Annotated in this window: 103 protein-coding genes, 2 tRNA genes and 2 pseudogenes (2 of these 107 cut by a window edge); 78 read left to right on the top strand and 29 right to left on the bottom strand. The window is 60.3% G+C overall.

Translation table 11 applies throughout. The annotated features are described in order from the left end of the window. The 5 genes from rbfA to BN2664_RS01280 all read left to right on the top strand — a co-directional run. On the top strand, positions 1–85 hold the 3' portion of the coding sequence (gene rbfA / locus BN2664_RS01305) for a 30S ribosome-binding factor RbfA (protein ID WP_007000416.1). The gene continues 383 nt to the left of window position 1, outside the view; only the last 85 of its 468 coding nucleotides appear in the window; its start codon lies off the left edge, out of view; its stop codon occupies positions 83–85. Beyond that, positions 82–1,506, top strand: coding sequence for a branched-chain amino acid transport system II carrier protein (brnQ, locus tag BN2664_RS01300; RefSeq protein WP_007000415.1), 1,425 nt, complete (start codon positions 82–84; stop codon positions 1,504–1,506). The genes rbfA and brnQ overlap by 4 nt, the downstream gene beginning before the upstream one ends. Further along, positions 1,487–2,503: a tRNA pseudouridine(55) synthase TruB gene (truB, locus tag BN2664_RS01295; protein WP_007000414.1), complete on the top strand. Its 1,017-nt coding sequence runs from the start codon at positions 1,487–1,489 to the stop codon at positions 2,501–2,503. The genes brnQ and truB overlap by 20 nt, the downstream gene beginning before the upstream one ends. Before the next feature lie 219 nt (positions 2,504–2,722). Next, positions 2,723–3,034, top strand: coding sequence for a hypothetical protein (locus BN2664_RS01285; protein ID WP_007000413.1), 312 nt, complete (start codon positions 2,723–2,725; stop codon positions 3,032–3,034). Further along, positions 3,031–3,714: a DUF981 family protein gene (locus BN2664_RS01280; protein WP_007000412.1), complete on the top strand. Its 684-nt coding sequence runs from the start codon at positions 3,031–3,033 to the stop codon at positions 3,712–3,714. Before BN2664_RS01285 ends, BN2664_RS01280 begins: the two co-directional genes overlap by 4 nt. Before the next feature lie 144 nt (positions 3,715–3,858). Here BN2664_RS01280 and BN2664_RS01275 read toward each other — a convergent pair whose 3' ends face one another. Beyond that, positions 3,859–4,374: an O-acetyl-ADP-ribose deacetylase gene (locus BN2664_RS01275; protein ID WP_007000411.1), complete on the bottom strand. Its 516-nt coding sequence runs from the start codon at positions 4,372–4,374 to the stop codon at positions 3,859–3,861. 187 nt (positions 4,375–4,561) lie between these two features. On the opposite strand from BN2664_RS01275, the gene BN2664_RS01270 reads away from it, so the two are divergent. The 5 genes from BN2664_RS01270 to BN2664_RS01250 all read left to right on the top strand — a co-directional run bounded on the left by BN2664_RS01270 (position 4,562) and on the right by BN2664_RS01250 (position 10,845). Beyond that, positions 4,562–5,002 carry an OsmC family peroxiredoxin gene (locus BN2664_RS01270; RefSeq protein WP_007000410.1) on the top strand — a complete coding sequence of 147 codons (441 nt, stop codon included), beginning with the start codon at positions 4,562–4,564 and terminating at the stop codon, positions 5,000–5,002. Positions 5,003–5,025: 23 nt separating this feature from the next. Further along, positions 5,026–6,018 carry a bifunctional riboflavin kinase/FAD synthetase gene (locus BN2664_RS01265; RefSeq protein ID WP_007000409.1) on the top strand — a complete coding sequence of 331 codons (993 nt, stop codon included), beginning with the start codon at positions 5,026–5,028 and terminating at the stop codon, positions 6,016–6,018. A gap of 237 nt (positions 6,019–6,255) precedes the next feature. Continuing rightward, positions 6,256–6,525, top strand: coding sequence for a 30S ribosomal protein S15 (rpsO, locus tag BN2664_RS01260; protein WP_007000408.1), 270 nt, complete (start codon positions 6,256–6,258; stop codon positions 6,523–6,525). A gap of 333 nt (positions 6,526–6,858) precedes the next feature. Then, the gene (locus tag BN2664_RS01255; RefSeq protein ID WP_007000407.1) at positions 6,859–9,366 is read left to right on the top strand and encodes a polyribonucleotide nucleotidyltransferase; all 2,508 of its coding nucleotides are present in this window, start codon (positions 6,859–6,861) and stop codon (positions 9,364–9,366) included. A gap of 165 nt (positions 9,367–9,531) precedes the next feature. Further along, positions 9,532–10,845, top strand: coding sequence for a M16 family metallopeptidase (locus BN2664_RS01250; RefSeq protein WP_007000406.1), 1,314 nt, complete (start codon positions 9,532–9,534; stop codon positions 10,843–10,845). A 34-nt stretch (positions 10,846–10,879) separates the two neighbouring features. On the opposite strand, the gene BN2664_RS01245 is transcribed toward BN2664_RS01250, so the two are convergent. The 3 genes from BN2664_RS01245 to ahpC all read right to left on the bottom strand — a co-directional run bounded on the left by BN2664_RS01245 (position 10,880) and on the right by ahpC (position 13,572). Next, the gene (locus BN2664_RS01245) at positions 10,880–11,149 is read right to left on the bottom strand and encodes a hypothetical protein (protein ID WP_155856431.1); all 270 of its coding nucleotides are present in this window, start codon (positions 11,147–11,149) and stop codon (positions 10,880–10,882) included. A 209-nt stretch (positions 11,150–11,358) separates the two neighbouring features. Further along, positions 11,359–13,011: an alkyl hydroperoxide reductase subunit F gene (gene ahpF, locus BN2664_RS01240; protein ID WP_007000404.1), complete on the bottom strand. Its 1,653-nt coding sequence runs from the start codon at positions 13,009–13,011 to the stop codon at positions 11,359–11,361. Next, a complete protein-coding gene (gene ahpC, locus BN2664_RS01235) occupies positions 13,012–13,572 on the bottom strand; it encodes an alkyl hydroperoxide reductase subunit C (RefSeq protein WP_007000403.1) in 561 nt (186 codons plus the stop codon). Between the two features lie 164 nt (positions 13,573–13,736). Between ahpC and dapB the strand changes: the two genes are divergently transcribed. The 5 genes from dapB to BN2664_RS01210 all read left to right on the top strand — a co-directional run bounded on the left by dapB (position 13,737) and on the right by BN2664_RS01210 (position 19,243). Then, positions 13,737–14,477, top strand: coding sequence for a 4-hydroxy-tetrahydrodipicolinate reductase (gene dapB / locus BN2664_RS01230; protein ID WP_007000402.1), 741 nt, complete (start codon positions 13,737–13,739; stop codon positions 14,475–14,477). Between the two features lie 393 nt (positions 14,478–14,870). Continuing rightward, positions 14,871–15,458 carry a hypothetical protein gene (locus BN2664_RS09235; protein WP_007000400.1) on the top strand — a complete coding sequence of 196 codons (588 nt, stop codon included), beginning with the start codon at positions 14,871–14,873 and terminating at the stop codon, positions 15,456–15,458. A gap of 68 nt (positions 15,459–15,526) precedes the next feature. Further along, positions 15,527–16,423 carry a 4-hydroxy-tetrahydrodipicolinate synthase gene (dapA, locus tag BN2664_RS01220; RefSeq protein WP_007000399.1) on the top strand — a complete coding sequence of 299 codons (897 nt, stop codon included), beginning with the start codon at positions 15,527–15,529 and terminating at the stop codon, positions 16,421–16,423. Positions 16,424–16,510: 87 nt separating this feature from the next. Beyond that, on the top strand, positions 16,511–18,184 hold the full coding sequence (locus BN2664_RS01215) for a ribonuclease J (RefSeq protein WP_007000398.1): 1,674 nt from the start codon (positions 16,511–16,513) through the stop codon (positions 18,182–18,184). Between the two features lie 156 nt (positions 18,185–18,340). Next, positions 18,341–19,243 carry a hypothetical protein gene (locus BN2664_RS01210; protein ID WP_007000397.1) on the top strand — a complete coding sequence of 301 codons (903 nt, stop codon included), beginning with the start codon at positions 18,341–18,343 and terminating at the stop codon, positions 19,241–19,243. A 144-nt stretch (positions 19,244–19,387) separates the two neighbouring features. On the opposite strand, the pseudogene BN2664_RS09330 reads toward BN2664_RS01210, so the two are convergent. After that, positions 19,388–19,747 (bottom strand): annotated as a pseudogene (locus tag BN2664_RS09330) (Ltp family lipoprotein). A 103-nt stretch (positions 19,748–19,850) separates the two neighbouring features. On the opposite strand from BN2664_RS09330, the gene BN2664_RS09115 reads away from it, so the two are divergent. The 4 genes from BN2664_RS09115 to BN2664_RS01180 all read left to right on the top strand — a co-directional run bounded on the left by BN2664_RS09115 (position 19,851) and on the right by BN2664_RS01180 (position 24,196). Beyond that, entirely contained in the window at positions 19,851–20,030 is a 180-nt protein-coding gene (locus BN2664_RS09115; protein ID WP_081586520.1) for a hypothetical protein, read from the top strand. A gap of 513 nt (positions 20,031–20,543) precedes the next feature. Further along, entirely contained in the window at positions 20,544–21,590 is a 1,047-nt protein-coding gene (locus BN2664_RS01190; RefSeq protein ID WP_007000394.1) for an ADP-ribosylglycohydrolase family protein, read from the top strand. 75 nt (positions 21,591–21,665) lie between these two features. After that, the gene (locus tag BN2664_RS01185) at positions 21,666–23,180 is read left to right on the top strand and encodes a purine-cytosine permease family protein (RefSeq protein ID WP_040316921.1); all 1,515 of its coding nucleotides are present in this window, start codon (positions 21,666–21,668) and stop codon (positions 23,178–23,180) included. Further along, entirely contained in the window at positions 23,180–24,196 is a 1,017-nt protein-coding gene (locus BN2664_RS01180) for a PfkB family carbohydrate kinase (RefSeq protein ID WP_007000392.1), read from the top strand. Before BN2664_RS01185 ends, BN2664_RS01180 begins: the two co-directional genes overlap by 1 nt. On the opposite strand, the gene BN2664_RS01175 is transcribed toward BN2664_RS01180, so the two are convergent. Continuing rightward, positions 24,193–24,963, bottom strand: coding sequence for a glucose 1-dehydrogenase (locus BN2664_RS01175; RefSeq protein ID WP_007000391.1), 771 nt, complete (start codon positions 24,961–24,963; stop codon positions 24,193–24,195). The genes BN2664_RS01180 and BN2664_RS01175 overlap by 4 nt on opposite strands. A gap of 83 nt (positions 24,964–25,046) precedes the next feature. Beyond that, on the bottom strand, positions 25,047–25,646 hold the full coding sequence (locus tag BN2664_RS01170) for a nucleoside/nucleotide kinase family protein (RefSeq protein ID WP_040316920.1): 600 nt from the start codon (positions 25,644–25,646) through the stop codon (positions 25,047–25,049). A 209-nt stretch (positions 25,647–25,855) separates the two neighbouring features. Between BN2664_RS01170 and BN2664_RS01165 the strand changes: the two genes are divergently transcribed. The 3 genes from BN2664_RS01165 to BN2664_RS01155 all read left to right on the top strand — a co-directional run bounded on the left by BN2664_RS01165 (position 25,856) and on the right by BN2664_RS01155 (position 30,304). Then, a complete protein-coding gene (locus tag BN2664_RS01165; protein WP_007000389.1) occupies positions 25,856–28,636 on the top strand; it encodes an FtsK/SpoIIIE family DNA translocase in 2,781 nt (926 codons plus the stop codon). 292 nt (positions 28,637–28,928) lie between these two features. After that, positions 28,929–29,432: a DUF6318 family protein gene (locus tag BN2664_RS01160; protein WP_040316919.1), complete on the top strand. Its 504-nt coding sequence runs from the start codon at positions 28,929–28,931 to the stop codon at positions 29,430–29,432. 266 nt (positions 29,433–29,698) lie between these two features. Next, positions 29,699–30,304, top strand: a complete 606-nt coding sequence (locus tag BN2664_RS01155; RefSeq protein WP_155856429.1) for a PKD domain-containing protein — start codon at positions 29,699–29,701, stop codon at positions 30,302–30,304. A gap of 19 nt (positions 30,305–30,323) precedes the next feature. Here the strand turns inward: BN2664_RS01155 and BN2664_RS01150 are convergent, their stop codons facing one another. After that, complete coding sequence (locus tag BN2664_RS01150) at positions 30,324–31,652, bottom strand: CapA family protein (protein WP_007000386.1); 1,329 nt, start codon at positions 31,650–31,652, stop codon at positions 30,324–30,326. A 263-nt stretch (positions 31,653–31,915) separates the two neighbouring features. Here BN2664_RS01150 and pgsA point away from each other — a divergent pair, with 263 nt between their 5' ends. The 7 genes from pgsA (at position 31,916) to miaA (ending at position 37,088) form a co-directional block, all read left to right on the top strand. Continuing rightward, positions 31,916–32,527 carry a CDP-diacylglycerol--glycerol-3-phosphate 3-phosphatidyltransferase gene (gene pgsA / locus BN2664_RS01145; protein WP_007000385.1) on the top strand — a complete coding sequence of 204 codons (612 nt, stop codon included), beginning with the start codon at positions 31,916–31,918 and terminating at the stop codon, positions 32,525–32,527. Further along, positions 32,517–33,008 carry a CinA family protein gene (locus BN2664_RS01140; protein ID WP_007000384.1) on the top strand — a complete coding sequence of 164 codons (492 nt, stop codon included), beginning with the start codon at positions 32,517–32,519 and terminating at the stop codon, positions 33,006–33,008. Before pgsA ends, BN2664_RS01140 begins: the two co-directional genes overlap by 11 nt. A 384-nt stretch (positions 33,009–33,392) precedes the next feature. After that, positions 33,393–33,770 (top strand): helix-turn-helix domain-containing protein, encoded by a 378-nt coding sequence (locus BN2664_RS01135; RefSeq protein ID WP_231723432.1) that lies wholly within the window; start codon positions 33,393–33,395, stop codon positions 33,768–33,770. 233 nt (positions 33,771–34,003) lie between these two features. Continuing rightward, on the top strand, positions 34,004–34,231 hold the full coding sequence (locus BN2664_RS01130) for a DUF3046 domain-containing protein (protein WP_007000382.1): 228 nt from the start codon (positions 34,004–34,006) through the stop codon (positions 34,229–34,231). Positions 34,232–34,482: 251 nt separating this feature from the next. Beyond that, positions 34,483–35,631 carry a recombinase RecA gene (gene recA, locus BN2664_RS01125; protein WP_007000381.1) on the top strand — a complete coding sequence of 383 codons (1,149 nt, stop codon included), beginning with the start codon at positions 34,483–34,485 and terminating at the stop codon, positions 35,629–35,631. Further along, complete coding sequence (locus BN2664_RS01120) at positions 35,632–36,153, top strand: regulatory protein RecX (protein WP_007000380.1); 522 nt, start codon at positions 35,632–35,634, stop codon at positions 36,151–36,153. It abuts the gene before it with no gap. Positions 36,154–36,179: 26 nt separating this feature from the next. After that, positions 36,180–37,088 (top strand): tRNA (adenosine(37)-N6)-dimethylallyltransferase MiaA, encoded by a 909-nt coding sequence (gene miaA, locus BN2664_RS01115; protein WP_007000379.1) that lies wholly within the window; start codon positions 36,180–36,182, stop codon positions 37,086–37,088. 72 nt (positions 37,089–37,160) lie between these two features. Here miaA and BN2664_RS01110 read toward each other — a convergent pair whose 3' ends face one another. Further along, positions 37,161–37,796: a class I SAM-dependent methyltransferase gene (locus tag BN2664_RS01110; RefSeq protein ID WP_051014148.1), complete on the bottom strand. Its 636-nt coding sequence runs from the start codon at positions 37,794–37,796 to the stop codon at positions 37,161–37,163. Between the two features lie 155 nt (positions 37,797–37,951). On the opposite strand from BN2664_RS01110, the gene hflX reads away from it, so the two are divergent. After that, positions 37,952–39,499, top strand: coding sequence for a GTPase HflX (gene hflX, locus BN2664_RS01105; RefSeq protein WP_007000377.1), 1,548 nt, complete (start codon positions 37,952–37,954; stop codon positions 39,497–39,499). 2 nt (positions 39,500–39,501) lie between these two features. After that, positions 39,502–41,451, top strand: a complete 1,950-nt coding sequence (locus tag BN2664_RS01100; RefSeq protein WP_058120587.1) for an ATP-dependent DNA helicase — start codon at positions 39,502–39,504, stop codon at positions 41,449–41,451. A gap of 26 nt (positions 41,452–41,477) precedes the next feature. On the opposite strand, the gene lexA is transcribed toward BN2664_RS01100, so the two are convergent. After that, positions 41,478–42,230: a transcriptional repressor LexA gene (lexA, locus tag BN2664_RS01095; RefSeq protein ID WP_007000375.1), complete on the bottom strand. Its 753-nt coding sequence runs from the start codon at positions 42,228–42,230 to the stop codon at positions 41,478–41,480. 241 nt (positions 42,231–42,471) lie between these two features. On the opposite strand from lexA, the gene BN2664_RS01090 reads away from it, so the two are divergent. Next, positions 42,472–43,101 carry a LysM peptidoglycan-binding domain-containing protein gene (locus BN2664_RS01090; RefSeq protein ID WP_007000374.1) on the top strand — a complete coding sequence of 210 codons (630 nt, stop codon included), beginning with the start codon at positions 42,472–42,474 and terminating at the stop codon, positions 43,099–43,101. 98 nt (positions 43,102–43,199) lie between these two features. Continuing rightward, positions 43,200–43,670 carry a transcriptional regulator NrdR gene (gene nrdR, locus BN2664_RS01085; protein WP_040317060.1) on the top strand — a complete coding sequence of 157 codons (471 nt, stop codon included), beginning with the start codon at positions 43,200–43,202 and terminating at the stop codon, positions 43,668–43,670. A 35-nt stretch (positions 43,671–43,705) separates the two neighbouring features. Here nrdR and BN2664_RS01080 read toward each other — a convergent pair whose 3' ends face one another. Beyond that, the gene (locus BN2664_RS01080) at positions 43,706–45,601 is read right to left on the bottom strand and encodes an AMP-binding protein (protein WP_007000372.1); all 1,896 of its coding nucleotides are present in this window, start codon (positions 45,599–45,601) and stop codon (positions 43,706–43,708) included. Positions 45,602–45,751: 150 nt separating this feature from the next. Further along, the gene (locus BN2664_RS01075) at positions 45,752–48,094 is read right to left on the bottom strand and encodes a HelD family protein (RefSeq protein WP_007000371.1); all 2,343 of its coding nucleotides are present in this window, start codon (positions 48,092–48,094) and stop codon (positions 45,752–45,754) included. A gap of 300 nt (positions 48,095–48,394) precedes the next feature. On the opposite strand from BN2664_RS01075, the pseudogene BN2664_RS09325 reads away from it, so the two are divergent. Beyond that, positions 48,395–49,057: pseudogene (locus tag BN2664_RS09325) on the top strand (PAC2 family protein); the annotation flags it as partial. 463 nt (positions 49,058–49,520) lie between these two features. On the opposite strand, the gene BN2664_RS01070 reads toward BN2664_RS09325, so the two are convergent. Beyond that, complete coding sequence (locus BN2664_RS01070; protein WP_058120586.1) at positions 49,521–50,465, bottom strand: spermidine synthase; 945 nt, start codon at positions 50,463–50,465, stop codon at positions 49,521–49,523. Positions 50,466–50,589: 124 nt separating this feature from the next. Here BN2664_RS01070 and dinB point away from each other — a divergent pair, with 124 nt between their 5' ends. The 24 genes from dinB to BN2664_RS00950 all read left to right on the top strand — a co-directional run bounded on the left by dinB (position 50,590) and on the right by BN2664_RS00950 (position 78,501). Then, on the top strand, positions 50,590–51,840 hold the full coding sequence (gene dinB, locus BN2664_RS01065) for a DNA polymerase IV (RefSeq protein WP_007000368.1): 1,251 nt from the start codon (positions 50,590–50,592) through the stop codon (positions 51,838–51,840). 79 nt (positions 51,841–51,919) lie between these two features. Next, positions 51,920–52,336 carry a DUF3040 domain-containing protein gene (locus BN2664_RS01060; RefSeq protein ID WP_007000367.1) on the top strand — a complete coding sequence of 139 codons (417 nt, stop codon included), beginning with the start codon at positions 51,920–51,922 and terminating at the stop codon, positions 52,334–52,336. A gap of 236 nt (positions 52,337–52,572) precedes the next feature. Further along, positions 52,573–53,004 carry a division/cell wall cluster transcriptional repressor MraZ gene (gene mraZ / locus BN2664_RS01055; protein ID WP_007000366.1) on the top strand — a complete coding sequence of 144 codons (432 nt, stop codon included), beginning with the start codon at positions 52,573–52,575 and terminating at the stop codon, positions 53,002–53,004. A gap of 136 nt (positions 53,005–53,140) precedes the next feature. Then, positions 53,141–54,127 carry a 16S rRNA (cytosine(1402)-N(4))-methyltransferase RsmH gene (gene rsmH, locus BN2664_RS01050; protein ID WP_007000365.1) on the top strand — a complete coding sequence of 329 codons (987 nt, stop codon included), beginning with the start codon at positions 53,141–53,143 and terminating at the stop codon, positions 54,125–54,127. Continuing rightward, a complete protein-coding gene (gene ftsL, locus BN2664_RS01045) occupies positions 54,124–54,597 on the top strand; it encodes a cell division protein FtsL (protein WP_007000364.1) in 474 nt (157 codons plus the stop codon). The genes rsmH and ftsL overlap by 4 nt, the downstream gene beginning before the upstream one ends. A 98-nt stretch (positions 54,598–54,695) precedes the next feature. Beyond that, the gene (locus BN2664_RS01040) at positions 54,696–56,678 is read left to right on the top strand and encodes a peptidoglycan D,D-transpeptidase FtsI family protein (RefSeq protein ID WP_007000363.1); all 1,983 of its coding nucleotides are present in this window, start codon (positions 54,696–54,698) and stop codon (positions 56,676–56,678) included. Then, the gene (locus BN2664_RS01035; protein WP_007000362.1) at positions 56,675–58,327 is read left to right on the top strand and encodes a Mur ligase family protein; all 1,653 of its coding nucleotides are present in this window, start codon (positions 56,675–56,677) and stop codon (positions 58,325–58,327) included. The genes BN2664_RS01040 and BN2664_RS01035 overlap by 4 nt, the downstream gene beginning before the upstream one ends. 1 nt (position 58,328) lies before the next feature. Further along, complete coding sequence (locus BN2664_RS01030; RefSeq protein WP_155856515.1) at positions 58,329–59,723, top strand: UDP-N-acetylmuramoyl-tripeptide--D-alanyl-D-alanine ligase; 1,395 nt, start codon at positions 58,329–58,331, stop codon at positions 59,721–59,723. Then, the gene (gene mraY / locus BN2664_RS01025) at positions 59,724–60,809 is read left to right on the top strand and encodes a phospho-N-acetylmuramoyl-pentapeptide-transferase (RefSeq protein WP_007000360.1); all 1,086 of its coding nucleotides are present in this window, start codon (positions 59,724–59,726) and stop codon (positions 60,807–60,809) included. Further along, positions 60,809–62,296, top strand: a complete 1,488-nt coding sequence (gene murD, locus BN2664_RS01020; protein ID WP_007000359.1) for a UDP-N-acetylmuramoyl-L-alanine--D-glutamate ligase — start codon at positions 60,809–60,811, stop codon at positions 62,294–62,296. The genes mraY and murD overlap by 1 nt, the downstream gene beginning before the upstream one ends. 138 nt (positions 62,297–62,434) lie before the next feature. Continuing rightward, positions 62,435–63,640, top strand: coding sequence for an FtsW/RodA/SpoVE family cell cycle protein (locus BN2664_RS09320; RefSeq protein ID WP_007000358.1), 1,206 nt, complete (start codon positions 62,435–62,437; stop codon positions 63,638–63,640). Beyond that, positions 63,640–64,752, top strand: a complete 1,113-nt coding sequence (gene murG / locus BN2664_RS01010; RefSeq protein WP_007000357.1) for an undecaprenyldiphospho-muramoylpentapeptide beta-N-acetylglucosaminyltransferase — start codon at positions 63,640–63,642, stop codon at positions 64,750–64,752. The genes BN2664_RS09320 and murG overlap by 1 nt, the downstream gene beginning before the upstream one ends. Next, the gene (gene murC, locus BN2664_RS01005; protein ID WP_007000356.1) at positions 64,749–66,119 is read left to right on the top strand and encodes a UDP-N-acetylmuramate--L-alanine ligase; all 1,371 of its coding nucleotides are present in this window, start codon (positions 64,749–64,751) and stop codon (positions 66,117–66,119) included. Before murG ends, murC begins: the two co-directional genes overlap by 4 nt. Continuing rightward, positions 66,116–67,219: a cell division protein FtsQ/DivIB gene (locus tag BN2664_RS01000; protein ID WP_007000355.1), complete on the top strand. Its 1,104-nt coding sequence runs from the start codon at positions 66,116–66,118 to the stop codon at positions 67,217–67,219. The genes murC and BN2664_RS01000 overlap by 4 nt, the downstream gene beginning before the upstream one ends. A gap of 172 nt (positions 67,220–67,391) precedes the next feature. Then, positions 67,392–68,609: a cell division protein FtsZ gene (gene ftsZ, locus BN2664_RS00995; protein WP_007000354.1), complete on the top strand. Its 1,218-nt coding sequence runs from the start codon at positions 67,392–67,394 to the stop codon at positions 68,607–68,609. 3 nt (positions 68,610–68,612) lie between these two features. Continuing rightward, a complete protein-coding gene (locus tag BN2664_RS00990; protein ID WP_007000353.1) occupies positions 68,613–69,422 on the top strand; it encodes a purine nucleoside phosphorylase YfiH/LACC1 family protein in 810 nt (269 codons plus the stop codon). Positions 69,423–69,477: 55 nt separating this feature from the next. Next, complete coding sequence (locus BN2664_RS00985; RefSeq protein ID WP_007000352.1) at positions 69,478–69,888, top strand: cell division protein SepF; 411 nt, start codon at positions 69,478–69,480, stop codon at positions 69,886–69,888. Then, positions 69,888–70,175 (top strand): YggT family protein, encoded by a 288-nt coding sequence (locus BN2664_RS00980; protein WP_007000351.1) that lies wholly within the window; start codon positions 69,888–69,890, stop codon positions 70,173–70,175. Before BN2664_RS00985 ends, BN2664_RS00980 begins: the two co-directional genes overlap by 1 nt. A 136-nt stretch (positions 70,176–70,311) precedes the next feature. Continuing rightward, positions 70,312–70,899 carry a DivIVA domain-containing protein gene (locus BN2664_RS00975; protein ID WP_007000350.1) on the top strand — a complete coding sequence of 196 codons (588 nt, stop codon included), beginning with the start codon at positions 70,312–70,314 and terminating at the stop codon, positions 70,897–70,899. A gap of 121 nt (positions 70,900–71,020) precedes the next feature. After that, positions 71,021–71,575, top strand: a complete 555-nt coding sequence (gene lspA / locus BN2664_RS00970; RefSeq protein ID WP_007000349.1) for a signal peptidase II — start codon at positions 71,021–71,023, stop codon at positions 71,573–71,575. Next, complete coding sequence (locus BN2664_RS00965) at positions 71,572–72,498, top strand: RluA family pseudouridine synthase (RefSeq protein WP_007000348.1); 927 nt, start codon at positions 71,572–71,574, stop codon at positions 72,496–72,498. Before lspA ends, BN2664_RS00965 begins: the two co-directional genes overlap by 4 nt. After that, on the top strand, positions 72,495–73,109 hold the full coding sequence (locus BN2664_RS00960; protein WP_007000347.1) for a GNAT family N-acetyltransferase: 615 nt from the start codon (positions 72,495–72,497) through the stop codon (positions 73,107–73,109). The genes BN2664_RS00965 and BN2664_RS00960 overlap by 4 nt, the downstream gene beginning before the upstream one ends. Before the next feature lie 90 nt (positions 73,110–73,199). Beyond that, positions 73,200–76,733, top strand: a complete 3,534-nt coding sequence (dnaE, locus tag BN2664_RS00955) for a DNA polymerase III subunit alpha (protein WP_007000346.1) — start codon at positions 73,200–73,202, stop codon at positions 76,731–76,733. A gap of 145 nt (positions 76,734–76,878) precedes the next feature. After that, positions 76,879–78,501, top strand: a complete 1,623-nt coding sequence (locus tag BN2664_RS00950) for a proteasome accessory factor PafA2 family protein (RefSeq protein WP_007000345.1) — start codon at positions 76,879–76,881, stop codon at positions 78,499–78,501. A 122-nt stretch (positions 78,502–78,623) separates the two neighbouring features. On the opposite strand, the gene BN2664_RS00945 is transcribed toward BN2664_RS00950, so the two are convergent. The 3 genes from BN2664_RS00945 to BN2664_RS00935 all read right to left on the bottom strand — a co-directional run bounded on the left by BN2664_RS00945 (position 78,624) and on the right by BN2664_RS00935 (position 80,335). After that, entirely contained in the window at positions 78,624–78,851 is a 228-nt protein-coding gene (locus BN2664_RS00945) for an RNA-binding S4 domain-containing protein (RefSeq protein WP_007000344.1), read from the bottom strand. 5 nt (positions 78,852–78,856) lie between these two features. Beyond that, positions 78,857–79,273, bottom strand: a complete 417-nt coding sequence (locus BN2664_RS00940) for a Fur family transcriptional regulator (protein WP_007000343.1) — start codon at positions 79,271–79,273, stop codon at positions 78,857–78,859. A gap of 93 nt (positions 79,274–79,366) precedes the next feature. After that, complete coding sequence (locus tag BN2664_RS00935) at positions 79,367–80,335, bottom strand: metal ABC transporter substrate-binding protein (protein WP_007000342.1); 969 nt, start codon at positions 80,333–80,335, stop codon at positions 79,367–79,369. Positions 80,336–80,440: 105 nt separating this feature from the next. Between BN2664_RS00935 and BN2664_RS00930 the strand changes: the two genes are divergently transcribed. Together BN2664_RS00930 and BN2664_RS00925 are read left to right on the top strand one after the other, a co-directional pair. Next, positions 80,441–81,838, top strand: coding sequence for a glycine--tRNA ligase (locus tag BN2664_RS00930; protein WP_007000341.1), 1,398 nt, complete (start codon positions 80,441–80,443; stop codon positions 81,836–81,838). Next, the gene (locus tag BN2664_RS00925) at positions 81,838–83,190 is read left to right on the top strand and encodes a YibE/F family protein (protein ID WP_007000340.1); all 1,353 of its coding nucleotides are present in this window, start codon (positions 81,838–81,840) and stop codon (positions 83,188–83,190) included. Before BN2664_RS00930 ends, BN2664_RS00925 begins: the two co-directional genes overlap by 1 nt. Here BN2664_RS00925 and BN2664_RS00920 read toward each other — a convergent pair. Next, on the bottom strand, positions 83,091–83,525 hold the full coding sequence (locus tag BN2664_RS00920; RefSeq protein WP_007000339.1) for a PRC-barrel domain-containing protein: 435 nt from the start codon (positions 83,523–83,525) through the stop codon (positions 83,091–83,093). The genes BN2664_RS00925 and BN2664_RS00920 overlap by 100 nt on opposite strands. Positions 83,526–83,658: 133 nt before the next feature. Here BN2664_RS00920 and dusB point away from each other — a divergent pair, with 133 nt between their 5' ends. Beyond that, complete coding sequence (dusB, locus tag BN2664_RS00915) at positions 83,659–84,882, top strand: tRNA dihydrouridine synthase DusB (protein WP_007000338.1); 1,224 nt, start codon at positions 83,659–83,661, stop codon at positions 84,880–84,882. Between the two features lie 21 nt (positions 84,883–84,903). On the opposite strand, the gene BN2664_RS00910 is transcribed toward dusB, so the two are convergent. Genes BN2664_RS00910 through BN2664_RS00890 form a run of 5 tightly spaced genes read right to left on the bottom strand, consistent with a single transcriptional unit; the run spans position 84,904 to position 91,468 of the window. Further along, the gene (locus BN2664_RS00910) at positions 84,904–85,785 is read right to left on the bottom strand and encodes an anchored repeat-type ABC transporter permease subunit (RefSeq protein ID WP_007000337.1); all 882 of its coding nucleotides are present in this window, start codon (positions 85,783–85,785) and stop codon (positions 84,904–84,906) included. Then, a complete protein-coding gene (locus tag BN2664_RS00905) occupies positions 85,782–86,519 on the bottom strand; it encodes an anchored repeat-type ABC transporter ATP-binding subunit (protein WP_007000336.1) in 738 nt (245 codons plus the stop codon). Before BN2664_RS00905 ends, BN2664_RS00910 begins: the two co-directional genes overlap by 4 nt. 3 nt (positions 86,520–86,522) lie before the next feature. After that, positions 86,523–87,671, bottom strand: a complete 1,149-nt coding sequence (locus BN2664_RS00900) for a choice-of-anchor M domain-containing protein (RefSeq protein WP_007000335.1) — start codon at positions 87,669–87,671, stop codon at positions 86,523–86,525. Positions 87,672–87,726: 55 nt separating this feature from the next. After that, entirely contained in the window at positions 87,727–89,550 is a 1,824-nt protein-coding gene (locus tag BN2664_RS00895; protein WP_007000334.1) for an anchored repeat ABC transporter, substrate-binding protein, read from the bottom strand. After that, positions 89,540–91,468: a choice-of-anchor M domain-containing protein gene (locus BN2664_RS00890; protein ID WP_007000333.1), complete on the bottom strand. Its 1,929-nt coding sequence runs from the start codon at positions 91,466–91,468 to the stop codon at positions 89,540–89,542. The genes BN2664_RS00895 and BN2664_RS00890 overlap by 11 nt, the downstream gene beginning before the upstream one ends. A 112-nt stretch (positions 91,469–91,580) precedes the next feature. Between BN2664_RS00890 and BN2664_RS00885 the strand changes: the two genes are divergently transcribed. Then, complete coding sequence (locus BN2664_RS00885) at positions 91,581–92,927, top strand: deoxyguanosinetriphosphate triphosphohydrolase (RefSeq protein ID WP_007000332.1); 1,347 nt, start codon at positions 91,581–91,583, stop codon at positions 92,925–92,927. Between the two features lie 201 nt (positions 92,928–93,128). On the opposite strand, the gene BN2664_RS00880 is transcribed toward BN2664_RS00885, so the two are convergent. Both BN2664_RS00880 and dnaG read right to left on the bottom strand, forming a co-directional pair. Beyond that, positions 93,129–93,202, bottom strand: a tRNA-Ile gene (locus BN2664_RS00880). A 90-nt stretch (positions 93,203–93,292) separates the two neighbouring features. Then, positions 93,293–95,263: a DNA primase gene (gene dnaG, locus BN2664_RS00875; RefSeq protein WP_007000331.1), complete on the bottom strand. Its 1,971-nt coding sequence runs from the start codon at positions 95,261–95,263 to the stop codon at positions 93,293–93,295. Between the two features lie 273 nt (positions 95,264–95,536). Here dnaG and BN2664_RS00870 point away from each other — a divergent pair, with 273 nt between their 5' ends. Beyond that, positions 95,537–96,085 carry a nucleoside deaminase gene (locus BN2664_RS00870; RefSeq protein WP_040316918.1) on the top strand — a complete coding sequence of 183 codons (549 nt, stop codon included), beginning with the start codon at positions 95,537–95,539 and terminating at the stop codon, positions 96,083–96,085. 9 nt (positions 96,086–96,094) lie between these two features. Next, a complete protein-coding gene (gene codB / locus BN2664_RS00865) occupies positions 96,095–97,513 on the top strand; it encodes a cytosine permease (protein ID WP_081586565.1) in 1,419 nt (472 codons plus the stop codon). Between the two features lie 176 nt (positions 97,514–97,689). On the opposite strand, the gene BN2664_RS00860 is transcribed toward codB, so the two are convergent. Further along, positions 97,690–98,400 carry an ASCH domain-containing protein gene (locus tag BN2664_RS00860; RefSeq protein WP_007000328.1) on the bottom strand — a complete coding sequence of 237 codons (711 nt, stop codon included), beginning with the start codon at positions 98,398–98,400 and terminating at the stop codon, positions 97,690–97,692. 135 nt (positions 98,401–98,535) lie between these two features. Here BN2664_RS00860 and BN2664_RS00855 point away from each other — a divergent pair, with 135 nt between their 5' ends. Next, positions 98,536–99,699: an N-acetylglucosamine-6-phosphate deacetylase gene (locus BN2664_RS00855; protein ID WP_007000327.1), complete on the top strand. Its 1,164-nt coding sequence runs from the start codon at positions 98,536–98,538 to the stop codon at positions 99,697–99,699. Positions 99,700–99,729: 30 nt separating this feature from the next. On the opposite strand, the gene BN2664_RS00850 is transcribed toward BN2664_RS00855, so the two are convergent. Further along, positions 99,730–100,491 carry an IclR family transcriptional regulator gene (locus tag BN2664_RS00850; RefSeq protein WP_007000326.1) on the bottom strand — a complete coding sequence of 254 codons (762 nt, stop codon included), beginning with the start codon at positions 100,489–100,491 and terminating at the stop codon, positions 99,730–99,732. 219 nt (positions 100,492–100,710) lie between these two features. On the opposite strand from BN2664_RS00850, the gene BN2664_RS00845 reads away from it, so the two are divergent. The 7 genes from BN2664_RS00845 (at position 100,711) to BN2664_RS00815 (ending at position 108,819) form a co-directional block, all read left to right on the top strand. After that, complete coding sequence (locus BN2664_RS00845) at positions 100,711–102,018, top strand: enolase C-terminal domain-like protein (RefSeq protein WP_007000325.1); 1,308 nt, start codon at positions 100,711–100,713, stop codon at positions 102,016–102,018. Between the two features lie 30 nt (positions 102,019–102,048). Beyond that, on the top strand, positions 102,049–102,834 hold the full coding sequence (locus tag BN2664_RS00840; RefSeq protein WP_007000324.1) for an SDR family oxidoreductase: 786 nt from the start codon (positions 102,049–102,051) through the stop codon (positions 102,832–102,834). Positions 102,835–102,885: 51 nt separating this feature from the next. Beyond that, the gene (locus BN2664_RS00835) at positions 102,886–103,686 is read left to right on the top strand and encodes an amidohydrolase family protein (protein WP_007000323.1); all 801 of its coding nucleotides are present in this window, start codon (positions 102,886–102,888) and stop codon (positions 103,684–103,686) included. Between the two features lie 46 nt (positions 103,687–103,732). Then, positions 103,733–104,662, top strand: a complete 930-nt coding sequence (locus tag BN2664_RS00830; RefSeq protein ID WP_007000322.1) for a dihydrodipicolinate synthase family protein — start codon at positions 103,733–103,735, stop codon at positions 104,660–104,662. An 11-nt stretch (positions 104,663–104,673) separates the two neighbouring features. Beyond that, a complete protein-coding gene (locus BN2664_RS00825) occupies positions 104,674–105,099 on the top strand; it encodes an RbsD/FucU family protein (RefSeq protein WP_007000321.1) in 426 nt (141 codons plus the stop codon). Positions 105,100–105,320: 221 nt separating this feature from the next. Continuing rightward, on the top strand, positions 105,321–107,513 hold the full coding sequence (gene murJ, locus BN2664_RS00820) for a murein biosynthesis integral membrane protein MurJ (RefSeq protein WP_231723425.1): 2,193 nt from the start codon (positions 105,321–105,323) through the stop codon (positions 107,511–107,513). A gap of 58 nt (positions 107,514–107,571) precedes the next feature. Then, positions 107,572–108,819, top strand: coding sequence for a carboxylate--amine ligase (locus BN2664_RS00815; RefSeq protein WP_007000319.1), 1,248 nt, complete (start codon positions 107,572–107,574; stop codon positions 108,817–108,819). Positions 108,820–108,877: 58 nt separating this feature from the next. Here BN2664_RS00815 and BN2664_RS00810 read toward each other — a convergent pair whose 3' ends face one another. Continuing rightward, complete coding sequence (locus BN2664_RS00810) at positions 108,878–110,116, bottom strand: peptidoglycan bridge formation glycyltransferase FemA/FemB family protein (protein WP_007000318.1); 1,239 nt, start codon at positions 110,114–110,116, stop codon at positions 108,878–108,880. A gap of 195 nt (positions 110,117–110,311) precedes the next feature. Here BN2664_RS00810 and BN2664_RS00805 point away from each other — a divergent pair, with 195 nt between their 5' ends. The 5 genes from BN2664_RS00805 (at position 110,312) to BN2664_RS00785 (ending at position 113,082) form a co-directional block, all read left to right on the top strand. Continuing rightward, positions 110,312–110,719 carry a hypothetical protein gene (locus tag BN2664_RS00805; protein ID WP_007000317.1) on the top strand — a complete coding sequence of 136 codons (408 nt, stop codon included), beginning with the start codon at positions 110,312–110,314 and terminating at the stop codon, positions 110,717–110,719. 123 nt (positions 110,720–110,842) lie between these two features. Then, a tRNA-Asn gene (locus BN2664_RS00800) sits at positions 110,843–110,914 on the top strand. Positions 110,915–111,267: 353 nt separating this feature from the next. After that, complete coding sequence (locus BN2664_RS00795; protein WP_007000316.1) at positions 111,268–111,870, top strand: TetR/AcrR family transcriptional regulator; 603 nt, start codon at positions 111,268–111,270, stop codon at positions 111,868–111,870. Positions 111,871–111,952: 82 nt separating this feature from the next. Further along, a complete protein-coding gene (gene def / locus BN2664_RS00790) occupies positions 111,953–112,444 on the top strand; it encodes a peptide deformylase (RefSeq protein WP_007000315.1) in 492 nt (163 codons plus the stop codon). Between the two features lie 131 nt (positions 112,445–112,575). After that, positions 112,576–113,082: a DUF3145 domain-containing protein gene (locus BN2664_RS00785; RefSeq protein WP_007000314.1), complete on the top strand. Its 507-nt coding sequence runs from the start codon at positions 112,576–112,578 to the stop codon at positions 113,080–113,082. 159 nt (positions 113,083–113,241) lie between these two features. On the opposite strand, the gene fucO is transcribed toward BN2664_RS00785, so the two are convergent. Further along, positions 113,242–114,393 carry a lactaldehyde reductase gene (gene fucO, locus BN2664_RS00780; protein WP_007000313.1) on the bottom strand — a complete coding sequence of 384 codons (1,152 nt, stop codon included), beginning with the start codon at positions 114,391–114,393 and terminating at the stop codon, positions 113,242–113,244. 183 nt (positions 114,394–114,576) lie between these two features. After that, positions 114,577–114,813, bottom strand: coding sequence for a hypothetical protein (locus BN2664_RS00775; RefSeq protein WP_007000312.1), 237 nt, complete (start codon positions 114,811–114,813; stop codon positions 114,577–114,579). Positions 114,814–114,846: 33 nt separating this feature from the next. Here BN2664_RS00775 and BN2664_RS00770 point away from each other — a divergent pair, with 33 nt between their 5' ends. Next, positions 114,847–115,343 carry the 5' portion of a hypothetical protein gene (locus BN2664_RS00770; protein WP_007000311.1) on the top strand. It continues 166 nt past the right edge of the window, so the window shows 497 of its 663 coding nt (coding positions 1–497); the start codon lies at positions 114,847–114,849; the stop codon falls past the right edge of the window.

The following is a 115,343-nucleotide window of genomic DNA, read 5'->3' as shown; positions in this document are numbered from 1 at the left end:
GGAAGATCCGTACCGGACCAGCTCTAGCCAGGAGCCCGCAGAGCACGAGGGCTCCTCCGATACAGAATCAGCGGAAGAACGATGAGCGATACAACCACGAACGAAATTATTTTGACGCCGGGCGCCAAGACCAAAAAGATTTTGGTCACCGGCCTGGCACTTTTCGCCATGTTCTTTGGTGCCGGGAACCTCATTTTCCCGGTCATGATGGGAATTGGAGCCGGTACCGCAGCAAAGTCGGCGGTCCTCGGATTCATTGGTACGGGAGTTGTACTCCCGGTCCTCGCGCTGTTTGCGGCGTCGTCGTCGAAAGATGGAACACCCCGCGAAGTAGCCGAACGCATCGGAAAAATCCCCGGAACCGTGCTTCTCTTCGCGATTTTCCTGACCACCGGAATGTTTTACGCGGTGCCGCGCGTGGCGGCGGTTTCCTACGAGATGGCGATCGCGCCCGTGATCCCGGCGGCGCAGAGCAACGGTGGGGTGTGGCTGGCGGTTTACTCGCTGATTTTCTTCATCGTTACTTACGTCATCGTTCTGCGGCCTAGCGAGGTTGTGCGACGCATTGGCTCGATCCTCACTCCCGCGCTCCTCGTTCTGATGGCGGTGCTGGTGGTGACGGTGGTGGTGAAGCTGATGCCGGTCGGCAACGCCCCGGAAGTCAAGTACGCGGCAAATCCGGTGGCGGCAGGTCTGCTCGAAGGATACTTCACCATGGACGCCCTGGCTTCCTTCGTTTTCGGTTTGGTTATCGTGGGTGCTTTGCGGCACGAGGGCTTTGCTAGCCAGCGTTCGTCCTTCCGCGCCACCGGTGCGGCGGGTCTGGTAGCCGGTGCCTTCCTTGCCATCGTGTACGTGGGCCTGTGCGCGATCGGTACCCGCGTTGCCGGCGACGGCTACGGAAACGGCGCAGAGGCGCTGTCCGGGGTCGCCCAGCAGTTCTACGGCACCGCCGGGCAGGTGCTCTTCGGCGTGATCGCCATTCTGGCCTGCCTGACCACCTCGACCGGTCTGCTCACGGCCTCCACGGCGTTCTTCCGTAGCTACTGGCCGAACGTTCCCTATCGCACCATGCTTCTGGGCCAGGTGGCGATTGCCCTCGCGCTGTCCAACCTGGGCCTGGACCAGATCCTCAGCCTCATTATGCCGGTGAATCAGCTGATTTATCCGGTGGCCGTGTGCCTGGTCCTGGTGACGATCATGGATATTTTCCTTCCCGGTCGCCTCTACTGGACCTATCGCCTCACCGCGTGGGTGGCGGGTTTCGTCTCGCTGTTCGAGGCTCTTTGGGCAACGAATCTGGCCGTTTTCGCCCCTTTGCGCGACGTGCTTGACGCTTTCCCTCTGGGGTCTGCCCACCTTCCGTTCGCGGCGCCGGCGGCGGTTGCCTTGGTCATTGGGTTCGCGATCGACGCCGCGCAGAAGCGCTTCGGTTTGCATGAGATCGAAGAGACCAAAGCGCCCGTAGCGGCGGAAACGAGCGTCAATGAGCTCGCAACCCGCTAAGAGTTCGCGGGGCAAGGGCCGGGACACGAGCGCCCGGCCCTTCGCGCGCCGCGAGATGCCGTGGGGCGATCTTCCGCGCGGGCAAGAATCCGCTAGCGGAATCGTGATCGTCGATAAACCTGCCGGAGTTACCTCGCACGACGTCGTAGGCGCCATGCGGCGCCTAGCGGGGACGCGAAAGGTGGGCCATGCCGGAACCCTCGATCCCATGGCCACCGGAATCTTGGTTATCGGCGTGGGGGCGGCAACGAAACTTCTGACCTACCTCAGCGGAGCGGATAAGGATTATTCGGCGACCTTCCGCTTCGGAGTGGGAACGGATACCGAAGACTCCACCGGGAAAGTTATGAGCGCTCCCGGGTTTTCCGGCGGAGAGGCCGAGGTTGATCGCGCCTTCGCCACGCTTACCGGCTCCACCAGCCAGGTTCCGAGTATTTATTCGGCGAAGAAGGTTGCCGGGCGGCGCGCCTATGATTTGGCGCGCGCGGGAGAAGCAGTAGAGCTGGCGGCCAATGAAGTATTTATTGCTCGCGTGGCTCGCTGCGGTGACCTACGACCCGCTACCCAAGAAGTTGAGGGGCGCGAGGTGGAAGTTGCCGACGTCGACGTCGAGGTGACGTGCTCCTCGGGGACTTACGTGCGCGCGATTGCCCGAGATGCGGGCGGCCTGGCCGGTAGCGCGGGGCTGATGAGCGCTCTGCGCCGGACCCGAGTGGGGCAGTTTGGCTTGGAAGCGGCCCGCACCATGGAGGAGCTAGCGGCGCAGGTGCGAGAAGACGGAACCCTTTCGGTAATTCCGCTCGCCGCCGCGGCACAACTTGCTTTGCCGGCGCTGAGTGTTTCGGCCGCCGAGGCCGATTTACTTCGCCACGGGCAGTTTATTGACCGAGAGGCGAGTGATTTTCCGGTGGCGCTGGTGTGCGGAGAGGATGACCTGGTGGCAATTGGGGTGCGCCGCGGGGACCAAATTGGGCCCACCGTGGTATTCAACCGGTAGGGATGCCTGACCCGTAGCGATGCTTATCCGATAGGGACTCTCAATCGGCGGGGATATCCAAGCGGTAGTGGTTTTGGTGCCCGCGTGTCGAAATTTCAACAGCTGAATATTGCATGATCGCCAGACGGTGCCCGGAGAAGGGAAACCGCTTTATAGAGCCGAAAGGTTGGAGCGCTTCCGGGTCGGCGACGTGTGGGGAAAGAATTAAGAAGAGTGCCAATGATTGATACTTCTTCTACTTCTGTGTCCCAAACTACAAAAAAGGTTTATCATGACCGTATGAAAGAAGTTGATGACTTTACAGGTCTCCCACGGGACCTGGAAGATGTAGCCGCTTATAAGTGGGCGTCTTTGATTTCAAAGATTGTTTGGGCGGTTCTTGCTGTTGGAATTATTGTTGGGATCATTTTCTGGGTCACCGCCACCGGTGATACCGGGCAGGATCTCGGTGCTCTCAGCTGGTGCCTCACCGGCGGAATCTGCATCGCTCTCCTTTCGGTCCGTCAAGGAATTTTGGGGGAGCGGCAATGAGTATTTTGATGCAAGGTGTTACTTATAACACCATGATGGCGCTGGTTGCCGGCGCAATTATGGTCATGGTTCCGCTTTTCGTGCGGGCGGCCTCCCGGCCGAATCGCCGCACCGTGGCGGGTTGGGGCTATATGTTCATTGGTCTTGGTGCGTTCCTGGGTATTGCCGGAATTCACATGATGCTCACCTGGCCTCTGGCTCAGATCGATGGGGCTTTCTGTTGTGCGGTTGACAACATCACCTTCGGTGAGCCTGCCGCCTTCTTCGGCATTCTGACCTTCATTGCCGGTAGTGCGATCGTTCACGCCGAGCGCGCCGCTGACCGCGGGGACCGCGAGTTCGATCTGGTTGCCACCCTTCGCCCGATCCTCTACGTGGGCGCAATTGGCGGCATTGGTCTGGTGTTCTTCGGAATTGCTGGAATGCACTTCGGTATGTGGCGTCCGCCGGACACCGAGCCGATCGCGCGCTTGCTGGCCGGCTCACTGATGGAGCCGCTCCTGATGATGATGCTCTACATGGGCACCGGCGTTGCCGCCATGCTTTCGCCCTTCGCCCCGGAGAACAAGCACGTGGCGCGAGTTGCAACCCTCATTACCTGGGGTTGCGGCGTGCTGTGGTGCTTCCTCTCCTTCACGGTGTTCTACAGCCACGTCGGGTTCTTCCCTCCGGCCGGCTAAAACTCCGATTCTCTAGTCTGAAAAAGGTCTGGGTTCAATCCGATGATTGGGCCCAGACTTTTTTGCAGGTGGTAGCGTCCTGGCTTTGCTGCCATCACGGCGCTATCCCCGCCCCGGGACAATTTCCTCTGCGGCGCCACTCCGTTACAGCCGCGCGGCTACCCGCTTCCATACATCGAGAGCGGAGCTGCCAAAAAGGCAAAACGTAATCTCCATTTCGCCCGGATCTTCAAGCGCAACGTTCAGTCCAATGCGGGCTACCTCCTCCATATTCCAGCCGTAAACCCCACCTGAGATGGCGGGGAAGGCAAGAGAGCATGCGCCGACGCCGTACGCCTCCGCCAGGGAATTGCGTAAAGCGCTGGCCAATAAGCGCGGATCGGTTTGACCAATGTTTCGGTTGGGGCCAACAGTGTGAATGACCCAGCGGCACGGGAGCTGATATGCGCCCGTCACTACCGCCTCGCCAACGGGGAGTCCTTCCGGATAGCGCGTGCGCCGAATTTGCCTGCATTCGGCCAAAAGCTCAGGCCCGGCGGCCCGGTGAATTGCGCCGTCGACTCCGCCCCCGCCCAGAAGGCTTGAGTTCGCGGCGTTGACGATGGCATCCACGCGCAGTTCGGTAATGTCCCCAGAAATCAAGCTAATATCGCCGGCCATGTTTTTACTCTACGGCCTGCGTTTGGTGGGAAGTTAGCGTGGTGCGCGATTGCCGCTTTTGCCGGGCGCGCAATCGCGATCTCTTGTGTTGAGTGATTCGGGTCATAGTGAAACACTGGGTGATGGTTCGGGCACCGAAAACTCGGTGTTTGAAACACTCAATTTTGCAAAGCTATGGAGGAATGCAATGGCCACTCGCGAAGCAACGAATGTTTGGACCGGAACGCTGGAAGCCGGGTCGGGTGAAATTCTCGATTCATCCTCGGCGGCCCTCAACGGCCAAAAAACCACCTGGGCCTCGCGCACCGAAGAGCCGGACGGAATGACGAGCCCGGAGGAGCTCATCGCCGCCGCGCACGCCTCGTGCTACTCGATGCAACTCGCCGGGCTTTTGACCGAGAACGGCACCGAGCCCCAGAAAATCGAGGTGACGTCCTTGATTAAGCTGGCCGAGGTCGATGGGGTTCCCACCATCGTGGAAGATAAGCTCGTCGTTCGCGCCACCGTGGCAGATATCGAGGAGTCGAAATTCCAGGAGATCGCCAAAGAAGCGAAGAATATCTGCCCGGTTTCACGTTTCTTTGCGGGCGGTTCGGGCGAAATCACGCTTTCAGCAGAGTTAGCGTAGCTAGGCTCCGCTAGTATTACCGGGTGCAGATTTGGCGAAATTCGGCTGACATTCCGGCGGACCTTTCCCGGACCGTCGTAACATTTGGGGTTTTTGACGGGGTACATCGCGGCCACCACGCAATTTTGCGACGCGTGGTTGAAATTGCCGGCGAACGCGAGTGGCCGGCCGTGGTGCTCACCTTTGACCCGCATCCCGCGAATGTACATCGCCCGGGCCAGCACGTTCACCTCATTGCCACGCTCGAAGAGCGCCTCAATCGCATTGAGGCCACCGGGGTGGATGCGGTGTTCGTGCAGCATTACACGCTTGATTACGCGCGGGCCACCGCGGCCGAATTCGTGCGTAAGCAACTCGCCGGCGATTTGCACGCGGGCGTCGTCGTCGTCGGAGAAGACGCGCGTTTCGGGCGCGGAAACGAGGGAGACGCGGCGCTTTTGCGCCAGCTCGGTGGCGAGGCGGGTATCGAGGTCGAGGTAATCTGCGACCGATGTGACGAGGATGGGGAGCGCTGGTCATCGACCGGAGTGCGAGCCTTACTGGAGAAGGGCGACGTGGCGCGTGCCGCGAAAATCCTCGGACGTCCGCACCGGATTCGCGGCACCGTTGAGCATGGCGCAGCGCGCGGTCGCACGCTCGGATTTCCAACCGCTAACCTCTCGGGGGACGGCTTAGGGGAGGTGCCGGCCGACGGCGTCTATGCCGGGTGGCTGGTGAGGAAAGTGGCGGGCACAACCGCCACCGAGTATCTCCCCGCCGCTATTTCGGTGGGAACGAATCCGCAGTTCGACGGCGAAACTCGCACGGTGGAGGCGCACGTCCTGGGGCGCTACGACCTCAATCTTTACGGTGAGGAGATCGCCATTGAATTTGTCTCTTACCTGCGTCCCATGTTGAAACTGGATTCGGTCGAGGCGTTGTTAGCACAAATGGACAAAGATCTGCTGGCCACGGCGGATACGCTCGGCGTACCGCCAGCCGGGAGGGTCGAGCCGAATAAAGTGACGGCGTCGTAGGCGGGGGAGCGGTGCCGAAAGGTCCGGTGAGCGGCCGGGCCTCGCACGCGAGCGGGGCGGGAGCCCCGAGTCCGGGCATGGCGAGTCGTGGAGCGGCCAGCGAATGCGAGAGGTGCCACAGGCGCGGTACGCCGGGCAATGGTAAAGTAGACGCTTGCCGTAGATCGGCCGCGGTAGCGTCATGCCCGGGAGAAAAGGCCCCGGAGCTCCGCGCAACGGATATATAAGGAGAATCGTATGGCCCTCAAGCCTGAAGAAAAGCAGCAGATCATCGCCGAATACGCGACCCACGAGGGTGACACCGGTTCGCCCGAGGTGCAGGTAGCCCTGCTTTCGGCCCGCATCAAGCAGCTGACGGAGCACTTCCGCACCAATATCCACGATCACCACTCGCGTCGTGGTCTGATGCTTCTGATCGGTCAGCGTCGTCGCCTCCTCAGCTACCTTGCTGATGAAGACATTGAACGCTACCGTTCTTTGATCGCTCGTCTCGGCCTACGCCGATAGACGAAAAGGGAGCGGCTCGGAGAAAATCCGAGCCGCTTTGCTCATGTTCCAAGCAATATTCGAGCTAAATCGCTTACGCTTAGAACGGGCCGCGCGCTTTCGCCGCTGAGGCGAGACGGCGCTACGCGCTCTTGGCGCACCGCGTTCGAAACCGCGGCCATGGAAATACCGGAGGCGCTGCCTCCACGTGAAAATAAGCTAAGAAAATAGGTTGTCCCGTGTGGTCTTCGGTGAAGGCTTCCGGAAGGCTGGCGCGCGATGAGGTGGCGCGAGGTTTTCCGTGGGTGCTCACTGACGGCCGCGCGAGGGGCACGAGAATAACAAGGAGGTCCCGTGGAGGGTCCTAATATTCACTCTGTCGAAGCCGTTATCGATAACGGCGATTTCGGCAAGCGCACCATTCGCTTTGAAACCGGTCTGCTTGCCCAGCAGGCTTCGGGTAGCGCGCTGGCCTATCTGGATGGCGAAACCACTGTTCTGTCTGCCACTACGGCGTCGAAGTCGCCGAAGGAGCACTTTGACTTCTTCCCGCTGACGGTTGACGTGGAAGAGCGTCAGTACGCCGCCGGCCGCATTCCCGGAAGCTTCTTCCGCCGCGAAGGCCGGCCGTCCACCGACGCCATCCTGGCTTGCCGCATTATCGATCGCCCGCTGCGCCCCCTGTTCAAGAAGGGGATGCGTAACGAGGTGCAGATTGTGGCCACGGTCCTGACCGTTGCCCCGGATGATGCCTACGACGTTCTGGCGATTAACGCTGCTTCGCTTTCTACTTCGCTTTCCGATCTTCCGTTCTCCGGTCCGGTGGGCGGCACCCGCATCGCGCTGATTGACGGTCAGTGGGTCGCCTTCCCGCGCTATTCCGAGAATGCGCGCGCCACCTTCTCCATGGACATTGCCGGCCGCGTGGTGGGCGACGACGTCGCAATTACCACCATTGAGGCGCAGGCGCCGGAGAATGCCGAGGAGAACATTGCCTCGGGCGGCATCGCGCCGACCGAAGAGATCGTCTCGCAGGGTATCGAGGCCGCCAAGCCGGTTATCCGCACCCTGTGCGAAGCTCAGCAGCAGCTTATTAACGAGTGCGGTAAGGAAACCGCGGAGTACCCGATCTTCCCGGATTACACCGAGGAGCAGTACCAGGCCGTTTCCACGCAAATTGGCGATCGCTTCAACACGATCCTCGGGATTGTGGACAAGCAGGAGCGCGATGAGGCTCTCAACGAGCTCACCGACCAGATTGTTTCCGAGCTCACCGAGGCGGAAGGTGCCGCATTCGATGCGGAAGATGACGCCGACTCGCTGGCGGCAGCGGTCAACGCCAACTTCAAGAGCGTTATGCGCGAGCACGTGCTAACCGAGAACGTGCGTATGGATGGGCGTGGCCCGGCCGATATCCGTTCGATTTACGCGCAGGTAGGCGTGCTCCCGCGCGTTCACGGCTCGGCAATTTTCCAGCGCGGCGAAACTCAGGTGCTCGGCGTAACCACGCTGAACATGCTCAAGATGGAGCAGCAGCTCGATAACCTTTCGCCGATCAAGGCCAAGCGCTACATGCACCACTACAACTTCCCGCCTTACTCGACCGGTGAGACGGGCCGCGTGGGTTCGCCCAAGCGCCGCGAGATTGGCCACGGCCACCTAGCCGAGATGGCGCTGGAGTCCCAGCTGCCGGGCCGCGAGGAGTTCCCGTACGCAATTCGCCAGGTCTCCGAGACCATGGGCTCGAACGGTTCCTCCTCCATGGCGTCTGTTTGCGCCTCGACTCTGGCCCTGCTCAACGCGGGCGTTCCGCTCAAGGCGCCGGTTGCCGGTATTGCCATGGGTCTAATCTCGGCACAAATCGATGGCGAGGCCAAGTTTGTGGCCCTCACCGATATTCTCGGTGCGGAAGACGCGTTGGGCGATATGGACTTCAAGGTTGCCGGAACCCGGAACTACATCACCGCTCTGCAACTTGATACCAAGCTCGACGGAATCCCCGGCGATGTTCTCTCCGCCGCGCTCGATCAGGCCCGCGATGCCCGTATCGCGATCCTCGATCTAATGCACGAGGCCATCGATGGCCCGGACGAGATGGCTCCGACCGCTCCGCGCATTATTACCGTTCAGATCCCGGCCGATAAGATCGGTGAGGTCATTGGCCCGAAGGGCAAGATGATCAACCAGATCCAGGACGATACCGGGGCGGAAATCACCATCGAAGAAGACGGCACCGTGTTTATCGGCGCTACCGATGGCCCGTCTGCGGAGGCCGCCCGCGATCAGGTGAACGCGATTGCCAATCCGCAGCTACCCGAGGTGGGCGAACGCTACGTTGGTACGGTTGTCAAGACCACCAGCTTCGGCGCCTTCATCTCGCTAACGCCGGGCCGCGACGGCCTGCTCCACATTTCGCAGATTCGCCGGCTCGTCGGCGGCAAGCGTATTGAGCAGGTTGAAGATGTGCTCAACGTGGGGGACAAGGTCGAGGTCGAGATTACCGAGGTGGACGACCGCGGCAAGATCTCGCTTTCGGTGACGGCCGACGACGAAGCCGAAGCGGAAAATGCTGAGGCTTCGCAGAACGACGACGCAGAGGACTCCAACGAATCCCACGCCCGCCGCGAATCTCGCGGCAAGCGCTCGGGCCGTTCGCGCACCCGCAAGCACTCGAACCGCTCGGAGGATTCCGCCGATAGCACCGACAGCTCGGAGAGCGCTGAATCTGCGCAGAGCGCCGATGAAGCTGACGAGGACGAGAATTCCGATTCCGACCGTCCGACTCGCGGTAGCCGCGGGTCGCGCGGTAGCCGCGGTGGTCGCCGTCGGCGCCGTACCCGGACCAACTCGGACGAAAACTAAACGATAGCGGCGGGCTCGCCTGGCGACGTCGTTCGCCGGGCGCCGGCCCCGCCCGCGCAAAGTTTGAGCGAGGACCTTTTCCACTGGGGAAAGGTCCTCGCTCTTTACAGTCACTTGCCGCGCATAATCCCGGCCACAACATTTGCGCGGGCGCCTCGCTAAGCTATGACGGTGCAGTATTCACAGATTCCTCTCCCGCTCCAGGCAGGTAGCGACATTGATATAAACGACGACGGCGCGCGGTTGCGCCGGAGCGTGCTACCGGGCGGGCTTCGCGTACTGACTACCAGCTTGCCGCATATTCGCTCGGTGCATCTCGGGTTCTGGGTGGGCTCCGGTTCGCGCGATGAGGAACCGGGGACGGAAGGATCCACGCATTTCCTCGAGCATTTGCTGTTCAAGGGAACCGCGCGGCGCTCAGCAAAAGATATTGCCGAAGAAGGGGATTTCCTGGGCGGCGGCTTCAACGCCGCTACGTCCAAGCAATACACCTGCTACTACGGTCACGTCTTTGACGAAGACCTGCCCGGCGCGGTGGATCTGCTGGCAGATATGATCACCTCTGCCGCGCTTGATCCCATGGACTTTGCCACCGAGCGCGGGGTTATTTTAGAAGAACTTGCCATGTACGCCGACGATCCGGCATCCGTGGCGATGGAAAAGATCCCGGAACTGGTTTACGGCGCTCATCCACTGGGTCGCCCGATTGGCGGTACCGCGGCGGAGGTTTCCTCGCTGGCGCATAGCGCCCTCACGGATCACTATGCCGCCGTCTACAACCCGCAAGAGCTGGTGGTGAGCGCCGCCGGCGCGGTGGAGCACGAAGCGTTCTGCGAGCTCGTTTCAGACGCACTGCTTCGCGGTGGCTGGAAGTTCGACGACGCCGCCGATCCCGCCCCGCGCCGGCGGGCCGAGGCGATTACATATCCGAATGGTTCGGATACGAAGATATCGCGCGAGGTCGAACAGGCCGCGGTGGTGGTCGGGATGCCGGCGATTGACCTGTTCGATGACCGGCTCTCCGTTTTGTTCGCACTCAATGCAATTCTCGGCGGCGGGAGTTCCTCGCGGCTCTTCCAGGAAATCCGCGAAAAGCGGGGTCTGGCATACTCGGTTTACGCCTTCCCCGGTATCTTCCGCGAGGGTGGAATGTTCGGAATGAGCGCGGGTTGCAACCCGCAAAATGCCTCCGAGGTAAAAGCCCTTATGTTCGGCGAGCTGGAGCGAATTGCCGGCTACGGGGTAACCGACGAGGAAGTGGAATCCGCCTTCCGGCGCCTGCGCGCGGATATCGTGTTCTCCAACGAGAGCGTACACAATGAAATGAACCGCCTGGGAACCGCGGAACTAATCCGCGGAGAGCTCATTTCCCAAGATGAGCATTTGCGCCGCGCTCGCGCCGTCACCGCGCGTGATATCCAGGATCTAGCCGCAATCCTCGCCGAGCAACCACGATCCAGCGTTATCGTAGGGGGCTAGTGGGGCGGTTAGGCGCGGATGAAAGCTATTCAGATCACGAACACCATGAAAACCGCGGCGCAGGCTGAAAAACGTAAAGCCCGCGACGTCTGCGTCCCCACGCGTCCAGGTTTTCACTTTCCCACTTGGCTGCGAGCTTTGGAAATACCCAAACCGCTAGGGCCTCGAAAACCGCTGTTACGAGGAACGAGATCCACCACTCGTTGACGAATTCGCTCAGTGCAAATCCCCGCCCTGACGAATACAACGCCATGGTGGCGATCGTCGCCAGCAGGAAACCTATAAAGACGAGAAGTTTCTTCACGGTATCTCTCTGAATACTCACACCGTGACGAGCCATCTTTGGCAGAGCGGTTATTAATAAAGGCATTTTAGTGAGTCGTTCGGATCTGGTGCAAGTTCAGCGGAAGCGCACATAGCAATGCGCCCGGAGCGGGCCGCAAAGTAAGTCTGCGACCCGCTCCGGGCGCTACCTAGCTGGTGCTCCGGTCGAGTTGGCTAACTCTCGCTCGGCTAGTTCGAGGGGCTAGAACCGGAGCGAATGAGGTAATTGAACGCTCCCAGGGAGGCGGTTGCGCCGGCACCAAAAGCAATGGTGATCTGCTTGTATGGTTCGTCCGTGCAGTCGCCCGCGGCGTAGACGCCTTCTAGGGACGTCGCGCCCTCGCGGTCGATAATGATTTCCCCGCGGGCGTTGAGATCGACTATTCCGGACAGCCACGCGGTGCCCGGAACCAGTCCGATCTGCACGAAAACCCCGGATACATCCACGCGATTTGAATCGCCTGACTCGCGGTCTTGCCACGCCAGGCCGGTGACCCGCGCGCCGTCGCCGAGTACCTCGGAAACGGCAGCTCCGGTGACGATATCGATATTGCCCATGTCCCGGGCCTTTTCCACCAGCACTTCATCAGCCTTGAGGTGATCCTGGAACTCAAAAAGCGTCACGTGGCTGGCAACTCCAGCCAAATCAATCGCGGCTTCCACGCCGGAGTTTCCGCCGCCCACAACCGCCAGCGGCTTGCCGGCGAAAACCGGACCGTCGCAGTGTGGACAGAACGAGACCCCGCGGTTTCGATACTCCGATTCGCCGGGAACACCGAGCAAACGCCACTGCGCGCCCACGGCGAGGATGACGCTACGCGCCTGCAACCTGGCCTCGCCCTCGAATTGGGCGGTAATCAGCCCGTCGGCTCCGCGCTCCAGTGAATGGGCGGTGACTCCTTGGAAGACGTTCACGCGGTAATCGCGAATATGTTCCTCTAGGTTCGCGGCGAGTTTGGAGCCCTCGGTGTGGGGGATCCCGGGAATGTTCTCAATTCCCGTTGTTTCCAGTACCTGGCCGCCAATATTTCCCGTCACCAGGGCGGTTTTCAAGCCCTTGCGGGCGGTGTAAATCGCCGCGGCAGAACCGGCCGGGCCGCCCCCAATCACGAGCACATTAAGTGTTCCTAATTCCGTCATTCGCCGCGCCGCCACCGACTGGCGCGGTGCGGCGCCCGCTGCGCCGATGGCGGCGTCCGCACCGGAAGCAACGCCGTCTGCGGATTCGGCCGCGCCCGAAAGCGAGGCGGTGATGCCTTGGTCTTCGAGTCGATCAAGAATTCGCTCGATACCCATGCGCCCCTGGGCGAACTCTTCGCCGTTGAGCATCACGGTAGGCACGCTCATCACGCCGAGGCGCTGTACTTCCTCGCGATTGAGCCCGCCTTCCACCGCGGTGTGGCGGATTTTCGGGTTGAGCACGCTCATGGAATTAAGCGCCTGCACCACCGTGGGGCAGTTTTGGCAGGTCAGCGAGAAATAGGTGGTGAAATCGAGCTCGGGGAGCGCTTCGACCCTCTCGGCAAGTTCCGGCGAAATCTTCACCGGATGCCCGCCTACTTGGAGGAGCGCGAGCAAGAGCGATTCGAATTCATGTCCGAGGGGAATTCCCGCAAAGGTAACCCCGACCTCACTGTTCGCCCGCGCTACCCGGAACGACGGCGTACGCTCGGCGGCCACTTCTCGGACGGTAATCCGCTCCGAAAGAGCAGCGATCTCATCGAGGAGGGTGCGCATTTTCTGCGAATCAGCGGAATCGTCACCGGAGAACTCTAGATTGACCGGCTCGCGAATCAGCTCGAAGTATTTCCTCAGTTGCGCGGTCGTTTGCGAGTCGAGCATTTAGATCTTCCCTGAAAGATCGAAGGACGGGGTGAGGGTCTCGTCGCCCTCTTCCCACTTTGCCGGGCAGACCTCGTCGGGGTGCTTGCGCACGTACTGCGCCGCCTTAACCTTGCGTAGAAGTTCGGTGGCGTTGCGGCCCACGCCCTCCGAGGTGGTTTCGATGTACTGAATCACCCCATCCGGATCGATGAGATAGGTCGAGCGATCGGCTAGGCCGCTGGGGCGCATATTGTCGAAGGCTGAGGTAATCTCGCCCTTGACGTCACCAACCATCGGGTAGGTTACCTTCGAGACGTCGGGGGAGCTTTCGTGCCAGGCTTTATGGACGAAGTGCGAGTCGCGCGAAACTGAGTAGACATCCACTCCAATGCTCTGTAGCTCGCCATAGATGCCTTCCAGATCCGCTAGTTCGGTGGGGCAGACAAAGGTGAAATCGCCTGGGTAGAAGAACACAATGACCCACCGGCCGGCGAAGTCTTCGGTCGAAACATCGACGAAGTCGCCATTGTGGTACGCCTGGGACTCCCAAGGCTTGATTGTGGAGCCAATAAGAGACATTTTTCCTCCTAAGGTGTTTCGAGAGTGGTACGACGACGTCGACGCGCCGTATCCACCTCAGGCTTCGAATGTGAACAACTCTTAATAGGATAGCTTCCAAACTGGAACGATTCCATATTTGAAACTTTGACCGTGATTATCGCCCGCGCTAGTAAGGTCAGAGCATGATCGATATTGCGGTAATTGGATCTGCGGGACGGATGGGGAAGACGGTATGCGCCGCCGTCGAAGCTGCGGAAGATATGAATCTTGTGGCGCAAATTGATCACGAGGGTGAGATTTCCCCGGACACCCTTGGCGGAGCGCAGGTGGCGATCGAGTTCACGGTTCCCTCGCAGACGGAAGCGAACGTGATGGCCCTGCTCGACGCGGGGGTGGACGTCGTCGTCGGTACCACCGGTTGGGGCGAGGATGCTTTGCGGCGCGTGCGCGAACGAGCAGAGCAGGCCGGTCGCTCGGTTGTGATTGCGCCGAATTTTGGGCTCTCGGCCGTCTTTGCCATGAAATTTGCGGCAGCGGCGGCGCCGTATTTTGAGTCGGTGGAGGTCATTGAAATGCATCATCCGGACAAGGTCGATGCGCCCTCGGGGACCGCAAAAACCACCGCGCAAAAAATTGCCGCGGCGCGCGCGAGTGCGGGAGTGGGTGCTAGCCCTGATGCAACGCAAACCGATCCTGGCGGGGCGCGCGGGGCCGTGGTCGACGGCGTTCACGTGCACGCGGTGCGGTTGCGCGGGCTCAATGCGCATGAGGAGATCTTGCTGGGCAACCCCGCGGAACAGCTGGTGATTAGACAGGATTCCTTTGATCGGACGAGCTTTATGCCCGGCGTTTTGCTGGCCGCGCGGAAGGTGCGGGGGAGCGGCCCGCTCACCTACGGTTTGGAAAAGTTCCTCGATATCTAGAAGTGCGACCCGGCGGGGTCTGCAAGCGCGGCCCGGCGAGCGGCCGGAAACTAGCGCCGGTATTTCGTTCCTATTTGACCACTGTTGGTTTTGTGTTTTCGAAACTGCAATATTTTGCAGAAAGACGCGTGATCTGCACGGATTGCCATAGCCTTTCGGAGGGAACGAAGATGAGCGTGAACAATGACGGGCAAGGTCAGCCCCAGTGGCAAAACTCGAACCAACCCCCGTATGGCGGGGTACGGGCAGCAGGGTTATAGCCAGCAGGGATACAACCAGCAGGGCGGTTATGGGTAGCAGGGCTATAACGGCCAGCGAGGCGGTTATGGGCAACCCGGCTACGGGCGGGGCTACGGTATCCCGCCGCAGAAAAAGAGCCAAACCGGACTCATTGTGGGCCTGATCATTGGCGGCGTTCTGCTCATCGCCGCGATTGTGGTGGCGGTTATTTTCCTGACTCGCGATTCGGGCGATGGGCCGGCTCCGGAGCCCGGACAGGTGCAGGTCGACCGGGGGAATAATCCTGCCGCGGATGGAAACAGTGACCAAGGCGGAAACAATGGCCAAGACGGAAACAATGGCCAAGACGGAAACAATGCCCAGGGCGGAGGCGGCGGAAACGTTGACCCGCAAGCCTTCTGGGAAAAGTATCTGAAGGACGTCGACGTCACCGGCGACATGGCTTTTGATGACCCGTCCTGCTCCAGAGCAAGGCGCAGTGCATGGCGGAGAAAACCTCGGGCAAGCTCTCGCAGGTTTTCTACACTATGCAAAGTGGCAACTACGGCTACGATCCCAACCGCACTTTCGATGGCGACGCTTTTTGGAAGGACCTCGAAATCGTCAGCGATAGCAATCGAGGATTGCGGAATTTTCGATAACCTCTTCCCCGAGTTTGACGACGATTACTTCGGCGGCGGCAAAGAGCCTTTCGGCGATACTTTCACTCCCATTACGGGAACCTTTGAGTGGGATAAGTAAGGCTCGCCCGCCGCGTTCAGCAAGTGAACAGGGGATAATAAAAAATCCGGGCCCGCTACACTGCGGGTATGAACGATGTGGTTTCGCGCCCCTTTGGGTCCGTGTCTGTTGCGATGGTGACGCCTTTTAAGGAAGGCGGAAGCCTCGATGTCGACTCCGCCGTCGAACTTGCCAACAAGCTGGTGTCCGACGGGTGCGACGCTCTGCTCCTGAACGGAACCACCGGCGAATCGCCCACCACCCACCAACCGGAAAAAGACGATCTGGTACGCGAGGTGGTGAATGCGGTGGGGGATCGCGCCTTCGTCTACGCGGGTGCGGGTTCGAATGACACCGCCCACGCGGTCCGCATTGCTCGCGGAGCCCAGGCGCAGGGAGCAAAAGGCCTGCTCATTGTGGCGCCTTATTACAACCGTCCTTCCCAAGAAGGCGTCTACCAGCACATTCTGGCCGTGACGGAAGCTGTGGACCTGCCCGTTATGCTCTATGACATTCCCGGACGTACCGGAGTAAAAATTGCCCCTGATACCCTGGCGCGTTTAGCGGAGCACCCGCGAATTGTGGCGGTCAAGGACGCGACCGGCGATGTTCCGGCGGGCTTTGAAAAGATGACGCGAACCGGGCTTGCCTACTACTCCGGTGACGACGCGTTGAATTTTGCCTGGTTGGCGCACGGAGCAGCCGGGGTAGTTTCGGTAGCGGGCCACGTGATTGCCGATCGCTTGCGCGCTCTGGTTGATGAGGTCGACGCCGGAGATCTTCCCGCCGCGCGGGTCGAATTTGCCAGCCAGCAGCGCGTTATTCGGGCAATTATGGGTAGCGGCCAGGGGGCGGTGATGGCAAAAGAGGCCCTCAAACTGCAGGGGATGCTACCTACCGCGAAGGTTCGCCTACCGCTGGTGGGCGCCGCGGCGCAAGAAATCGACGAGTTGGCCACCGTCTTACGCGAAGAGGGGATTCTCTAGCGCTGAGCGAGGCAGGCGGGCACGGAAAACGTCCGCTATGCGCATGGGCTCGGCGCGGCGCGGCTTTGTACGTGAGACAATGGGCCCGTGAGTAGAGAAAACAGCAACCTGCCCGCCGCAAAGGATGCAGTACGCATCGTCCCTCTCGGAGGTCTGGGCGAGGTAGGTCGAAATTGTAACGTTATTGAGTACAAGGGCAAGCTGGTCGTTGCCGACTGTGGAGTTCTCTTCCCAGAAGAGACCCAGCCCGGCGTCGACCTCATTCTTCCTAACCTGGATTACCTAGAAGATCGGCTCGCCGATATTGAGGCAATTGTGCTGACGCACGGGCATGAGGACCATATTGGAGCGGTTCCCTACCTGCTGAAGATGCGCCAGGACATTCCCGTCATTGGTTCCCAGCTCACCATTGCCTTCGTGGAGGCGAAGCTACAGGAGCATCGTATAAAACCCCATACCCGCGTGGTGGAAGAAGGCGATGCCCTCTCGATCGCCGGGATGGAATTCGAGTTCATTGCCGTCAATCACTCCATTCCCGACGCGCTCGCGATGTTCGTGCGCACCCCGGAAGGTAACCTCTTCATTACCGGCGATTTCAAGATGGATCAGCTGCCGATTGACGGGCGCCTTACCGATTTGCGTGCCTTCGCCGCCGCCGGCGAAGAGGGCGTGGATCTTTTCATGTGCGATTCGACGAATGCTGAGGTCCCCGGGTTCGTGCACTCGGAGGCGGAGATCGCTCCGGTCATCGATCGCGTGATTGGCGGGGCGCGTGGCCAGGTTGTGGTCGCGTCTTTCGCTAGCCACGTCCATCGAGTCCAGCAAGTCCTCAACGCCGCCGCCCACAACGGTCGCAAGGTCGCCTTCGTGGGTCGATCCATGGTGCGCAATATGGGTATTGCGGAAGATCTCGGTTATCTGGAGGTTCCGCCCAACACCGTGGTTGACGTGAAGGATATGAACGGGATCGAGCCCAATAAGCGCGTTTATATGTCAACCGGAAGTCAGGGTGAGCCCATGGCGGTGCTTTCGCGCATCGCTAATCGGGCCCATAACCGCATTTCCGTGGGCAAGGGCGATACGGTACTGCTCGCTTCCTCCCTCATCCCCGGCAATGAGAACTCCGTTTTCCGCGTTATTAACGGTTTGATTGCGCTCGGCGCGCAAGTGATTCACCAGGGTAACGAACGGGTGCACGTTTCTGGGCACGCCGCGGAGGGTGAGCTTCTGTACGTTTACAACATTTTGCAACCCGCGTTCGCGATGCCGATTCACGGCGAGGTGCGGCATTTGGTTGCCAACGCCCGCATTGCGGTGCGCACCGGCGTGCCGGCCGAGAATGTGATCGTGGCCGAAAACGGCTCGGTGGTCGATATGCTCGACGGTGAATGCAAGCTGGTTGGCTCCGTACCGTTCCAAAACATTTACGTGGACGGAAGCTCGGTGGGAGACATTACCGAATCGGAGCTGAAGGATCGCCAGATTCTTTCGTCCGAAGGTTTCATTGTCATCTTCGCCGTCATCGACAAAAACGAAAAGGCAATCGTTACCGGGCCGCATATTCAGGCGCGCGCGATGGCCGAGGAAGACGCCGTTTTCGATGATATTCAAGACGACGTGCAGAAAGCTTTGCAGGAGGCAGTGGACAACGGCGCCGATACCTACGGAATGCAGCAGGCAATGCGGCGGGTAATTGGCCGGTGGGCATCACGCAAGCTACGGCGTTCGCCAATGATCATCCCAACCGTCGTCGAGGTCTAGTCCAAGGGTATTTTTGAAAGGCCATTAAATCGCCTTTAACTAGGGAGTATTGTTTCAATTAGTGAGCGGATGCGAGTAGTCCGCGAAAGCTCGCGCGTCATCAGGCGTTCTTGCTCACGCATCGTTGGGAAACCGACCTTACGAAAGGGAAATAACGTGACGCAGAATAACGAGAACCACCCCGAAAACGGGGACACCTCGCCCGGGGGCGAGCAGTCGTACTCGCCGGGGGAAACGAACCAGCATCCATCACAGCAGCAGCCAACGCAGCCCTACCCACAGCAGGGTCCGTCGAACTGGGGTCAGGGCAACCAGCAGCCTTCTTATGCTTCTAACTACGGAAGCGCGCAGACCAACCAGACCGGCGGTCAGTACACGCAGGCCGGCGGCCAGTACGCCCAGCCCGGTGGTCAGTATGGCGCAGGCGGTGGATACGGTCAGAACAACTATGCTCAGTTCGGGTATGGCCAGCCCGGTCCTTACGCTCAGAAGCCCGAAAAGAAGAGCAATACGGGCATGATCATTGGGATCGTGGTGGCGGCCGTTGTGCTCGTGGCGGTTGTTATCGGCGTTATCTTCATGATGAACCGAGACAAGGGCGACGAGCCGACGCCGACTCCGACCACCGCACAGGTGACGGAGACTGCCGAACCGACACCTACCCCTGAGCCGACGCGTGAACCGACGGCTGAGCCCACCACCGATTCGCCCGCGTCCTTCCCTTCGGCGAGCGGTAGCTTCCCGTCGACCTACGACAATGCTCGTATGCGGGACTTCTGGAACAATGTGCTCCCGGCGCTCTACCTGGCCTCTGGTGATCCCAGCCTCGATACGGGCGCCCATCCCGAACTCGCTAAGTGCATGGCGGATAACACCACCGGCAAGATGTCCGATTTCTTCGTGGACGCGCTGGAGAAGTCCTTCACTGGCGACACCTCCGCGATGGAGAACCAGGAATACAACGACACCCAGGCCGGTTATGACGGCTTGGCGATGCTCTCCGCAATGCAGAATTGCGGCGTCAGCTTCGACTCGTTGGCTGGAATGGGAATCGACTAAGTAACAACAAAGAAGTGGGCGTCACCCTCGGGTGCCGCCCACTTCTTATGTGGCTGAGGACTTTAGCATTAGCTGAGCTCCTTAGCCCAGCTGAGGCGGCCCCGCGCCAACGCTTTAGCTAGCCCTTTTGCTCGGCGAGCCCGGCTAGCCCAGCTGAGAGATCGCCCAATCGGCTTCCTCCTGGGTGAATTGCTCGCCGTATTCGGAGGTGGGCTGGTCGCGAATGTCTTCCTGTTACATTCCAGCTTCCAGATAAACTTTCGCGTTTTCTAGGGCGTTCTGCTTGTAATCGATACCCGCGCTATCGACCGCGTACTCGGCCTGGTCAGCCGGGAAGCCATCGGCGATTAAAGTTAGCTGATCGTAGAGATCCTGCCTGCTCATGTGGAACAGATCGAAGTAGCTCTTCGCAGCCGTTACCGCAACCTCGTTCCAGTCGACGTCGAGCGAGTCAACCGCCTCGGTAGCCTCCGCCTCGGTGAACTCGCCGTAGTCTACGAGCATGTGGATCGTTGAATCCCGCCTCATATGCATCTCTTTCACATGCACTCGCGCTTCTTCCACGCGGTTCCGGATTGGGCCGCCCGTCGGGGCATCGGTGGTGGGGTTGTCGATATTTCACGTAGAGGCGGGCGAGGGCGTTTCGCTGGGCTCGACCACTTCGGTGGTGGTGATCGACGGAGTGGGATCCGCCTTAGGTTTGTTGGCCATTTTTATCCCGACGACGACGGCCGCAATTGCCGCGATCACCAGCACCACAATGAGCCAGAACTACCAGACTTTGTAGATCGGCTTCTTTGGAGGCTGGCCATAGGGGCCACCGGGCCATTGCTGAGAATACTGGGCGTAGCCTTGGCCCGGATACTGACCCTGCGGGGGATACTGGCCAAAGTTTTGCCGGCCGTACTGATTTTGTCCGGTTCCGGCCTGGTACGGATTTTGCGGGCTATATTGATTCTGTCCGGTTCTGTCCTGATACGGGCTCTGCGGGCTGAATTGGCTGGAGCTCTGCCCGGTGTACTGATCGGCGCTTTGTGCGCCGGACTGGCTGGAGCTTTGCTCGCTGTGTTGGCTCGCGGCCTGCCTGCCGGCCTGGCTGGCGCCCTCTTAGCGGGAGGTGTTCGATGACTGCTGATTTGATTCGTTGTTTGGGCCTTCGAAGGGTCCCGGTGATTGGAGATACTATCTCCTAGTGGCCTAGCTCTCATTGGTATATGACTAGAATACCTAGGAGTCTTCGAATATTAGTGAATTTTCCCGCTCAACTTGCGGGTAAACGCCGAGCTAGAAAGGCAAAAGAATGGCCGAAGAATTGCCTCCCGAGGAAGCCCTGGCGGGCAACGGCGTCGGCGCGGAAAAACTTCGTGACCGCGCTCGCGGCGCTTTATGGGGATTGGCGATCGGCGACGCGATGGGGATGCCCACCCAGACCATGTCCGCCAGCCAGATTGCCGAAACCTACGGAGCGATTCGCGGCTTTCGTGTCGGTGCGCCAACGCAACCCATTGCACCCAATATGCCCGCCGGCTCGGTCACGGATGATACCGAGCAGGCGCTGCTGGTCGGCAAGCTACTGATAGCGGGCCGAGGCTCAATTTCTCCGCACGACTTCGCCGAAAGTCTCATTGCCTGGGAAGACGCCATGCGGGAGAAAGGCTCCTTGGACCTTTTGGGGCCTTCCACCAAGCGGGCGCTGGACGGAGTACGGCGCGGTGAACCGGTGGAGAAAACCGGAAATTCGGGCACTACGAACGGTGCCGCCATGCGAGTGACTCCGGTAGGGATTGCGGTGCCGCTCGGTCCCGACTTCATTCAGAAAGTGATCGAATCTTGCCAAGTCACGCATAACACCAGCATTGGGATAGCGGGCGCGGCAGCAATTGCCGCCGCTGTCTCGGCTGGCGTTGAAGGCGCCGGGCTGGAGGATGCCTTCGCGGCAGCGCTAGAGGTTTCCGAGCGCGCCGAGCATTTCGGCACTTGGCAGGAGGGGGCGTCGATTCCCGCTCGTTTTGAGTGTTTCTCCTCGTTGGCAGGGAACCTGGACGCGGATGGGTTTGCCGATTTTATTGTGCGTGTGGTGGGAACCTCGGTCGCCTCGCAAGAATCGGTGGTTGCCGCGCTACTTATTGCCCAACGGTTTGCCGGTGACTTCGTGGCCGCGGTGGAGTTTGCGGCAAATATTGGAGGGGATACCGATACCGTTGGCGCGATGGCGGGTGCCATTTTGGGGGCGCAGTGCGGATATTCGCGGCTTCCCGAGTGGGCTGTCGAAGGCATTGAGCAGGCGCAGGGTCTTGAAATAAGCGTGGTTGCGGACGGGCTCCTCCGCCTCCGCAGAGGAAAATGACACAACCTTTCTAATTTGTTCACGAAAAAATATGCAAAACTGCGCAACAGTGCGCAAAATGGGGGCGTAAAATAAATGAGGAACGATGCAGGATCGGCCGTGCTGAGCGCGGTAGAACAGCGCGGAATTGAACCGGTTCCGCGGAGCGAACAGAGCGGAAACCCCTGGCAGCTTTTCTGGGTGTGGTTCGCTGCAAATATTTCCGTGCTCGGATTGCCACTGGGCGTCTCCCTGGTGGCACTCGGACTCAATGTGTGGCAGGCAATCGTCGTCGCCTTCCTCGGTTCATTTGGATCATTCGCCATCGTCGGAGTGATCTCGGTTGCCGGCAAACGCGGCGGTGCCCCGAGCCTCACGCTTTCGCGTGCCGTTTTTGGAGTGCGCGGAAACCACGGCCCAACTTTGATGGCGCTTCTTTCGCGCGTCGGTTGGGAAACGGTCAATACTTCCACGGCGGCTCTCGCCTTCGTAACTTTCTGCTCGCTGCTGTTTGGAACCGCCGGAACCGCGCGGGAAACGCCCATTATGGCGGTGATTGGTGTGCTCCTCTTCGTCCTCCTCACCCTCACGATTTCCGGGCTTGGGATCAACGCCATTAACGAAGTGCAAAAGTGGTCCACTTGGATCTTCGGAGCGCTCAACCTGGTGATCCTTATTTATCTCCTCACCCGCATTGACTGGCAGGCCGCCCTCAGCATGGAGCAAGGCTCCTTCGCGCAGGTCCTTACCGGCATTGGCGTTATCGCGGCGGGTACCGGAATTGGTTGGTCGACCTCGGGTGCGGATATGGCTCGCTACCAGTCCCCGCTGGTGAAGGGCTGGCATCTGGTGGCCTCGGCCTCCGCGGGAGCGGGAATCCCACTGGTCATTATGATTTCCATGGGCTCGCTGATTGGTTCCGGAAATGCCGAGGTATTGGCTTCGCCCAACCCCATGGATACCATTCGCGAATCACTTCCCACCCTCGCCGCCGCCTTCTACCTCTTTATTTCTTTCGCGGGACTGCTCCTTTCCAACCATCTTTCGGTGTATTCGGCGGGTCTGAACTGGATCACCATGGGAGTTCGCGTGCGCCGCACCGTCGCGGTGTTCATTGATGCCGTTCTCACCACCGTGCTGGCGCTCCTCTTCCTGCTGGTTGCGGAGGACTTCTACGGTCCGTTTATCGCCTTCATCTCCGTCCTCGCCCTCCCGCTTTCCGCGTGGACGGCGGTGTTCCTTATGGACATGATTGGGCGGCGTAGCTACACCAAGCCGGATCTTCTTGACCTCACGAGCCACGGCGCCTACTGGTACAAGGGCGGTATCCGCTGGTCCGCCTTCGGCGCGTGGCTGGTAGGAACGGTGATCTCCTTTCTCTGTATCCAGATTCAACCCGGCGAGACCGCCATTTACACCGGCCCCTGGTTCAACACCTGGCTGGGTCAAAGCGGTATGGGCTGGCTCATTGCCGCACTAAGCGCGGCGGTTTTGTTTGTGGTTTTCGGTGGCCTCAAGGTGAGCGGCCCCGATAGTAAGCACGACGCCGAACGCGGTGAGCAAGGTGAGGGATTCCTGGAGCATCTGCAGGTGGGGAAGGCCGAAATCTAATGGGTAATGCCGCGCGCTTTATTAATACCGGGCAAGCCATCGTCGATGTGGTGCTCCGAATTGATGCTCTTCCCGAGCCGGGTGGGGATATCTTTGCCTCCGGCTACCAGATGTCTCCGGGCGGGGATTTCAATGTGATGGCGGCGGCCGCTCGCGAGGGCGCGCGCGTGGTGTACGCCGGAAGTATCGGCTCCGGCCACTTTGGGAGCCTGGTGCGCGAAGCGCTTCTTGCCGAAAACGTGGAGGTACTTCACGCACCGGTCGCGGAGCTGGACACCGGTTTTTGCGTGGCGCTTGTTGATAGCACCGCGGAACGCACCTTCATTTCCACCGTGGGCGCCGAGGGGGAAGTGGAGGTTTCCCAGTACGAGGCTGCGGGGGCGACGCCGCACGACGTCGTCTATGTTTCGGGCTACTCCCTGGTGCATCCGCGCAACCGGGCGGCCCTGTGCTCCTGGCTCCCGCGAATTGATTCGCTCGTGATTGTGGATCCCTCCCCGGTGATTGCAGATGTGGACGAGGGGGCTTTCCGCGCGGTGTTGCGCCGGGCGGACGTTTGGACAACAAATGCGCGCGAAGCGCGGATTGTGGCCGAACGCCTTGGCGTGGCCGACTGCCTCCCGGAGAGCTTTGCGCGGGGTGAGGAGCTTTCTGAGGCGGCCGAGAAACTCGCGAAGGCTTTCGGCTGCACGGTGATCTTGCGATCGGGGAGTCTCGGCGTGGGGCTGGGAATCAGCAACGGCTCCATTTTCGTGCCGCCCCTCAAAGTGGAGGCGGTTGACTCGAACGGTGCCGGGGATGCCCACACCGGGGTTTTGGCCGCGAACCTGGCGGCCGGGCGGACGCTGGGAGTCGCGGCGGCGCGCGCCGGAATCGCCGCCGCAATGGCCGTCACCAAAGAAGGACCCGCGACCAGCCCGAACTCGGAGGAAACCTCACGCGCGTACCGGGACTGGGCCGCGGGCTTTCCCAATGCGGAGCAAATCGAGGCTTTCGACTTGCCCAGTGCCTCTTAGCCGAAGAGCTTGGCGTACACCTGCGGCGTATCGCCAAGGGTGAGTCCGCCGTCGACCACGATTTCGGTGCCTGTCATATAGCTGGCATCGTCGGAGGCAGCGAAGGCAACGACCTTCGCGACCTCATCGGCCCGGCCATTGCGGTTGAGCGCGGCGAGGGCGAGCGGGCTGTCATCGGTGACTCCCGATGCGGCCGTCATGGGGGTGGCGATCGATCCGGGATGGATGGAAACCACCCGGATGCCGTAAATGCCCAGGTCCATGGCGGCGGCCTTCGTCATGCCGCGTACCGCGAACTTCGAGGCGGAGTAGGCGATGGTCTGCACCTGGCCAACCAGGCCGGCCGCGGAGGAAAGATTGACGATCACGCCTTCGGCCCGCTCCTTCATAATCGGGGTGACGGCCTTAATGCCGAGGAAAACTCCGGTGGCGTTGATAGCCATTATTTGCTCGTAATCTTCCAGCGTGGTGTCCTCAATTGACTTCTGCTTGAGGATCCCCGCGTTATTGACGAGGATATCGATCTGTCCGAAACGCTCTAAAGTTAGATCGGTAATTTTCTTCCAGTCTTCGGTCTTAGATACGTCCTGCGTTTCGAACACCGCATTTTCTCCCAGCTCCGCGGCGAGCTTTTCGCCCGCCTCGGCGTTAATATCGGAAAACACGATCTTCGCGCCTTCCTCCACAAAAAGCTTGGCGGAGGCGGCACCCATGCCGCTCGCACCGCCGGTAATAATGGCAACCTTGCCTTCTAGCCGTCCAGTCATAGTGTTTTTCTCCTTAGGTTGTGGCGCGAATACGCCGGGATTGCGGCGCCGATAGCGCCTCGGTTAGCGGCGCTCAAGCGCTTTTATTTACTCGTCGAGCTTGAAAATTGCGGTGGCGCGCCCGCGCGCGAGGCGCGCACAATCTCATCGTTTGCCCGATCCACGGTGCGGATCCATTCGCGGGCGTGCTCGGGTGAATCCCCGAACTCCAGGCGGCGTTCCATGAGTTGGCGTTCGCACATGCTCTGCGGCACATCCAGGTACCAGGCCTCATCCAGAAGCGGAAGGACGTTTTCCCATCCTCCAGAATCCAAAAGAAGATAGTTACCTTCGGTGAAGATCAGCGGGACCTCACGCGCAATCGCGATTGCGCCGGCGATCGGCTCCTCGATATCTCGGCGGAAGGTGGGAGCGTAAACAATGTCCTCGGTTCGCTCGCGTAGGCGCCGTAACAAATTGCAGTACCCCGACACATCGAAAGTATCGGGGGCGCCCATACGCTGGCGTTTTCCTTGGCGAACCAGCTCTTCTTGGCACAGGTGGAAACCGTCCATGGGGACGATGGCGGCATTTTCTTTGCGGGAACGCAAAAGCATGGCCACCGTCGTCGATTTACCCGCTCCGGGTGGCCCGATAATTCCGATGATTCGGCGCGTAGCGTCGCGCGCGTGATCGTCAGCTATTTTGCACCTCCACTCGCAACCCGTGAGGTGGCGATCCTCTTTTCTGGCCGCCGCTCCATCTAGCCGATGTTACACGTGTCACATGATATGTGGTCAAGTTTAGAAATCAAGTTTTGCGATGAGGGGAGCGGCGAGTGCGGCCAGAGTTGTGAGTTACCGCGGTGCGTCTCCTCGCGGAGGTTGCACCCCGGGGCCGCTAGACTTCCGATGTGGTTTCCCGCAAAAGATCATCTTCTAAGAAACAATCGCCCGAGCGCGGCACAAAAGCGCGGCAAGCACCCAAGGCTTCGCAGCGCGCTTCGAGCACCCCGAAAAAGACTGAGCGGGACGCTAGCCAGTCCACGGAGCAGGCGCCGCGACGTCTGAATGCCAACCAGCGCAATGGCTTCTTCTTCCTCTTCCTCGCCCTGGCAATCCTCGTCGCCATGCGCGAGTGGTTTGGTATGGCGGGGGTGCTGGGTGGCATTATCCACCACGCCACCGCCGGAGTAGCGGGAGTTCTGGCCGTGTTGGCCCCGGCTCTTTTCCTCGCCCTCGCGATTCGCCTGGTTATCCCCGATCGCTCGGGAGCTAATCGGCGCTTCGTTATTGGGCTAGCGCTGATCGTCATCGGGGTGGCCGGTATCCTCCACGTGGTCATTAACCCGGTGAGCCCGGTGGATGATTTTTCCGGGATTGAATCAGCTGGCGGGATTATTGGCTGGGTTTCCGGCGGGGTCCTGGAGATTCTTCTTTCCGCGGTGGGCGCGGTGCCAGTTCTGGTGCTCCTTATTTTGTGGGCGATTCTTTTCATGACGAATACGTCCATCCAAGACCTCATTTCCCGGGTCCGCGAATGGTATGCGAATCGCAATGCTGCGCAGGAAGTGCCGGAGATCGCTAACCGCGGGATGTCTGCCTCGGTTCCTTACGAGGAAGCCGCCCAGGTGGATCCGCATGAAAATACGACCGAGCTGGAGCCGCGTAAGAAGCGGCGCTGGCCGGGCAAATCCGACGCGCCCGCGTCCGAAGATGCGACCGAAATGATCGGAGAGGCACAAGAAGAGGCGGAGCAAGGCGAGCCTGCGGCGTCGTCGGCCACCCAAAAAATACCGGCACCAAAGCCAAAGCGCGCGGTGAAAACCAAAACCCAGCAACCCATTGAGGGGACCGATCCGCAAGGCCTTCCGGCTCCGGAGGGCGGCGAGCCAATTAAGCGCACGCAACAGCTGGCACTCGACCCCACGGTGAATTACGCGCTGCCGTCCCCGGAGAACCTGGTGCAGGGCGGCAACCACGCCGAGCGGACCGAGGCAAATGACCGCGTGGTCGCCGAACTGACGCAGGTGTTCGCGGACTTTGGTGTGGACGCGCGAGTGGTGGGATTCTCGCGCGGGCCAACCGTGACCCAGTACGAAGTCGAACTCGGGCCGGGCGTGAAAGTCGAGCGCATCACCCAGCTTTCAAAGAATATTGCCTACGCGGTGGCGAGCGCGGACGTGCGTATCCTCTCGCCAATTCCGGGTAAATCCGCGATTGGTATTGAGATTCCGAACGCGGACCGCGAGATCGTGCATCTGGGGGACGTGCTGGCCTCCGAGGTGGCGCGCAAGGATCATCACCCGCTGACGGTCGGGGTGGGGAAGAACGTGCGCGGGCAGTTCGTGGTGACCAACCTGGCGAAAATGCCGCATTTACTGGTGGCTGGCGCTACCGGTTCGGGTAAGTCGAGCTTCATTAACTCAATGATCACCTCGATTATGATGCGCTCCACCCCGGATCAGGTGCGGTTGATTTTGATTGATCCCAAGCGCGTGGAGCTGACGATTTACGCGGGAATTCCGCATCTCATCACGCCGATTATCACCAACCCGAAGAAGGCCGCCGAGGCGCTGGAGTGGGTGGTGAAAGAAATGGACGCGCGCTACGACGATATGGCCGCCTACCATTTCAAGAACATCACTGATTTCAACGACGCGATTCGCGCCGGGAAGGTGCAGGCGCACGATCCCAATCGCAAGCTCGCCCCCTACCCGTATTTGCTCGTGGTAGTGGACGAACTCGCAGATATGATGATGGTCGCGCCACGGGACGTTGAGGCGTCAATTCAGCGCATCACCCAGCTGGCGCGCGCTGCCGGCATCCATTTGGTTCTCGCCACGCAGCGCCCGTCCGTTGACGTGGTGACGGGTCTGATCAAGGCAAATATTCCTTCGCGCTTGGCGTTTATGACCTCGTCGATTGCTGATTCGCGCACGATTCTTGATATGGGCGGCGCGGAAAAGCTCATTGGTCAGGGCGACGCGCTCTTTATGCCCGGTGGTAAGCAACCGATGCGTCTGCAGGGCGCGTGGGTTGGCGAGGATGAAATCCAAAAAGTCGTCGATCACGTCAAGGAACAGTTGCGCCCGCAGTATCGCGATGACTTCGAGGAAGTGGTGGAGGAAGCCCACGCCGTCAAGAAGCAGCGTGAGGAAATCGGCGACGACCTCGAAACGCTTCTGCAGGCGGCAGAAATCGTGGTCACCACGCAGTTTGGCTCTACCTCCATGCTTCAGCGCAAACTGCGGATTGGCTTTGCGAAGGCCGGCCGCATGATGGACTTGCTCGAACAATACGAGATTGTGGGGCCGTCCACCGGGTCCAAGGCGCGCGACGTGCTGGTGCCTCCTGAGCGGGTGGACGATGCGCTCGCGGTTTTGCGTGGCGAAAAAAATTCCATTTTCGACGACGACGCCGCTGACGAGAATGCGGATGGCGAGACTGGCGAGATGGCCGGTGATATGCCCGTGGGCGCTCAGGGGAGCGGGTACCGGGATAACGCCGGCGAAACGGCGGGCCACGGGAGTGCATCCGCCGGCGGGCCTGGTTACGGCGAAGCCTACGATCGCTACGCCGCGGACCCCCTGGCCGAAGAGAACCAGGGCCCGGTGGCGAAGAATTGGTATGACGACGACCTGGACGACGAGGGCGAATCTGGAGAGGACGCCTGGCAACTGACCGGGCGCTAAGTCACTCGCGACTCCCGGATCTCGCCGGAGGCAGGCTCCAGGGTCGGGCTTTTCGTGTTTATCCACAGGTTATCCACCGCTAATTGCTTTTGTGGAAAGCGGTTAGGGGAGCCGCGACGGCGGCGCTAGCGTAACCGGTATGAAGCGCTCTACCTTGTTCTGTCTACTTTCCGCGGGCCTGCTTGGCTTGACGGCATGCGCGGGCAATGCGGACCCTACTCCTTCCGGGGGAGCCGCATCTGGGGCGGCCGCGGCCACGTCAGTGCCAGGGGCGGCCTCCGAATCGCCAAATATGAGGGGATCAGCTCCCGGGAGCGACGCTCAGCCGAGCCTGGCGGTTCCGCCCGCTCCCGCCGAAATGGCGAATGACGACGTCGGCGGCGCCATGGCTGCTGCGGAACACTATATGAACCTCACCCTCTACGCCGCCACCACCGGGGATACCGCGCCGGTCGAGGCCATGAGCGCGCCGTCATGCGCCTGGTGCCGGAGCGAGATTGAAGGCAAGAAAAGCACGACCGAGGTTTGGGCCGAACAACCAGAATTCAGGATTGAGAGTCAAAAAGCGGAGTTTTCAAACTCCGAAAATGACTACTTGGTGACGTTGGTCGGAGAGCGCGGAGCGGGCACCTTGGTTCGGAACAGCGAAAAAACCAACGAAGTTGAGCCGCAGCGAGTGATTGTCGGATTGGTCCTTGCCCTGAAGGAAGATGGAAACTGGAGTGTCAAAGACGTCGCCCTTCAGGAGCTGGCGGCGGGCGAGGCCCCTCCCGATGTGAGCAGAGCGGAGGAGTAGTGATGGATAATAAAAAGCCCACTAGATGCGTTATAAAAGTCGTTGCCGCGGTTATCGCGCTGTGTGCGTCGCTTGTTTGCGCGCGAGCAACGGCCGAAGATGGCTCATCAACCGCGCTTTGGGAGTCCCAAGCCAGTGGCGGACTAGTTAAAATCTCGGGGAAAGAGACCATCGTAGCGCCGGGAAGTAAGGCCATAAAAATCACCCCGAAATCCCCGGCCCCCGTGGGCGCGGGGAAGGCCGGTACTTCGAGTGAGCGGCCGAAAATGCATTTGACGAGGGTGAACCATATTTACGAGTTGCCTTACAAGGTCTATAACGACGACAGCGGAATTATGGATGAGCTGGTGGGTCATAGTCGCTTCCGCAAGCGGGCCGAGGGAGCCGCCGGACAACCGTCGCGCCAGGGAGGAGCGGCGGCCGAGCCGGCCGTGGATATTTCGCAACTCATTACCCGAGAGGACGCCCAAAACCTGTTAGCAGATGCCGGGTCGTTTGAGATGTCTCCGGCGGATTCCTGGGTACTGGTAAATAAGCCCGCGTACTTTGCCTCAACCGCGCGCGCTCATGAAGCCTCAGTCGAGGTGCTGGGATTCCCGGTTCAGGTTCATTTCAACCCCGTCGCCTACGAATGGAATCCCGGGGATGGAAGTGCGAGCTTCCGTACGAGCTCGGCGGGCGGGCTGTGGCCTGATGGCGACGTTACATATACGTACCTGAAAAAGGGTAACGTCACCCCGTCGGTGACGGTGACGTGGTCGGCGCAATTTACGGCAGAGGGTCAAGTCTTTGACGTTCCAGGACGGTTGCAGACGCGGGTGAATGGCACGCCCTTCGAAGTTCGTGAGGCCAGGTCCAGAATTCTGGGCTAGCTGAAGGAGCGGGAAAGACCTATTCCCTCGTTAGAGATACGGAGTCTGCCACGCGCGCGGGCGGCTCAACCTTTTCGGTGGAGCCCTCCGTTTCCATTACCGGATATGTTGCGTCGATTCGGCAGTTAATAGCGTCTTCACCCATTGCCAATCCCGCCGGCCGTTGGCCCTCACGTAGCAAGTGAAGTGGCCAAATGTGATAGGTGGAGGTGTCTTGGGTGACGGCTGTCCAGTCCATCTTGGTTACGCGCGCCGGCCCTTCCGCGGGCACTTCGACGGTGGCGGTGTTGACCACTCCCGCCACCACTCGGCAACCGTGATTTTCCACGGTTTGCCCCGAAATGAAATTACCGGCCGAATACGCTACCCACATGCCGTTGCCATCGGGTCCGCCCTCGAGCTTGGCGACCGGCTGGGGTACATGGGAGTGGCCGCCGAAAACCGCGTCAATTTCTCCCGAGTCAGCCAGCTGCTGGGCGACGCCAACAACATCTTCCGGAGGTTGCGAAACGTACTCCACACCCCAGTGCATGTTCAGAACCACGAGGTCTGCACCAAGGGCTCGGGCTCGCCGAGCTTCGTCGATAATATCGTCAACTGAGCGTTCGCCTAACTCGCCGACGACGTTCCACGCCCAGGAACCTTCGCGAGGATACGGCATGCCATTAGTGAGCATGGTGGCCGAAAGGTGCGCAATTTTTACGTCGCGATTCCCCGCTCGCAAAGTGTAGAACTGGATCTCTTGTGCCTCTTGCTCACTTCTGGCGGTTCCGGCCCAACCCAGGTCCGCGCCGGCAAGGTTATCGATGGTGGATTTTATGCCGGCGAATCCTCGATCCATGGAATGATTCGTTGCTAGCGCGCAACCGTCGAAGCCAAACTTTTGCAGTGAGGAAATCAGCTCTGGCGGGGCGCCAAACATCGGATAATTCGATGGCTTTTCACCGGGCGGAACGATGGGCACTTCGAGGGCGCAAAGCGCCAAATCCGCGTTCTGGATATAGGGGGCAACAGGGTCCCAGAGCCGGGCGTAATCCAACGTTCCGTCCGCCTGGCGAGCGAAGTGATTGACCGAAAGATGGGGGAGGATATCTCCCGTCGAGACAATCGTAAGAGTGCTCGGATTTCCGCTAGGCTCGGCGGCCGGGGTTGAACTTGGCACGGGCGGCGTCGTCGGCGCAGAAACGTTTTCTTCCGCAGGGGACGTGAGCGACGCGCTCGGTGCCTGGCGGGAAAGGGAAATCGCCCCGGAGGAGATCGCTAACGCAACCACAATTACGACGAGCAGGGCGCAAATAGCTACGAGTTCCAGCCAGTTTCCCCGATTGGTGGAGGGCTTACCCATCATTGCCTTACCTATGTTGGTATCCGTATCGGCGGGAATTGGTTCCCTCGAAATCGAAGCCGGTGGAGGCGCTTCGTCTCCTTATTCCCGCCAAAGAGTACGAAGGGAAATCTACCCTGCGGGCCCCAAACCCGCCATAATTTGCCGGAAAACCCTGTTCAGGTTCCTGTAAAACCCTGCTCACGCCGCCGGAAATCCCTGCGCTCGTTAGACCAGCCCCCGCGTCGGCCCCCGGTGGGAAGTTACGGCGGGGTAGGGTGAATGCCATGACGCAAAACGCAGACCACACCACAGTTCCGGTCGTCAACATCGCGAACGCCCTCACCGTGCTTCGCGTGCTCCTCATCCCCGTTTTTCTTTGGGTGTATTGGGAGGCGACTCCCACGCGCGCGTTCTGGGCATGGGTGGTTTTTGCGCTCGCGGCGGTCACGGACAAACTCGATGGTCATTTAGCACGTTCGCGCGGCCTCGTCACCGACTTCGGTAAACTCGCCGATTCCATTGCGGACAAAGGCCTCATCGCCGCGGCGCTGATTATGCTCTCTTGGCACGGCCGCCTCTGGTGGTGGGTGACCATCCTGCTTATTGCTCGCGAAATCTACATCACCGTGGTGCGGATGACGGTGGTCAAAAAGCAGGTCATGGCGGCGGGGAAAATTGGCAAGTACAAGATGTTCGCACAATCCATCGGCGCCGGCTGGCTCATGATTCCCTGGGACTCCTGGTTTGCTGGGATCCCGTGGCTGGTGCAAGCGTTTATGTGGTTCGGCTGGATTGTTATTGGGTTGGCGCTTTTCCTCTCGATCTGGTCCGCCATCGGCTACACGCGCGACGCGCTGGCAATTGCCCATCGCCCGGAGGCGTCCGATGCTGCTTGAGTCCAGCGCTGAGGTTGCGAAGCTGGTGAAAGGCCTGCAAGACCAAGGTTTGACTCTTGCCCTCGCGGAATCGCTTACCGGCGGCGCTCTTACCGCCACCTTCGTGGAGATCCCGGGTGTTTCTGCGGTTCTGCGCGGAGGCGCGTGCACCTATGCCACCGATGCCAAGGCTTCTGTTTTAGGGGTTTCCGGTGCTCGCTTGACTGAGACTGGGCCGGTGGACGGCGTGGTGGCGGCGCAAATGGCAAGCGGTGCGTGTCGCCTTTTTGGGGCCGACGTCGCCTTATCGACGACGGGCGTGGCCGGGCCCGGACCTTCCGATGGGAAGGATGCGGGAACGGTATGGATTGCTATCGCTGGGGCGCTTGGAGCTGAGGAGCGCCTGTTGCACCTGGAAGGTGAACGCGACCAGGTGCGAGCAGCAACGATATGTGCGGCGCTGGCACTGCTCGGAGAGCATCTGGCGGCCGGCGCGAGCTGAGCACGGTCTGCACGCCAGGGGATGGCTGTGGTTCCCGCGATTTGCCGGGCGGAGGCTTTGGTTGGCGCGTATTGAGGGCGGTATAAGACCTGGTCGAGTGGCTATAAGGCCAGGCGAGGGCTGGTTTATCGAGCAAATAATCAGGAAAATTTAGAGTTCGCTCCCAGGAAACATTCAGAGAAAAGTGGCCTACTTAATACAGGCGGTAAGCGATCCGTAGAAACACGAGGTGGCCTGCTACCGGGCGGCGGGAACGGTTCCTGACTCTGGTCTGGCTTGAAGGTTGCAACGTATTTCACGGAGTTGAGCCGCATGGGGAATAAAAGAAGTTGAAAGGCGTTGGAGTTAGTGATGACAGAAAATACTCGGACCGGCGTGACCCGGATGAAGAACTTTAATGCCCAGACCGACCAGAGCGAATCGGCGGCTCCGGCGTTGTTGCGGGAAGAGATTGGTGAAGTGCTTCGCGCCTACCGGCAGCGGCAGGGACGCACGCTTCGCGAGGTTTCTTCCGACGCGCGTGTTTCCCTCGGCTATCTTTCCGAGGTGGAGCGCGGCCAAAAGGAAGCCTCTTCGGAGCTTCTAGCATCTATCTGCCGTGCCTTGAACGTGCCGCTCAGCCAGGTGCTTCGCCTCGCCGCCGATCGAATTGATCTGGCCGAGGGCCGCCTGCCGGCTCACCTGCGTATTCCGGATTCGGTTCCGGAAGATCTGGTTCGCCGCGAACTTTCAAAGCGTGAGTTCTCAGAGATGGTCCGCTAAAGAGCTTTCTCTGGACAACTTGAATTTAGGTTTGGCCTATAGGGCTATTTCGTCAACGTGCTGATGTGACGAGCTCATAGTTCCGCCGAACTCAATGCAGAGAAATACCGGTCCGCTGGGCCGGTATTTTCGTTTAATGAATGGACCTTTTCGCCTAATGAAATGAACTGCGCGGCTGGGCTACTTATTGGGTAGGTGATTCGCGGGACGGGCACTTCCTCTAGGATGGGCGGGTGCGTGAATCAGAGTTTTGGGCGAACGTGGATTGGGTCTTCGGCGAGCGTGGCGTGAGTATGGCGCAAGACCTCGTCCTCGCCACACTCGATGAGAGGTCTGTTCTTCAGGCCGTGAACGACGGCGTCGACCCGCAACGCGTATGGGACGCGGTCTGCGAGAATATGGGTTTTCCGGAGAATTACCGCTACCTCCACCGGATAAAACCCGATGAACGCGAGCGCTAGAAGAGAGAAACAAAACACGCCGCCGCGCTCATTGTTATCGAACGTTCGTTCGGATTAGAGTGTTCCACAGATCGCGAAGCGCGTCATTTTTCCACAGAAAAACTCTGGCGCGTTTTTATGTCGGAGGCTGGACATACCTTGGTATTAGCGCCGCTCGGAGAGGGCGGCGGGGAGGGCGATGAAGGGAAACCCGGCGAGGGAAGTTCCCGAATAAGCCTGTTCTGTAGGACGTATCGAGTAAGGACCATGGAATGGCCGAGAAGAAAACAGCAGATAATAAGAGCAACCGCGAAAAGGCGATCGAAAGCGCTCTTGAGCAAATCGACAAGCAGTTCGGCAAGGGCTCGGTGATGCGGCTAGGTGATCAGCCGGCGCGCCGAGTGGAGGTGATCCCCACCGGGTCCGTTGCTTTGGATATTGCCCTCGGAATTGGCGGGCTTCCCCGAGGTCGCGTGGTTGAGGTCTACGGTCCTGAATCGTCCGGAAAAACTACGGTCGCGCTCCATGCCGTGGCGTCGGCGCAAAGAAATGGCGGGATTGCAGCGTTTATCGATGCCGAGCACGCCCTGGATCCCGAGTACGCGCGGAACCTGGGAGTCAATACCGACGAGCTAATTGTTTCGCAACCGGATACCGGCGAGCAGGCGCTGGAAATCATGGATATGCTCATCCGCTCCGGCGCCTTGGATATCGTCGTCATTGACTCGGTGGCAGCGCTGGTGCCGAAGGCTGAAATTGAAGGCGATATGGGCGATTCCCACGTCGGATTGCAGGCGCGCCTCATGAGCCAGGCTCTGCGAAAGATCACCGGTGCGCTTTCCGCTTCGGGGACTACCGCAATCTTCATCAACCAGTTGCGAGAGAAAATCGGTGTGTTCTTCGGTAATCCGGAGACGACGACGGGCGGTAAAGCACTCAAGTTCTATTCCTCGGTGCGCCTGGATGTACGCCGCATTGAGACCCTCAAAGACGGCGGAACCCCGGTCGGAAACCGCACCCGCGTCAAGGTTGTGAAGAATAAGATGGCGCCGCCCTTCAAGCAGGCCGAATTCGACATCATTTACGGCGAGGGTATCTCTCGCGAGGGTGGAATCCTCGATATGGGTGTCGACGAAGGAATTGTTCGTAAGTCCGGTGCTTGGTTCACCTACGAGGGTGATCAACTGGGCCAAGGTAAGGAAAAGGCGCGCCAATTCCTCAAGGACAACCCCGATTTGTGCGAGGAAATCGAGGATAAGATCCTCCGCAAGGTGGGTATCCGTAAGGATCCGGAGCTCGAGGAAACGCAGTCGCCAGTAGGTGATGCGAAGGACGGAGCTACCGAGAAAGCGGCCGCAAAAGCACCCGCGAAGAAAACTCAATCAGCGGCAGGGAAGAAAGCTGAGACGGTAGATTTCTAAATGGCGGGGCGGCACAAGAAGGAATTCGATCCGCAAGAACTTACTCGCGAGCAGCACGTTGAGCGAGCCAAAGAAATCCTCTACCGGCAACTCGACGCGCGGGACCGTTCTCGCTGCGAACTGGCCGAAAAGCTAGCGGCAAAGCTGGTTCCAGAAGGCGTGGCGCAACAGGTTCTCGCTGAATTTGAAAGCGTCGGGTACGTAGATGACGCAAAGTTTGCGCGGGTTTATGTACGCTCGCGGCTTGCCGGCCGCGCCATGTCACGCCAGCGGCTTCGCCTCGAACTGCGCCAGAAAGGGGTGGATGACGCCCTCATATCGGCGGCTTTGGAGCGAGTGGATCCGGAAGCTGAACTGGAAGGGGCAATAGAGTTGGCGGAGAAGAAGCTTCGCGCTAGCTCGGGCGATCCTCTTGCTGCCAAAAGGCGTGCTTACGGGATGCTGGCGCGGCGCGGGTTTTCCAGTGAGCAATGCTCGAAGGCTTTGCGGGTGGCCCTCGCGCGCATCGAGCAGGGCGAATAAAAAGACCGGAGAGTAAGGAACGTGGCGTGATTCTCGCGATTGTGGGGCCGACGGCAAGCGGAAAGACCGCGGTTTCCTTGGAGGTTGCGAGCCTCCTGGGCGGGTCAGAAGCGGTGGAGATTATCTCGGCCGATGCCTTCCAGCTCTATCGGGGTATGGATATAGGCACCGCGAAGTTACCGGTGGCACAGCGCCGGGGGATCACCCACCACCAGGTTGATGTTCTAGAGCTGAGCCAGGCTGCCTCGGTGGCCAGTTTCCAGCGAGAGGCGCGAGGCGACCTGGAGTCCATTCTTGGGCGCGGAAAAATCCCGCTCGTGGTGGGTGGCTCTGGGCTCTATGTTTCCGCACTCGTGGATGAATTGGATTTCCCCGGGACGGATCCGCGCGTGCGGGCCGAGGTGGAGGCAGAAGCGGCGGAGGATTTCCCTCGTATTGTTGAGGAGCTACGCCGCGAGGATCCGCGCGCCTACGAGGTGATGGATCTGAAAAATGAGCGGCGGGTTATTCGCGCGGTTGAGATCATTCGCCTCACTGGCCAATACACCGCGCGCTTCCCGCGTCACACCTCGCACTATCCGGGCGTTGCCCTACATGCTTTGCGGCGTGAACGGGAGGTTCTAGATGAGGCCATTGCTCAGCGGGCCCGCCAGATGTTTGTAGGCGGGTTGCTTGAGGAAGTGGAGAGCTTGCTTGGTAGCGGCCTGCGTGAGGCACCCACCGCCGCGCGCGCCACCGGGTATGCACAGGCATTGCAGGTTCTCGATGGCCAGATAACGCTCGACGAGGCGGTGGAATCCACCGCCTTGGCAACTCGCCGCTTGGCGCGAAAACAAATGAAATGGTTCCGAGCCGATCCGCGCGTGATCTGGCATGACCTCACGGATGGGGATGTTTCGCGCGTGGCGCGCGAAATTGTAGCCGATTGCGGTTAGACAGCGCGGATTAGCGGTTCGGTCGGGTGTTTGGATTGGTGGTTCGGTTAGGCGGTTGGCTTGGTGCGACGACTAGGCATCTTCGCTGGCGAGGGGATTGCCCGGCCAAGCCACTCGCAGAATTCGGAAGCCCTTTGAAGAGCGGACCTTGGTGGCATCCCACCCCTGCTGAGATATCCAGGTGGCGAGTGAATCAGCTCCCAGGTTCTTTTGCACCACGAGGTAGGCTTCGCCGTCGTCAGCCAGGAGGGGAAGCCAGGTGAGAAGAAGATCGTGGAGCTGTTCTTTGCCAATACGAATTGGGGGATTGGACCAGATGAGCCTGATCTTCTGCGAGCCCAGCGCGGTCAAAGCCTGCTCGGGAGCGGCGACGAAAGCGTCGATACCGTGATGGCGAAGATTCTTTTCGGTGAGGTGGCGGGCGCGATCATTAACATCGACGGCCCACAGTTTTGCCTGCGGGTACTCGGTACCGAGCGCCAAGCTGATGGGACCCCAACCGCACCCGAGGTCAAGCACAATATCGCCCTCCTCGATCGTGGAGAGGAAAACCTTATTGAGGAGAACCTCGGTGCCCTTATCGAGGCGATGGCCAGCAAAGACACCGTCGGACACCGTTACCTCAAAATCGCGATCGCGCAGTTTTACTCTCAGCGAGCGATGATGGGGGGTGGAGTCGGGATGCGCAGAAAAGTAATGCTCCGTCATGCCCACAAGCTTAGAACACGCGGGCGAGTGGAAGAACCAGGCAAGACGCAGCGTGAGGTGCGAAATGCGCGACGTGAGCCAGGAAAGGCGTGGGGTGAGGCGCATCGTTTTCTCGCGCGCCGGTTTCATGCCACAATGAGGTAAAGGACAAAGGAGTGCATACGAAAAGCAACCACGATTCCTCCCAGGCCTCAGCGGAGGCCTCGAACCGAGGGGAAGAAGCGGATAACCGAACAGTCGATATTCACTCGCGTGCCGGGACGTCTTTACAAGCTGACCCCAGGTACGGGCGCGCCTGGGCGGGGGACTGGCTCGATCGTGAGCAACGCAAAGGACTCCAGCGTGTTGAAGGCATCGGCGGAAATTTTGCTGATGATGAGCAGGTCGAACTCGAGTACCGGCAAGTCCGTTTGGAACGCGTGGTACTGGTGGGAGTCTATGCACAGGGGCGAACGGAAGCCGAAGAGTCGCTGCGCGAGCTGGCGGCGCTGGCGGATACCGCCGGATCGACGGTGGTGGCTGGCGTTTTGCAGCGTCGTGATATTCCCGATAATGCTACCTTTCTCGGCAAAGGCAAGGCGCACGAACTAGCGGATCTGGTGCGCGCGCAGACGGCGGACACCGTTATCGTCGATTCGGAACTTGCCCCTTCCCAGCGCCGCGCACTGGAAGACGTGGTGGGTGTGAAGGTCATTGACCGCACCGCGCTGGTGCTTGATATTTTTGCGCGTCACGCCAAATCAAAAGAGGGGAAGGCGCAGGTAGAGCTGGCGCAGCTGGAATACCTGCTTCCGCGACTTCGTGGCTGGGGCGAGTCTATGTCCCGCCAGGCGGGCGGCCAGGTAGCCGGCGGTGCAGGGATTGGTTCGCGCGGACCGGGTGAGACGCAGCTCGAACTGGACCGGCGCCGCATCCGTTTCCGAATGGCGAAGCTCCGGCGCGATATCAAGAAAATGAAGCCGGCGCGGGAAACGCGGCGGGCCGAGCGCCAGCGGACCGGAATCCCTTCAGTAGTGATCGTTGGTTACACAAACGCCGGAAAATCTTCTCTTCTCAATCGCCTCACCGGGGCTGGGGTGCTGGTAGAAAACGCACTCTTCGCCACCTTGGATCCCACGGTTCGCCGCGCTCGCACGCCCTCGGATCGCGAATTCACCCTCTCTGACACCGTCGGTTTCGTACGTAATCTCCCCACCCAGCTGGTGGAGGCATTCCGCTCGACGCTCGAAGAGGTGGGTGAAGCTGACGTGCTTTTGCACGTGGTGGACGCGTCGCATGCCGATCCGGTGGGTCAGGTAAAGGCCGTGCACGAGGTGCTCAATGGGGTCGACGGCGCCCGAGAGGCCCCTGAACTCATTGTGCTTTCTAAAATTGATCTGGCAGATCCGGTTGATCTTGCCGCTTTGCGGACTCGGTTCCCCGATGCGGTGGCGGTTTCCGCCGCAACAGGCGAGGGACTAGACGAGTTAATGGGCAAAATCGATGAGCTTTTGCCTCAGCTCGAATCCGAGATTGAAGGGGTTATTCCTTTCTCGCGCGGTGACCTGGTTTCACTCATTTACGAGTATGGCGACCTGCTGGCTCCGGTGGCTTATCGAGATAACGGGACTTTCGTTCATGCCCGGGTGCCAAAATCAATCGCGGCCCAATTTGAGGCCGCGAGCGGAAACAGCGATGGGCATTCGCCAGAGCGGAGCTCATAACGGTGGGAGAATCGCAGAACGGTCCGGGGCGGGAAGTTGAGGCAATCCTCGATAACGCAATTTCCGAACTGGGTGGAAGCCGCCGTGCCGGCCAGGCAGATATGGCGCAGAAAGTGAGCGAAGCGCTTTATAACACCGAGCATGTGCTCATCGAAGCAGGTACCGGTACCGGTAAATCGCTTGGCTATCTGGTGCCGGTAATGGAGTGGAGCGTGCGCACCGGCCAGAGGGCAATCGTTTCTACTGCCACCCTTGCCCTGCAACGCCAGATTCTGCGCCACGACGCACCTTTAGCCACCGATGCCACCAAAAAGGAGTTGGGGAAAGCTCCGAAAGTAGCGTTACTCAAGGGATGGAATAACTACCTCTGCCTGCGAAAGGTGGCGGGCGGATACCCGGAGGATGACGCTCTTCTATCGCGGGCGGAAGGTGAGTACGGGGCTTCCGCCACCGGCGAAGAAGTGGTGCGTCTGAGGGAATGGGCGAACGAGACCCGAACCGGGGACCGCGATGATCTGATGCCGGGAGTTTCTGATCGTGCCTGGCGCCAGGTATCCGTTTCGAAGAAAGAATGCCTCGGCGCTAAATGCCCTCTAGCGGAGTCTTGCTTTGCCTACCAGGCGCGCGCGGAAGCAGCGGACGCGGATGTGATCGTGACGAATCATTCGATGCTGGGGGTGCAAAGCCAGGGCACGCCGGTGCTTCCCGAGGCGAATGCCTACATCGTGGACGAGGCGCACGAGTTGGCGAGCCGGGTGACTTCCCAGCTTACGGTCTCGCTTTCACAGGCCGAGCTACGCGGATTGGCCCGGCTAATGCGGCGGGAAAAGGTGCTTCCGGCGGATCTTGAATCCGCGGCCGACGGCCTCGACGAGGCGATGGAGGATCTGCCCGAGGGGCGTCTGCAGTGCATCCCGCTTCCCTTGCAAGATGCCCTGGTTCTCCTTCTGCGAGAGCTTAAGCGTTCTCAGGAAGACATCGCTGACTTGCCGGGCAAGGAACCAGATGAGGCGGCATCAAAAGCCGTTCTACGCTCGCGAGTGGCGGATGTGGTCGACGTCGTCGAACAAGTGCTTTCGGACAAAATTGGCGGCGACCTTGTTCCCTGGATCGCGCGAGACAGCGAGGACCGGGCCTCCCTTTATGTGGCGCCGCTCGATGTGTCCGCGGCGCTGGCGGATTCGCTTTTTGAGGAAGTGCCGGTTCTCCTCACTTCCGCCACGTTGACGGTGGGCGGCAGATTCGAGCACGCGGCGCGCGAATGCGGTTTTATGTACCCTTCGCAGGGGCCGTGGTCGGGGGTGAGCGTGGAGAGCCCGTTTGACCCAGCGCGCCAAGGAATTTTGTATATTGCCGCGCACCTGCCCGCACCCGGGCGGGAGGGCTACGGTACAGACCAACTCGATGAAATGGTGGGATTGATTGAGGCCTCGGGCGGCGGGGCGCTCTGTTTGTTCACTTCACGCCGCGGTGCCGAAAATGCGGCAGCCTACGCGCGCGATCGTCTCGATACCCCGATTCTCCTCCAGGGAGAAGACTCTCTGCCGAGCCTGATCGAAGATTTCAAGGCGGATAGCGCCGCCTCACTGTTCGGGACCATTTCGCTCTGGCAGGGCGTCGACGTTCCCGGACATACTTGCCGTTTGGTCATTATCGACCGAATTCCTTTCCCGCGGCCCGACGACGCACTGGTGAAAGCCCGCACGCGCGAGGCGGCCCGGCGCGGGCGCAACGGGTTTATGGAAGTATCGGCGTCACACGCGGCGCTTCTGCTTGCCCAGGGCGCGGGGCGCTTATTACGGCGGCAAGACGATCGCGGAGTGGTGGCCGTTCTCGATTCTCGCCTGCGAACCAAGCGATATGGCGGTTTTCTGCTTGCCTCGATGCCGCGGATGTGGCCGACGGACAATCCGCAAGTGGTGCGCGATGCGCTCCGGCGTCTTAACTTATAGTGGGGTGAGCTCAGAGGCGGTACGCCTCAGAGGGCGCGTAGCACCATCACAACTTTGCCGAGCACTTGCGCGGTATCGGCGGGAATTGGGTCGTAATTGATATTCCGTGGCAGGAGGGTGACGTGCCCTCCGCGCCGGTCGAGAACCTTGACTGTTGCTTCGCCGTCGATCATCGCAGCTACGATTTCGCCGTTATTCGCCACCGGTTGGCGACGCACAACAACCCAATCGCCGTCACAAATGGCGGCTTCAATCATAGAATCACCCGAAACCTTGAGGGTGAAAAGTTCGCCATCACCCGTCAGCTGGCGCGGGAGGGTAAACACGTCTTCAACGACTTGGTCAGCGAGAATGGGGGAGCCGGCCGCAATTCTTCCCACCACCGGAACGTTGATGGCCTCAGGTATTTCGACCTCACCAGTTCCGTCGTCATAGGTTGGGCGGCGAAGCGGAATCACATTTTCGTCTTCTATGTAGACGCCAAAGCTTGCGGCGTCTCCTCGCACCGGGGATGCAGCGGGGGCGGAATCCGCATTACCGCTAAACCAATCAGCTCCCAGATCGGTGAGCTCGATTGTGCGCGGGCGGCGCGGATCGCGGCGAATGTAACCCAGCTCGGTCAACGAATCGAGCTGGTATTTGACGGATGACGGGGAGGACAGGCCTACCGCCTGGCAAATCTCGCGAATGGTGGGCGGGAAGCGATGTGCGGTGAGCCCTTCAGCAATGCAGGTGAGAACGTCGGTTTGGCGTTCCGTAAGTTGCGGAAAGTCCGTCATGCCGGGTTGCTCCAATCTGTTCGCGCGCAGATTTGTGATCGTCCACGATCATCAAAAACCGAAATGATCAAAAACCGTGTCGGAGGCGCTTGGTTTAGTACCTACGTCAAGGCTAGAGCGAAGAGGTCTTAGTTTCAAACATTTGTTCGCATGTATGTCGAACAAATGTTCTGGACATCCGGCTTCACGCGCGCTAGCATTCAAACAAGTGTTCGACGAACACGTGTTCGAAGGAGGAGCGATGAGCGTCGCAGAACTGCGCTATGAAGCCGTTTCCGAGGAATCTGTTACCAGGAGCAAGAAATCGCGGATGGCTGTTTTACGCCAGCCGCGGCCAGTTCTGCGCGCGGTGGCGACAGCGCCGTCCAGTCCTAGCGCCGCTTCTGCGCCGAGTGCCGCGTCGGCTCCGCTTTCTCACGCGCGCCGTTCGGGCCTGCGGCTCGTCAACACGAATCGCGAGGCCGATAAGCGTGTGGTTCGCGGTAAGCAGCGCAAGGCAGAAAAATTGGCGATCCGGACCGCTCAATCTCGCCGCAAGGCGACGAGCGTCTCGCGTCTGGCTGAGCCTCAACGTAGGCCTCGCCCCACGGCCCTGGCTGAGCTCGAATCCACGGCAGCAAGCGGCTTCAAAGCCGCGGTTGCTCTCCTTGTGGTTTCACTGCTGGTGAGCATGGGGCTCGTCATCGGATCGCTCTTTGTTCCCGCCGGCCATGGTGCGGTCACGGTCCAACCCGGTGACACGCTCTCCTCCATCGTTGCCTCTTTGCCGGGGGATCGGGACGGTGCCAGCGCGGTGGCAGAGCTAAGGGCGCTGAACGGGCTCACCTCTGATGCCTTGCAACCCGGCCAGGTGCTGCGTTTGCCGAATTAGGCTGAAGGCTGCTGAGGGGAGGAAATTATATGCTTCTCACAGTAAAAAAGCCGCAAATGGGTTTGGCTGGAAAGTTATCAAACGAGTACGGTTTGAGTATGCATTGCCCTTTCTGCCGAAACTCTGACTCAAAGGTTGTCGATACTCGCACCACGGAGGATGGTCTTTCCATTCGCCGTCGGCGCGAGTGCCTAGAGTGCCATCGTCGCTTCACAACGATTGAATCGGCGTCGCTGGTTGTGATGAAACGATCCGGGGCCGCCGAGCCGTTCTCCCGGGAAAAGATTATTAGTGGCGTAGGCCGGGCATGCCAAGGTCGTCCAGTGACGGAAGATCAGTTGGCCGTGCTCGCTGCACAGGTGGAAGAGCGCGTTCGCGCCCTCGGAAGCTCGCAAGTCGATTCGCAGGATATTGGCCTGGCGATTCTCGAGCCACTCAAAGAGCTCGATGAGGTTGCCTATCTGCGATTCGCCTCGGTGTATTCAAACTACAACTCGGCCGAAGATTTCCAGGCTGCGATTGACGAACTGCGCGCGGATAAGGGGGCGGGCGCGGCCTCCGCTGAATAGGGCATCAGGTGCAACAAGCGGGGTGAAACATCTAATTACTCATCCTCGCGGTGGGTGACTGGGCAAACTTGAGCCTGTTCATCATCGCGGGACTCTGCTGGGATCTCCACGCGCGGATCATCTCGGGAGGCTAGCCGGCTCGTCATGCTCGAGGCCGCGCTGATGGCTCGTGAGGCGGCATCGCTTGCTACCTCGGTTGCGGAGCGCACCCACTGCCCAGCAACTAGCTGGAAACGCTCGATTTGTTCGCGGACGCTTTTACGAAGAACTTTGCCGAGCATGGAATGAGGCAGGGACTCGAAAATAGCGAAAGAAGTGGGCATGGCGTAATGGGGGAGCAACCCTTCGAGCCACTGTCGAAGTTGCGCCAGACTCATGGTCGTTGAAGGCTCGAGGACGAGGGCTGCAACAACGGACTCGCCGCGTTCCTCATGCTCATGGTCGGGAATTCCCACCACGGCGACGTCACTCACTCCGGGAATCTTCCGAATGGCATCCTCCACTTCCGTGGGATAGATATTGAAGCCGTTGTTAATAATGACCTCTTTGCGGCGATCGGCCATCACCAGGAAGCCATCCTCCCAATGCCCAATATCGCCGGTGCGGAGCCATCCGTCGACGATTGTTTGAGCACTTGCGGCTTCGTCACCAAGGTATCCCAGGCATACTTGCGGGCCGCGCACGAGGATTTCCCCGGGTCCCTCCGTAATGGTGGTATCGGGATGATCCGGATCGGCCAGGCGCACCTCGGTGGAAGGGAAGGGGACGCCGAGGGTTGAGGCGCGGCGATACTCGTTCATTGGAGATCCTGAAATAACCGGGCTCGCCTCGGTTAGTCCATAGCCCTCAATAATGTAGTTCTTCGTTGCTTCTTCCCAGCGGGTGGCAAGCGAGGGAGCAAGCGCCATCCCGCCGCTGACGGCGAATTTGATAGAAGAAAGATCTTCCGGTCGGCCCGCTGCCTCGCGTGCCTCCACCTCTTTGAGAACTCGGGAAAACATGGGGGCAACGCCCGGAAACACCGTAATGGGATGGCGCTTATGGGCATCAAGTAGCGAGCCGGCATTAAAGGTTGGTTGCAAGATAATGGTGGCGGCGAGATCCACTCCGGTTAGGAGCACCATGGTGAGACCAAAAGCGTGGAAGAAGGGCAAGACCCCAGCTTCGACCTGATGTGACTGCGCGTCGAATGGAACCCAGGCAATGAGTTGCTTGCGGTTGGAGACGAGATTGCGATGCGAAAGCCGCACCGCTTTCGGTTCACCGGTAGTTCCACCTGTGAATAGATAAACCGCGTCCGCATCTGCGGGGGCAGGGCGGAAAGCATCGGGTGGCTGGGCGCTTGCGCGGCGAAGCGCGGCGTCGAAGGATTCCGCGACCGCGGGAGCCTGGCCACGCAGCTTTTCCTTGAGGCTTCGCGCCTTCTTCACCGGCAGGCGCAAAAGCAGGCGGGAGTGGAGAGGAAGTGAATGCGAAATGTTGACGGAGAAATACACCCGCGAATCGTCCTCCGTGGCTGCCAGGGTCTCGAGGGTTTTCTCCCACGCAACGAACGCCTTCGCCGCAACCAGATCCAGCTCGCGAGTGATTTCAATTTGGGTGCCCAGCGGATTGACCTCGGCCACCGTCGCGCCCGCCAAAACGGCTCCATAGAACGCATAAAGGTGCTGTGGGCAATTGGGGAGGGCCAGTGCGACGACGTCGCCCGGGCGAATTCCCGCGCTACGGAAAACCGTGGCGGCGCGCCGGGAGCGCTCAAGTAGCTGCGCATAGGTGACGGTGGCCCCCAGGTAATCAATGGCGACACGCTGGGGAAAGCGCTCTGCGGCAACAAAAAGCGTCTGTTCGATCGTTTCGTCCGTGACGTCAATTTCATGCGGAGCATGTTCGGGATAGAACCTGTACCAATCATGTGTTCCGCTAGTCGTCACGTGCGTCTCCTTAGTTGTGCAATGTTTGGAAGTGTATTCAACCCGCGCCTGAAAAGGTTATCTGCTCTCTGTTTTTCGTCTGCTAGAAAACACGGTGATATAGCCAGCTAAAACACAGTGCCAAGCAGGTGCTAACCAGCGGTTATCGAGTTAGCTCTTCGGCATTGCCAAGCCGCGCGGCAGACCACGGTCATAAACAATATGAAGTTTGCGGGTGGGGCGCGTCATTGCCACGTAGAGATTGCCCGGTCCTTCATCCAGAATCTCCAGCGGCTCAACCATAATGACGTGGTCGTATTCCAGGCCTTTGGCGTAGACGGCGTCCACTAATTGAATGCGTGCAGAGGCATCGTGTCCCGCCGTATCGCGCGTCCACTGAGCAAGCGCCGGGTCGGAATCTAGAACATCCCTAAACTCGCGAACCCGCTTCTCGGGAACGATCACCCCGCAGGTTCCGCCGCCCGGACCGTAGATATCATCCATCTCTTCGCACGCGGATCGAATTGTCTCAACCGTGGCAGATTGCAGGTCGCTTCGCCCGCGCCTACCTGCCTGGCGATCCGCATCTGCTCGCCGTTCCGCGGCATGAGTGTGCGCCCCGCTCGAGGCCGCAATGATATCCAGGCAGTTTTCCGCATTACGCGCGGCGGTGACCGGACGGACGGGCGCGCCGTTGGCGGCTAGCGTCCGCGCCGCTGCGTCCAAGATCGTGGCGGGCGTGCGATAGGAAACCGTGAGGCGCTCTTCGCGCACCTGCGGCGCCAAACGGCCCACCAGTTCGCGCCATCCGCCCTCGGGCGCTCCCGCCGGGCGCTGGTCGAGGTCGCCAACAATCGTCATCGAGCGGGAGGGGTTGCGGCGAATAATCATTTCCCACTGCATGGGGGAAAGCTCTTGGGCTTCGTCAACCACCACGTGTCCGTAGGTCCAGGTGCGATCGCTGGCGGCACGGTCGGCGAGCGTTTCGGGGCCGGTGTTTACCTTCATGCGGTCAGCGAGCATTTGCGAGTTGACGATGCCTCCGCCCAGGCCCATCCCGGCTATAGCCTCGCGCGCGTAGCGCTCAATCTCGGCATCTTCGGCAAGTTGGGTGCGACGGCGTCGCATATCAATCTCAGAATCAAAAGGCCCCAAATATTCCGCGAGCTCGTCGAGAATAGCCACGTCGGCAACGGTCCACCCCGCGCCCGGTTCGCGATAGAGCAAAGCGCGCTCGCGCTGTGTGAGCTCGGGCGCGACTCGTTCCAGGAGCTGCGGGCGCTTATAGAGCCGCTCAAGTAGGGTTTCGGCCGAGGAAGGTAGCCAATGCAAATTGATCTCCCGGCGCGCGTCCACAGAGGCGGCGACGTCGGCGATAATCCATTGATTATCCGCCAACTCGAGTTCTTGCGCGGCGGCGATCTGTTCGGCGAGCAGGGTGACCAACTGTTTGGCGTAAATATCGCGCGCCTGGTTGTGAGTGCGCGCCTCGCTGCGGCGCGCTCGGCGCTGGGCACTGGCCACATCGCGGGGATGCAAACGCACATCCACGCCGGAAATGCGGAGCCTCACCACCTGCTCCAACGGCTTTTCCAGGATGTCGGTGACGGCTCGTTGCGCGATGGCGCGCCACACCAGGCGGCCTTTAATCTCCGCGATTTCCGCGCTTTCCACATTCGTGGCGCTTATGCCCGGCAAAAGCCCGCCCATGGTGGAGGAGACCACGTCGGATTCGCCCAGTGAGGGCAAAACCTGATCGATATAGCGCAAAAACACAGGCGAGGGGCCAATCACCAAAACGCCCGAGCGTGAAAGCTGATTGCGCAGGGTGTAGAGCAGATAGGCCGCCCGATGGAGGGCCACCGCGGTTTTACCCGTCCCGGGCCCGCCCTGGACCACCAAAATCCCCTGCGGATCCGCGCGGATAATACTGTCTTGCTCGGCTTGGATCGTGGCGACGATATCGCCCATTTTGCCGTCGCGAGCCTGGTTCATGGCGGCCATCAGCGCGCCTTCGCCAGTGAGGTTGAGATCCTCTTCATTTGCCGCGCTGGCCTGCGCATCGAGAAGCTCGTCCTCAATACCGGTGACGGTTCTACGTTCGGTTTGAATGTGGCGACGGCGCTTCACGGCTCCCGGATTGGCGGCGGTTGCCCGATAAAACGGTTCGGACTGCGGCGCGCGCCAATCGAGTAAAACAATGTTGTGGTTCGCGTCTTTGAGCCCAATTCGTCCGATATGTTCGGGCGGGCGCTCGTTGGAAAAATCGAGGCGGCCCAAAACAAGCCGGTGCTCGACATTGCGCAGGCGCTGCAGGTTGTCTTCGTAGTGAGTGGCGAAGGAATCGCGCTCGCTCATTTCGCCGGCGGATTCTTGGCCGGTCTGGGAACGTACACGCGAGAGTCGGCGCGAGTAGGCGTCGCGATGGTGGTCGAGTGCCGCGTAGGCGACGTCGACGTAACTCTGCTCTTCCCCTATTGCTCGCTCGCGGGGCGATTGCTCACGCTCTGCCACTAACCGAACTCCTCACAGCGCTGATCGCGGAAAACGACAAGCAATTATCGCGGAAAAATCACCTACTCGCAGTGTCAAATACCACCGCGCGGCCCGGATCGTCTCACAGCGCAAAACAAATGCCTGCTCAGCGAGGGAAATACTCGGTGGGGGAAATTTTGGGGGCGGTGCTGGCGTTCACGCTGTAGCGAGCGCGTCGGGCAGGAAAGTGCGTCGGAGACGTGTGAGAGGATGAATACTGTGCCGGCCCTGGGCGCGGCTAACGTGTGACTACACGGAAAGAATTGAGGAGGGACGAATATGGGTAGTTTCATTACCCCGAAGGCCGGTGATTTTCCGCCGCGGATTGACTCACTCATTCTTAATCTGACCGATCCGCTCAACGATTCGGGAGCCGTATCGGATTTGGTCCGTTCCGAGCTCTCGACTCTCGATGCCGTGCCGGTCGCCTCTATCGACGTCGACCCGCTACTGGATTATCGCGCCCAGCGCCCGCGAGTGAACTACCTCAATGGGGAGCTCGTGGGGATGTTTCGCCCCTCTATCGATCTTTATGTGGTGCGCGATATGGAAGGTAAACCATTCCTTCTTCTCACCGGCACCGAACCTGATTTTTACTGGGACACCTTCGCGGTAGATCTCCTCGACGTTCTCGATAGCTTCGGGGTTTCCCGTATCTTTTCCATTGGTTCGATTTCCGCGGGGCTTCCCCATACGCGCCAGCCCGATATGCTGGTGCGCTCTCACAACCGTGAAAGGGTGGCCCCGGCCCTCAACGCCAATGTGTGGTTCGCCGCCTCGTTCACGGATTTCTTTGAATACAACGTGGCGCAGTTCGGGGCTTCCTCGGTGACGATTACCGTGCGGGTGCCGGTTTACCTCACCGGTAATCGCTACGCGGCCGGCGCCGTTTCCGCGCTTTCGATGCTCGCCTCGGTTTCCGGGCTTTCTTTCCCGCTGGGAGACCTCGAGCTCGGGGTACGCGAGGAGAACGACATCCTGGCGGACATGATGAAGCAGAATGATCAGCTTCGCGAGATGGTTCGCGCGCTTGAGGACGAATACGACCAGGCCGACGGCGAACCGGGGTTTGTGCAAGCCCCCGCCGCTAATCACGCCGTCCCCAGCGCGGATGAGATTGGCCGGGCAGCCGAGCAGTTCCTGGCCCAATACGAGGCTTCGAAATATAAGAACGGTGCCAAGGATGCTAGCCGGGAGGCGCCATTGGCGCCGCTAGGCGGAATCGAGGAGAGGCTCGAGGAGTACCGGCGCGCTCGCGGTTTCAGCTCCGGGCCCGGGCCGCGGGTGGCGGCCGCAATTCGCGCCGATGCTTCTGGCCAGCCCGCCTCGGGCGGCGCGGAAAGCGGCCACGATTGCGTGCAGAGTAGCAAAGATGGCGGCGAAATCAGCCGAGATAGCGCCACGGCTACGGCAAGTGAGTACGGCGAAACCGGGCCGGGTCGTTCCGAAAGCGGTGAGGGCAACGGCGATCAGGAGCGTGGCGAATCACAATCCCCGCGTCGCAAGGGCCGCCACGCGGCGGACTAGGCTTCGCTTTGCCAACCCCCACCTGCGAGTCGTGCACGGGGAAGGTGGCACGCGCCCGCGCGGCCAGATCCTTCTGGTAAATCACCCGGGTAGGCATGGGCAGGCGGCGAATGGAGCGCTCGATTTCGGGTAGCGGAAGCTCACTATTCGACGCGACCAGCACAATATTCCCGAACCGGCGCCCGCGTAGAATTGCCGGATCGGTGACGGCACACAGATTTTCAAAGGATTCGAGCAAAGCGCCGGCCTCCTGACCCAGTTGCTCCAGGCCCGCCGAGGCCACCGAGTTGAGGAGATAGAGCCCACCGGGTGCCAGCGATTCGGAGGCTCGCCGGGCGGCTTCGACAGTGCGCAAAGGGCCGGGCACATCCAGATTGGTGAAGGCATCGCGGATAATCACATTCCAACTGGCCTTGGTGGTGTCGAGCGTGCGCCGGGCGTCGTCGACTCGAATTCTCAGGCGAGGGGAGGGCGGCAAGTCGAACCACTCGCGCGCGTAGGTGGCGAGCTTCGAATCAATTTCCACGGCGAGCTGGCGAGAATTGGGGCGCTGTGCATCAACCGCGCGCGCGAACGCGCAGGCCGCCGCGCCCAGGTGCAAAATTTTCAGCGAGTCGCGGGGTGGGAAGGCAGCGTCGAGGACGCACCTGAACTGCTGCATATACTCAAAATCCAAGAAGGACGGATCCGCAAGATCAATAGCGGAGGATTCCACCCCGGAAAGATAGAGAGTGACGAGCGAGGGACAGTCGCGATACCGCTCCAATTCGGCGATGGAAAAGTCAGTACGCACCGGTCCGTCGGGTAGTTTCGTCACGGCCATAAGCTTACCTCGCACCGCGGGCTCCACCGGGCTCACCCGGGTAGGTAGGGCCGCCCGGTTCGCGTGTCGGAGCGGTGCCGTATCCTACGAGAGGGCCACCGATTCCGCGGGCGAAGGAGGGGAGATGTCAAGGGGACCAAGGGTTCGCAGCGCGCGCCACTCGTGGGGCACCGATGATAGCGGCACCCCGATCCTCCACGTGGATATGGACGCGTTTTTTGTCTCCGTGGAGTTGCTTGATCATCCCGAGCTGCGTGGAAAGCCCGTAGCGGTGGGCGGCAAGGAGCGGGGCGTGGTGGCCGCGGCGTCCTATGAGGCGCGCGAATACGGCGTGAATTCCGCTATGCCGGTGGGGCAGGCATACAAGAAATGCCCACAATTGATTATGTTGCCCGTCCGCGGGGCGAAGTACCGGGACGTTTCGCGGCGAATTATGGCGATTTTACGAGACATCACTCCTCGGATTGAACAGGTTTCGGTTGATGAAGCCTTCCTCGACGTGGTTGGCGCTCGCAGAATTTTTGGTTCACCGGTTGAGATTGCGAAGCTCATTCGAAGGAGAATTCGCCAGCAAGAAAATGTTCCGGCTTCCATCGGTATTGCCGCTACCAAGCACGTGGCGAAAATTGCCTCCGCGCAGGCGAAGCCGGACGGCTGGATGCTTATTTCTGCGGATCAGACGCTCCCGTTCCTTCATTCACTTCCGGTGGGAGTGATGTGGGGAGTGGGTTCGCGCACGCTAGAAAAGCTGGACCGAGAAGGTGTTGCCACCGTCGGTGATATGGCGAATCTTGGCGAGGCGCGCCTGGTGCGCGTGCTCGGACGCGCGGCCGGTAGCCACCTTTATCGCCTGGCCATGGGGATTGACGAGCGGCCGGTGCAGACCGAGCGGGAGGAAAAATCGGTGGGCCGCGAAGAGACATTCTTTGAGCACGTGGCCGATCGGCAGTGCCTTCACGCCGTGCTCCTGGATCAAGCTCACGATTCAGCGCGGCGGCTGCGCGAGGCGCATTTGGCCGGCCGAACGGTCTCGATTAAGGTCCGTTTCGCGGATTTCACCACGATTACGCGCTCGGCGAGTTTCGATCAGCCAACCCAGGTGGCGCAGGATATTTACGACCGGGCGCGCGGCCTGCTGGATCGAATTGATATTCCCGATCCTGGCTTGCGTTTGCTGGGCTTGCGGGTGGAGCAGCTGGCGCCCGCGGGTGCCAATATTCAGCTCGCGTTCGACGACGACGCCCGCCGGCAGGATGCGGAGACGGCAATGGATGCCGTCGTCAAGAAATTCGGCAGTGGCGCGCTGGGGCCGGCGAGTCTCCTCAAGAAACCGGCTGACGAGCACCGGGGAGATCGCGGCGGGCCGAGCATTTAAGCGGCGCGTGGGCTAATCCTCTATGGCCTGGGCCCCGGTTCACGGTAGTATGAGACGAGATTTTCTGTAAGGAGGCCCCATGGCGCTGTCCGACTACGAGCGCAAGATGCTCGAGGAGCTCGAAGCACAGCTCGCGGATGAAGATCCGAACTTCGCGCGCAATATGAAACCCGCACCCGTCCATGAGACGGTTACCCGGCAGCTGTCGATCCGGCATCTGGTGCTCGGTCTCTTGGCGCTGGTGGGAGGGGTTGCGCTCCTTATTGGTGGAGTTGCGGCCAATATGCTGTGGATGTCCGCGATCGGCGTCGTCGTCATGTTTGGAGGAGTGTGGTACGCGCTGGCGGGGGTAACCACCGAAAAGGTTTCCGTCAGCTCCGGTGCCTCACCTAAGAAATCCCAGTCAGACGGCAAGAAGAAGGGTTTTATGGCCCGCCAAGCCGAGGAATGGGAAAAGCGCCGGCGCGATTTCGGAAACGGGCGCGGGCGTGACTAGCTAAAACGCGAGGCGGCGGTGCCGCCGCCAAAATATACAAAGAATGGCGAGGCTTATCGGCCTCGTCTTTTTTGTGCCCGCAAACGCGCCCGCAGTCGGATTTCATCTGCAAGATCACTCCACCCCAGAAAATCCCGAAATTCTGCTATTTTCTTGCCAGGACACGGCTAATTTGAGATGCTTGTGGAGCAAAGTGGAGTATTGTGGAGGAAGCGCCATAGGGAAGGGGGTGCGGGATGTTCCTTGGAACGTATGAGCCGAAGCTCGACGAGAAAGGGAGGATCATCCTGCCATCCAAGTTCCGCAACCAGCTCCAGGGTGGGTTGGTGATGACGCGCGGCCAGGAACATTGCATCTACGTGTTTCCAATCCAGGAATTCGAGCAGATGCAGGAAACCTTGGCCAAGGCTCCGCTCACGTCAAAGGAAGCGCGTTCGTATACGCGAGTCATGCTTTCTGGCGCCGTGGACGAGCTACCGGATAAGCAGGGGAGAATCACGATTCCCGCCATGCTCCGCAAGTACGCGGGGCTTGAGCGCGATTTGGCGGTGATTGGAACCGGAAACCGGGTTGAAATTTGGGACGCGGGGGCGTGGTCCGACTACTTGGACGAACAGGAGTCGGCGTTCGCTGATCGAGAGGACGAGGTCATTCCAGGCCTCTTCTAATCGTTGGCCGCGGCCAGCCGTACGGGAGAGGTTTCTTCCTCGGAGGGGATCTTCTTCGCGAGGGTCTGAGGCAATTCCCCAGCTTCAGAACATCGCGAAGGGGATCTTTCCCGAGGAATATACGCAGGAGGAACAGATGGGCGACCAGGAGGCACGCGCTGCCGATAACGCCTTGCACCAGCCGGTGCTTCCTGACGTATGCCTAGATTTGCTCGCTCCCGCATTCTCTGAGTTGGAGACCCCGGTGCTAATTGACTGCACGCTGGGAATGGGTGGGCATAGCGAGGCGGCTCTTGAGCGCTTTGAAAACCTCACCGTGATTGGCATCGATCGCGATCCCGAGGCCATTCGTCTGGCGCAAGAACGCCTGGCCCGGTTTGGCCAGCGCTTCATCCCCGTCAACGCTGTTTACGACGAGGTGGGGGACGTCGCCGCGGAACACGCGGGTGGAAAAGTAGATGGAATCCTGATGGATTTGGGAGTTTCCTCCCTGCAACTCGATAAAGCGCAACGAGGTTTCTCCTATGCGCACGACGCTCCGCTGGATATGCGGATGAACCAGAGCGCGGGGCGTACCGCGGCCGATCTTCTGGCCGAGGAGCCCGAGCACACCATCGCCCAAATTTTGAAGCGGTACGGGGAGGAAAAATTCGCCTCGCGGATCGCTAAAGCAATTGTGCGCCGGCGCGAAACCGAACCGCTGACCCGCACCGGTGAGCTGGTGGAGATAGTGCGGGAGTCGATTCCGGCTCCGGCTCGGCGCACCGGAGGTAATCCGGCGAAGCGGACTTTCCAAGCCCTGCGAGTGGCCGTTAACGACGAGTTAGGGAGCCTGGAAAAGGCGCTTCCGGCGGCAATTCACTCCTTGCGCGTGGGTGGCCGGATCGTTATCGAGTCCTATCAGTCTCTGGAAGACCGGCTCGTCAAACACGCGCTGGCGCAGGGGGCGACGTCGACCACGCCACCCGGCCTACCCGTTGAACTTGAAGACCATCAGCCCATTTTGCGTCTCCTCACCCGAGGAGCGCGAAAAGCAACAGCAGCCGAGATCGAAGCGAATTCTCGTTCGGCTTCCGTTCGCCTGCGCGCGGCGGAAAAAATCCGCGAAGGAGGTGCCCGGTGAGCCAACTAGCCCACAAAATGGAGGCAGCATCAAAGCAGGAGTCGGAGCGGCGGCGCGTCATTGACGGTCGGCCCCGTTTGACGGTGGTTCCCACCCCCGCACCCCGGCGCGGGTTCATGAGCACCGTCCTGCTGTGCGTGACGCTATTCTTCGGGTCATTTGCCACGGTGTTCGTTCTCAATACCTCCATGGTCGGAACCGCTTACGAAATTCGCTCGGTGCAGCAGCAGATGGCGGTGGCTTCGGCGCACGAGGCGGCGGTGAAAGATCAGGTTGTGGCGGCCTCAACCCCCGACGGTCTGCAGAAACGTGCCGAGGAGCTCGGGCTCGTACCGGCTACCAACGTGCAACACATTGATCTGGCCACCGGGCAGGTCGTGACTCCGTTCGCGAAGACGGAGGCTGGCCAGGTTGCCGAGCAGGCCGCTAAGGATGCATTCCACAAGGCCCAGGCGGCGACGGCGAATTAGCCTGGAAACGTGTGAAATCGCAAGGACGCGCCCCGGCGGGCGCTCCTCGCGGTAAAGTCTAGGCGGCGCGATGAAACAGATCTGGGAGGTGGCAGCGAATGGACGAAAGCCGTAATAACGGAGAATCCGCATCCAGCCGCCACCCGCGCCGCGACGGCAAACGTAACGGCAACAAAGACGGCAAGCAGAAATCACAACGATTTGACGTGCGCCGCGTTTTAGCCCGTAGACGGGCGAGTGCCAGCGGGGATACGGCGATGTTTCACAGCCGCACCAAGCTCCTCATTATCGCCTTTCTGCTCTGCATTGCCCTCCTGGCAGTCAGACTTTTCGATCTGCAGTTCTTGCGTAGCGACGGGCTAGCAGCCTCCGCCGATGCTTTCCGCACCCGCACCTATACCCTGCACGCCGAGCGCGGCGATATAAAGGATTCATCGGGATCGGTGCTTGCTACGTCGGTCGAGCGCTACAACGTGGGCGTCAACCAAAAACTTATTGGTGAATATGTGCACTACAAGACCGACGAGGACGGTCACCTTATTCGCGATGCGGCCGGCGATCCGGTCGTGGCGGGAACCGGCGCGGCTGAGGCGGCGAAGGTGCTGGCCCCGATTCTGGGGCTCGATCGCGCCCAGCTGGGCGGCACGCTACTGGGCGGGGAAGAAAAAACCACCTTCGCCTATATCGCCAAAGATATTTCCCCCGAAACCTGGCGCACGATTTCCGCGCTACAGATCCCGGGGATTGAACCCGAGCAGTACATGAAGCGGGATTATCCCAATGGGCCGGTGGCCGGGAACATTATTGGCTACGTGGGCGAGACGGCGCAAAACCCGAATGCGGTAGGCCAGGCCGGCATTGAGCGCAGTCAGGAAGATGTCTTGGCCGGGGTGGACGGTTCGTACACCGTGCAAACGGCCGGGGGCGGCGCCGTCGTACCCAATGGAACCGCGAACCGAGTTGAGCCCGTCAATGGGCGCGACGTGCGGCTCACCATTGATCGGGATTTGCAAAACTCCCTGATGGAGGCGCTCGATCGATCTGTTGCCGCCAATAGTGCGCAGTGGGGCTCCGCCGTCGTCATTGAAATCGGCACCGGACGCGTACTGGCGCTGGCGGACTCTAATTCCCCCGATCCTTCGAATTTGAAGGAAACCGACCCGTCCAACTGGGGCTCGCGCGCGGTGCAGGCGCCGGTAGAACCGGGTTCGACGGGAAAGATTCCGACCTTCTCCGCCGCAATCGATCAAGGCGCCGTCAACCCGCTCACCACTTTTACGGTGCCCGATCGGATCACCATGCCCAACGGGGAAACGATTTCGGACAACGATCCGCACTCCACCCAGGGGATGACGGTTGCCGGCATTATGGCGCTTTCGTACAACACCGGGCTCATTCAGATTGGTGATACGGTGCAGGATTCCACGCGCTATGGCTATATGCGCGCATTTGGAATTGGTAGCCCCACCGGTATTGAGCTTCCCGCGGAGTCAGCGGGCATTCTGCGCGACCCGTCCACCTGGGATAACCGCACCCGCTACACCACCATGTTCGGTCAGGGCTGGGCGGCCACCACCTTGCAGATGGGGCAGATTGCCGCAACCATCGGCAACGGCGGAGTGTATATGCCGATCCACATTATTGACTCGGTAACTGATGAGCACGGCAACGAGGTGGCCACGGTTCCCGGCGAGTCACATCGGGTGATTTCCGAAGAGTCGGCGCAGACCATGCTCAACATGATGCAGGGCGTCACGCAACCCGGCTCCACGGGCTGGATGGCGCGCGTGGAAGGCTACAACGTGGCGGGCAAAACGGGTACCGCTCAGGTACCCGACAAAAACGGCAACCTCACCAGGCGCGTGGGTACCTTCATTGGCGTTGTGCCGGCGGAAAATCCGCAAATTGCGATTGCCGTGACCGTTTATGGCGGCGCGGGAGCTGGCTACGGCGGCACCACCGCGGCACCGGTTTTCAAGGAAGTTACGGAATTCGCCACTCGCCAGCTCGGGATTCCACCCTCGGAGGTGCCGCTCTTCAAGTACCCGTGGTACCAGTGGGAAATGGGGAAGCAGAAATGATTCGATTGAGTGAAGCGGTGGAGGATCTACAGGTTCACGTCGTGCCGGAGGCAGATCCGCTTCTTTGTGGCGTCACCGCGAATTCTCGCCGGGTAGTTCCCGGTGATTTGTTTGCCGCGCTACCTGGAGAACACGTGCACGGCGCCAAATTCGCGGGTGCTGCGGTGGCAGCGGGCGCGGTGGCGATTCTTACCGACGCCGCTGGCCTGAAGCAGGCCGACGAGGCAGGGCTGGCCGAGACGTGCGTGGTGATGGATGATCCGGCGGCTGAGCTGGGACTCGTGGCGGCGCGTATTTATGGCGAGCCGGCGCGTTCCCTGCGCTCCTTCGGGGTGACGGGAACCAACGGTAAAACGACGACGGCGTACATCATTGACTACCTGCTACGCGCTCTGAAGCGGAAACCGGCACTGATTGGCACCGTCGAACTACGCCTCGCCGGGCGCACCGTTCCGGCCACCCTCACTACCCCCATGCCGGCGGACCTGCAGCGATTGCTTCGCGAGCACGCGGACTGGGGCGGAGACAGTTTGGTTATGGAGGTTTCCTCCCACGCCCTGGCGCAGGGACGCACGGATCCCATTTGCTTTTCGGTAGCCGGGTTCACCAACCTCACCCAAGATCACTTGGATTTCCATAAGACCATGGAGAATTACTACGCCGCCAAACGCTCCCTCTTTACGCCGGCGCGCTGCGCTCGCGGAGTTGTCTGTATCGACGACGCCTGGGGAGAGAAGCTGGTCGGAGAGGCGCAAGTTCCCGTCGTGGCGCTTCGGGTAAGCGAGGCGGCGCGCGGCGGGGGTGATGCGGCCGGCGCCGCGAATAGCGCGAGGGATACAGCCGGCTCTGGCAACACCGCGGGCGAGGGGAAGGCCGCGATTTTCGCGGGGGTACCGCTGTGGCGCGTGAGCGAGGTGCGGCCGGGAGTTCGCACCAGTTTTACGCTGCGTGCGCCGGGAGGCGAAGAAGCAAGCTTCAGCACCAACCTGCCGGGGTCATTTAATATCCAGAACCTTGCGCTGGCTCTCGTCATGGTGGCGGAATCCGGGGTTGAGCTGGGCGAACTTGCGCGCGCCACGAACGGGAAGATCGATCCGGTGGTACCTGGCCGGATGGAAGTTCTTTCAGATTATCCGCGCGTGATTGTGGATTTCGCGCATAATACGGCGGCGCTAGAAAATGCCATGGGAGCGCTTACCTCCACCACGCGCGGGCGCCTGATTGTGCTTACAGGCTCGGCCGGAGAGCGCGACGCCGATAAACGCCCCGCCATGGGCGAGGCAGTGGCAAAGGCGGCCGATTTGGTTTATATCACCGACGACGATCCACACGATGAGGATCCGGACGGGATTCGGCGCGATCTGCTTCGTGGAACTGCGCGGGGAACGGCGCGCGTTATTGAGATTGCGGACCGGCGCCAGGCTATTGCGCAAGCCATTGCGCAGGCGGCTCCAGACGATACCGTTTTGCTTGCCGGGCGCGGTCACGAAACGAAACAACCCATGCGCGGCGGTGAAGTTGATCTAGATGACAGGGTTGAAGCGCGCCGGGCCATAGCCGTGCGGCAAGAGGCTGAACAGGGCGGTACGCCGCGTGGAAAAGCCGAAAAAGTAGCGGAAGAAAAGCAGGGGGAGATCACCCGTGATTGAAATGACGCTCGAGCAAGTTGCTGCGGCAGCGGGCGGCCAACTGCGCGCCGCCGGCGGCGAGCGAGCTGTGGCGAGCGGGGTGGTGAGGGATACTCGGGAGATTGAGCCCGGATTTATCTTTGCCGCGCTTAAGGGTGCCCGAATTGACGGGTCTACCCTCGCCGGGCAGGCTATCGAAGCCGGTGCGGCGGGTATTTTGACCGCCGATCCCAAGGTGGCTGAGGCCGCCGGGGCGGACCCGAGCCGGATTATCGCCGTCGAGGATGTAACGGTTGCGCTGGGCAAACTCGCGCGGGAGAACCTGCGCATAGCGCGTGAGGTCAACCCCGATTTGCGGGTGGTCGCGGTGACCGGAAGCGTTGGCAAGACGACGACGAAAGACCTGCTGGCCGCGATATTGGCGCAGCGCGGGGAACTTGTGGCCCCGCCCGGCTCGCTCAATAACGAAATCGGCCTGCCGCTGACGGTTTTGCGGGTAGGACCAAAAACCGCGACCCTGGTAGCGGAGATGGGCGCGGACCGGATTGGGAATATCGCCTACCTGACCTCCATCGCGCCTCCGGACGTTGCCGTAGTTCTGGTTGTAGCGCGCGCTCACCTGGGCGTTTTTGGCGGTATTGAAAATGTGGCGCGGGCAAAATCCGAACTCGTCACCGGCCTTGCCACCGGCGGGATTGCCGTCCTCAATGCCGACGATCCGCGCGTTGGCGCCATGGCCCGCCTCACCGATGGGGAGGTGCTGACTTTCTCCGCGAGCGGGAAGGAAACCGCCTCTGTGCGCGCGGTTGATACCGAGGTCGACGCCGCCGACCGCGCTTCCTTCTGCCTGCATACGCCTAGTGGGGAGCGAGACGTCACGCTTGGGCTGGTGGGCCGCCACCAGGTGTCCAACGCGCTCGCTGCCGCGGCCGCAAGCCTGGCCCTGGGTGTTGATCTAGACGGGATCGAGGCGGGATTGGCACACGAAGCCGCTTCGCCGCATCGTATGGATGTGCGCAAGGGCAAATTCCTCGTGATTGATGATTCCTACAACGCCAATCCGGATTCCATGCGGGCCGGGATATCTGCCCTGGGGCGCCTGGGTAAAGGCCGCAGGAAAATCGCGGTGCTCGGCTCCATGCTCGAGCTCGGCGAACAATCAGCGACCGAGCATGCCGCGCTCGCCCCGGAGCTCAGCGAGGCGGGAGTGGACGTGCTTATTACGGTGGGTGAAGAGACCCGGCCGCTGGCAAGCGCGGCAAAGGATTTGGGTATTGATATTCACGAAGGTGGAGATACCGAGGGCGCACAGCGGGTGCTTCGCGGTATGCTCAAGGCCGGCGACGCCATCTTGCTCAAGGGCTCGAACGGCTCGGGGGTATGGAAGTTAGCTGATCAACTCATCAAGGAGGGGTAAATGCTCGCGCTACTCGTCGCATTCGCGGTCTCGCTTCTCGTAACGCTTCTCGGCACCCCCCTTTTCATCAAGTTCCTGGTGTCTCAGCACTTTGGTCAGTTCATTCGGCAAGACGGCCCCACCTCGCACCTCACCAAACGCGGTACGCCCACCATGGGCGGAGTCATGATTATCTTGGCGGTACTGCTCGGATACGCGGTGGCGAATGTGGCAACCGGGCGGGTGCCGGGCATCTCCGGCCTGCTCCTAATCTTCCTTATGGTTGGCATGGGCGCGGTGGGATTCGCCGACGACTTCACCAAAATCAGGAAGAAGCAATCGCTGGGGCTTACCCCCTGGGCAAAGATCGCCGGACTCGCGGTTGTTGGGGTCAGCTGGTCGATTTTAGTTCTTCTTTTCCCCGATGAGCACGGGCGAACTCCGGCTTCTACCTCTTTCTCCTTCGTGCGCGAGACCGGGTTTGACTTAGCTTTCGCGGGAGGTATTGGAGCCCTCATCCTGTTTGTTATCTGGGCGAACTTCCTCCTCACCGCCTGGTCTAACGCCGTCAACCTCACCGACGGACTCGACGGACTCGCCTCGGGTGCGAGCGCTATCGCGTTTGGTGCCTACACCGGGGTGGCTCTCTGGCAGTCCAACCACGCCTGCCTGGGAGTGGTGGACGCTGCGCCGGGTTGCTATACGGTGCGCGATCCGCGCGATATGGCGATTATTGCGGTGGCCGTAGTGGGAGCGGCGATTGGGTTCCTGTGGTGGAACACCAACCCCGCGCAAATCTTTATGGGGGATACCGGTTCCCTCGCGCTGGGCGGTACTTTCGCCGGCCTCTCGATTTTGACCCACACGCAGTTCTTGGCGATTTTGCTGGGCGGGCTTTTCCTGTTCGAAATTATCTCGGACGTCATCCAGATTTCGGCATTCAAACTAACCCGGAAACGGGTGTTCCGCATGGCACCCGTGCACCATCACTTTGAGCTCAAAGGATGGAATGAAATCACCGTCACCGTGCGTTTTTGGTTGATCCAGGCGCTGTGCGCCTGCCTAGGAGTTGGAGTCTTTTACGCCGAATGGTTGGCGATGCAGTAATGGATAATTCTCTTTTCCCCGTTGACACCCAATCCCTTTCAAACCCGGGAGCTGCAGAACTCGAGGATCGGCGCATCGCCGTCGTCGGTCTGGGCAAATCGGGCTTAGCCGCTATCGAGGCTCTCACCCGGATCACGGGAGCACAGGTCTCAGCGTGGGATTCCGATATCTCGAAACTCGCCTCGGTGACGGGCTACCCGCTCGCCACCGCAGGATCCGATGCCGACGCCGAGGAGCTGGCGGACAAGGTGTTACGCTGGCGGCCGGATATCATCATCCCGGCGCCGGCCATCCGCGAAACTTCTCCGCTCTTTACCTCCGCTCAGGCGGCGAATATTGAGCTCGCATCAGAAATTGAAATGGCGTGGCGTTTGCGCGCCGTCGATAGCGAGGGGCGCTGGGCACCCTGGCTGGCGGTCACCGGTACGAACGGAAAGACCACCACGGTCACCATGGCCGCCCATATTTTGGGGCAGGCGGGCCTGGGCGGACGCCCGGTGGGCAACGTAGGCAATCCGGCTATTACCGAATCGGTGCGCACCGACGCGGCATCTCCGCGCGCCCTCGCCCTGGAGCTTTCGAGCTTCCAGCTTCGCACCACCTCCACCGCCGAGCCGCACGCCGCGGTGTGCCTGAATATCGATGACGACCACCTGGAGTGGCATACCGATCGCGAATCGTATTGGCGAGCCAAATCGCGGGTGTATCACTCGGTGCGCGTAGCCGCCGTCTATCCGGTGGGGGACAAGAGCGTTCAAAACATGGTGGACGGGGCAGACGTGGTGGACGGTGCCCGCGCCATTGGCTATACCCAGGGGGTTCCCGAGGTGGGCCAGATCGGCGTGGTCGACGGCGTTGTGGTTGACCGGGCCTATGAAGATAACCGCTGGGAAGCTGCTACTGAGCTCTTTGAGCTCGCAGATCTGGCGCAACTGGCGCCGGGCGGCGGGTCGGTTCCCGGCCATATCCTCGCCGATGCCCTGGCGGCCACCGCGCTGACCCGCGCCATTGGGATTTCCCCCGAAAGCGTGCGTAGCGGCTTGCGTTCAATGGTTCCGGGCAAACACCGCATTGAGATCGTGGCGGAAAAAGATGGCGTGCGCTATATCGATGATTCCAAAGCAACGAACGCGCACGCGGCGCGGGCCTCACTTTTGGCCCAGGCCAACGGCACTGTGGTGTGGATTGCGGGAGGCCAGCCCAAGGGTGCGCATTTCGTGAACTTGGTGCGCGAGGTGGAATCTCGCCTGCGCGCGGTAGTGGTGATTGGTACGCAGCAAGCCGAATGGCATGAGGCCCTCGACTCCCTCGATATCCCGGTGCACTACGTTTCGCCGTCGGCCAGCCAGCCCATGCACGATGCGCTAGCCCAGGCACGCGCCCTCGCCCAACCGGGCGACACGGTGCTCCTCGCACCGGCGGCCGCGTCCATGGACCAGTTCAGTTCCTATGCGGACCGCGGGGAAGCATTCGCCCGCGAAATCTAGGAGTGAAAGGGTGGGGGAGCGCCCAGCGTTTCCCGTCGCGCCCGGCCAGGCGCGCCCGGCGGGGCGCTGGCCCGGCGCGCCGCCACTGAAACGAGGCGCCGGCTTGGCAGAATGAGCACGATCGCAAGGGGAGGAAATATGGCACGAGTTGATGAGAACGTGCGCAACGTGATGCGTCAGTCGCTCCTCACCCTGGGAATTTCCACCGCCATTTTGACGGTCCTCGGTTTGATTATGGTCTTTTCCGCGGTTACCCCGGGCGCGGTGCGAAGCGCCTACGCGGGAGCGAGCAACACATTCCGCGGCGTGTATATGCAGATTTTCTACGCCTTGGTGGGCGTGGTTCTGGCCTGGATGGTTTCGAAGCTCCCGCTGGGGCTGTACCGCCACCGCGCCAAATGGATCTTCGGGCTGGGCATGGCTCTGCAATTGGCGGTTTTCACCCCGCTCGGCGTCACCGTGGCTGGAAACCGTAACTGGGTGGAATTTGGCCCGGTGCGCATTCAGCCCTCCGAATTCCTCAAGCTCGCCATGATCGTTATGCTCGCCACCGCGCTTTTGCAAATCCGCAAGAAACTGGCCGGCGATATCCGCGAGTGGTTCGTTCCCATCGGTATCTTCCTCGCCGCGGTGGGCCTGGTGGTGATTGGGCGCGATATGGGAACCGCGCTTATTTTTGCGCTTATTGCCGCCGGGATGTTTTGGCAGGCGGGATTCCCGCTTCGCTTCTTCGGTTGGGCCGGCGCCTCCGGCGCCGTGGGCGCGGCCGCCCTGGTAGCGATCAGCCCCTCGCGTTTGGCGCGCGTGGAGGATTTCTTCCAAAACATCTTCACCATGCCCAGTGGCGGCACCCCGTCCCAATCCGATTACGCCCTGTGGGCATTTGGGTCGGGCGGCCTGAGCGGTTCGGGCTTGGGCACGGGCATCGAGAAATGGCCCGGAAACCTCGCCGAGGCCCAAACCGACTTTATCTTCGCCGTCGTCGGTGAAGAACTCGGATTCTTCGGATGCGCCGTCGTCATTATTATGTTCGTGCTCCTGGGCATCTCACTCATCCGCATTTGCCTGTACCACCCCTCTCGCTTCGGCCGCCTCGTCACCGGTGGCATCGCGCTGTGGCTGTGCGGGCAAGCGGTGGCGAACATGATGGTTGTAACATCGCTTTTACCGGTCTTCGGTGTTCCCCTGCCGTTTATGAGCCAGGGCGGATCATCGATTATTTCCTGTTTACTTGCCGTGGGGCTGGCGGCTTCCGCGGCGCTCTCGGTGGACGGCGTGCGGGATTCATTCCAGCAACGCGGGTCCTTGGCAAAGCGAGTGAAGGCAGTGGTGAGGAGAGGATAGTGGAGCAGCTTCGTGTTCTATTAGCGGGCGGGGGCACCGCCGGTCATGTGAACCCCCTGTTGGCCACCGCCAACGAACTTCGCGCCCGCGGCCACGAGGTAACCGTGGTGGGCACCAAAGAAGGCATGGAGGCAGAATTCGTGCCGGAAGCCGGCTTTGAGCTGGAGGTTATTCCGCGCGTCCCCTTCCCGCGCCGCCCCAATTTGGAGGCGCTTCGCTTCCCGGTGCGTTTTCCGCGGGCGGTCAAGAAAAGCGAGGAGATTTTGCGCCGGACTGGTGCCCAGGTTGCGGTGGGTTTTGGTGGTTACGCGTCGACGCCGATTTACCAGGCCGCCTCCAAGCTGGGCATCCCGGTGGTTATCCACGAGCAGAACGCCCTGCCCGGAATGGCCAATAAGTTCGGTGCGCGCAAGGCGGCAGCCGTTGCTCTCACCTTCCCGTCTACTCCGCTGCGGGCGCGGCGCGGGCAAACCGTGACCGTCGGCTTGCCGTTGCGGGAGGCTGTGGCTGATTTAGCGCGCGATTTAGACCGGCCGTCGCGCCGGCGGGTGGCTGCAGCCCAGCTCGGGCTCGACCCCGAGCTTCCCACGCTGCTGGTAACTGGCGGCTCGCTGGGAGCTCAGCACGTCAACGAGGTGCTGGCAGAAGCGGCTAAAGACATTGATGGTCTGGGAGTGCAGGTGCTCCATCTGACCGGCAAAGGCAAAGACGAACCCGTTCGCGCCGCAACTCATGCTCTGACGCATTATCACGTGCTCGATTACCTCAACGAGATGGATCGCGCCTACGCGGCGGCGGACCTGGTTATTTGCCGCGCCGGAGCCGGAACCGTGGCGGAGGTGTCCGCCCTGGGTGTGCCCGCAATTTTCGTACCGTTGGCCGTCGGCAACGGCGAACAAGCAAAAAACGCCGCCGATGTGGTGGCAGCTGGCGGCGCAATGCTGGTGGAAAACGATGAATTCGATTCCCGCGCCGCGCGCATTGCCGCTGAACTCACCAAGAATCCGCAACGCCTGAGCGAAATGTCAGAAGCCTCCCGGCAAGTCAGCCCGCCGGACGGCGCCGCCCGGCTGGCGGACCTCATCGAGAACGTGGGGGAGCAGGCACGGTGAACTTCCATCTCATTGGCATTGGCGGAGCGGGAATGTCCGTGGTCGCGGCGCTTTTGCTTGCCGAAGGCCACGAGGTTTCCGGTTCTGACGCTAAGGAATCAGCAAATACGCGCGATCTTGAGCGCGCCGGCGCGAAGATTTTTATTGGCCAGGCGGCCGGTAACGTTCCCGCGAACGCGATCGTCGTCCATTCCACCGCCATTAGGCCGGAAAACCCGGAACTACGCATCGCGCGCGAGCGTGGCCAGAAAATCCTGCATCGTTCCCAGGCGCTGGCCTTTGCCGCCGGGGAGCGGGATTTCATTGGGGTCGCCGGGGCGCACGGCAAAACCACCACCTCTGCCATGCTGGCGGTGGCCCTGCAAGAAGCCGGGGCCGATCCCTCCTGGGCAATTGGCGGGAGCGTTCGCGACCACGGGAGCGGCGGACATTTGGGAGCCGGCCGCGTGTTGGTTGCCGAAGCGGACGAATCCGACGCCTCCTTCCTCAATTACCATCCGCGCGTGGCCCTGGTGACCAATGTGGAGCCAGATCACCTCGACCATTACGGCACTCGCGAGGCTTTCGAAGCAGCTTTCGTCGAATTTGCTCACCGCATTGTTCCGGGAGGTTTGCTCGTAGTGTGTGCCGACGACGCCGGAGCTCGGCGCCTAGGAGAGCAAGCCGCGCGGGAGGGAATCCGCGTGGCTAGCTACGGTCGCGGCGAAGCCGTCAGCGGCGTAAGCCAGCACGCGCTATTGCGCGGCCACGGCAACTGCCAGGTGGAACTGACACCCGAGGTCGGGGCAGAATTTAGTTTGCGGGTGCCGGGAGCACATAACGAGCTCAATGCGGCAGGGGCCTGGCTTACCGGCGTCGACCTGGGAATCGACCCCGCGCAAATGGCGCGCGGGCTGGAATCTTTTACGGGGACGGGCCGCCGGTTTGAGCTACGCGGGCAGTGTGGCGGGGTTGAGGTTTACGATGACTACGCCCACCACCCCACCGAGGTAGCGGCTACTCTGCGGGCCGCGCGCGAAAAGACGAGCGGGGCGGTGCGCGTGCTTTTCCAGCCGCATCTGTACTCGCGAACGCGTAATTTTGCGGCGGAATTTGCGGAGGCCTTAGCCCTGGCCGATGAGGCGATTGTTACTAGCGTTTACGGGGCCCGCGAAGACCCCTTTGACGGGATCGAGGGGAACCTCATTACCAATCTCATGGACGGCGCCGCGGCGCAATTTATCGCTGACCGCCACCAGGCCGCCTGCACATTAGCCGACGCGGCCAACCCGGGCGATTTGCTACTCACCATGGGTGCGGGGGACGTGACAGAGCTGGGCCCGGAGGTCCTTGACCGTCTCGGCGCCCGTTTTGGAGCGCAGCGGTGAGGCAACCCAGCGAGAATCGCCGTCGAAACCTCAACCCGCGCGCGGTAGGCAGGCCCGCTAGTGGATCGAGGCTTCCGGACGCCGCGCAAAAGCGCGCAGAATCAGGTGAGGAGAATTCCTCGCGTGCGGGCGCAGAGGCGGCGCGCGAGGGCGCGAACGCTACGCGCCGGCACGCAAAATTACCGCGCAGACCCGGGAATTCTCAGCGCCGGCGCGCCAAAGGGAGCGAGGTTGAGCGGCGGGTATCACCTACCGCTCCCACCGCTCCGGTAACGTACGACGACGCCATTTTCGAAGTGGCGGATTTATCTGCCTCCAGCGCGCAAATGTTTTCGGGAGCTTCGGCTCGGACGGCTGGCTCAGCCCACGAAGCGGCCGATATTCAGGAGCGGCGCAAAGAGCGAAAAAACGAGAAACGACGGATGCGCCTCACGCGTCTGGCGCGGGTAGGAGGCGGGGCACTCGGAATCCTGCTGGTGGTTTGGGCGGTGTTCTTTAGCCCCCTCCTCGCGTTGCAGGCCGAAAAGATTACCGTCACCGGTGTCCCCGAGGGCGCGATCGTCACAAATGAGGAAGTGGCTGATGTTGCCGCGGCTTTTGCCGGTAGGCCCCTGACCCGAATTTCTGGCGCCGCGGTGGGGGATTACATTAGCTCGGTGATCCCCGAGGTCAGCCAGGTGCAGGTGGAGAAGAACTGGCCGCGCGGGATAGATATTCAAGTGCAGATGCGCGAAGCGGTTGTCTGCATGGGCGCGGGCGGAGAGTGTTCGCCGGTTGACCGTGAGGGTAACCCCCTGCGCGTTACGGAGGAAACGAAGGCCAGCCTGCCCCGAATTGGAGCCGCGCCGGGAGCCGGTGGGCAGGGAGTGGAAAACGCCCTGGAGGTTCTCAGCGCGCTCGATGCGGATATCCGCGCCCAAGTGGAAAGCGTGCAACTCGAGAATTCAAACCACGTTGTTCTGAAAATCGCGGGCGGGAAAACGGTCAAATGGGGAGACGCCTCAAGACCCCAGATGAAAGCCCAGGTTCTGCGGGTATTACTGGGGCAACCGGGCACGGTCTATGACATTTCCGAGCCCTCTGCGGCGGTGGTGAAGTAGCTCTCTGGCGAGCTGGCTACGCCCTTGATCTGCGGCCCCGCACCGTGTGATGTGTGTCATGTACAACACACCCTGGCGAGGGAATTGCATCCTTGTAATTTGCCCTCTATCTTTTGCGCGAAGTCAGAGGCGTAAAACCTCAAGCACTACTTGAGGTTCGGGAGGAAAGCACATGACGGTTACAAATCACAATGCCGCCGAAATCAAGGTGATCGGCGTAGGCGGTGGTGGAGTCAACGCCATCGATCGCATGATCCAAGATGGCCTGGCAGGCGTGGAGTTTATTGCGGTTAATACCGACGCGCAGTCGCTCATTAAGTCCGAGGCGGAAACCAAGCTCGATATTGGGCGCGATGTTTCAAACGGCCTGGGCGCGGGGGCCGATCCTTCGGTCGGCAAGCGGGCGGCCGAAGAGAACATTGATGTTCTCGAGTCCGCCGTCGAAGGTGCCGATATGGTGTTCGTGACGGCCGGAGAAGGCGGCGGAACCGGTACTGGAGCCGCTCCGGTAGTGGCGAAAATTGCCCGCGACGCGGGGGCTTTGACGGTCGGCGTCGTCACTCGACCCTTCGAGTTTGAGGGGGCTCAGCGCGCCCGCAACGCCGAAGAGGGCATCGCGGAACTGCGCAAGGCAGTCGACACGCTGATCGTGATCCCCAACGATCGGCTTTTGGATATTACCGAAGAAGACCTAACGGCTATCGAGGCCTACAACCTCGCCGATGAGGTGCTTCGTTCGGGCGTAAAGGGTATTTCCGACCTCATTACCACCCCCGGCCTGGTCAACCTCGACTTTGCTGATGTCAAGGCGATTATGAAGGATGCCGGGACCGCGCTGATGGGCATTGGTATTTCTTCCGGCGAGGATCGCGCGCTACGCGCTACCGAAAACGCGATTGCTTCCCCGCTTCTGGAAGCGAAGATCGACGGTGCGCACGGGGTGCTCCTCAGCTTCCAGGCCGGCGAGAACTTCGGAATCAAGGAACTGGCGAAGGCGTCGAAGCTGGTCAAGGAATCCGTGGATCCGAACGCGAACATTATTATTGGCCAGATTCTGGACGAGTCGCTGGGCGACGAAGTTCGCGTAACGGTGATCGCCGCCGGTTTCGACGAGCAGCAGGATCATCTGCTCTCCAACGCCCCAGCCGCGCCGGTGCAGGCGCAGCCGGTGAGCGTGCCGGAGCAGGTAGAGGTTCCCGAATCGGTGGAGTATGACGCCGTGCCGGCGTCGATCCCCGAAACCGTGGCTAGCCCCGCGCATCCGGTAGCGGGTGCCCAGCACGCCCAGCAGGAAAATGCGGATCGCTACGAGCAGCGCTTGCCGCGCCGCGTGGAAGAACCGCGCCGGAACGATCTGGATATTCCCTCCTTCCTGTTTGAGGAAAACTAGGCCGTGCCCATTGGCTGGGTGCGCCAGCAAGAAGTTGCTGGCGGCTCCATCCGGGCGGGTTTTACCGACCGGTCCGGGGGAGTGTCCGTGGGAAACTACGCGGGGCTGAACTTGGGCCACCACGTGGGTGACGAACGGAGCGCCGTCGAGGAGAACCGAAAGGCTCTGGCGGAGGAAATCGGGGTGCGCCCGGTCTATATGGATCAGGTGCACTCGGCTACCCTCCGCTCGGCGCTTCCGTATATCGCTGACAAGAGCTTTGCCGCACCCACCACCGACGGACTAATCGTGGATCTTGCGCAGGTCGGGGCGCCCTCCCGCGCCGCGGCCTGCGTAATGGTGGCGGACTGTATCCCGGTGCTGATCGTGAGCGCTGAGCGCCCCGCGGCGGCCGCGGTGCATGCCGGCCGACGCGGGCTTCTATCCGGAATCGTGCCGGCCGCGGTTGAGCGTGTTGGCGGCCTGGTGGATGTCTATGCCGGGCCCTGTATTTGCGGGAGCTGCTACGAGGTGAGCGCGCAGATGGCGGAGGAATCGGCCTCAGTACTGGCGCCAACCGCCGCCGTCTCACGGTGGGGAACTCCGGCCCTGGACCTGCGGGCAGGCTTGCGAGCGCAGCTCAGCGATCTTCACAATGTGCGGTCGGTTCATATTGATGAGCGATGCACAATGGAAGATTCCGCGCTTTATTCCTACCGGCGTGCTACGCGCTCGGTGGCCGGAGGGCCAGAGAAACCGGCAACGGGAAGATTTGCCGGGGTGATCGTCGTCGAAAAAGAAGAACAAAGCGACACGCCAGCTTCACCTCGGTGAAAACGGACGCGTCCTCACATAACTTTGAACTCAGGCAACTGCGAAAGGGCAAGCAATGGGAATGTTTCAGCGAATCGTCAATAAGGCGACGCTTAACGATGATGAGTATCTCGACGAGTACGACGCCGACGAATACTACGACGACGCCGAAGGGGACTTCGAAGAAGACGCGACTCCTATTCGCGCCGTGGAGTCCTCCGCGGATATCGCTCGAATCGTCACCGCTAAGCCGCGTGACTTCTCGGATATTCGCGGTTTTGCGGAGAAGTTCCGCGATGGCTTCCCGGTGATCCTCAACCTGGTGGATACCAAGCCTGAATCGCGCAACCGCGTCTCCGACTTCGCTTCCGGCCTAACCTTTGGCTTGCACGGCGAGGTTTCGCAGATTTCGGAAGACGTTCTGCTTCTCACGCCGCGTTCGGTTCGCATGGAAGAAGAGCCTGGCCGGTCTACCACGGGATTCTAATGTCGATTATCGGGACCGTCCTTTCCGCGATTATCCAGCTCTACTTGCTGGTCCTCGTTGCTCGGGTGATCGTCGATCTCGTCGCAATTACCGCCCGTGACTGGCGTCCGAGCGGTTTTCTCCTAGTGCTCATGAACGTGGTGTACCGGCTGACGGATCCGCCGCTACGTTTCCTGGGAAGATTCATCCCTCCCTTGCGCTTGGGCGGACTGTCGATGGATATCGGGTTCATTGTGCTTTTCATCGGGTTGCAGATCCTCAACTCGATCATTATCCGGGTCTTCTAGCATTGCCGCCCGGCAATCGTTTTTTGAAATGTGGATCAAAGGTAACCCGCTAGCGCTAGGATTATCGGGTAATCTTTTCCCTATGGGGCCACGTCCCCGGGCAAAATTGGTTGTACAAATACTTCAGAGGTGAGGAATGGCGTTGCTCACGGAACAAGACGTTCTAAACATCCGCTTTAAGCGGCCCACAAGCGTTGAGACGGGTTATGACGAGGACGAAGTAGATTTCTTCCTTGACGAAGTCGCGGAGACCATCCGCGAGCTGACCGTTGCTCGTGACGACGCCGAGAATCGCGCAAAGATTGCCGAAGCTCGCGCTTCGCAGGTTGGCGAGCCGGCTCAGCCCGAGGTTGCGGCCCCGGATCAGGCGGCCTCAACCGCTTCGTTCGGTAACCAGGCATCGGCCCAGCAGGCCGGCACCTCCGCCGCTGCGGTGTTGCAGATGGCGCAGGAAACCTACGAGCAGCTGGTTGCTCGCGGCCAGTCCGAATCGGATCAGCTGGTTGGCGAAGCCAAGGCGAAGAGCGCGAAGATCGTCTCCGATGCGGAGGCGCAGTCCAACCGCACGCTGGCGAACCTCGAGCAGGAGCGCGGCCTGGTGGAGCGCAAGATCTCCGAGTTGCGCGATTTCGAGCGCGATTACCGCACTCGCCTGAAGAGCTACCTCGAGTCGCTCCTCGGCAATGTCGAGGCCGGTGCGCAGGAGCCCGAGCAGAATAACTAACACGTGTGCAAAGCGGCGGCCTCAAGGGTAGGCCGCCGCTTTTCATGCGCGCTTGGCGCGAAGAGTACGCGCTGAGCGATACGACCGCAGGGAACGGGGTTTGAGAAAAAGAGGAGGGACGATGCCTCACGGCTCTGAGCTTGAAGAAAAGCTGGGCGCAACCGAAAAAGCGGCGCGAGTATGGGCGGGTCCAATCCTCACCGCCGCGCTGATTGTGGCCGCGGACCACCTCACCAAATATCTGGCCAGGACTTCGCTTCAGCCCGGCAAGCGGGTGGATATCCTGGGCGATTTCCTCGGATTCCAGCTCGTTTTTAACCCGGGGGCGGCGCTGTCTTTGGGGAGCGGAGCTACCAGGCTTATCACCATTTTTGCCCTCATCGTGTGCCTGGGAATTATCCCCTGGATGCTTACGCGGCGCCTGTCCACGCTCAGCCGTATTGGTATTAGTGCCATTTGGGGCGGAGCGATTGGCAATCTCATTGACCGGATCTTCTTCCCGCCCGGCGCCCTGGCCGGGCACGTCGTCGATTTCATAGCCTACGCGAACTGGTTCGTTGGAAACGTTGCCGATATAGCGATTGTGGTAGGAGTCGGGATCCTGCTTCTGCAGGCCTTGCGGCCCCATCCGGATAGCGAGGCGGCGAGTCCGGAGAGCTCAGCGGAGGACCAATGAGCGAGCACCGGATCTATCTGATTCACGAGCAGTTTGACGGTGAACGCGTGGATGCCGTACTCGCGCGTTTGACTGGTCTATCGCGTTCTGCCATCGCGAAAATTGCCGATGCGGGCGAGGTGGCAATTGATGGACGCGTCGCCGCAAAGTCCGACCACGTCACGGATGGCCAGGTGGTGGAGGTCAATCTTCCCGAACCGAAAAAGGTTGAGCCTATAGGAGGCGGTCCCAAGCTACCGATTCTCTACGAGGACGCCGATGTGGTGGTTATCGACAAGCCGGCCGGCCTTGCCGCCCATCCCTCTCTCAATTTTGAGGGTCCCGATGTGCTGGGTGCCTTGCGGGAAGCGGGGATTCCGGTAGCGAAATCTGGGCCGCCCGAACGCCACGGTATCGTCCATCGGCTCGATGTGGGCACCAGCGGATGCATGGTGGTTGCTAAATCCGAGCGCGCCTACGCGCTCCTCAAGCGCGAGTTCCATGACCGAATCCCGCGCAAGATTTATCACGCGGTGGTGCAGGGGCATCCCGATCCGCTCTCCGGCACAATTGATGCGCCCATTAAGCGCGATCGACGTCACCAGTGGAAAATGGCGGTTCGCGAGGGAGGGCGCCACTCCGTCACTCACTACGACACCCTGGAAGCCATGGCCGGCGGTACCCTGCTCGAGGTGCATTTGGAAACCGGCCGCACCCATCAGATTAGGGTCCATATGGCGGCGCTCAACCACCCTTGCGTGGGCGATGAAACCTACGGCGCTGACCCTCATCTCTCCAGCGCGCTCGGCCTAAATCGCCAGTGGCTTCACGCTAAAACTCTAGGATTTGAGCACCCGGACGGAAGCTGGAAGGAATTCTCCGCTCCCTATCCGGAAGATTTGCTCCGTGCCCTCAGCCTCATGCGCGACGGCGTTTTCAAATGAGCAGGGAAACGCTGGCCGGAAGTGGCCCTTCCGCGCCTCGACGAATTGATATCAGCCCGGTTGCTCGGGCGCGAGATCTGCGCCGGGCGGTTTTCGTGGACGAACAGGGCGTGCCCACGCAGCGGGAATGGGATGAGTTCGACGCTCCCGGCCGCGCGCTACACGTCACGGTTTTTTCCGGGAACAAACCGCTTGCTACGGCCCGCGTTCTCGGCCCCGGCGTCGATGGTGGCGAGGACGACACGAGCGCCGGGACTGGTGCTGACGACGGCCAGGGCAATGCGAGCCTCGGGGCCGGCGCAAACGCGCGTGCCGAAGGAAACTCGGGAACGGGCGCAAATGCCGCACACATTCCGGTGGTTCATATTGGCCGCGTCGCCGTCGCGAAGGAACACCGCGGCGAGGGCCTAGGACGCGTGGTCATGCGTGCGGCTGAGCAGGCCGCAATGGACGAGTGGAACCGGGGCCGCGGGATCGTCGTCGAACTCGAGGCGCAGGTTACCGCGACGAGTTTCTATCGGAGCCTAGGATACGAAGTGACGGGCGAGGAGTTCCTTGACGCCGGAATTCGCCACCGCCACGCGTGCAAAAGGATCCTGCCCCAACTCTAAGCGGCAAAACTCCGCACGCTCACCTGTCAAGGAAGTGCCGGGTGAGTTTTGGCGCTTCGAAAACTTGTTCGGTTTGATTAGGATCTAGCTATGGCCACACCACAAGATTTTGCTCATCTGCACGTCCATACCGAGTACTCAATGCTCGACGGTGCCGCGAAAATCAAGCGGCTAGTGGCCGAGGCGAAACGGCTGGGCCAAAGCGCGGTAGCTATTACCGACCACGGTTATCTCTTTGGAGCCTACGAGTTCTATAAGGAGTGCAAGGCGCAAGGGGTCAAGCCGATTATTGGTATCGAAGCCTATATGACGCCGGGAACTTCGCGCTTCGGTAGCGACCGAGTTTTGTGGGGTAAAGAAGAACAGCGCGCCGATGATGTCTCCGCGCGCGGCGCATATACGCACCTCACCCTGCTTTCCTACAACAACACCGGAATGCATAACCTCTTCCGCATGGGCTCGCGCGCCTCGCTGGAAGGCCAAATGGGCAAGTGGCCGCGCATGGATATGGATTTGCTGGAGCAGTACCACGAGGGTCTGATTGCCACCGCGGGGTGCCCCTCGGGCGAGGTACAGACCCGGTTGCGTCTGGGGCAGCACAAGGAGGCCCTGGAGGCGGCCGGGCGGATGCAGGATCTGTTCGGCAAGGAAAACTATTACGTGGAGGTTATGGACCACGACAATGCGGTGGAACGGCGGGTGCGCAACGAGCTCCTCGAGCTCGCGAAGAAAATTGATGCGCCGCTGCTCGCCACCAACGATTCGCACTACGTGCGCGCCGAGGATTCCACGATTCAGGACGCCATGCTCTGTGTGAATTCGGGGTCCACGCTACAAGATCCCAACCGCTTCAAGTTCGACGGCACCGGGTATCACCTGCGCTCCACCCAGGAAATGTACGACCTCTTCGGAGACCTGCCGGGCGCAATGGAAAACACCCTCGTTATCGCCGAGCGGGCAGAGGTCTCCTTTACCACCGCCGATGAGGGCGCTAACTACATGCCCGTCTTCCCGGTACCGGAGGGGGAGGATATTACCTCCTGGTTTATTAAGGAAGTCGAGCGCGGGTTGCATCGGCGCTACGGCGAGACGATCCCGCAAGACGTGCGGGAACGCGCCGATTATGAGGTAGGGGTTATTACCCAGATGGGCTACCCGGGGTACTTCCTGGTGGTAGCTGACTACATCCGCTGGGCGCGCGAACACGGTATTAGGGTCGGACCGGGGCGTGGCTCGGGAGCCGGATCCATGGTGGCCTACTCCATGGGTATTACCGAGCTTGATCCCATCCGCCACGGCTTGCTCTTCGAACGATTCCTCAATCCTGAGCGAGTCTCCATGCCCGATATCGACGTCGACTTCGATGAACGCCGGCGCGGTGAAGTGATCGAATACGTGGAGGAAAAGTACGGCCACGACAAGGTTTCCCAAGTGGTCACTTTCGGCACCATTAAGACCAAACAGGCGCTTAAGGATGCCTCGCGCGTGCTGGGCTACCCCTACGAAATGGGCGACCGCCTCACCAAAACCCTCCCGCCCGCCATTATGGGCAAGGACATCAAGCTTTCGGAGATCTACGACGAAAAGGCGGATCGTTACGGGGAAGCCGGCGAGTTCCGCCAGGCGGTGGACGGAGACCCTGATGCGCGGCGCGTCTTCAAGCTCGCGCAGGGGATCGAGGGGCTGACTCGGCAGTGGGGCGTCCACGCCTGCGCGGTGCTTATGAGCTCGGTAACGCTGACGGACGTTATTCCACTGATGAAGCGACCAGCTGATGGCGCGGTGATTACCCAGTTTGAATATCCGCTTTGCGAGGAACTGGGAGTTCTGAAAATGGACTTCCTGGGGCTGTCGAACCTGACGACGATTGATGATGCGCTGGAAAACATCGTGGATAACGGTAAAGATCCGGTGGTCATTGAAGAGGTCGACGTCGAAGACAACGAAACGATGCAGTTGCTTCAGCGCGGTGAAACACTCGGAGTCTTCCAGCTGGACGGTTCGGGAATGCGAACGCTCCTCAAGCAAATGAAGCCCACCGGTTTTGAGGATATTTCCGCTGTCTCGGCTCTCTACCGGCCCGGCCCTATGGGCATGAACTCGCATACCAACTACGCCCTGCGTAAGAACGGCCTGCAGAAGATCGAGCCAATCCATCCCGAGCTTGATGAACCGCTGCATGAGATTCTCGGTCCCACCTACGGTCTGATTGTCTATCAGGAACAGATCATGCAGATCGCCCGAAAGGTTGCGGGCTTCACCATGGGCCAAGCCGATTCCCTCCGCAAGGCCATGGGTAAGAAGAAGAAAGACGTCATGGACAAGATGTACGTCTCCTTCGAAGCCGGAATGGTTGAAAACGGGTATTCCAAGGATGCGGTCAAACAGCTGTGGGGCACGATGGAACCCTTCGCCTCCTACGCGTTCAACAAATCGCACTCGGCCGCTTACGGCGTGATCTCCATGTGGACGGCGTGGCTAAAAGCCCACTATCCGGTGGAGTACATGGCCGCGGTCCTCACCTCGCGTAAAGATAATCGCGATAAGCTCTCGCTTTATTTGGGCGAGGCGCGGCGAATGGGAATTCGCGTGCTGGTGCCGGACGTCAACGAGTCGAAGGCGAACTTCTCCGCGGCCGGGGAAGAGATCCGCTTCGGACTTTCCGCCGTGAAGAACGTGGGTCTCCCCATTGTTGAGGGGATCATTTCAGCGCGCGAAGAGAAGGGAAAGTTTGAATCCTTCCAGGACTTCCTTGACAAGGTGCCGCTCGCGGTTCTCAATAAGCGGGCAATCGAATCGCTCGTCAAGGCCGGCGCCTTCGATTCGTTTGGATACAGTCGCCGGGCGCTACTTTCCCGGGTGGATGAAGCGGTCGATTCGGTGGTGAGTCTCAAAAAGAACGAAGCTGTGGGGCAATTTGACCTCTTTGGCGGCACCGCCGTGGAGGAGGGGGTGGAAGTTACCATCCCGGATATTCCCGAGTGGGATAAGCGCGAAAAGCTCAACCGCGAAAGGGAAATGCTGGGGCTTTACGTTTCCGATCACCCGCTTTCCGATATGGAACATATTCTTGAGCGCGCTGCCGATACTACGGTGGTCAAGCTTATGAACCAGGAATCTGTTCCCGACGGCGCCTCGGTGACGATTGCCGGCCTGATTACTAGCGTTGGCACCCGGATCTCCAAGAAGAACGGGCGGATGTGGGCGCAGGTAACCCTTGAGGACCTCACCGGCTCCGCCGAGATCAACTTCTTCCCCGCCACCTACCAGCAAGTGGCCGGAATCCTCAGTCAAGACCAGGTGGCGATTGTGCGTTGCCGGGTCAACGATCGCGACGGCTCCATCCAGCTTTCCGCGCAAGAGATGACTCTGCCCTCGCATGACCTTATGCCGGATGCTCCGGTGGACGTGCAGCTGGGTGAGCGTATGTGCACTGCGGAGCTCATGAGCCGGCTGCAAATGATTTTTGCGAACTATCCAGGGTCCGCCCCCGTGCGTTTACATATTCGCCAGCCCGGAAAAACGAGCGTAATCCAGGTGGCGCAAAAGTTCTACGTCAAGCCGGTGGCCGCGCTGTTCTCTGATCTCCGAGTGCTCTTGGGCCGCAATTGTTTGCTCAATTAGCGTCGGTAGGCAAGGGAAGCTGAGACGGTGGGTAAAAGAAGCTGAGCCAGTGGAGAAGGGAACCTGAGCCGGTGGGTGGGTCGAGCCCGCCGGAGATGGACGGCGGCGAGACCGGGCAACTAAGGTCTTTTAGGTGGGTGTAACGATGGCGAGGACGACGGCGAATCCTGTGGTGGCGCCCCCGCGGCGAAGCGGGCTGTGGGGGAGAATATTCTCGCGCCGTGGTGATGAGGCGGGGCAAGGCGAAGCCGGGCAAACCGAGCCGGGCGGATCCCGCCGAGAGGACGAACCGGGCGAGGGCGGGCCGGTGAGTGCCTACGGGATTGAAACCGAATATGCCCTGGTCGCGATGCGGGTGGGTGCTGAGCCGGTACGCGGTTTGCGGGGCGAGGCCAAACCGCCTCTGAGCCCGGATCGCTCTGTCGATGAATTATTTGCACCGATAAAAGTGAGCGCCCAGCGTTGCCGCGCCTCGCGCGAGAATGCGGGAGGCGAAGTTGGCACGGAAGATCCGCTACTGCGCGCCCTTCCCAGTGATGGCATAGCCGGCTGGGGCCCGCGTGATGTGTTTTTAGAAAACGGTGCGCGCCTTTACGTAGATGTGGGGGAGCACCCCGAGTACGCGAGTCCGGAATGCGCGCGGGCGCGCGAGGCAGTGGTCGCCGACCGCGCCGGCGAGGAGATTATGCGTTTATTGGCCGAGAGCGCCAACGAGCGTCTGCGGGAGCGCGGGATTCGCCTTTACGTGCTCAAGAACAACACCGACGGATACGGCCTGGGGCAGGGACACGCGTGGGGGTGCCACGAGAACTACCAGATTCCGCGTTCCCTGTTGCCTCAAATCGGCCCGGGATTCCATAGCTTTCTGGCTACGCGGCTAGCGCTCACCGGGGCCGGCTGGGTGGCGCATAACTCGCGCGGGGAGTGGAGCTATCGGCTTTCGGCGCGGGCGCCATTCATCCAGACCGAGGTTTCCTCCAATACGATGGAGTCTCGGCCACTCATTGCCGAGCGAGATGAGCCGCTCGCCGAAAAAAGACGCTTCGCTCGCCTGCAACTGGTATTCGCTGATTCCAACGTCACGGAAGCAACCACTCGGCTCAAGCTTGCGCTCACTAGCGCCGCTTTGCAATTGCTCGATGAGGGCGTGAGCCTGGATGATCTTGCGCTGGAACATCCTATCTTGGCGCTCCACGAAATCTCGGCGCGTGGGCCGGAGGGGATTTTTGTTCCTCTACGCCTGGCCGACGGGCGGCGAATGTGCGCCCTGGATTTGCAGGAAGAAGTTATTTCGCGCGCCCGTAGCCGCGGTATCGGCGAGGATCTGGAGATCGCAACCCGGGCAATTGATGCCTTGCGGGGACGTAACGAGGCCGCGGTAGCCAGCGAGATTGACTGGGTAGGAAAATGGCAACTCTTGCGCGCAGCGGTGGATTCCTCCCACGGTGACTGGTCAGAGAGCAAGGTCATGCGAATTCAACTTGCCTACCATGACGTGGATCGAAAAACCGGGCTTGCCTACCGCTTCCGCGAGGCCGGAATGATGGGGAGAGTGGCGCCCGAGGCGGCGGTGATTCAAGCTTTGACGGACGCTCCTGCGAGCCGGGCGCGGCTGCGCGGGAGATTCGTCCAGGAAATGAATCGCCGGGCCGTCCCGGCGCGGGCGGGGTGGCAGGTTTTGCGCGCTCTCGAGCCGCCCTGGCGTCTGGAACTACCCGACCCTCTGCAGTCGACCAGCGAGCAGCTTGAGAGCTTTTTGCGCGCCTAAAGCTACGCTAAAGGTGCGCTTAGAGTTGCGCTAAAGGTGCGCTTAGAGCTACGCGAAAGATGCTCTGAGAGGTGTGCGAAAGTTGCCTGGGGAACGCCGCTTGCGGAATGCGCGGCAGGGGTCTACAGCGCCGCCACTCGCACCGCGAGGCGGGTACCGGGCACATCGAGTTCGACGACGTCACCGGCCGAAAGCTGATATCCGCGGCGGGTTTCCTCTTCGCCGTTGACCTTAATGCAACCGTCTTGGATAAGCTCGCGCGCCTGGGCTCCGGATTCGGCAAGCGAGGCGAGCTTGACGAATTGGCCGAGTTTGATTGGCAGCGAAACCTCAATTTCCGGCAAATCCATAGACTCTAATCCTCTCGCGAGCTCTCGGCCGCCGCTCCGCACTCCGCGCACAGACCCATGAGCTCGAGGGTATGCTCCACTTTGGAGAATCCGGATTGCACGGCAATCGAGGCGAACCAATCCTCCATATCGGGAGGCATGATTTCTACAGTTTTCCCGCACTCGCGGCACACCAGGTGATGGTGGTGGGCCGAGGTGGCGCATTCTCGATAAAGCGTTTGGCCATCTTCGACGATGGTATCGAGGTCGCCGTCGTCGGCCATTGCCTGCAGGGTGCGATACACCGTGGCAAGACCAATTTTCGTTTTGTCGCGGGTCAAGCGCTCATGCAGTTCCTGCGCGGAAATAAACTCGTCGATCCCGGCCATTGCGGCCGCAATCGCCTTCCGCTGCGCGGTCACGCGTTGCTTGGGCGCGTTCATGATGTACTCCTTAGCTGATGCTTTTCCATAGCCGAGCGGTGAGAACCGCGTCGAGCTCTAATACTGACCTTATTCTAGAGGGACGGGTGGGGCTCAAACACACCCGAGCCCGCCGCGCAGAGATTCCAGATTGGCTCGCATCGCCGCCAGATAGTCGGCCATAGCCGGCTCCGAAGTGATGGTATCGAGGCTAGCAAGCTGGGTACCGGTTTGCCCCGCCAAATCCGTCATCACTGGGTTTGATTTCCCTGCCTCATCGAAAATTGCCTTGGGCCGGCCCTCCGCGATTCCCAGTTTCACCATACGCAGGTCTTTCTGGGTCGGGTCAATGCTCGGGTCAATTCCCCGCACCGCCACCTGGTTGAGGTGATAACGGTCGGTGAGGTAGGCGTAGGCGGCGCGGTAACTGACGACGGCGTGCGAGGCGCACTGGCTCAAGCCTTGGGAAAATTCCGTATCGAGTCCCTCCAGAGCGGTTTTGAGCTGAGCTAAATTCTGGGCATATAGGGAGCTATTTTCCGGGTCCATATTCGTCAGAGACTGAGAAATCTCTTCCGCGACCAGGGAGAAACGGACCGGATCTTGCCAGAAGTAGGGATCGAGCTGGCGGCCGGCCTCGCTCGATTCGTCTCCATGATTGGATGCCAAGCCGCGGTGATGGACCAATTTGGCCGATTCTTCCAGGTTAACGCTCGGTGCCGAGAGTTGCCCGACGGCGGCGTCGAGGCTGGGTTGGAAACCAGCCACATAGAAGAGCACATCGGCACCGTTCAAGGCGCCAAGATCGGCCTCCGAATAGGTGTAACCCCAGGGTTCAGCACCCTGCGGAGTTAGCACGCTGGCCTCGACCTTTTCCCCGCCAATCTGGTCGATAAGCCACGCGATGGGGTAAACCGAAGCGACCGCTTTAATGCGTGGCTCCTGCTGCGGCGTCGTCGAAACACCCGAGGATCCCGCCGCGGAAGGCGACCCCGAGGTGGACCCGGGGGAGCACGCCCCACATCCGAGAGCTACGCAACACAAAACAATCAGAAAACGATGTGGTTTTTGCACGCTTTCCATAGTGCCCAGGCCACTTTATGTTGTCAAAGATTCTCCACCGGGTGGAAGCCACGTACAATGGTCGCGCGCGCATCAGCCGGATGCGCGGGAAGAAAGGAAAAGATAGTGGCCAAGCAAGCCCCTACCCGTCTCGACAACGTCATCAATCTCGCCAAGCGGCGAGGCTTCGTATTCCAGTCCGGAGAAATCTACGGAGGATCCCGCTCCGCCTGGGATTACGGCCCACTCGGGACCGAACTCAAAGAGAACATCAAGCGTCAGTGGTGGAAGACCATTGTGCAGGGCCGGGGAGACGTCGTAGGAATTGACTCCGCGATTATTTTGCCCAAGGACGTGTGGGTGGCTTCCGGCCACGTGGGCGTCTTTAACGATCCGCTCATTGAGTGCCTGAACTGTCACAAGCGTTTCCGCATGGATGAACTGCAAGAGCAACAGGCGGAAAAGAAGGGCGTGGAGGACCCGGATTCCATCGAACTGGGCGAACTGCAGTGCCCCAATTGCGGGGTTAGCGGCCAATGGACCGAGCCGCGTGACTTCAATATGATGCTCAAGACCTTCCTCGGCCCGGTGCAGGACGAAAACGCTGTTCACTACCTGCGCCCGGAAACCGCGCAGGGGATTTTCACCAACTTCGCTAATGTGCAGCAGACCGCTCGTATGAAGCCGCCGTTCGGCATTGGCCAAACCGGAAAGTCTTTCCGCAACGAAATCACCCCCGGAAACTTCATTTTCCGTACCCGCGAATTCGAGCAAATGGAGCTCGAGTTCTTCGTCAAGCCGGGAGAGGACGAAGAGTGGCACCAGTACTGGATTGATCAGCGTCTGGCCTGGTACAAGGATCTCGGAATCCCCGCCGAGGATCTGCGCCTGTACGAGCACCCGAAGGAAAAGCTTTCGCACTACTCCAAGCGCACGGTTGATATCGAATACCGCTTCGGTTTCCAGGGCGGTGAATGGGGCGAGCTGGAAGGTATTGCCAACCGCACCGACTTCGACCTTTCCACCCACATTGAGCACTCGGGCAAGGACCTCAGCTTCTTCGACCAGAAGAACAATGAGCGCTACGTGCCTTACGTTATTGAGCCTTCAGCTGGCCTGACCCGCTCGCTGATGGCCTTCCTCGTCTCCGCCTACTGCGAGGATGAGGCGCCCAATACCAAGGGCGGGGTGGATAAGCGCACCGTTTTGAAGCTCGACCCGCGCCTGGCTCCGGTTAAGGCCGCGGTGCTCCCGCTCTCGCGCAATGAGAACCTCACGCCGCTGGCCAAGGAACTCGCCGATAAGCTCCGCAAGCACTGGAACGTGGACTTCGACGATTCGGGTGCCGTGGGCCGGCGTTACCGCCGCCAGGATGAGATTGGCACGCCCTACTGCGTGACGGTTGATTTCGATTCGCTGGAGGACCATGCGGTCACCATTCGCGATCGCGACACCATGGAGCAGGTTCGTATTCCGATCGATGAGGTCGAGCCCTACTTGGCTGGAAAGCTCATCGGAGCCTAATGCATAAGCACGCTAGCGGCCAGCGCCTTCCCGCGCAGTCTCGAAGAAGAATCGCGGGGGCGCTGGCCGCGATCGTTATTCCCCTCGCCGTGCTCACGGTTATTGCTCTGGTGGTGTTCTGGCCGCGCGGGGGCAGCCCGGTGGGGTCGATCCCGCTCAATGATGCTAAATCTCAGCTGGTGACCGGCCGTATTGCCAGCGTGGGGGAAACCGACGCCCTTGGGCAAACCGATGTCACCATGATGGTGGAGGTGCCGGCTGGCGCCACGGATAGCCGCTCGGCGCGCGCGGGTGGCGGCGCGGAAAATGGCGAGACGGCGAGTAGGGGTGAGACCGCGAATAGCGGTGCCGGCCGAGGCGCGCGCGAGGCGAAGGTGCCCCTTCACGTACCCGCCGAAATTGTGGCCTCGGGTCTTTCCGCGGGCGATACCGTGAAGGCCCGGTTTACCCCGGAAATGCTCGATTCCGGGGTGGGGTACGTATTCGTTGATTTTGAGCGCGGACCGGCGATGCTGTGGCTGGCGGGTCTGTACGTGCTGGCTATTCTTGCCGTTGCCGGGCGCAAAGGCTTCATGTCGCTCCTGGGCCTGGCAACGTCGCTCGTAGTGGTGGGTAGTTTTATGATTCCCGCGCTCGCGGCCGGCCAGCCCGCCTTCCCAGTGGTGTTAGCCGGCGGGGGCGCGATGATGTTTCTGTCCATTTACCTGGCGCACGGGGTCTCAATTCGTACGACGACGGCGGTGCTCGGAACCGCGTTTGGACTCGTCATTACCTCCGCTATTGCGGCGTGGGCGGTGGGGGCGCAGAACTTGACCGGGGCCACCGGCGATGAGGGTGCGCAATTGTCCTGGAGCCTGGGCGGCTTGAATATGAGCTCTCTGCTCTTGTGCGGAATGGTACTGGCCGGGCTTGGGGCGCTTAATGACGTGACGATTACCCAGGTTTCCACTATTTGGGAGTTGCATGGTGAAAGCCCAACAACGCCTCGCCGCAGGCTTTTTAGCCGCGGCATGGCCATTGGACGCGACCATATTGCTTCCACTGTCTACACCCTGGCTTTCGCCTATGTGGGAAGCGCGCTTCCGTTGCTTATTTTGGCCTCGCTCTACGATCGGCCTTTCCTTGACCTTTTGCAGGTGGAGCAAATTGCCGAGGAGATAACCCGCACCCTAGCGGCTTCAATTGGCCTGATTTTGGCGATTCCCGCCACCACGCTCATTGCGGCGCTACTGGCACCGGTTGCTCCAGCTTCTTATTCGGTAGCGGCGTCTTCCGGACGTACCTCGCCGTCGCCTTCCGCTTCCGGATCAGCTCCGCTTTCTGGCTCAGATTCTCCCTCGGAAACCTCGTAAACGTCGCCCCCAGCCACGTCGGTAAGAATGTAGTGCTCGAGGATCCGCTTTTGCTCCTCATCGGTCAGGCCCGCCTCCGCATCGAAGTCCGGCGCGTCCTTAATGGCATCTTTCGCGAAAGCCAGCTCCAGCTTCCCGTCAGAAAGATGGGATCCCTGAAGGGGAACCAGACTTGAGGAGAGCCCGAAGAGGCCGTGCGCGACTTCCACGAAGGTGGGACGCTGGGTAGCGTCGTCGATAAAAACTTCCCTAACCGTCCCTAATTTGGCGCCGTCATTATCGAAGGCCGTGGCATCGAAAAGATCTTGCACGGTCTTGCCGGTATGTTCGGTCATGATTGCTCCTTCTCGAGACGCCGATGTGGCTAGAAGGAAGATTATCAGTAACCGCCGCCACAGGTAACCGAGGCCGGAGGTGGCATACTAATTTGGTTTGAAAACGGCAACGACTAGACGGAACGGCAGGGATATGCGGGAAGTGAAAATCGGCGATATCACGGTCGGTACGCCGGTGGCCTTGGCACCCATGGCGGGCGTAACCAATCCCGCTTTTCGCCAGATGGCACGCGAAGAAGCGGAGGCCGGCGCGCGGGCAGCCGGTTGGGATCCGGCCGAGCAGCTGGCCGCGCGTGAAGCAATCCCGGGTACCTACGCTCCGGCCGGGCTGTGGGTATGCGAAATGATTACTTCGCGCGCCCTCGTTGAGCGCCGCGAATCCAGCCTAACGATGATTAAGGCAGACCCGGGGGACCCGGTTCGCTCGATTCAGATTTACGGAATCTCACCGAAAATGACTCGCCGCGCGGTGGAAATGCTGGTGGGCGAAAACCGCGTGGATCATATCGACCTCAACTTTGGCTGCCCGATGCCGAAGGTGACCCGCAAGGGCGGGGGAGCGGCGCTCCCGTGGAAAACCGATCTTCTACGCGAGTTACTCAATGAAGTGGTGGCGGGCGCGCGCGAGGCGAGCCAAGATCGGGACTTCACCATTCCGGTAACCGCGAAATTCCGCATCGGGGTCGACGGCGAACATGAAACTTTCCGCGACCTGGTGCGAATCGCCGAGGATGCGGGTATTGCGGCTCTGACCATGCACGCGCGCACCTGCACTCAGCGCTACTCTGCTAAGGCGGACTGGGGCAAGCTAGCCGAACTGGTGGAAATGACGGAGCTGCCGGTTTTTGGTAACGGAGACGTTTTCGAGGCGGAAGAAGCGCTAGCCATGATGGAACAGACCGGGGTGGCCGGAGTGGCCGTCGCTCGCGGAGCGCAGGGGCGCCCGTGGGTCTTCTATGACATCGCGGCTGCCATGCACGGAAGCGAGGCGCGCCGGCGGCCGAACTTCGGCCAGGTTGCCCAGGCTATTATTCGCCATGCCCAGTTGCTGACCGCGCACTACGGCGATGAGTTTTACGCGATTCGGGAAATGCGCGGCCATATGGCCAACTACACCCACGGATACGCGGTGGGTGGTAGGGCCCGGCAGGCGCTTTCCCTAGTTTCTAGCCTGGATGAGCTACGGGAGATCTTGGCGGGAATCGATCCTGACCAGCCCTTCCCGGATGCGGCGGCGGGGCGCCGCGGGCGTGGTGGGTCCGAAAAGCCCGCTGCCTTGCCGGATGGATGGCTCAGCTCGCGGGCTTTGGATAGTGCGCAGTTGGCGCGGGTGCGCGCCGGGGAAATTGAAGATTAGGCCTCTCTGGCCGGGGCCGGGTTAGGCCCGGCCCTCCGCCCGCGCGAGTTCGCGCGGGCGGCGTCGGACAAGCCGGCGCCCAAAGACGGAGGAAAACGCCCAGGCACAAACGAAAACCGCCAGGAGCACCATGACGATCGACGCTCCGGCCGGCCAGTCCCACGACCAGGAGATCCACACGCCCATAAATGCGCTCAAACAGCCGAGAGCGGGGGCGATAAGCATCATCGGAATAAGCCGATTGGTGAGAAGCCGAGCCGTGGCGGCCGGCGTCACCAAAAGTGCGAGGACCAGGATGTTTCCGATGGACTGCACCGAGATCACCACCGTTGCGGCAACCAGTAGGTAGAGGATCGCGTCGATGGGACCTTGGCGAATACCGAGCGTGCGGGCGTAATCGCGATCCACCGTGGAGGCCACGAGTTGCGGGTGGATCAGGGCAACGAGAAGGAGAATAACCGCTCCGGTTGCGGCAACCACCAAAAGCTGCCCATCCGTGACCCCGGTTAGCGAGCCGAAGAGGAAAGATTCGAGGGAGCCGGTGTAGCCGGGAATGCGCGACATGATAATAATGCCGAGCGCGAAGCTGGCGGCCATAAAGATGCCGATGAGTGAATCTTCGCGAAGTTTCCGATTTTGCGAGCCGAACGCAATGAGCAGGGCGACGATTGCGCCCGCTACTAAGCCGCCTGCCATAATCGATCCCTGCACGGCAAAGGCGATGGCGATGCCGGGGAAAACCGCGTGCGAAAGCGCGTCGCCCACAAAGGACATTCCGCGTAAGACGACGTGGGTTCCGACCACCCCGCAGACCAGCGAGGAAAGCATCGCCACCAAAAGAGCGCGGGGGAGGAAAGCGAGAACGGGATTCGTCAGATCGTTGAAGAAATCAAAGAGGTTCACTGGTTTACTCCTAGGACGCGCAGAAGAGAGGAATTTTCGCCCACCTGGAAAGTATCCATCCAGGGCCGCGGGTCGGAAAGCTGCTCCGGGGTGCCAGCAGCCCGCACCGTGCGGTTGAGCATGACCAAATCGGTACACACGTCCATAGCCTGAGGTAGATCGTGGGAAGACATCAAAATTGCTCGGCCGGTACCCGCCAGAGAGCCAAAAAGCTCCGCCAGCGAATCCTGATTAGGGTAGTCCAGGCCGGTAAAAGGCTCATCGAGAAGTAGCACCGCCGGATCGGTCGCTAGGGCGCGAGCCACAATAAGGCGTTGTTTTTGCCCGCCCGAAAGCTCGGAAATTGGCCGTTCGCGGTACCCGAGAAGCTCCACGGTTTCTAGCGCCTGATACACCTTCCGCCAGGCATCCTTTCCCAGCCGCCGCCAGGGACGCATCTTGGCGGAGAATGACGTTGCCACCAATTCCTGCACGCTCATGGGGTAGCTCCACTCGGTCAGCGAGATCTGCGGAACATAGCCAATGGAACCCGAGCGGGGGCGTTCGCCGTCAAGCAGAATACTTCCCGAAGCGGTGGGAATGAGCCCCAAAATTGCGCGCATCAGCGTGGTTTTTCCGGCGCCGTTGGGCCCCACGAGCCCGGTGAACTGCCCGTCTGCAACGTGCAATGACACATCGCTGAGGACCTCGCGCCCGCCCAGGGATACGTGCAGGTGATCAACATCGAGTTTCATAAGCTATTCGTCCTTCGCGCGGGTCTCTGAGCCGCTGCTTTCTGAGCCGTGGGTCGGGCTTCCGGTTTCCGGTTCGCCGGTTGGGGCGTCGGATTCCTGTTCGCCGGCTTGCGACGCGTGGCCACCGGCTACCTCGGTGGACCGCTCGGCGCCTTGCCCGGAGGCACCCGCGGAGCCCGACGCGGTAGAAATCGAGTCCAGGACTTCGCTCATGGTGCCGCGGCGCCGCGCCCGCACACGCCAGTACACCAACGGAACCACAAGGGCCACGATGAGCGCAATAACGGCGATGGTGAGGCTGAGGGAATTGCTCGCCGACCCCTGGGCCGGGGTAGCGGTACCCGATCCGGCGGCATCTGTGGCCTGGGCGGAGGGGTCGGCGTTTTCGCTATCGCCGGCCCAGCTGGCGGCACGGGCCTCCTCGGTGCTGGTCTCCTCGCCCACCGCGAATCGAAGGATCCGCGTATCTTCGACCACGGATCCGTCGGTGAGCGTAGCGGAGGCGGTAACTCGTAACAGCGCGACGCCGGACTCGGCAAAAATCCAGTTGGCGTGGGTGTGCGTATTCAAATCCACGTTCATGGGTTGGGAAGTCGCGATCGCGGAGTTCCACAGCTCGGTGGGGCCGGCGAAGTTTCCGGCCTGCACAAACAAGTTGAAGCCGCCCGCCCCCTGGAATCCGCCGTACACCAGGCTGACCTGGCCATTGACGGCGCCGACGACGCCGGGGTCCTGCGTGTTCCAGCCCAGCCATACCACGCCGGGGATTTCCTGCTGGGGGATCACCCACGCCTGGGATTTTGCGTTGATGAAGGAATAATCCGCGCTAGTGGGAACCTCCATTTTGGCGGCGTCATGCACTCGGAAGACGACGTCGTCAAGGTGGCGCCACACCGGCTTATCGCCGGAATCATCGCGCACCATCAGCTCCCACTTTCCATCCCGCAAACGCGGGCCGAGGTCCGCGTGGTGCTCGGAAATTTCGGCGGGCGTTCCCTCCGGAGCCACCTCCTCAGTATCGGTGACGGTCTGGGTGAGGGCGGGATCGGCGGCGCCGTTTTCCCCGTCCGCCCAGGCCGGCGCGGCCGGGGTTAGCAGTGACGCCGCGGCAAGCGCCACGGCACCGAGAAGGGAAGTAAGTCGTTGTTTCATTTCGGTTCCTTTGAAGGATTTTCTGAAGTGCAAAGTTCTTGTAGACGGGCCGGCGCTAATGGTTATGTTCGGCCTCGCCAGCGTGGTCGGCGTCGTGGTCGCTTTCGTGGTCGGCGTTGCTCTCGTGCTGGTGGACGACGGCGCCCTCTTCGCCCTCGTGCGAGTGCGCATGGGAGTGGCTATGCGAATGGCTGTGGCCGGCATGTTCATCGCCGCCAGCGGCGAGATCACTGGGCTGGATCGGCGCCCGCTCCCCGCTCGGAAGGTTCGCCAGAGCGAAATCCGGATCCCAGGCGGGAAGCGCGGAAGGATCCAGGCAATCTTTTAGGGTGCCGATATTGTTCTTCACCATCTGCACGTAGTTCGGTGCCGAATCGGTGAGCGTATCGGAGACAAGTTCGCATACCCGCGAATTCGCGCTCGCGGCCGCTGCGGCAAGCTCGCCGTGATGGGCATTCGAGCCGGGCTCACTAAAGACGGCCGGAACTCCTAAATCAATCAAAGTCCGGGTCAGATTTGCCAGCGCCTGAGCGGAGGGCTCCGCCGTCGGGTTGGGGGCCACGAAACCCGCCACCTCCAGACCGTAGGCATCGGCAAGGTAACCAAAACCGTCATGGGTGGTCACCAACTTGCGGTTACGCTCCGGAATTGAAGCCGTGACTTGGCGCGCCCACGCATCCAGGCGGCGAAGCTCGTCAATGTAGGCCTGCGCGTTGGCGGCATATTCGTCACCTCCCGCGGGATCCACCCGGGTGAGCTCGTCGCGAATAACCTCCACGTAAGCCACCGCATTCGCCACATCGAGCCACATATGCGGATCGACGTCGCCGTGCACGTGCCGGCCCACCACCGCCTGGGCGAGCACCCACGTTCGACTGCCCGGATGCCCCAGGAAATCCCAGGAGGGATCGGCGGGAACGGTGGTGGCGGTGCTATGCGGCACGACGACGACGCTCTCGGCCGCCTCCCACTCAGCGGTCTGCTCTGAATCAACCTCCCCGCGCAAATTGATCTCGCCGGAGGTGTGGGCGGTGATATCCACGTGCCCGGAGTTGACCTGGCGCGTTTTGCCGGTTTCGGTTGGGTCGACGCCGACCGCAAAAGTAATGGTGGAACTTCCGAGATTTTCCCGTTCGGCTCCGGGGCGATTGAGGTAGGCGGAGATATTGACGGTGTAAATACCGGCCTGCGAAAAACCCCACGACATGTGGGTATGGGCGTTGAGGGGGAGCTCTACCTGGTTTTCTTCAGCCGACCGCCCGGAAACGATCCAGGCGGTGGGTTGGCCGAAGGTACCGGTGGTAAAAGCAGACAGAGTTCCCGGGCCCTCCGCCGTCGCCTCCATGGTGACCGTGGCGTTGGGATCGCGCTGATCGGCGTCTTGGGCGGCGTCGTCTTCAACTCGGAAACCGAGCCACACCGTCGCCAGGGATGCATCTTCCACCAGCGCGATATGCCGCGCGCCGTAGGCCACCGACTTTTCGCCGAGCTCGATATTGCCTGTTCCCTGTGGCAAATTAGCGTTGATCGTGGTGGTGAGCGCCTGGTCTTCCAAAAGAAGCCCGTTGGAGAACACCACATCGGCGCGCGCAACGTTCTTGAGCGCGGCCAGCGAGGGCTCGTACGTATGAGGATCGGCGCCAAACGGAACCAGGGAAGTCACTTCCGTGCGATCCCCGGCAACGTTTTGCACCAGGTCGGCAATAATCGGCGTCGAGGCCGCTACCTTCACCGCGCCGGTTTCATTTGGCTCGGCCGCGCGCGAGCACCCGGAAAGCACCGTTGCGCCGGCCAGCAGAGCAACGAGAATTGCCCGGCGCAGGCCGGCGGGACGGCCGTGGACGTCCCGCCTTATATTGCCGTTTTTGCTACGAAGCATATGCCGCCTTGCGATGGGAAATAGTTCCCGCTAGTGCGGCCGCGGCGCCGGCTACCAAGAACAATCCGGCGAGAGCGGCCATTGGCACCGTATTTGCACCCGAGTGAGACAGATTTCCGCTCGCGCTCAGATCGCAAGGCTCGCCTGCGGGCGTGCGGCCCTCGACGGTCGTGCGATAATACTTGCCGTTTTCTTCAGAAATCGTGGCGGTAGGCGTCTGGGCGGAACCCGCGACCCCACCGAACCAGCGTTCGCCAACCACCTGGCCCAGGTTACCCGAGGTGAAGACCCCGAGGCTTCCCGGTCCGGATATGGAGTTTAGCGTCCAGGTGAGCTCGCCGCTGGTATTTGCCAGAAAATCGGGGTGCATCGTATTCATGCCCAGCCAGGGAACGCCCGGAACCTGGGTAGAAGAAATCGTGTAGATCTCCGTGCCTTCGGGTGCAATGAACTCCAGACCAGCCGGAGCCTTCGCCTTCGCGGCAGCTCCCACGCCGAAAGTGAGGGAATTTGCCGGTACCCACTGAGAGGGGGACTTGCGATCGTCCTTGATAAGCGGGACAAGCTTCCCGTTCTCGATCGTCGCACCCAGGTCAAAGTGGCCGTCGTCAGCATTGCCGGCCCCGCCCACATTGAAAGTCAAAGTGGTGGGCGCTGAAACCTTTGATCCATCCTTCAGAGTTGCAGTGGCGGTGAGGTTGACCTTGTATTCGCCCGGTGCGGTAAAGACCCAGTTGGGGTGCACATGCGTATTCGCTGCAATGGTGTGGCTACCCAGCGCGCTTGCGCCCTGCTGGCCGCCAGCCTGCGCCCCTCCGCCTTGGCGGGCCTGCTCGGCTTCTTCCTTGGAAATCTCCGTCTTTACGGGAGTCGGCAGGCATTGCTGAGAGGTCGCTTGCGAGTTCGATCCGGGCGCTACTGGCGAAGAGCCGCCCGCTGCCGGCGCGGCGGGTGATCCACCCAGACCAAGCACGTTCTTTAGAGCGCCGTCAAGGTCGCCGTTGCCGCCCTGGGTGTTGCTTTGACCGTTGCTATCGCCACCCGAGTTCTTGTTTCCTTGGCTACCGGAGTTTTCGGTGCCCTTGGATTGCTTATCACCGGGCGTCTGATCGCCAGACGGCTTATCAGTGGAACCATTGCCGCCGTCGGCGCAGCGCGCTGCTGATTCAGTGTCAGCCGTCTTTTTGGCCGAGTCGATTGCGGCGGCGCCCACCGCCCAGCGGTAGACCGCCTGCTCGGAGCGGAAGGTCTTGCCGTCCTTGGTGTCCAGCTCAGCATGAACCGTCACGGCGTAGGTTCCGAGAGTGGAGAAGAGCCAATTGACGTGTTCGTGAGCCGCGGTGTTCTGCTCGATTACGGATCCGCTGGCTAGTGCCATCTTCCCGTTCGTCGCACGCGCCGCGAGGCCCGCCAAACCGTCTTGGGTGAAAGCAAACATGGTTCCCGGCCCCTCGATTGCGTCAAAAACGTAGCGAACTGCTTTGACGTCAAAATCGGACTTGAGATCATCCGAGTCCCAACCGGGCCAGATCAAATCTGCGCCCTGCGTCATAGGAAGGAAATAGCCGGCTGTTTCCAGGCCGGGAATCTTGGCCGTTTCCTGCTGGAGGGCCGAATCTTTGACCCCGAGGATCACGTAATTAGGATTACGGAAGGTGTGCTTTCCGGGTTGGGAGACGTCCTCGGCCATAACCAACGAGATTCCGTCACCGTTTTTCACCGGGGTGAAGGCGTCCACGTGCCCCTGCGTTAGAACGGTGGTATTGCGAACAGTGTTCGCGCAGGTCGCCGGAGTATAAACGCCGCTGGCCGAAGAGTCGGCAGCCATGGCCGGCGCCGCAGACCACAGGGCACCGGTTGTCAGCGCGAGGAGGCTTGCTAGTCCGAGGCGTGCGCGCCGCCTGAAGTGAGAACGCATTCTTGAGCTTTCTAAATTGAGTCACTATAGAGAAGAAGCGAGCGGTACGCGAAAAGCGCGTCGCTCGGCTGTTTCCACAGCCTAATGGTAACGATTCTCATTGTAAAGATGAATGGGTTCGCGTTCCTCACCTGTGAGTTTCCCGTCACGGGCCGCAAAAGCCGGTTACGCTGTAACGGTGACGGAAGAGGAATTTCGCGTGTTCAATGCGCCGCTTGAGGGTTATGGTGACGACGACGTCGAACGAAGTGTATCCGAGCCGCCGAAATCTCGGTCTCGCACCGCCTTTGAACGCGATCGGGCGCGAGTCTTGCACTCCTCGGCTCTGCGGCGCTTGGGCGCAAAAACGCAGGTGCTCGGCCCCGAATCGAATGACTTTATCCGCACCCGGCTCACTCATTCGCTCGAGGTGGCGCAGATTGGCCGCTCGCTTGCGAAGAACTTCGGTTGCGATCAAGATCTGGTGGAGGCGGCGTGCCTGTGCCATGATCTGGGCCACCCGCCCTTCGGTCACAACGGGGAAAGTGCCCTCAATGAAGTAGCTAAGGATATTGGCGGCTTTGAGGGCAATGCGCAAACCCTACGAATTTTGACTCGGCTCGAACCAAAGCGGATCAGCGATTTTGGCCGGCCCGCGGGCCTCAACCTCACCCGTGCTACCCTCGACGCCACGATCAAATACCCTTGGCCACACGGGGGAGGGCCCCGCGACGAGGCCGGCGTCCCGACTCCAAAATTTAACTACTATGCCGACGACGCCGATATCTTTGACTGGGTGCACGCCAATCACGGCCTGGCGCGTTCCTTCGAGGCTCAGGTGATGGATACCTCGGACGATATCGCCTACTCGGTGCACGATGTGGAAGATGCGATTGTGCGAGGTTACTTTGATCCGGCTATGCTTCGCGAGGCGGAGGAGCGGGAGCGCATCGTGGAATCATGCGCTAGCTGGTATGGCTGGGAGGAGGCGGCGCCCTTGCGGGAGGCGCTGGATCGGCTCATTGTTGAGGAGAAGTGGCCTCTCAATTTCTCTGCCACTTATCGCGACCTCGCCGCGGTGAAGGACCTCACCTCCGATCTTATTGGCCGCTTCGTCTCCGCTATCGTCGTTGCTACGTGGAAGGCGCATGGCCGCGCGCCCATTATTCGTTATGGCGCGGATTTGGTGCTTCCCACCGATACCTGGGCAGAAATCACGGTTCTCAAGGGCATTGCCGTCACCTACGTGATGGCGCCGCGGGCCCATGAACCGCAATACCTGGAGCAAAGGTCAATTCTCTTTGACCTGGTGGATGCCCTCCTCGAGCGGCCCGAACAGCTTGAGCCGCAACTGCGTGAGCTGTGGGGAGGGGCCGACGACGCCGAGCGACTTCGCATCGTCGTCGACCAGGTGGCAAGCCTCACCGACCAATCGGCACGGCAGTGGCACTCGCGCCTAGTGGGAATGCTCCGAAACTAGCGGTTCTGCCAGAGTGCGGGATTGTCTGGCGTTACAAACAGTTACCGCGCGGTGTGGCTGTGTCCTCTTGCTACTTGGACGCGATACGCCGGCGAGTGCCGGTAGCCGTTTGGGTGCGGTAAAACGTCGGAAAAAGCGACGAGCTAAATACTACGACGAGCTCAAAAGGCCTGACTCACCGAAAGCGCGCCAAGCCAAAAGTGCCCCGGGCAGGACTTGAACCCGCGACCGATGGATTATGAGTCCACTGCTCTAACCAGCTGAGCTACCGGGGCGACGTCAAAAAGTGACCTTGTGATCTTAGCAGGTGCCAGCGTCCCCGGCACCTGGCGCGTTAGGCATATCGATCTTGGCGAAAAGCCGCCTCAGAGCTGGCGCTCATCGCAAGCGCGGCGCTGGGCCTCTAGCTCCATAAGGCGTGCAAAGAGCTGGTCACGGGCGCCATCTTGGGGATCGGTTCGCTGCAATGCGCTTCGCACATCCCCGATCTGGCGCACAATTCCCTGCCGAATCAATGAGAGAGTGATGCCCCACACATAGTTGGGAAGTCTCTGCGCATCGGTTTCCAGTAGCTTCTCGGTTGCCAATTGGGAGACCACCGGTGCTAGCGTTTCCCCGGCCTGCTCGCAAACCGCTTCGATATATGCCGCATTGGCGGCGCGTTCGGCCTGCGCCTCATCTACCTGGTTGGCGATAAGCTCGTTTTTCCGGTCCGCCCACATTTGTGTTCCGCCCGCAGCGCGAATTGCCTCGTGTACGCGGCGGTGGGTGGGGACAACGAAGGTTTGGGAGGGTAGTGAGTCCATCTCGGCCTCGCGCGCAAAGGCGGGCAACTGCAGATAAATATTCAGGGCTTCGCGTTCCACCCGCTCCGTCATATCGGTAATGGTTTCCCGCGGGGCAAGGGCGGCGCGGGCGGGAGGGGCTCCGGCCTCGGCTTCTTCACCGGCCAGGAGCTGACGCTGGGGAAGGGGATGACGCGCGGCCTGAGCCACCGCCTGGGTCACGGGGATCTCTTCCATTCCTAGCCATCCAGCTAGGTTCCGGGTATATTCCCCGCGCAGTACGCGGTCTCGTATCCCGGCCACAATCGGAGCTGCCGCCCGGAGCGCGGCTGTGCGCCCCTCCGCCGTCGCCAGCGGCATCGCGTCAATAATCGTGCGGATGGCGAATTCAAAAAGTGGCCGGCGCGAGGCGATTACTCCGCGCAGCGCCTCATCCCCCAGATTTTGCCGCACCTCGCACGGATCGAGGCCATTGGGGGAGATGGCCACAAAAGTTTGCGCCGCGAAAGCCTGATCTTCCTCAAAGGCGCGCAAAGCGGCTTTTTTCCCCGCCGCATCGCCGTCGAAGGTAAAAATAACCTCGCCTCCGTAGCTTCCTCCGCTACTCAGGCTGATTCCAGCTGCGGGATTGGCGGAATCGCCCAGAAGTCGGCGCACGATTTTCACGTGGCCCTCACCGAATGCGGTGCCGCAGGTGGCCACGGCGGTGGTGATGCCGGCCAAATGCGCGGCCATAACGTCCGTGTACCCCTCCACAATCACGATTTGCTTTTGCTTAGAGATCTCCCGTTTTGCAACGTTCAGACCGTAGAGCACGTGGGATTTGTGGTAGATGGGTGTTTCGGGAGTGTTGAGATACTTCGGCCCGTCTGCGGCATCGTCGATTTTCCGCGCTCCAAATCCAATGGGTTCGCCGGTAATTGAGTAAATCGGCCACATTAGGCGGCCGCGGAAGCGGTCATACAGCCCGCGGTTTCCCTGGGTGGCGAGGCCTGCCGTCACGATTTCCTTATCCGAAAAGCCGTTGCGGCGTAGCTCGGTGATTAGCGCATCCCACGAATCGGGGGAGTAGCCAACGCCGAATTTGTCCATAGCGTCGGCCTCGAACCCGCGTTTGGTGAGTACCTCACGCGCCTCCTCGGGCGCGTCAGTTTCGTAATGACGCTGGAAGAATTGTTGGGCCACCCGGTGCGCATCAATAAGACGCCGCTTAGAGGGTTCGCCCGGTTTTCGCTCCGGGCCGCCATCCTCGTAATGCAGCTCAATCCCGAACTTGCGAGCCAGGAGTTCCACGGCCTCAACAAAGCCGATGTTCTCTATCTTTTGCACAAAGGCAATGACGTCGCCATCCTCCCCGCACCCAAAGCAGTGGAAGCGCCCGTGGTTGGGGCGAACGTGGAACGACGGCGTCTTTTCGTCATGGAAGGGGCACAAGCCTTTGAGGGAATCCATCCCCGCCGGCTTGAGATTTACGTATTGAGAGACGACCTCGTCAATTCGCGCTTCACCGCGAACGCGATCAATGTCTTCCCGTCGAATAAGCCCCGCCATAGGGATCATTCTAGAAGTAGTAGCGACACGCTTCCATGAGCCGGGTCGCGGCGCGGCCCGGATCCGCGGCCGGCCCCATGGTCGCGGAGGCCGCGCGAACAAGGCCTCGCGAGTGAAATACGCCATAATTTGGTTTGTTGTCTCGTTATTTGCTTTCTTGGCACTTATTCTCTTCTGCGGCCCGAAGCCAGACCGGTACGGGAAGATGTGCCGGTAAGGGCGCCCCCATTTCCCGGTTCACTTACTTGAACCCTGCCGCGAAAGGATACGAGTTTGACCTGGTCACCAACACCTGAAGACAATAAGAAGTTCCTCGACATGGCGATCGAGGAGGCAAAGATTTCTTGGAATGAGGGCGGTATCCCAATTGGGGCCGTCCTCGTTTTTGATGGAGAGGTTATTGGCCGCGGCCACAACCGCCGTGTACAAACCGGATCTCCGATTCTCCACGGCGAAACGGACACCATCCAGAACGCTGGCCGCCAGCCGGCCTCCGTATATCGCAACTCGGTTCTTTACACCACGCTCTCTCCCTGCTTGATGTGCGCCGGAACCGCTGCGATGTACGAAATCCCACGCATTGTTATCGGGGAGAACCGTACTTTCGAGCAGTCCGAGCAGTTCTTGCTGAGCCGCGGTATCAAGCTTGATGTACTTCAAGACCCCGAGTGCATTGCCATGATGGAACGCATGATTGCCGAAAAGCCCGAGCTGTGGAGCGAGGACATTGGGGTGGAAACCGATGAACTCGATCCGGCCCGCACCTGCGGTTGCAACTGCGAGCACGCCGAGCAGAACTCGTCTGAGGAAGGAACGAACTAAGTGGCAAAGATGAACGCAACAACGATTTCCGCCGCCTCGCCGGCCGCATCTTCGCCGAGCCTTTCCGGCCTCGAAGAGCCCAAGGCGCAAGCGATTTCGGCCGGTGCGGCGCAGCCTGCGTCCACCGAGCCAATCGACACCGATTACCCGCTCACCCCGGTTCCCTTCTCCGCGCGCAAAAGCGGTGCTTCCATCGCTGTCGTGCTTTTGGGCTTCACAATTTTCGCCCCAACTTTGATGGCTGGCGCCTCGGTTGGCGCGGCCTTCCGCTTTTCCGACTTCTTGTTGTTACTCCTCATTGGTTCCGCTGTTTTGGGAACCTACGTTGCAGCGATTGGTTTTTTGGGATCACGAACCGGCCTCACCACAGTGGTGATGAGCCGGTTTTCTTTTGGAAACAAAGGCTCGAAGTTCGTTTCGCTCCTGCTGGGCGGAACGCAGGTTGGCTGGTACGGCGTCGCCGTCGGGACCGTCGGTGAAATGACAGCTCTCGCCCTCGGGTGGGAAAGCTGGTGGGCACCTGCCGCCGTGATGATCGTGATCTCCACCCTCATGGCGCTGACCGCGCTGTACGGCTACGAGGGAATGTACTGGGTGTCGCTGATCTCGACGCCGCTGATACTTATGCTCGCGGTCTGGATTACCTGGCTCGGCTTCAACGAAGTTGGGGGATGGTCAGGAATGTTTACCCTCCAGCCCGCATCGAGCATGACGTGGTCGGTTGCGGTGACCACGATTGTAGGAACCTTCTCCTCCGCCGGCACCCAGGCGGCTAACTGGACCCGCTTTGCCCGTAGCGGCAAAAGCGCCGTCACGGGTTGCATTATCGGATTCATCCTCGGCAACGGCGCCATGGTGTTCTTCGGTGCCGTGGCCGCCCTCGCCTTCGGAGAAGCTGATTTCGTGAAGTTGCTAGTGGGCATGGGACTCGGCGCGGTGGCCATCTTCTTCCTAGTGGGCAATTTCTGGAAGTCCAACGCCGACGGTGCCTATGCCTTTGGTGTGGCCGGGGCAGAAATGTTCGATTACCCCTCCAAGGCGCCCTTTATCGTGGGCGGCGCGACGCTGGGAACCATCCTCGCCCTCACCGGGGTGCAGGGACATATTGTGGGTTACTTGGCCCTGCTCGGCATCGCTATCCCGCCACTGGGCGGCGTGATTATTGGTGACTGGATCGCTCGCTGGCGCAAGGGCCAACCGGCCGTCTCTCACGTGGGAGTCGGGGTGCGTTGGCAGGGCTTCGTTCCCTATATCCTTGGTACCCTGCTTGCCTGGTACACGAATAATGCTGGGATCGGCATTGCGCCGCTGAACGGAATTATCGCGGCCATGGCCCTCGCCTGGTTCGCTACCAAGCTCTTCCCCGATGCTACGGATCGCGCGGTTGCCAGTGGCGAAGCGCAGATCGTGGCTCCGTACGCGCGCTAAGTTCTAAATACTCCAGCGCGCCTACACGCACAGCGGGCGGCGGGAAATCCCGCCGCCCGCTGGCTTATTTACTGAGCGCGCCGGGCTTTCGCACGCGCCTTCGCCCGCGCTCGCTAGTTGAGCGCATCTGGCGCGGCCCGAAGGCGGGCTTGGCGCGCGGCAAGAAAGCGGACCCGCTAGTCCACTTCGAAGGTCACAATATCGACCTCTATATCACGCCCGACCTCCGGATAGTGGAAATCCAGGGCGTCTTGCAGCTCTTGCAGATTGGCAAAGCCATCGCGTTGCGCATCAACATCGGTCAGCTCGTCGCGCCCGGCTTGGCGAACTTTTGTCACCCGCGCATCGAAGACCACCGTTTCGCCGTCGCTTTTTTCAAATATAAGCCGCGCCGGGCCAACCTCGAAGGGATCGTCAAAGCGAATCGTCTGCCGCTTGCGACCCTCGCGCACCAAGCCTTCGTACCCCTCCCAGAAATAAATCCGTTGCGGCTTGTTTGAGTCGGTGACGTCGTAGGCGTAGGGGAGAAGATCCGAAACGGAAAGCGGCTCCAGGCCGTTGGCGTTATGCACAATGCATTCGATAGCCGGATCGCGATCAAAGAGGATCTGCCGGCACTTGCCGCAGGGAGAAATCACGCGCCCGGTGGGCCCGTAAATCGCGACGATAGCGCGCACCGGATCGTCCGGAGCGATTTCGGCATGCTTTGCCAGCGCGGTCACTTCGGCGCACGGGCCGCCCAGGTAGTGATGGGAGTTGAGGCCGGAAATAACGGTTCCCGACGCGGTGAGGAGGGACGCGGCCACGGTGTGGGTGTCGGCGTCGCAATTCTTTTCTGCGTATGCTTTGGCGGCCGCCACGAGGCCGCGGTAATTCTTGTTTAACACAATCCAAAACTACCCTGTCGAAAGGTTGCGAGGCGAAAACTCGAGGTGGTTGAGGTACATCGCGTCAAAAACGCGCTAGGCTAGGACTTACGTCACAACGTATGGAGAAGTGGCCAATGCGCAAGGAGGCGTCAGATGCCCGCTTTGAGAGGCAAGGTTGTTTTAAAGGATTCGGTGCTCAGCGACGGCGTCGTCGCCTGGGAAGGCGATACCTTCACCTACGTGGGTGAACCGCGCGAGCGTGACGGCGAGCTACCGACCTCGGACCACTACATACTTCCCGGTCTCGTTGATGAGCACGTGCACGGCGGCGGGGGAGAGTCCTTTGCCGACGCCGTTGAGCTGGCTCAGGTGGAGCGGGCCGCAAGTGAGCATCTGCGGCATGGAACAACCCGCCTAGCGGCCACCCTTACCACGGCAGATACGGAGGAGATGACCCGCGCGGCGGGCGTGCTCGCCGATGCCTGCGAAGCAGGAGTTATCTCGCGCATCAACATTGAGGGGCCATTCCTCTCCAAAGAGCGGGCCGGCGCGCAAAACTCGGCCTATATTCTTCCCCCGGATACCCGGGCCGCGGCAGAGGTGATTGACGCGGCGCGCGGCTGGGCGTGGTCGCTCACGCTCGCTCCCGAGATGGAGGGCAGTGAGCAACTGATTGAATATGTGGTCGAGCGCGGGATTACCCCAACTTTTGGCCACACTCACGCCGATGCGCGCGATGCGCGCCGCGCGCTCGATATAGCCGTGGCAAAACTGCGCGAAGTCGGTAGCTCGGCGCGGCCGGTGGCGGTACATTTATTCAACGCCATGCGAGAAGTGATGCACCGCGCCCCCGGACCGGTGCCGGTCTTTATTGCGAGAGCGGCGCGGGGGGACGCGAGTGTGGAGCTTATTGCCGACGGCGTCCATCTGGCACCCTCGCTAGTCCGTGACTTGGTGGATATCCTCGGGCCGGAAAAGATATCGCTTATTACCGATGCCATTTCCGCCACCGGTATGGAAGATGGCACCTACGAACTTTCGGGGCTACGCGTGCACGTGGCCGAAGGCATCGCGCGCTTGCGAGGCGGAAATCTGGCCGGCGGAACCTCCCATCTTTTAGACGTCGTTCGCACCACCTGGCGAGGTGGGGTGGAATTGGCCGCGGCCGTGCAGATGGCGTCGGCGACCCCGGCGCGCGTCATGGGCTTGGGCAAGATCGGCGAGCTTTGCGAAGGCTTTATAGCGGACGTGCTGGTTGCCGATGAAAATCTTTCGCCCGTGGAGGTCTACCGCGCCGGCGAGCTCATTGGGGCCTGAGCGGCCGATAGCTACTGGCCGCGGGTGCATCTAGTGGCTGGTCTCCGGCGCGCCCAGCGCATGGGAGATTTTTTCCGCCGTTGCCTGGGCGAGCGGAGCCAGCTTTTCGATATCCGCAATGGAATTCTCCAGCGCTAGCGAGGTCACCGACAGTGCGTGCGTGACCTTCCCCGTGTGGTTGCGAATCGGCGCGCCAATACAACGAATACCGGGGACGTTTTCTTCGTCGTCGAAGCTGTATCCGCGCTCGCGAATGGCCTCCAGATCCTTTAGAACTGACTCCAGGGTGAGGTGGGTGTTCGGGGTCTTGGGAGTAAGGCCGGGATCCTTCACGTAGTTTTCGATGGCGCGGTGCGAGAAATCGGCCAGCAGAATCTTTCCAATCGCGGTGGAATGTAGCGCCAGCCGGTCGCCAATCTTCGAGGGAATGCGATAGGGCGTCTTTCCGTTCTCAATGGCCACGTAAATAGCCTCCGTGCCGTTGAGGGCGCCAATATGCACGGTGTAGCCGGTTTCCTGCGCGAGCTCCTCGATAAACGGGGTAGCGATTTTCGCGATATCGATTTTCTCGAAGGCGTGCCCCGCCAAGGTGAGGGTAGCTGGCCCGGGGATGTATTCGCCCTCGCTCGTGACGGTGACGAAGCCGTAGTCAATAAGCGTCTGGAGAATTCGGTGAACAGTGGTTTTTGAAAGACCTGATTCATTCACGATATCGGTGAAGCGGCGGTTCTCGATCGCTGCCTTGAGGATTATGACCGTCTTCTCGGCGGCGGAAACTTTTGCCTGTGCCATCTACTTTGACCGCTTTCGACATAATGAGACTTAGGGGAGCGACGTCGCCATAGACGCCATCCTCAATTTGGGATTTACCCGACAATTATAAGTTATGGTCTCCGGTACTTGTATGGGTGGTTGCGGAAGTCTATTATTCCAATAGCTAGCTATTTGGAACTAGGTTCCATTTTTTGATTATTCGTCGTCGCATCGGAGCGATAGGCCAAGGAGGGCCCTGTGAGCGTCGTAAGGCAAGTGAAAACCGCGGACGTCAGATTTCCAACGTCAGAATTTTTGGATGGCTCCGATGCCATGAATCCGGATCCGGATTACTCGGCCGCGTATATCACCATTGAAACCGACGCGGACGATGGGCTTTCCGGTCACGGTTTTGTTTTTACGATTGGTCGCGGGAACGACGTCGTCGTCGCGGCAATCGATTCCCTTAAGCACTACATCCTCGGCAAGAATGTGGAAGATCTGCTGGCGGATATGGGTGCTACTTCGCAGATGTTTATCACCGATTCGCAGCTACGCTGGCTCGGGCCGGAAAAGGGCGTGGAGCATATGGCGATCGGCGCCATGCTCACGGCGCTCTGGGATCTGAAGGCCAAGCGGGCCGGTAAGCCGCTGTGGGAGTTGCTTTCGGATATGACCCCGGAAGAGCTGGTTGACCTCGTCGATTTCCGCTACCTCACCGATGCGCTGACTCGCGATGAGGCGCTGGAGATTTTGCGTAAAGCCGAGCCCGGCCGCCAGGCTCGTAAGGAAGAACTGCTTGCCAAAGGGTATCCGGGGTACTCAACGGCGCCGGGCTGGCTTGGCTACTCGGATGAAAAGATGGTCCGCTTGGCTAAGGAAGCCGTGGAAGAGCAGGGATTTAAGCAGATCAAGCTCAAGGTTGGCGGAAACGTCGAAGATGATAAACGCCGGCTCAAGTTGGCCCGCGAGGCCATCGGCCCGGATATCAAGCTAGCTGTGGATGCTAACCAGGTCTGGGACGTTCCGGATGCCATTGAGTGGATCAACCAGCTCCAAGACTATGACCTGGCCTGGGTTGAAGAGCCCACCAGCCCGGACGATGTTCTGGGACACAAGGCAATCCGGGAGGCCATTAAACCCATTCCGGTAGCCACCGGAGAACAAATGCAGAACCGTATCCTCGCCAAGCAGTACCTGCAGGCCGGGGGACTTGACGTTTTGCAAATGGATGCCACCCGCGTTGCGGGTCCGCAGGAGAATCTGGCGATTCTCCTTCTTGCCGCCAAGTTTGGTGTTCGCGTCTGCCCGCACGCCGGTGGGGTTGGGTTATGCGAGCTCGTTTGCCATATGTCGATGTTTGACTACGTGGCGGTTTCCGGGGATTGGGATAATCACTTCATTGAATACGTGGATAATCTGCACGAGCACTTTGTTCACCCCACGGTTATCCGCGACGGTCGCTACCAGACGCCCACCGCGCCGGGAGCGGGCTCGGAAATGAAACCCGAATCGATTACGAAGTACACCTTCGATGCGGCGTCGCATCGAATTCTGGGGCAGTAGATTCGAGCATCTGCGGGGAGGGGCAAGAAAATGGACTTGCAGCTAAAAGAACGCCCGGTTGTTATCACCGGCGGTCTGCAAGGTATTGGGCGCGGCATCACGGACGCTTTGGCGCGCGAAGGAGCGATCCCGGTGGTACTCGATCGCGAGCCGGAAACTGAGGAGTTCTCCGCGGCGATGGCGGCTCTAGGAGCCAACTACGAGTATTTCGTTATCGACCTCAATAACACCTCGGAGATTAAGCCAATCATCGATGAAGTTCACCAGAAGTACGGATCGATCTACGGCGTCGTCAATAATGCGGGCGCCAACGATAACCGTGACCTCGATTCCACGAGCTGGGAAGAATTCGAACAGTCGATTCACGGAAACCTCACCCACTACTACGAAACTGTGCATGCGGCCGCGGATTATCTGCGAGAAACCAAGGGAGCGGTCCTAAATATCACCTCGAAAACAGCGCTCACTGGGCAGGGGAAGACTTCTGCTTACGCTGCCGCGAAAGGGGCGATTCTGGGCCTCACTCGCGAGTGGGCGGCCGCTTTCGCAAAAGATGAGGTGCGCGTAAACGCGGTGGTCGTGGCCGAATGCTGGACTCCTCTATACGAAAAGTGGATCAAGAGCTTTGGCTCAGAGGACGAGCAGCGGGCGCGCCTGGAGGAGATTACGAACAAAATTCCGCTCGGTAAACGCATGACCTCCGCGCAGGAAATTGCGAATATGTCGGTTTTCCTGCTTTCGCCTCTTTCCTCCCATACCACCGCGCAGTGGATCTTCGTGGATGGCGGATACGTCCACCTCGATCGAGCCCTCTAGTGAAGAAACAGAGAGATGCGGTTATGGCGACCAAGGGAAGGATGAAGGGGAGTGTGTTCGACGGTGGTAAATAAGCTACGAGTGGTGGACTCGCATTTCCACATTTGGGATCCGGCAGTCCAGCACTTGCCGTGGTTGGCAACTGCCAGCCCGGCGATCCGGAGGCGATTTACACTCGACGACTTAGCGCGAGAATACGCTGCCTACGACGACGTCGAATTTCTCGGTGGCGTCTATATCGAGGTAGACCAAGAGGATTGGGCACAGGAGGATCGCCTTCTGGCACAGAATAAAGACCCGCGACTTTTGGCATGTATGTTGCGAACTGAAGTAGGGCCGAGCATGCGAGTGCCGCTCCACGCGAGAGGCGTGCGCGATCCGTTGCACGTTGATTCCTCTCCGCGTGGTCGCTGCTTGGATCCCAAGTTCATCGCAGGTCTGGAGCTTTTGGCTCATCACGGTTTGCCGTTTGAAGTGACCAATCGGGGCGAGGAAATTGGCGACATCGCCCAGGCGTTTTCGCGGGTACCGGCTTTGACCATGATTTTCGACCATCTCGGCAACGTGAAAGAGCTGGATTGGGGCACGAAAGATGCGTTATCCCAGATCGCTGAACTCCCTAACTCCTACATAAAAATTTCAGGGGATGAGCCGGTCGATCCGCGGGTTGCCGAGTACGTGAAGCAGGTGTTTGGGCCAAAGAAGGTTCTTTTCGCTTCTAATTATCCGGTAGTTCTGGCGAGCGGTAGTTTCCGAGCGCATTTTGATCAGTGCAGATCAATATTTGGTGACGACCCCGATTTCTTTGCTGGTAACGCGATTCGCGCCTACGGGCTGACGGTTTCCGTGTAGCGGGCAGTCGATGGAAAACGCGGGAAAAAATTCTGAATGGAGAGGCATGTTCCAGGGTATTTTCACACCTTCAATCACACCCATAACCGAAGACGGAAAGATCGACTTCACGGGGTGGGGCAAGCACATCGATCACCTTGCAGATGCGGGAATTGATGGGATTCTCATTTTTGGATCCATTGGCGAGTTCTATGCTTTTTCCCAAGAGGAGAAGCGCGAGGCGATCGACTTTATGGCCGAGCGGCTTCGCGGGCGGACAAAGTTCCTGGTCGGCACGGGTGGAACCAACCAGGACGAAGTTATTTCCCTCAGCCGTTATGCGGCGCAACGGGGAGCTGATGCGGTCGTGATTATTTCGCCGTATTACTTTGGACCCTCTGATCCTGCGGCAGAACGATACTTTGGCTCGATAGCAAGCCAGCTCGATCTTCCAATCCTCCTCTACAATTTCCCGGCGCGCACCGGCTCCGACCTCAGCCCCGAACTGGTGGCGAAACTGGCCGCGAAGTATCCGAACATCGTTGGCATCAAAGACACCATTGATACCGCTTCCCACACTCGCGCGCTGGTGCAGGCGGTTCGGGAGGTTCGCCCGGACTTCTCGGTTCTTTCGGGATTTGATGAGTACTACCTCACCAACCGGCTGTCCGGCGGAAGTGGAATTCTCACCGGTATGACCAACGTGGAACCGGAAACCTTTGTTCACCTTCATCGCGCCTACGAGGAAAGCGATGCCGCGGAGGTGAGGAGAAATGCGGAACGAGTGGTGAACCTTATGCGGATTTACGGCGTGGCCGATCTATTCATTTCCGCCATAAAGGTGGGCGTGAAACTCAAGGGTTTGGATATTTCTACCGCAATAAAGGAGCCTGGGATCCAGGCTGACGCGAAAGTGGAGCGCCGTGTGAAGGAAATTCTCGATACGCCTTTTCCTAGTAGCGTTGAACTAGACAGCCGCGCCGTTTCGGGAGAATAGGGAACCACTTCATGCTAAAAGGAATTTCACCCGCGATTTCGCCCGCCTTGCTCAAAGTTCTTGCAGAAATGGGGCATGGAGACGAGCTCACCTTGGCAGACGCGAATTATCCCCAGGTGGGTTCGGCTGATCTTATTATCCGCGCCGATGGAGTGGGGATTCCGGAGCTCCTGGCAGGGATTTTGGAAATTTTCCCGCTGGATTTTTACAACGACTGGCAATACGGTCTGATGCGACCCGTGGGGGACGATCCTCGCCCAGATATCTGGGATACCTATAGAGGAATCATTGACCAGGAGTACCCGGCGGCCGAAGTCAAGCTCTTTGAGCGTTTCGAATTTTACAAACATGCCAAGACCTCCTACGTCACCGTCTTGACCGGCGAAACCGCGCAGTACGGCAACGTGATCCTCAAAAAAGGCGTTGTGCTTCTCTAGGAATGTCCGTTGAACGGGGCCGCCCCGGGTTGTCGAGGTGCGCGAGTGCCCGCCGGTCTCGTGCGAGCATTCGATGCTGTTAGCACTCTTCACCCCGTGGACGCTCTTCACTCCGGGCGAGGCGCTCACCGGTAACTCCCGCGAAGCATGGAAATGCTTCCGTTCTGTAATTTTCCGCGCGGTAAAGACAGCGTGCCCAACTAACGCGGTAGCATCAACACATGCGTTTTAGGCCGAGAAGACACGGTGAGAGCGGGCGGCATTTTGCGGGGGATGCGGGAATGCGCCCCTGGGCCACGCATCCTTTGACCGCGGAGCCCTCCGGCCTGCAGGTGAATCCAGGCGTTGCCGATTTCGTTGCTGAGTTCACCGGTGAAATTCCGGCGGTGGCCGGGGCCGAGAATCCCGGGCAGGACTACACCGATACCCGTATTCCCGTGGCTGGAAATGCAGAGGAATCTGACCCGGGCGCAACTCGGACCCTGCCAGCCTTACGCTATCCAGCCGGCCCCGGCGCGCCCCGCGCTTGGGCACCCACCGGCGACGCGAAGGAACATCCGCGCGGCATTGATCCCGAATATGAACAGACGCGGCGTGAGCGCGCTCGCCGGCGAGCCGAGCGCAGGCGGCGCGACGCCTTTACCGGTTCGGGAGGCCTGAGCGCCTACGAGCGCCAACACCGTACGGCGGCGTCGTCGCCCCGCGAACCGGAACCAGAAACCGCTCCGAAGGCGCCGGAAAGTTCGCGCGCAAGTCGCCCTCGCTCAACCGCCTACAACTCGCTCATTATGTTCGCGGGAACCTTTGTTTCTCGCATTCTCGGCCTGGTGCGTAGCCCAATTCTGCTCGCCGCGGTGGTGGGGCTCACCAGCCAAGCCGGCAACGCCTTCAACGTGGCCAACAAGCTACCCAATCTCATTTATATGGTGATTGTTGGCGGTATCGTCAACGCGGTTTTGGTGCCGCAAATCGTTCGTGCCACCAAACGTAGCGACGACGGCGGCCAAGCGTATATCAACAAGTTGCTAACGATCGCCATCGTTGGCCTGGGCGTCGTTACGGCGCTGATCACCGCCGCCGCTCCGCTAATCGTCAAGATGATGGCCGCGACGATGGCGGAGGAGTGGTATCGCCTTACCGTCCAATTCGCCTATTGGTGCCTGCCGCAGATTTTCTTTTATGGCATGTACACCGTCATGGGGCAAGTGCTCAACGCGCGCGAAAGCTTCGGTCCCTACATGTGGGCGCCCGCGCTCAATAATGTGGTGGCGATCCTCGGGTTCCTGGGGATCCTCCTGGTGTGGGGCCCGGTTTCTCTTGCCGACGGCGCAGATGTGCCCGCCTGGACTTCGGCGCGAGTCGGTGCGATCGGAGGGATCTCCACTTTAGGAATCGTGGCGCAAGCGCTTATTTTGGTATGGCCACTGCGTTCGGCGGGCGTGCGCTTTAGATTCGATTTCCATTGGCGCGGAGCGGGCCTGGGAGCCGCGGGCCGCGCCTCGTGGTGGATGGCGCTGACCATGCTCATTTCCTTCATTCCCACTGCCATCACCTCAAATGTGGCGGCGGGAGCCTCCGCCAGGGCCGATGCGGCGGGGATAAATCTGCATCACGTTGCTGGCAACTTCGCCTATGACACCGCCTACACCATATACTCCATTCCCACCTCCCTGTTCGTGGTTTCAATCGCGACGGCGGTGTTCACTCGTATGTCCCGGGCCGTCGCGGAGGGTGAAATCACCCGTATGCGCAAAGACGTAGAGCGAACTCTGAAGTTTGTCTCGGTGATTATGTTCCTCTGCGCGATTGGCATGATTGTTCTTTCGGTACCGATTTCGCGGATTTTCGCGCTGACGTCTTCCCCGGATGAGGCGGTTACTTTGGCCCGCGTGGTAGCCACCATGTCGATTGGTCTGATTGCTATTGGCGCGGTGCAGGTCCTCAACCGGGTGTACTACGCCTATGAAGACACCCGCGGCGCCTTCTGGATCAACCTGCCCTTCCAGGGTGCGGGAGTAGTCGGGTTCCTCATTTGCGGATTTCTCCCCCCGCAGTGGGTGGTTGCAGGGGTTGGCCTGGTCATGTCCGTGACGAATATTGCCTGCGCGCTCGCCATGCTCGCGCGCCTCTCTCCGCGAGTGGGCGGATGGAACTATCGCGGACTGGCGCTTTTCCACCTGAAACTGGGTCTGGTATCGGGGGTTACCCTAGCGGCGGGCTTTGCCCTTCTGCGACTTTTTGGGCCGCTTTTTGCCCCCATGTCTGTGCTCACCGCGCTGGTGGCTAGTGTGGTAGTTGGTAGCCTGGTGGCGGGGCTCTATCTGTTACTCCTGGTCGCGCTGAAAATTTCCGAGGTCCGAGTTTTCCTATCCCCGCTAAAGCGGATCCTGAGTAGGTTAAAATCATTGAGATAGTGACGGCTAACGAGGACTGGCGCAGCGGGCAATGCGGTTCGCAACAGGGGAGGAAAGCGTGAAGAAAACGCGCAATGTTCTACCGGTTATTTTCGGCAACGAAATTGAGGCGTACAGCTTTGCCCGGCTCTTCCATGAGACGGCGCAACTGCAAAGTCTGATCGTGGCTCCCTTCCCGCGCGGACCGATCAATGATTCGCGGATCCTCCGGACCAAGTTTGTAGGTCGGGGCGTTCTGGATAACGAACCGAAAATGCTTGCCCTTATGGAGGAGATCGCGCAGGAGAATCCGGGAACACTCCTTATCGCGCTGAACAATAGCGACCAGGGCGTCCGCATCATCGCCCGCAATAGATCGCGCATTAACTCCCGCTGGGCCCTCCCATTTGCCCCCGCGGAAACGGTGGAGACGGCGAACTCGAAAACCCGCATGGCACAGGTTTATGCGGAGCTAGGCCTCAGTGTGCCGGTGGTGCGTACGCTCGACCTTTCGCGGCCGGGAAGCTGGCTGATGGAGCTCTCGGAGATGCCTTTCCCGGTGGTTCTCAAACCAGCGGAGAGTACCGATCTCATTGCCCATTACAGCCAGGGACTAGCGAAGGTCGAGCCTTTCGAAACTCCCGATGAGTTGGTGAAAAAACTCGGACAGCTCAACGAGGCCGGCGTTGATGTGCCCGTCCTGGTTCAGCAGCTTATCCCGGGTGATGACACCACGCAGTGGGTCGTCAACGGCTATATTGACGCGACCGGAGAGGCGACCGCCGCCGGCTCAGGGAGGGTCTTACTTGGATTGCATACGCCCAGCTACCTCGGCAACGCGGGCCTGATCCTCACCGACCCTCAGGGAACTCTTGTCGACGACGCAATTCGCCTGGTCAAGCATATTGGTCTGCGCGGCTTCTTCTCGATTGACGTCAAGATCGATCCGCGAGACGGCACAGCATACTGGCTAGATCTCAATCCGCGTGCGGGCCGCGGCCACTACTATCTCAAAGCTGGAGGAGTGGATCTGGCACGTGCTTTGCTCGACGATATGTTCGAGATCCGCGGGGGCCGGCAACGCATTAGCCGCGAGGCAATCTTTGCCATTATTCCTCCGCAACTCGCCAATGCAACCTATCTGCGCGACCCCGAGCTTTTGCGCCAGGTGAAAGCTGTTCGCCAGCGCCGCGGCGGCGTCGTCGACCCGCTTGTTTACGAACGGGACAAGAACGTGAAGCGCGCCTTCTACCACGCGGTCCATTTGGCGCGAGAAGCGAAGAATATGCGCACGTATTATCCCGCTCCCACCGCCACCGGCTTTTAGACGGATGATCCCCAGACGGACTAGTAGCTCGCCGGTTTCCGGGTGTAGCAGGGGCGGGCTAGGCCAGTGCTCCCAGCACCCGCGCAAGCGGAGAAACCGGCAACATGTACGTGCCGATGAACTCTTCCATATTCCCGTCGAGCTTGCGCTTGTAAGCGATCACATTAGCGTCGGGAGCGCTGTCGTCGAGGATCCCGGAGACTCCGTAGGTGTTGTAGACCTTGAAATCGCGGTCGGCCGCCCAGCGCAAAAGGGCTGATTCGATCGGGTAATCGCGATTGAAGGTTGTGAATTCTTTATTGAATCCGCGCAGGAGCTGGAGAATCTCATTGCCCGAACGGAAAGCCAGCACACCCGCGAACGGAACATTATCGCCGTATCGGTCAGCGAGGTCTTTCACCTCAGTGAGTTGGCGCTGGAGTGAATTCGCCTGGCTATTGAGTTCCTTCAGGGCGCGCTCTTTCTTCGTGGTGAGCGGCGGCTCCTCCTTTTGGGCAATCTGAGTGCGCAAATCGCTCAGATTATCCTCGATCTCCTTGAGATACGTTTCCGGATGCGCGTAAGCGACCACGAGAATTGCCTTTTCGGGGCCCAGCTCATCCATAAGGTGGCGGTAGAGGCCGATGGACGAGCCGGAAAGTTCAGCCATATCGGTGCGTTCGCGGCTCGAATCGTATAGCTCCTGAAATACGTCCCAGTCCTCGCTACCGAGGATTTTCACCTCGACGCCGTAGCGGCCCACGTGCTTGACCTGCCGTCGCATCGTCTTCGAGAGTGAATCTGCGATTTCCTCGAAGCTTTTATCAGCGATGTCCTTGGTGTAGATAAAGCGAATTGGAATATCGGGTTGGTCATAGAACTCTTTTTTGAGGCGATCGAAACCGATCCCGGTGAGGAAAGCGTTGATGGCCTTACCGATGGGGGCGTCCTCAACTTTCTCGACGTCGCGGTAGAACGCGGCAGGAACATTTGGCGAGACGCGCAGAGACAGCACGCGCTTGTTTTTCTTGACGTGAGCGATGAGGTTCGCAAAGAAGAAGCATACGACGTCTTCATCTTTCCAATCAAGCGTGGGGCCAGAAACAATAAGTGCCCGCAGGAAGAACTTCTTCCACGGTTGATAGTGAATCAAGGCAGATGCGACGACGGCGCCGTCCCGCCGCACCCCGACGTACTCCACCTTTTCCCCCCGGTCTTCTACCACTTTGCCGTACTCGGGCAGCTGGGGGAGAAAAAGACGATCCGCGTCAGCCACGGCTTGCGCGTATTCGGCGCGGGACAAAGACACAAATTGCATAACACTATCCTCGAGACGCAATAACTCGCTCCGATTATACCGGAGGGGCGGAGAGAGGAACGGCGGGGAGGGCCGGAAAGGCGGGCCGTGGGGATGGATGGGTAACTGACCTCAAGATCGACGGAGGGCGCCGGCCCGGTCGTAGCAGGGCATCGCGCAAGTGAACGCGGCCCGGCTGGCCGGTATTCTGTCACCATGCGTGAAGAACCAGTTGAGAATCCGGAAGCTTTTCAGGGCGAGGAGCCGCTAGCTCACCAGGAGCCTAGCGCTCCTCAGGAGTTCCAAGCGGACGCGGCACTTCCTGCTGACGGGGCGGCGCTTGCCCATGACGAGCTTTCTGCTCACGATGCACCTCCTGCTGGTGAGGAGGCGGATGAGGTTCGTGCCCGGCAACTCGCCGAGCTGCAACGCATAACCCGGCGGCGCATGGTCATTGGCTTGCTTTGCGGCCTCGTCCTCTTCGTATTGCTCTTCTTCGCCGGCAGGCTGGCTCGTGAAGGCTGGGACTCGCTCAAATCAGCCAGTGACCTTAATCTCTCGGCTTCCGTCGTGCGGGAATTTGCGCCCGCGACGCAGTGCTACGAACTTGATATTTGGGCCTAAACTCGCGGTTTGCTCGCGCCCCGCGGGCGACGGAGGTGAGCCCGATCAGGAGTGGGAGACCACCGATTCTCGATTTGGCGTGAACCCGGATCGCCTGCTAAGGTATCTATTCGTTGCGAACAATCCCGCATAGCTCAATGGCAGAGCATTCGACTGTTAATCGAAGGGTTGCTGGTTCGAGTCCAGCTGCGGGAGCAAGTAAAAAGCCCGGAAACACAACGAAAAGTGCTTCCGGGCTAAAACATTTAAGGCCCGCGTGGAACGTATGTGGAACAAGGGTAGACCAATTGAGGGTGCGAAAACTTAGTTTTGGGTCCTTTCTAGCGCCTTAGAGACACCACTAAGTTAATTGTCTCTAACATTTTGAACTAGCTTTTCGTTTTTCTTTTTCTGTCGCGCTTGCCGGATTTATTTTCGAGAATCCGATTTGCGCGTCGGGTCTCCCCAGAGGGCGGAAGGCAACTAAACTTCAATAGAGGATGCGCACAACTGCCGGTCGCGTTTCAACGATGCAAACCTGGCCGCTACTTTCCTAGAGAGGATTTCTGATGCCCAAGATCCAAGCGGAGACGGTGGAAGAGCATCGTAAACTCATCAGGCAACGTATCAAAGAGGCTTTCGAAGAGTTGCTGATGGAGAAGTCGTATTCTCGTATCACCATGGGCGACGTCGCCAAGCGCTCCGGCATTGCGCGTAACACTCTCTACAATTACGTTTCGGACAAGGCTGAGCTGTTCGGGCACGTCGCGGCCGATCACCTCTCGCTGTCGGATACTTTCGAGCGCATTGCGAGCGACGAAACCATGAGCGCCACCGATCGGCTCGAGCGGATGGTCGAGTATCTTTTCGATACTTACGCTAACGACCAGCTTTCCACCCGGATTTTCGCGGTTGGCCTGGCCAATATGCGCAATAACGACTCGGAAAAGGAATATCCCGTCATTCGGCGCCTGGTGCGTTTTATGGTGGAGATTGTGCGCGGCGCCCAGGCAGAAAATCTGATTGGCCTGCAGGGTAATCCGGAAGTTATCGTCACCCTCCTCGCTGGCGTATTGGTGAATGCGTTGACGCTGGTGGAGGACGGGAAAGATAAGATTCCCGAAACGCGAGCAATTACCCTTCGTTTCCTTCTCAACGCTTTCCAGCTCTAGGAGGAGCAGCCGCAATCGCGCGAAATCTAGAATCGCCTGGGGAGCGGGTCTGCCCGCGCCCCAGGTGTGAGACAATAGCGCCATGGCTTTTCGAGAAATTCGAGTAATTGGCGATCCGGTGTTGCGCACGCCCTGCGATGAAATTCGCGAGATTGATGCGGGCGTGAAGCAACTGGTCGAGGATCTTTTGGAAAACGTGAATGAGGACGGGCGCGCCGGCCTCGCCGCAAATCAGATCGGCGTCTCCCTGCGGGCGTTTTCGTGGAATATCGACGGCGAAGTGGACTACATCCTCAATCCGCGCATCGTGGAGCTGTCAGAAGATGAATACCAGGACGGGGACGAAGGCTGCCTTTCCGTTCCCGGCCTCTGGTTCCCGACGGAGCGCTCCTGGTACGCCCGGGCGGAGGGCATCGACCTGGATGGTAAGAAGAAGATTGTTGAAGGCGAAGAGCTGATGGGCCGTTGCATTCAACACGAGGTCGACCACTTGGACGGCCACCTCTACATCGACCGTCTTGCCAAGGATGTGCGTAAGCGGGCGATGAAAGAAATCCGCGATTTGAAACTTTAAGGCGGATCGGCCCGCGGGCGGTGAGGAGCATATTCAACTTTCCGCCCCGGGCACGCTATAGTTATTTCAGCCATTGATTAGTCCTGCGACGGGGTAGCAAGGGGAAAGCCACCCAGAAGCAGGAGGTAGTGATGGTGAACAAACACGCCACCAGAGGCGTTATATTCATCCATTCTGTGACACCGGCCGTTCAACCCCACGTTGAATGGGCGGTTGCTTCTGTGCTCGGATACGAGCCGCATTTTGAATGGACGAAGCAACCCGCTTTACCGCAGATGAACCGAGCTGAAGTTCCCTGGACCGGCGAGGTGGGCACGGGAGCGGTTCTCGCCTCCGCACTCAATGGGTGGGAGCATCTGCGGTACGAAATTACCGAGGATGCGACGGCGGTTTCCGAAGGTGGCCGCTGGAGCGCTACGCCAGGACTCGGAATTTTTTATGCGCAGACGGATTTAGCAGGTAATGTGGTAGTACCCGAGAATCGTGTGCGGGCGGCGATTGAACATGCGGGAAATGATTCAGTCGAGCTTCGGCGTCTCCTTGACCTTGCCCTCGGCCAAGCTTGGGATGACGAACTCGAACCGTTCCGATACGCGGGTGCGGGTGCTCCAGTGCGGTGGCTGCACCGGGTGGGGTGACCGCGTTTCCTAGTCAATCCCGTGTTTGTGAAAAAAAGATTGGGTTGCGTACCCGAGCGGTACGCAACCCAATCTTTTTATTGATCTGCTTTACCTCTCGCCGCGCCAAAGCCCACGGGTACCGCCCGCAAGCTCAGCACGACGCGACGAGACAAGACTTTAGAGGAGCGAGGCGTAAATGGCGCGGATGTCCTCGAGCGTCGCCTGGCGGGGGTTGCCCGGGGTGCACACGTCCGCCAGCGCGTCGGCGGCCAAATCGTCCAGGCCCGCCTCGGTGACGCCGACCTCGGAAATCTTGGTCGGATTGCCCAGGGCGCGGGTCAGTTCCGCCACCGCGGCGACGGCGTCGTTGCGAACATCCTCGAGCGGACGATCGTAAGCGCCCTCCACACCAAAGGCGTCCGCGATATCGCGGTACTTCTCGCCGGTGTAGTCCTTGTTATACTCAAGAACCGGCGCCAGCAGAATGCCGTTGGCAACTCCGTGCGGAGCGTTGTAACGGCCGCCGAGCGGATGCGCCATGCCGTGCACCAGGCCCAGCCCCACGTTCGAGTAGCCCATGCCGGCGATGTAGGAAGCGTAGGCCATCTTCTCGACGGCGTCGGTATCGCCGTCGGCTGCCTTCTGCAGGTTCTGAGCGATCATGCGGAAAGCTTTCTCGTGAACGGCGTCGGAAAGCTCCCAGGCACCGGGGGTAATGAAGCCCTCGATGGCGTGGGTCAGCGCGTCCAAACCGGTGGCTACCTTCAGCGAACGCGGCATGCCGTCCATCAGGTCAGGGTCAACGATCGCGAGGATTGGGATGTCGTGCTCGTCGACGCACACGAACTTGCGCTTGTTCTTGGTGTCGGTGATGACGTAGTTGATGGTGGTCTCCGACGCGGTACCGGCGGTGGTCGGAACGCCAATGATCGGCACGGCCGGCTTCTTGGTGTCGGCCACGCCCTCCAGGGAGAGAACGTCAGAGAACTCGGGATTTGCGCCAATAATGCCAATTGCCTTCGCGGTGTCCTGCGGAGAACCGCCGCCAATGCCGATGAGGACGTCCGCACCTTCGTCGTGGAGCGCCTTGACGCCCGCCTGCACGTTCTCCACGGGCGGATTGGGGACGACGTCGGAGAAGATGGCGTAGGGGAATTCGGCGGCGTCGAGCTTGTCGGTCAGCTTGGCCAGAACGCCTGACTTAGCAACACCTTCGTCGGTGACCACGAGCGCCTTCTTGAAACCGCGGCGTTGCAGTTCGGGCACCAGGTTGTCGAGCGCTCCGCGCCCGAAGTAACCGGTCTGGTTCAGGATCATCCGGTAAGTCATTTCTCGCCTTTCTATGCTTAGGGAAATGCTTGATTGAAGTAAGAATGCCCTGCTGGGACACGTTATGACGATACCGAACTTTGCCGCCCTTATATGAGACTTTAGTTAGTGTTCGCTGAGAGAATGGCGCGAAATAGCCATTTAATGCGTTCTATCATGCGGAACATGGTTCCGCTGATGGCGTTAGAGTTCGAAGAGATCTACCAATTTTCGTACCGTGCCGGCGGCGCGGATTCTTTCATCCGGGATCGTGCGCCGGGCGGCTTCCTCCAGCGCCACCGCGACGGACCAGCGCGTTATGCAATCCGCTTCCGCGAAGGCAAAATCGGGCCCGACCTCCGCAAAGCCTTCGCGCTCGAGCGCCTGCGCCGCGACCTCATCTAGTGACAGTTTTTCTTTTTCGGACGAAATCTGGTCCATTGTTTATGTCGCTCCTCTTGGTACGCTCGAGTTATGGCATTCCTGGATCTCATGAAACAGCTATTTCAGCATAGCGTCGAAAGCGACGAGCAACCGGCGCGGATCGCAGAGTTGCGGGCGCGCTTGGCTGATGATCCGAACGACGTCGCCGCCTTCGACGAGCTGGTCCGGATAGCTCAGAGCGCCGAAGAAGAACAGCCACCAGCGGATCCCTTGCGAGCGGATACCACGGCTACCGGTTCGGTTCCCGTTTCTGCGGATTTAGCGATCTGGGCTCTGGCGGAGGAGCTTTCCGGGAATACCTCCTCCTGGTATCCCCAGATACAACTTGCGCGGCTCTCGGTGAAGTCAGATACGCAGGGGGCAATAAAGAAGCTTAACGTGGCGGCGGATAGAAACCCGTCCGGCGAGGTGCTCGCCAAATGCGTGAAGATCTTGCGCGATGCGGGAATGCCTGACCAAGCGCTCAGCCTGGGGCTGGCGCACTGGGCGCCGGGGAAGCAAGATGCGGTGGCTGGTTGGGCAATTAT

The sequence above is a fragment of the Actinobaculum massiliense genome (assembly GCF_001457435.1).
Classification (GTDB): Bacteria; Actinomycetota; Actinomycetes; order Actinomycetales; family Actinomycetaceae; genus Actinobaculum; species Actinobaculum massiliense.
The sequence above is the reverse complement of the archived record's forward strand: the minus strand, read 5'-3'. Positions and strand labels throughout refer to the sequence as shown.

Excerpts from the sequence above, each read along its gene's own strand:
- BN2664_RS00885 (WP_007000332.1), top strand. The coding sequence starts at position 91,581 with ATGGGTTCGCGTTCCTCACCTGTGAGTTTCCCGTCACGGGCCGCAAAA.
- murJ (WP_231723425.1), top strand. The coding sequence starts at position 105,321 with ATGCGTTTTAGGCCGAGAAGACACGGTGAGAGCGGGCGGCATTTTGCG.
- BN2664_RS00965 (WP_007000348.1), top strand. The coding sequence starts at position 71,572 with ATGAGCGAGCACCGGATCTATCTGATTCACGAGCAGTTTGACGGTGAA.
- BN2664_RS01135 (WP_231723432.1), top strand. The coding sequence starts at position 33,393 with ATGAAGAACTTTAATGCCCAGACCGACCAGAGCGAATCGGCGGCTCCG.
- BN2664_RS00805 (WP_007000317.1), top strand. The coding sequence starts at position 110,312 with ATGCGTGAAGAACCAGTTGAGAATCCGGAAGCTTTTCAGGGCGAGGAG.
- BN2664_RS01150 (WP_007000386.1), bottom strand. The coding sequence starts at position 31,652 with ATGATGGGTAAGCCCTCCACCAATCGGGGAAACTGGCTGGAACTCGTA.
- BN2664_RS01035 (WP_007000362.1), top strand. The coding sequence starts at position 56,675 with ATGATTCGATTGAGTGAAGCGGTGGAGGATCTACAGGTTCACGTCGTG.
- BN2664_RS00985 (WP_007000352.1), top strand. The coding sequence starts at position 69,478 with ATGGGAATGTTTCAGCGAATCGTCAATAAGGCGACGCTTAACGATGAT.
- BN2664_RS01040 (WP_007000363.1), top strand. The coding sequence starts at position 54,696 with ATGGACGAAAGCCGTAATAACGGAGAATCCGCATCCAGCCGCCACCCG.
- BN2664_RS09320 (WP_007000358.1), top strand. The coding sequence starts at position 62,435 with ATGGCACGAGTTGATGAGAACGTGCGCAACGTGATGCGTCAGTCGCTC.
- dapA (WP_007000399.1), top strand. The coding sequence starts at position 15,527 with ATGAACGATGTGGTTTCGCGCCCCTTTGGGTCCGTGTCTGTTGCGATG.
- BN2664_RS01155 (WP_155856429.1), top strand. The coding sequence starts at position 29,699 with ATGCATTTGACGAGGGTGAACCATATTTACGAGTTGCCTTACAAGGTC.
- BN2664_RS01270 (WP_007000410.1), top strand. The coding sequence starts at position 4,562 with ATGGCCACTCGCGAAGCAACGAATGTTTGGACCGGAACGCTGGAAGCC.
- BN2664_RS01285 (WP_007000413.1), top strand. The coding sequence starts at position 2,723 with ATGATTGATACTTCTTCTACTTCTGTGTCCCAAACTACAAAAAAGGTT.
- BN2664_RS00895 (WP_007000334.1), bottom strand. The coding sequence starts at position 89,550 with ATGCTTCGTAGCAAAAACGGCAATATAAGGCGGGACGTCCACGGCCGT.
- BN2664_RS00935 (WP_007000342.1), bottom strand. The coding sequence starts at position 80,335 with ATGGAAAGCGTGCAAAAACCACATCGTTTTCTGATTGTTTTGTGTTGC.
- BN2664_RS00855 (WP_007000327.1), top strand. The coding sequence starts at position 98,536 with ATGCCCGCTTTGAGAGGCAAGGTTGTTTTAAAGGATTCGGTGCTCAGC.
- recA (WP_007000381.1), top strand. The coding sequence starts at position 34,483 with ATGGCCGAGAAGAAAACAGCAGATAATAAGAGCAACCGCGAAAAGGCG.
- murD (WP_007000359.1), top strand. The coding sequence starts at position 60,809 with ATGGATAATTCTCTTTTCCCCGTTGACACCCAATCCCTTTCAAACCCG.
- ahpC (WP_007000403.1), bottom strand. The coding sequence starts at position 13,572 with ATGTCTCTTATTGGCTCCACAATCAAGCCTTGGGAGTCCCAGGCGTAC.
- BN2664_RS00925 (WP_007000340.1), top strand. The coding sequence starts at position 81,838 with ATGCATAAGCACGCTAGCGGCCAGCGCCTTCCCGCGCAGTCTCGAAGA.
- BN2664_RS00830 (WP_007000322.1), top strand. The coding sequence starts at position 103,733 with ATGTTCCAGGGTATTTTCACACCTTCAATCACACCCATAACCGAAGAC.
- BN2664_RS00900 (WP_007000335.1), bottom strand. The coding sequence starts at position 87,671 with ATGAAACAACGACTTACTTCCCTTCTCGGTGCCGTGGCGCTTGCCGCG.
- codB (WP_081586565.1), top strand. The coding sequence starts at position 96,095 with ATGAACGCAACAACGATTTCCGCCGCCTCGCCGGCCGCATCTTCGCCG.
- BN2664_RS00950 (WP_007000345.1), top strand. The coding sequence starts at position 76,879 with ATGGCGAGGACGACGGCGAATCCTGTGGTGGCGCCCCCGCGGCGAAGC.
- dnaE (WP_007000346.1), top strand. The coding sequence starts at position 73,200 with ATGGCCACACCACAAGATTTTGCTCATCTGCACGTCCATACCGAGTAC.
- BN2664_RS00840 (WP_007000324.1), top strand. The coding sequence starts at position 102,049 with ATGGACTTGCAGCTAAAAGAACGCCCGGTTGTTATCACCGGCGGTCTG.
- BN2664_RS00960 (WP_007000347.1), top strand. The coding sequence starts at position 72,495 with ATGAGCAGGGAAACGCTGGCCGGAAGTGGCCCTTCCGCGCCTCGACGA.
- BN2664_RS00905 (WP_007000336.1), bottom strand. The coding sequence starts at position 86,519 with ATGAAACTCGATGTTGATCACCTGCACGTATCCCTGGGCGGGCGCGAG.
- ahpF (WP_007000404.1), bottom strand. The coding sequence starts at position 13,011 with ATGCTCGACTCGCAAACGACCGCGCAACTGAGGAAATACTTCGAGCTG.
- BN2664_RS01250 (WP_007000406.1), top strand. The coding sequence starts at position 9,532 with ATGACGGTGCAGTATTCACAGATTCCTCTCCCGCTCCAGGCAGGTAGC.
- BN2664_RS01175 (WP_007000391.1), bottom strand. The coding sequence starts at position 24,963 with ATGACTGGACGGCTAGAAGGCAAGGTTGCCATTATTACCGGCGGTGCG.
- BN2664_RS01190 (WP_007000394.1), top strand. The coding sequence starts at position 20,544 with ATGGCCGAAGAATTGCCTCCCGAGGAAGCCCTGGCGGGCAACGGCGTC.
- brnQ (WP_007000415.1), top strand. The coding sequence starts at position 82 with ATGAGCGATACAACCACGAACGAAATTATTTTGACGCCGGGCGCCAAG.
- BN2664_RS01280 (WP_007000412.1), top strand. The coding sequence starts at position 3,031 with ATGAGTATTTTGATGCAAGGTGTTACTTATAACACCATGATGGCGCTG.
- BN2664_RS01160 (WP_040316919.1), top strand. The coding sequence starts at position 28,929 with ATGAGGGGATCAGCTCCCGGGAGCGACGCTCAGCCGAGCCTGGCGGTT.
- BN2664_RS00975 (WP_007000350.1), top strand. The coding sequence starts at position 70,312 with ATGGCGTTGCTCACGGAACAAGACGTTCTAAACATCCGCTTTAAGCGG.
- BN2664_RS01180 (WP_007000392.1), top strand. The coding sequence starts at position 23,180 with ATGGGTAATGCCGCGCGCTTTATTAATACCGGGCAAGCCATCGTCGAT.
- BN2664_RS00850 (WP_007000326.1), bottom strand. The coding sequence starts at position 100,491 with ATGGCACAGGCAAAAGTTTCCGCCGCCGAGAAGACGGTCATAATCCTC.
- dnaG (WP_007000331.1), bottom strand. The coding sequence starts at position 95,263 with ATGGCGGGGCTTATTCGACGGGAAGACATTGATCGCGTTCGCGGTGAA.
- def (WP_007000315.1), top strand. The coding sequence starts at position 111,953 with ATGGCTTTTCGAGAAATTCGAGTAATTGGCGATCCGGTGTTGCGCACG.
- BN2664_RS01060 (WP_007000367.1), top strand. The coding sequence starts at position 51,920 with ATGGCGCTGTCCGACTACGAGCGCAAGATGCTCGAGGAGCTCGAAGCA.
- BN2664_RS00920 (WP_007000339.1), bottom strand. The coding sequence starts at position 83,525 with ATGACCGAACATACCGGCAAGACCGTGCAAGATCTTTTCGATGCCACG.
- dinB (WP_007000368.1), top strand. The coding sequence starts at position 50,590 with ATGTCAAGGGGACCAAGGGTTCGCAGCGCGCGCCACTCGTGGGGCACC.
- BN2664_RS00980 (WP_007000351.1), top strand. The coding sequence starts at position 69,888 with ATGTCGATTATCGGGACCGTCCTTTCCGCGATTATCCAGCTCTACTTG.
- BN2664_RS01090 (WP_007000374.1), top strand. The coding sequence starts at position 42,472 with ATGAGCGTCGCAGAACTGCGCTATGAAGCCGTTTCCGAGGAATCTGTT.
- fucO (WP_007000313.1), bottom strand. The coding sequence starts at position 114,393 with ATGACTTACCGGATGATCCTGAACCAGACCGGTTACTTCGGGCGCGGA.
- BN2664_RS01070 (WP_058120586.1), bottom strand. The coding sequence starts at position 50,465 with ATGGCCGTGACGAAACTACCCGACGGACCGGTGCGTACTGACTTTTCC.
- BN2664_RS00945 (WP_007000344.1), bottom strand. The coding sequence starts at position 78,851 with ATGGATTTGCCGGAAATTGAGGTTTCGCTGCCAATCAAACTCGGCCAA.
- BN2664_RS00785 (WP_007000314.1), top strand. The coding sequence starts at position 112,576 with ATGGTGAACAAACACGCCACCAGAGGCGTTATATTCATCCATTCTGTG.
- BN2664_RS00890 (WP_007000333.1), bottom strand. The coding sequence starts at position 91,468 with ATGCGTTCTCACTTCAGGCGGCGCGCACGCCTCGGACTAGCAAGCCTC.
- BN2664_RS00775 (WP_007000312.1), bottom strand. The coding sequence starts at position 114,813 with ATGGACCAGATTTCGTCCGAAAAAGAAAAACTGTCACTAGATGAGGTC.
- lexA (WP_007000375.1), bottom strand. The coding sequence starts at position 42,230 with ATGACGGACTTTCCGCAACTTACGGAACGCCAAACCGACGTTCTCACC.
- BN2664_RS01030 (WP_155856515.1), top strand. The coding sequence starts at position 58,329 with ATGACGCTCGAGCAAGTTGCTGCGGCAGCGGGCGGCCAACTGCGCGCC.
- rpsO (WP_007000408.1), top strand. The coding sequence starts at position 6,256 with ATGGCCCTCAAGCCTGAAGAAAAGCAGCAGATCATCGCCGAATACGCG.
- mraY (WP_007000360.1), top strand. The coding sequence starts at position 59,724 with ATGCTCGCGCTACTCGTCGCATTCGCGGTCTCGCTTCTCGTAACGCTT.
- BN2664_RS00810 (WP_007000318.1), bottom strand. The coding sequence starts at position 110,116 with ATGCAATTTGTGTCTTTGTCCCGCGCCGAATACGCGCAAGCCGTGGCT.
- dusB (WP_007000338.1), top strand. The coding sequence starts at position 83,659 with ATGCGGGAAGTGAAAATCGGCGATATCACGGTCGGTACGCCGGTGGCC.
- BN2664_RS01110 (WP_051014148.1), bottom strand. The coding sequence starts at position 37,796 with ATGACGGAGCATTACTTTTCTGCGCATCCCGACTCCACCCCCCATCAT.
- ftsZ (WP_007000354.1), top strand. The coding sequence starts at position 67,392 with ATGACGGTTACAAATCACAATGCCGCCGAAATCAAGGTGATCGGCGTA.
- BN2664_RS00940 (WP_007000343.1), bottom strand. The coding sequence starts at position 79,273 with ATGAACGCGCCCAAGCAACGCGTGACCGCGCAGCGGAAGGCGATTGCG.
- truB (WP_007000414.1), top strand. The coding sequence starts at position 1,487 with ATGAGCTCGCAACCCGCTAAGAGTTCGCGGGGCAAGGGCCGGGACACG.
- BN2664_RS01185 (WP_040316921.1), top strand. The coding sequence starts at position 21,666 with ATGAGGAACGATGCAGGATCGGCCGTGCTGAGCGCGGTAGAACAGCGC.
- nrdR (WP_040317060.1), top strand. The coding sequence starts at position 43,200 with ATGCATTGCCCTTTCTGCCGAAACTCTGACTCAAAGGTTGTCGATACT.
- BN2664_RS00825 (WP_007000321.1), top strand. The coding sequence starts at position 104,674 with ATGCTAAAAGGAATTTCACCCGCGATTTCGCCCGCCTTGCTCAAAGTT.
- dapB (WP_007000402.1), top strand. The coding sequence starts at position 13,737 with ATGATCGATATTGCGGTAATTGGATCTGCGGGACGGATGGGGAAGACG.
- mraZ (WP_007000366.1), top strand. The coding sequence starts at position 52,573 with ATGTTCCTTGGAACGTATGAGCCGAAGCTCGACGAGAAAGGGAGGATC.
- lspA (WP_007000349.1), top strand. The coding sequence starts at position 71,021 with ATGCCTCACGGCTCTGAGCTTGAAGAAAAGCTGGGCGCAACCGAAAAA.
- BN2664_RS00795 (WP_007000316.1), top strand. The coding sequence starts at position 111,268 with ATGCCCAAGATCCAAGCGGAGACGGTGGAAGAGCATCGTAAACTCATC.
- pgsA (WP_007000385.1), top strand. The coding sequence starts at position 31,916 with ATGACGCAAAACGCAGACCACACCACAGTTCCGGTCGTCAACATCGCG.
- BN2664_RS01275 (WP_007000411.1), bottom strand. The coding sequence starts at position 4,374 with ATGGCCGGCGATATTAGCTTGATTTCTGGGGACATTACCGAACTGCGC.
- rsmH (WP_007000365.1), top strand. The coding sequence starts at position 53,141 with ATGGGCGACCAGGAGGCACGCGCTGCCGATAACGCCTTGCACCAGCCG.
- BN2664_RS01120 (WP_007000380.1), top strand. The coding sequence starts at position 35,632 with ATGGCGGGGCGGCACAAGAAGGAATTCGATCCGCAAGAACTTACTCGC.
- BN2664_RS01140 (WP_007000384.1), top strand. The coding sequence starts at position 32,517 with ATGCTGCTTGAGTCCAGCGCTGAGGTTGCGAAGCTGGTGAAAGGCCTG.